General features: G+C 65.5%; 104 protein-coding genes and 1 tRNA gene (2 of these 105 only partly in view). 30 read left to right on the top strand and 75 right to left on the bottom strand.

Features of this window, described 5'->3' with window-relative positions; all coding sequences use genetic code 11:
• Window positions 1-206, top strand: partial view of a hypothetical protein gene (locus ACRSCF_RS05740; protein WP_016445601.1) — the 3' portion only. It extends 100 nt beyond the left edge of the window; the window shows 206 of its 306 coding nt (coding positions 101-306); its start codon lies beyond the left edge, outside the window; its stop codon occupies window positions 204-206.
• A gap of 69 nt (window positions 207-275) precedes the next feature.
• On the opposite strand, the gene ACRSCF_RS05735 is transcribed toward ACRSCF_RS05740, so the two are convergent.
• The 6 genes from ACRSCF_RS05735 to petA form a co-directional block, all read right to left on the bottom strand.
• Window positions 276-351 (bottom strand) — tRNA-Thr (locus ACRSCF_RS05735).
• A gap of 99 nt (window positions 352-450) precedes the next feature.
• Window positions 451-981: a ClpXP protease specificity-enhancing factor gene (locus tag ACRSCF_RS05730; protein ID WP_017405520.1), complete on the bottom strand. Its 531-nt coding sequence runs from the start codon at window positions 979-981 to the stop codon at window positions 451-453.
• A gap of 110 nt (window positions 982-1091) precedes the next feature.
• Window positions 1092-1703 (bottom strand): glutathione S-transferase N-terminal domain-containing protein, encoded by a 612-nt coding sequence (locus tag ACRSCF_RS05725; RefSeq protein WP_012207298.1) that lies wholly within the window; start codon window positions 1701-1703, stop codon window positions 1092-1094.
• Window positions 1704-1807: 104 nt separating this feature from the next.
• Window positions 1808-2563, bottom strand: coding sequence for a cytochrome c1 (locus ACRSCF_RS05720; RefSeq protein ID WP_016445599.1), 756 nt, complete (start codon window positions 2561-2563; stop codon window positions 1808-1810).
• A gap of 17 nt (window positions 2564-2580) precedes the next feature.
• The gene (locus ACRSCF_RS05715; RefSeq protein WP_016451018.1) at window positions 2581-3996 is read right to left on the bottom strand and encodes a cytochrome b; all 1416 of its coding nucleotides are present in this window, start codon (window positions 3994-3996) and stop codon (window positions 2581-2583) included.
• Window positions 3997-4010: 14 nt separating this feature from the next.
• Window positions 4011-4607, bottom strand: coding sequence for a ubiquinol-cytochrome c reductase iron-sulfur subunit (gene petA, locus ACRSCF_RS05710; RefSeq protein ID WP_016445597.1), 597 nt, complete (start codon window positions 4605-4607; stop codon window positions 4011-4013).
• 149 nt (window positions 4608-4756) lie between these two features.
• Between petA and mscL the strand changes: the two genes are divergently transcribed.
• Window positions 4757-5185, top strand: coding sequence for a large conductance mechanosensitive channel protein MscL (gene mscL, locus ACRSCF_RS05705; RefSeq protein ID WP_012207302.1), 429 nt, complete (start codon window positions 4757-4759; stop codon window positions 5183-5185).
• A 92-nt stretch (window positions 5186-5277) separates the two neighbouring features.
• Here the strand turns inward: mscL and pdxA are convergent, their stop codons facing one another.
• From pdxA to ACRSCF_RS05690, 3 genes are all read right to left on the bottom strand, one after another.
• A complete protein-coding gene (gene pdxA / locus ACRSCF_RS05700) occupies window positions 5278-6339 on the bottom strand; it encodes a 4-hydroxythreonine-4-phosphate dehydrogenase PdxA (RefSeq protein ID WP_432675311.1) in 1062 nt (353 codons plus the stop codon).
• Window positions 6340-6440: 101 nt separating this feature from the next.
• A complete protein-coding gene (locus tag ACRSCF_RS05695; RefSeq protein WP_203400443.1) occupies window positions 6441-7202 on the bottom strand; it encodes a Nif3-like dinuclear metal center hexameric protein in 762 nt (253 codons plus the stop codon).
• Between the two features lie 74 nt (window positions 7203-7276).
• Window positions 7277-8602: an MFS transporter gene (locus tag ACRSCF_RS05690; protein ID WP_016445594.1), complete on the bottom strand. Its 1326-nt coding sequence runs from the start codon at window positions 8600-8602 to the stop codon at window positions 7277-7279.
• A 299-nt stretch (window positions 8603-8901) separates the two neighbouring features.
• On the opposite strand from ACRSCF_RS05690, the gene ACRSCF_RS05685 reads away from it, so the two are divergent.
• Window positions 8902-10053 carry a S1C family serine protease gene (locus ACRSCF_RS05685; protein WP_016451015.1) on the top strand — a complete coding sequence of 384 codons (1152 nt, stop codon included), beginning with the start codon at window positions 8902-8904 and terminating at the stop codon, window positions 10051-10053.
• 71 nt (window positions 10054-10124) lie between these two features.
• Here ACRSCF_RS05685 and ACRSCF_RS05680 read toward each other — a convergent pair whose 3' ends face one another.
• Window positions 10125-11027 carry a D-hexose-6-phosphate mutarotase gene (locus tag ACRSCF_RS05680; protein WP_227469489.1) on the bottom strand — a complete coding sequence of 301 codons (903 nt, stop codon included), beginning with the start codon at window positions 11025-11027 and terminating at the stop codon, window positions 10125-10127.
• 85 nt (window positions 11028-11112) lie between these two features.
• Here ACRSCF_RS05680 and ACRSCF_RS05675 point away from each other — a divergent pair, with 85 nt between their 5' ends.
• Window positions 11113-12297: a spherulation-specific family 4 protein gene (locus tag ACRSCF_RS05675; protein WP_016451013.1), complete on the top strand. Its 1185-nt coding sequence runs from the start codon at window positions 11113-11115 to the stop codon at window positions 12295-12297.
• A gap of 85 nt (window positions 12298-12382) precedes the next feature.
• On the opposite strand, the gene hisA is transcribed toward ACRSCF_RS05675, so the two are convergent.
• The 28 genes from hisA to ACRSCF_RS05535 form a co-directional block, all read right to left on the bottom strand.
• Window positions 12383-13123, bottom strand: coding sequence for a 1-(5-phosphoribosyl)-5-[(5-phosphoribosylamino)methylideneamino]imidazole-4-carboxamide isomerase (gene hisA / locus ACRSCF_RS05670; protein ID WP_432675307.1), 741 nt, complete (start codon window positions 13121-13123; stop codon window positions 12383-12385).
• Window positions 13124-13184: 61 nt separating this feature from the next.
• Window positions 13185-13853 carry an imidazole glycerol phosphate synthase subunit HisH gene (gene hisH, locus ACRSCF_RS05665; RefSeq protein ID WP_017405475.1) on the bottom strand — a complete coding sequence of 223 codons (669 nt, stop codon included), beginning with the start codon at window positions 13851-13853 and terminating at the stop codon, window positions 13185-13187.
• Window positions 13854-13934: 81 nt separating this feature from the next.
• The gene (gene hisB / locus ACRSCF_RS05660) at window positions 13935-14540 is read right to left on the bottom strand and encodes an imidazoleglycerol-phosphate dehydratase HisB (protein ID WP_016445588.1); all 606 of its coding nucleotides are present in this window, start codon (window positions 14538-14540) and stop codon (window positions 13935-13937) included.
• The gene (gene hisC, locus ACRSCF_RS05655) at window positions 14537-15661 is read right to left on the bottom strand and encodes a histidinol-phosphate transaminase (RefSeq protein WP_017405474.1); all 1125 of its coding nucleotides are present in this window, start codon (window positions 15659-15661) and stop codon (window positions 14537-14539) included. Before hisC ends, hisB begins: the two co-directional genes overlap by 4 nt.
• A gap of 53 nt (window positions 15662-15714) precedes the next feature.
• Window positions 15715-16152, bottom strand: coding sequence for a PIN domain-containing protein (locus ACRSCF_RS05650; RefSeq protein ID WP_043790008.1), 438 nt, complete (start codon window positions 16150-16152; stop codon window positions 15715-15717).
• Window positions 16149-16397: a DUF6364 family protein gene (locus ACRSCF_RS05645; protein WP_016445585.1), complete on the bottom strand. Its 249-nt coding sequence runs from the start codon at window positions 16395-16397 to the stop codon at window positions 16149-16151. Before ACRSCF_RS05645 ends, ACRSCF_RS05650 begins: the two co-directional genes overlap by 4 nt.
• Window positions 16398-16531: 134 nt before the next feature.
• Entirely contained in the window at window positions 16532-17848 is a 1317-nt protein-coding gene (gene hisD / locus ACRSCF_RS05640) for a histidinol dehydrogenase (protein ID WP_034364866.1), read from the bottom strand.
• A gap of 13 nt (window positions 17849-17861) precedes the next feature.
• Window positions 17862-18506, bottom strand: a complete 645-nt coding sequence (hisG, locus tag ACRSCF_RS05635; protein WP_017405470.1) for an ATP phosphoribosyltransferase — start codon at window positions 18504-18506, stop codon at window positions 17862-17864.
• Window positions 18503-19771, bottom strand: a complete 1269-nt coding sequence (gene murA, locus ACRSCF_RS05630; RefSeq protein ID WP_016445582.1) for a UDP-N-acetylglucosamine 1-carboxyvinyltransferase — start codon at window positions 19769-19771, stop codon at window positions 18503-18505. The genes hisG and murA overlap by 4 nt, the downstream gene beginning before the upstream one ends.
• Before the next feature lie 104 nt (window positions 19772-19875).
• Window positions 19876-20124 carry a BolA family protein gene (locus ACRSCF_RS05625; RefSeq protein ID WP_012207326.1) on the bottom strand — a complete coding sequence of 83 codons (249 nt, stop codon included), beginning with the start codon at window positions 20122-20124 and terminating at the stop codon, window positions 19876-19878.
• A gap of 126 nt (window positions 20125-20250) precedes the next feature.
• On the bottom strand, window positions 20251-21006 hold the full coding sequence (locus ACRSCF_RS05620; protein WP_016445581.1) for an ABC transporter permease: 756 nt from the start codon (window positions 21004-21006) through the stop codon (window positions 20251-20253).
• On the bottom strand, window positions 21003-21932 hold the full coding sequence (locus ACRSCF_RS05615; protein ID WP_017405469.1) for an ABC transporter ATP-binding protein: 930 nt from the start codon (window positions 21930-21932) through the stop codon (window positions 21003-21005). The genes ACRSCF_RS05620 and ACRSCF_RS05615 overlap by 4 nt, the downstream gene beginning before the upstream one ends.
• Before the next feature lie 73 nt (window positions 21933-22005).
• Entirely contained in the window at window positions 22006-22293 is a 288-nt protein-coding gene (locus ACRSCF_RS05610) for an STAS domain-containing protein (protein ID WP_016445580.1), read from the bottom strand.
• A 20-nt stretch (window positions 22294-22313) separates the two neighbouring features.
• On the bottom strand, window positions 22314-22955 hold the full coding sequence (locus ACRSCF_RS05605; RefSeq protein ID WP_016445579.1) for an MlaC/ttg2D family ABC transporter substrate-binding protein: 642 nt from the start codon (window positions 22953-22955) through the stop codon (window positions 22314-22316).
• A 115-nt stretch (window positions 22956-23070) separates the two neighbouring features.
• Window positions 23071-23871: an MlaA family lipoprotein gene (locus ACRSCF_RS05600; RefSeq protein WP_026062402.1), complete on the bottom strand. Its 801-nt coding sequence runs from the start codon at window positions 23869-23871 to the stop codon at window positions 23071-23073.
• Complete coding sequence (gene mlaD / locus ACRSCF_RS05595; protein WP_016445577.1) at window positions 23868-24353, bottom strand: outer membrane lipid asymmetry maintenance protein MlaD; 486 nt, start codon at window positions 24351-24353, stop codon at window positions 23868-23870. The genes ACRSCF_RS05600 and mlaD overlap by 4 nt, the downstream gene beginning before the upstream one ends.
• A 43-nt stretch (window positions 24354-24396) precedes the next feature.
• On the bottom strand, window positions 24397-25179 hold the full coding sequence (mlaE, locus tag ACRSCF_RS05590; RefSeq protein WP_016445576.1) for a lipid asymmetry maintenance ABC transporter permease subunit MlaE: 783 nt from the start codon (window positions 25177-25179) through the stop codon (window positions 24397-24399).
• The gene (locus ACRSCF_RS05585) at window positions 25176-26015 is read right to left on the bottom strand and encodes an ABC transporter ATP-binding protein (protein WP_016445575.1); all 840 of its coding nucleotides are present in this window, start codon (window positions 26013-26015) and stop codon (window positions 25176-25178) included. Before ACRSCF_RS05585 ends, mlaE begins: the two co-directional genes overlap by 4 nt.
• A gap of 218 nt (window positions 26016-26233) precedes the next feature.
• Window positions 26234-27022, bottom strand: a complete 789-nt coding sequence (locus ACRSCF_RS05580) for an amino acid ABC transporter ATP-binding protein (RefSeq protein ID WP_432675299.1) — start codon at window positions 27020-27022, stop codon at window positions 26234-26236.
• On the bottom strand, window positions 27003-27656 hold the full coding sequence (locus ACRSCF_RS05575) for an amino acid ABC transporter permease (protein WP_012207336.1): 654 nt from the start codon (window positions 27654-27656) through the stop codon (window positions 27003-27005). Before ACRSCF_RS05575 ends, ACRSCF_RS05580 begins: the two co-directional genes overlap by 20 nt.
• 131 nt (window positions 27657-27787) lie before the next feature.
• Window positions 27788-28594 carry an amino acid ABC transporter substrate-binding protein gene (locus ACRSCF_RS05570; protein ID WP_016445573.1) on the bottom strand — a complete coding sequence of 269 codons (807 nt, stop codon included), beginning with the start codon at window positions 28592-28594 and terminating at the stop codon, window positions 27788-27790.
• 208 nt (window positions 28595-28802) lie between these two features.
• The gene (gene pelG, locus ACRSCF_RS05565; RefSeq protein ID WP_432675296.1) at window positions 28803-30176 is read right to left on the bottom strand and encodes an exopolysaccharide Pel transporter PelG; all 1374 of its coding nucleotides are present in this window, start codon (window positions 30174-30176) and stop codon (window positions 28803-28805) included.
• Window positions 30176-31732, bottom strand: coding sequence for a GT4 family glycosyltransferase PelF (pelF, locus tag ACRSCF_RS05560; RefSeq protein WP_432675294.1), 1557 nt, complete (start codon window positions 31730-31732; stop codon window positions 30176-30178). Before pelF ends, pelG begins: the two co-directional genes overlap by 1 nt.
• Entirely contained in the window at window positions 31729-32751 is a 1023-nt protein-coding gene (locus ACRSCF_RS05555; RefSeq protein WP_016445570.1) for a hypothetical protein, read from the bottom strand. Before ACRSCF_RS05555 ends, pelF begins: the two co-directional genes overlap by 4 nt.
• On the bottom strand, window positions 32744-34123 hold the full coding sequence (locus ACRSCF_RS05550; RefSeq protein ID WP_016445569.1) for a PelD GGDEF domain-containing protein: 1380 nt from the start codon (window positions 34121-34123) through the stop codon (window positions 32744-32746). Before ACRSCF_RS05550 ends, ACRSCF_RS05555 begins: the two co-directional genes overlap by 8 nt.
• A 22-nt stretch (window positions 34124-34145) precedes the next feature.
• On the bottom strand, window positions 34146-34697 hold the full coding sequence (locus ACRSCF_RS05545) for a hypothetical protein (protein WP_016445568.1): 552 nt from the start codon (window positions 34695-34697) through the stop codon (window positions 34146-34148).
• Between the two features lie 25 nt (window positions 34698-34722).
• Window positions 34723-38571, bottom strand: a complete 3849-nt coding sequence (locus ACRSCF_RS05540; protein ID WP_432675291.1) for a tetratricopeptide repeat protein — start codon at window positions 38569-38571, stop codon at window positions 34723-34725.
• A complete protein-coding gene (locus ACRSCF_RS05535) occupies window positions 38537-41356 on the bottom strand; it encodes a bifunctional glycoside hydrolase 114/ polysaccharide deacetylase family protein (protein ID WP_392443430.1) in 2820 nt (939 codons plus the stop codon). Before ACRSCF_RS05535 ends, ACRSCF_RS05540 begins: the two co-directional genes overlap by 35 nt.
• Before the next feature lie 234 nt (window positions 41357-41590).
• Here ACRSCF_RS05535 and galE point away from each other — a divergent pair, with 234 nt between their 5' ends.
• From galE to tatC, 10 genes are all read left to right on the top strand, one after another.
• Window positions 41591-42601: a UDP-glucose 4-epimerase GalE gene (galE, locus tag ACRSCF_RS05530; RefSeq protein ID WP_432675288.1), complete on the top strand. Its 1011-nt coding sequence runs from the start codon at window positions 41591-41593 to the stop codon at window positions 42599-42601.
• Window positions 42602-42677: 76 nt separating this feature from the next.
• On the top strand, window positions 42678-43478 hold the full coding sequence (gene hisF / locus ACRSCF_RS05525) for an imidazole glycerol phosphate synthase subunit HisF (RefSeq protein WP_013800786.1): 801 nt from the start codon (window positions 42678-42680) through the stop codon (window positions 43476-43478).
• 244 nt (window positions 43479-43722) lie between these two features.
• The gene (hisI, locus tag ACRSCF_RS05520) at window positions 43723-44121 is read left to right on the top strand and encodes a phosphoribosyl-AMP cyclohydrolase (RefSeq protein ID WP_174538852.1); all 399 of its coding nucleotides are present in this window, start codon (window positions 43723-43725) and stop codon (window positions 44119-44121) included.
• Window positions 44118-44531 carry a phosphoribosyl-ATP diphosphatase gene (locus tag ACRSCF_RS05515; protein ID WP_016445563.1) on the top strand — a complete coding sequence of 138 codons (414 nt, stop codon included), beginning with the start codon at window positions 44118-44120 and terminating at the stop codon, window positions 44529-44531. The genes hisI and ACRSCF_RS05515 overlap by 4 nt, the downstream gene beginning before the upstream one ends.
• On the top strand, window positions 44528-44920 hold the full coding sequence (locus ACRSCF_RS05510; RefSeq protein ID WP_013800783.1) for a DUF4870 family protein: 393 nt from the start codon (window positions 44528-44530) through the stop codon (window positions 44918-44920). Before ACRSCF_RS05515 ends, ACRSCF_RS05510 begins: the two co-directional genes overlap by 4 nt.
• A gap of 19 nt (window positions 44921-44939) precedes the next feature.
• Window positions 44940-45971: a patatin-like phospholipase family protein gene (locus ACRSCF_RS05505; protein ID WP_016445562.1), complete on the top strand. Its 1032-nt coding sequence runs from the start codon at window positions 44940-44942 to the stop codon at window positions 45969-45971.
• Between the two features lie 42 nt (window positions 45972-46013).
• Window positions 46014-46376, top strand: coding sequence for a histidine triad nucleotide-binding protein (locus ACRSCF_RS05500; protein WP_016445561.1), 363 nt, complete (start codon window positions 46014-46016; stop codon window positions 46374-46376).
• A gap of 155 nt (window positions 46377-46531) precedes the next feature.
• The gene (gene tatA / locus ACRSCF_RS05495; protein ID WP_016445560.1) at window positions 46532-46771 is read left to right on the top strand and encodes a Sec-independent protein translocase subunit TatA; all 240 of its coding nucleotides are present in this window, start codon (window positions 46532-46534) and stop codon (window positions 46769-46771) included.
• Window positions 46772-46792: 21 nt separating this feature from the next.
• The gene (gene tatB, locus ACRSCF_RS05490) at window positions 46793-47290 is read left to right on the top strand and encodes a Sec-independent protein translocase protein TatB (RefSeq protein ID WP_012207353.1); all 498 of its coding nucleotides are present in this window, start codon (window positions 46793-46795) and stop codon (window positions 47288-47290) included.
• 150 nt (window positions 47291-47440) lie between these two features.
• The gene (gene tatC, locus ACRSCF_RS05485; protein ID WP_016445558.1) at window positions 47441-48265 is read left to right on the top strand and encodes a twin-arginine translocase subunit TatC; all 825 of its coding nucleotides are present in this window, start codon (window positions 47441-47443) and stop codon (window positions 48263-48265) included.
• A 210-nt stretch (window positions 48266-48475) separates the two neighbouring features.
• Here tatC and ACRSCF_RS05480 read toward each other — a convergent pair whose 3' ends face one another.
• The 4 genes from ACRSCF_RS05480 to ACRSCF_RS05465 all read right to left on the bottom strand — a co-directional run bounded on the left by ACRSCF_RS05480 (window position 48476) and on the right by ACRSCF_RS05465 (window position 56585).
• Complete coding sequence (locus ACRSCF_RS05480; RefSeq protein WP_126310914.1) at window positions 48476-49951, bottom strand: glutamate synthase subunit beta; 1476 nt, start codon at window positions 49949-49951, stop codon at window positions 48476-48478.
• A gap of 69 nt (window positions 49952-50020) precedes the next feature.
• Entirely contained in the window at window positions 50021-54751 is a 4731-nt protein-coding gene (locus ACRSCF_RS05475) for a glutamate synthase-related protein (protein WP_016445556.1), read from the bottom strand.
• Between the two features lie 188 nt (window positions 54752-54939).
• Window positions 54940-55650: a transposase gene (locus ACRSCF_RS05470; RefSeq protein WP_016445555.1), complete on the bottom strand. Its 711-nt coding sequence runs from the start codon at window positions 55648-55650 to the stop codon at window positions 54940-54942.
• Between the two features lie 95 nt (window positions 55651-55745).
• Window positions 55746-56585 carry an IclR family transcriptional regulator domain-containing protein gene (locus ACRSCF_RS05465; RefSeq protein WP_046239363.1) on the bottom strand — a complete coding sequence of 280 codons (840 nt, stop codon included), beginning with the start codon at window positions 56583-56585 and terminating at the stop codon, window positions 55746-55748.
• 86 nt (window positions 56586-56671) lie between these two features.
• On the opposite strand from ACRSCF_RS05465, the gene ACRSCF_RS05460 reads away from it, so the two are divergent.
• The 5 genes from ACRSCF_RS05460 (at window position 56672) to ACRSCF_RS05440 (ending at window position 61286) form a co-directional block, all read left to right on the top strand.
• The gene (locus ACRSCF_RS05460; protein WP_012207359.1) at window positions 56672-57373 is read left to right on the top strand and encodes a 3-oxoacid CoA-transferase subunit A; all 702 of its coding nucleotides are present in this window, start codon (window positions 56672-56674) and stop codon (window positions 57371-57373) included.
• 26 nt (window positions 57374-57399) lie between these two features.
• Window positions 57400-58059, top strand: coding sequence for a 3-oxoacid CoA-transferase subunit B (locus tag ACRSCF_RS05455; protein ID WP_026062883.1), 660 nt, complete (start codon window positions 57400-57402; stop codon window positions 58057-58059).
• A gap of 71 nt (window positions 58060-58130) precedes the next feature.
• A complete protein-coding gene (gene pcaF, locus ACRSCF_RS05450) occupies window positions 58131-59342 on the top strand; it encodes a 3-oxoadipyl-CoA thiolase (RefSeq protein ID WP_133072257.1) in 1212 nt (403 codons plus the stop codon).
• A gap of 7 nt (window positions 59343-59349) precedes the next feature.
• A complete protein-coding gene (locus ACRSCF_RS05445; RefSeq protein ID WP_013800773.1) occupies window positions 59350-60090 on the top strand; it encodes an SDR family NAD(P)-dependent oxidoreductase in 741 nt (246 codons plus the stop codon).
• A gap of 188 nt (window positions 60091-60278) precedes the next feature.
• Complete coding sequence (locus ACRSCF_RS05440) at window positions 60279-61286, top strand: Bug family tripartite tricarboxylate transporter substrate binding protein (RefSeq protein WP_046986461.1); 1008 nt, start codon at window positions 60279-60281, stop codon at window positions 61284-61286.
• A 221-nt stretch (window positions 61287-61507) separates the two neighbouring features.
• Here the strand turns inward: ACRSCF_RS05440 and ACRSCF_RS05435 are convergent, their stop codons facing one another.
• From ACRSCF_RS05435 to ACRSCF_RS05425, 3 genes are all read right to left on the bottom strand, one after another.
• Window positions 61508-62302, bottom strand: a complete 795-nt coding sequence (locus ACRSCF_RS05435) for a hypothetical protein (RefSeq protein ID WP_432675280.1) — start codon at window positions 62300-62302, stop codon at window positions 61508-61510.
• Window positions 62303-62397: 95 nt separating this feature from the next.
• Window positions 62398-63915: an alkaline phosphatase gene (locus ACRSCF_RS05430; protein WP_016445550.1), complete on the bottom strand. Its 1518-nt coding sequence runs from the start codon at window positions 63913-63915 to the stop codon at window positions 62398-62400.
• Between the two features lie 38 nt (window positions 63916-63953).
• Window positions 63954-65366 carry an alkaline phosphatase gene (locus ACRSCF_RS05425; RefSeq protein WP_046986463.1) on the bottom strand — a complete coding sequence of 471 codons (1413 nt, stop codon included), beginning with the start codon at window positions 65364-65366 and terminating at the stop codon, window positions 63954-63956.
• 194 nt (window positions 65367-65560) lie between these two features.
• On the opposite strand from ACRSCF_RS05425, the gene ACRSCF_RS05420 reads away from it, so the two are divergent.
• On the top strand, window positions 65561-66658 hold the full coding sequence (locus ACRSCF_RS05420) for an MBL fold metallo-hydrolase (RefSeq protein ID WP_046986464.1): 1098 nt from the start codon (window positions 65561-65563) through the stop codon (window positions 66656-66658).
• Between the two features lie 20 nt (window positions 66659-66678).
• Here ACRSCF_RS05420 and ACRSCF_RS05415 read toward each other — a convergent pair whose 3' ends face one another.
• The 11 genes from ACRSCF_RS05415 to ACRSCF_RS05365 form a co-directional block, all read right to left on the bottom strand.
• Window positions 66679-67560, bottom strand: a complete 882-nt coding sequence (locus ACRSCF_RS05415; RefSeq protein ID WP_034364807.1) for a class I SAM-dependent methyltransferase — start codon at window positions 67558-67560, stop codon at window positions 66679-66681.
• Window positions 67557-68177, bottom strand: a complete 621-nt coding sequence (locus ACRSCF_RS05410) for a DUF1415 domain-containing protein (protein ID WP_017406652.1) — start codon at window positions 68175-68177, stop codon at window positions 67557-67559. The genes ACRSCF_RS05415 and ACRSCF_RS05410 overlap by 4 nt, the downstream gene beginning before the upstream one ends.
• A 138-nt stretch (window positions 68178-68315) precedes the next feature.
• Entirely contained in the window at window positions 68316-69494 is a 1179-nt protein-coding gene (locus tag ACRSCF_RS05405; RefSeq protein ID WP_034364810.1) for a deoxyguanosinetriphosphate triphosphohydrolase, read from the bottom strand.
• Window positions 69495-69558: 64 nt separating this feature from the next.
• A complete protein-coding gene (aroB, locus tag ACRSCF_RS05400; RefSeq protein WP_034364813.1) occupies window positions 69559-70677 on the bottom strand; it encodes a 3-dehydroquinate synthase in 1119 nt (372 codons plus the stop codon).
• 129 nt (window positions 70678-70806) lie between these two features.
• Window positions 70807-71337, bottom strand: a complete 531-nt coding sequence (locus tag ACRSCF_RS05395; protein WP_016445543.1) for a shikimate kinase — start codon at window positions 71335-71337, stop codon at window positions 70807-70809.
• Window positions 71338-71402: 65 nt separating this feature from the next.
• Entirely contained in the window at window positions 71403-72830 is a 1428-nt protein-coding gene (locus ACRSCF_RS05390) for an Ig domain-containing protein (RefSeq protein WP_016445542.1), read from the bottom strand.
• 22 nt (window positions 72831-72852) lie between these two features.
• A complete protein-coding gene (pilQ, locus tag ACRSCF_RS05385) occupies window positions 72853-75006 on the bottom strand; it encodes a type IV pilus secretin PilQ (RefSeq protein ID WP_016445541.1) in 2154 nt (717 codons plus the stop codon).
• The gene (locus ACRSCF_RS05380) at window positions 75003-75551 is read right to left on the bottom strand and encodes a pilus assembly protein PilP (RefSeq protein ID WP_034364816.1); all 549 of its coding nucleotides are present in this window, start codon (window positions 75549-75551) and stop codon (window positions 75003-75005) included. The genes pilQ and ACRSCF_RS05380 overlap by 4 nt, the downstream gene beginning before the upstream one ends.
• On the bottom strand, window positions 75548-76228 hold the full coding sequence (locus ACRSCF_RS05375) for a type 4a pilus biogenesis protein PilO (protein WP_016445539.1): 681 nt from the start codon (window positions 76226-76228) through the stop codon (window positions 75548-75550). Before ACRSCF_RS05375 ends, ACRSCF_RS05380 begins: the two co-directional genes overlap by 4 nt.
• The gene (locus ACRSCF_RS05370) at window positions 76228-76839 is read right to left on the bottom strand and encodes a PilN domain-containing protein (protein ID WP_016445538.1); all 612 of its coding nucleotides are present in this window, start codon (window positions 76837-76839) and stop codon (window positions 76228-76230) included. Before ACRSCF_RS05370 ends, ACRSCF_RS05375 begins: the two co-directional genes overlap by 1 nt.
• Complete coding sequence (locus ACRSCF_RS05365; RefSeq protein WP_026062715.1) at window positions 76836-77915, bottom strand: pilus assembly protein PilM; 1080 nt, start codon at window positions 77913-77915, stop codon at window positions 76836-76838. The genes ACRSCF_RS05370 and ACRSCF_RS05365 overlap by 4 nt, the downstream gene beginning before the upstream one ends.
• Before the next feature lie 371 nt (window positions 77916-78286).
• Between ACRSCF_RS05365 and ACRSCF_RS05360 the strand changes: the two genes are divergently transcribed.
• Window positions 78287-80611, top strand: coding sequence for a penicillin-binding protein 1A (locus ACRSCF_RS05360; protein ID WP_017406662.1), 2325 nt, complete (start codon window positions 78287-78289; stop codon window positions 80609-80611).
• 70 nt (window positions 80612-80681) lie between these two features.
• Here the strand turns inward: ACRSCF_RS05360 and cyaY are convergent, their stop codons facing one another.
• A complete protein-coding gene (cyaY, locus tag ACRSCF_RS05355) occupies window positions 80682-81020 on the bottom strand; it encodes an iron donor protein CyaY (RefSeq protein WP_016445535.1) in 339 nt (112 codons plus the stop codon).
• Window positions 81021-81032: 12 nt separating this feature from the next.
• On the opposite strand from cyaY, the gene lptM reads away from it, so the two are divergent.
• Complete coding sequence (gene lptM, locus ACRSCF_RS05350) at window positions 81033-81314, top strand: LPS translocon maturation chaperone LptM (RefSeq protein WP_082254145.1); 282 nt, start codon at window positions 81033-81035, stop codon at window positions 81312-81314.
• Between the two features lie 91 nt (window positions 81315-81405).
• Window positions 81406-82233 (top strand): MBL fold metallo-hydrolase, encoded by an 828-nt coding sequence (locus ACRSCF_RS05345; RefSeq protein ID WP_012207382.1) that lies wholly within the window; start codon window positions 81406-81408, stop codon window positions 82231-82233.
• Here the strand turns inward: ACRSCF_RS05345 and ACRSCF_RS05340 are convergent.
• From ACRSCF_RS05340 to ACRSCF_RS05285, 12 genes are all read right to left on the bottom strand, one after another.
• Window positions 82230-82850: a sulfite oxidase heme-binding subunit YedZ gene (locus ACRSCF_RS05340; protein WP_026062808.1), complete on the bottom strand. Its 621-nt coding sequence runs from the start codon at window positions 82848-82850 to the stop codon at window positions 82230-82232. The two genes, ACRSCF_RS05345 and ACRSCF_RS05340, sit on opposite strands and share 4 nt — an antisense overlap.
• Before the next feature lie 13 nt (window positions 82851-82863).
• Window positions 82864-83844, bottom strand: a complete 981-nt coding sequence (gene msrP, locus ACRSCF_RS05335; RefSeq protein ID WP_016445533.1) for a protein-methionine-sulfoxide reductase catalytic subunit MsrP — start codon at window positions 83842-83844, stop codon at window positions 82864-82866.
• Between the two features lie 192 nt (window positions 83845-84036).
• Window positions 84037-85374 carry a c-type cytochrome biogenesis protein CcsB gene (gene ccsB, locus ACRSCF_RS05330; protein WP_016445532.1) on the bottom strand — a complete coding sequence of 446 codons (1338 nt, stop codon included), beginning with the start codon at window positions 85372-85374 and terminating at the stop codon, window positions 84037-84039.
• Window positions 85371-87554: a cytochrome c biogenesis protein ResB gene (locus ACRSCF_RS05325; RefSeq protein WP_267178062.1), complete on the bottom strand. Its 2184-nt coding sequence runs from the start codon at window positions 87552-87554 to the stop codon at window positions 85371-85373. The genes ccsB and ACRSCF_RS05325 overlap by 4 nt, the downstream gene beginning before the upstream one ends.
• A gap of 139 nt (window positions 87555-87693) precedes the next feature.
• Window positions 87694-88344 (bottom strand): c-type cytochrome, encoded by a 651-nt coding sequence (locus ACRSCF_RS05320; RefSeq protein ID WP_016445530.1) that lies wholly within the window; start codon window positions 88342-88344, stop codon window positions 87694-87696.
• A 279-nt stretch (window positions 88345-88623) separates the two neighbouring features.
• Window positions 88624-89556: an AraC family transcriptional regulator gene (locus ACRSCF_RS05315; RefSeq protein ID WP_016445529.1), complete on the bottom strand. Its 933-nt coding sequence runs from the start codon at window positions 89554-89556 to the stop codon at window positions 88624-88626.
• 62 nt (window positions 89557-89618) lie between these two features.
• Window positions 89619-90587: a carbohydrate kinase family protein gene (locus ACRSCF_RS05310; protein ID WP_016445528.1), complete on the bottom strand. Its 969-nt coding sequence runs from the start codon at window positions 90585-90587 to the stop codon at window positions 89619-89621.
• Window position 90588: 1 nt separating this feature from the next.
• Window positions 90589-92028 carry a D-arabinitol 4-dehydrogenase gene (gene dalD / locus ACRSCF_RS05305; RefSeq protein WP_432675268.1) on the bottom strand — a complete coding sequence of 480 codons (1440 nt, stop codon included), beginning with the start codon at window positions 92026-92028 and terminating at the stop codon, window positions 90589-90591.
• Between the two features lie 62 nt (window positions 92029-92090).
• Complete coding sequence (locus ACRSCF_RS05300) at window positions 92091-93143, bottom strand: ABC transporter ATP-binding protein (protein ID WP_432675266.1); 1053 nt, start codon at window positions 93141-93143, stop codon at window positions 92091-92093.
• Window positions 93144-93166: 23 nt separating this feature from the next.
• Window positions 93167-93988, bottom strand: coding sequence for a carbohydrate ABC transporter permease (locus tag ACRSCF_RS05295; protein ID WP_026062016.1), 822 nt, complete (start codon window positions 93986-93988; stop codon window positions 93167-93169).
• Window positions 93989-93992: 4 nt separating this feature from the next.
• A complete protein-coding gene (locus tag ACRSCF_RS05290; RefSeq protein WP_151019603.1) occupies window positions 93993-94850 on the bottom strand; it encodes a carbohydrate ABC transporter permease in 858 nt (285 codons plus the stop codon).
• 35 nt (window positions 94851-94885) lie between these two features.
• Window positions 94886-96196, bottom strand: a complete 1311-nt coding sequence (locus tag ACRSCF_RS05285; protein ID WP_017403960.1) for an ABC transporter substrate-binding protein — start codon at window positions 96194-96196, stop codon at window positions 94886-94888.
• 231 nt (window positions 96197-96427) lie between these two features.
• On the opposite strand from ACRSCF_RS05285, the gene ACRSCF_RS05280 reads away from it, so the two are divergent.
• A complete protein-coding gene (locus ACRSCF_RS05280) occupies window positions 96428-97330 on the top strand; it encodes an SMP-30/gluconolactonase/LRE family protein (RefSeq protein ID WP_191625525.1) in 903 nt (300 codons plus the stop codon).
• A 23-nt stretch (window positions 97331-97353) separates the two neighbouring features.
• Here ACRSCF_RS05280 and pgi read toward each other — a convergent pair whose 3' ends face one another.
• Window positions 97354-98898, bottom strand: coding sequence for a glucose-6-phosphate isomerase (gene pgi, locus ACRSCF_RS05275; RefSeq protein ID WP_432675262.1), 1545 nt, complete (start codon window positions 98896-98898; stop codon window positions 97354-97356).
• 154 nt (window positions 98899-99052) lie between these two features.
• Between pgi and zwf the strand changes: the two genes are divergently transcribed.
• The 3 genes from zwf to ACRSCF_RS05260 all read left to right on the top strand — a co-directional run bounded on the left by zwf (window position 99053) and on the right by ACRSCF_RS05260 (window position 102443).
• A complete protein-coding gene (gene zwf / locus ACRSCF_RS05270; RefSeq protein ID WP_047217124.1) occupies window positions 99053-100507 on the top strand; it encodes a glucose-6-phosphate dehydrogenase in 1455 nt (484 codons plus the stop codon).
• Window positions 100508-100724: 217 nt separating this feature from the next.
• Complete coding sequence (gene yihA, locus ACRSCF_RS05265; RefSeq protein ID WP_017403957.1) at window positions 100725-101486, top strand: ribosome biogenesis GTP-binding protein YihA/YsxC; 762 nt, start codon at window positions 100725-100727, stop codon at window positions 101484-101486.
• A gap of 45 nt (window positions 101487-101531) precedes the next feature.
• Complete coding sequence (locus tag ACRSCF_RS05260; RefSeq protein ID WP_151019605.1) at window positions 101532-102443, top strand: alpha/beta fold hydrolase; 912 nt, start codon at window positions 101532-101534, stop codon at window positions 102441-102443.
• Here the strand turns inward: ACRSCF_RS05260 and ACRSCF_RS05255 are convergent.
• Both ACRSCF_RS05255 and ACRSCF_RS05250 read right to left on the bottom strand, forming a co-directional pair.
• Window positions 102437-103303 carry a lysophospholipid acyltransferase family protein gene (locus tag ACRSCF_RS05255; protein WP_017403955.1) on the bottom strand — a complete coding sequence of 289 codons (867 nt, stop codon included), beginning with the start codon at window positions 103301-103303 and terminating at the stop codon, window positions 102437-102439. The two genes, ACRSCF_RS05260 and ACRSCF_RS05255, sit on opposite strands and share 7 nt — an antisense overlap.
• A complete protein-coding gene (locus ACRSCF_RS05250) occupies window positions 103300-104151 on the bottom strand; it encodes a lysophospholipid acyltransferase family protein (RefSeq protein ID WP_151019606.1) in 852 nt (283 codons plus the stop codon). The genes ACRSCF_RS05255 and ACRSCF_RS05250 overlap by 4 nt, the downstream gene beginning before the upstream one ends.
• Window positions 104152-104286: 135 nt before the next feature.
• Between ACRSCF_RS05250 and metK the strand changes: the two genes are divergently transcribed.
• The 3 genes from metK to ACRSCF_RS05235 all read left to right on the top strand — a co-directional run bounded on the left by metK (window position 104287) and on the right by ACRSCF_RS05235 (window position 109576).
• Window positions 104287-105468: a methionine adenosyltransferase gene (gene metK / locus ACRSCF_RS05245; protein WP_017403953.1), complete on the top strand. Its 1182-nt coding sequence runs from the start codon at window positions 104287-104289 to the stop codon at window positions 105466-105468.
• Between the two features lie 235 nt (window positions 105469-105703).
• The gene (locus ACRSCF_RS05240) at window positions 105704-107710 is read left to right on the top strand and encodes a tetratricopeptide repeat protein (RefSeq protein ID WP_151019607.1); all 2007 of its coding nucleotides are present in this window, start codon (window positions 105704-105706) and stop codon (window positions 107708-107710) included.
• Between the two features lie 12 nt (window positions 107711-107722).
• On the top strand, window positions 107723-109576 hold the full coding sequence (locus tag ACRSCF_RS05235) for a glycosyltransferase (RefSeq protein WP_432675257.1): 1854 nt from the start codon (window positions 107723-107725) through the stop codon (window positions 109574-109576).
• A gap of 9 nt (window positions 109577-109585) precedes the next feature.
• On the opposite strand, the gene ACRSCF_RS05230 is transcribed toward ACRSCF_RS05235, so the two are convergent.
• The 3 genes in view from ACRSCF_RS05230 to ACRSCF_RS05220 are tightly spaced (at most 1 nt apart) and all read right to left on the bottom strand, a layout consistent with a single transcriptional unit that may run on beyond the window.
• Window positions 109586-110692 (bottom strand): glycosyltransferase, encoded by a 1107-nt coding sequence (locus ACRSCF_RS05230; protein ID WP_034364852.1) that lies wholly within the window; start codon window positions 110690-110692, stop codon window positions 109586-109588.
• Entirely contained in the window at window positions 110689-111822 is a 1134-nt protein-coding gene (locus ACRSCF_RS05225) for a hypothetical protein (protein ID WP_034364878.1), read from the bottom strand. The genes ACRSCF_RS05230 and ACRSCF_RS05225 overlap by 4 nt, the downstream gene beginning before the upstream one ends.
• 1 nt (window position 111823) lies before the next feature.
• Window positions 111824-112010, bottom strand: the final stretch of a protein-coding gene (locus ACRSCF_RS05220; protein ID WP_324622992.1) for a glycosyltransferase. It continues 944 nt past the right edge of the window; only the last 187 of its 1131 coding nucleotides appear in the window; its start codon lies beyond the right edge, outside the window; it ends in the stop codon at window positions 111824-111826.

Below are 112010 nucleotides of genomic sequence, written 5' to 3'. Positions count from 1 at the left end.
ATCGCCTGACGGCCATCCTGCCCCTGGTGCCGCCGCTGCTGCGCGACAGCCTGCAGGCAGGCCCCATCGAGGGAAGCACCTGGTGCCTGCTGGTGCGCAACAACGCGGCAGCGGCCAAGATACGCCAGCTGCTGCCGGCCATGGCCGCCCACTTGCGCACCAAGGGCTGGGATGTGGCCGAGATCCGCCTCAAGGTCCAGGCCTGACCGGCCACTGAAGAGCGGCTGCTGAAATCGGGGCACGGAAATGAAAAAAGGCCTCCTGAGGAGACCTTTTGGTGCCGGTTGTCGGATTCGAACTGACGACCTACCGCTTACAAGGCGGGTGCTCTACCAACTGAGCTAAACCGGCGAAGCACGCATTCTAGCGCAGAAAAATGCTGCCTCAGACTTTCCCGATGGGGCCAAGCACGCTTGCGGGAGCAACGGCATGCGCGCCGATGCGAAAAACCTACTTGACCAGCTTCAGCGAAGGCCGCGTGCCCGAAGGCGGCGGCGTGCGCGGTGGCTCTTCGTCATCACCTTCGCTGTGGATGCTCACCAGCTGCACCACGCGCTCGTCGGATGCAGGCTCGGCCGGCACCTCAGCGGCGGCGTCCTGTGGCACAGGCTCATCGGACGCCTGCCCGGGCGAAACATCGTTGTCGGCTTCGGCCTCGGGCTCCGGCGCCGGGAAAGCCATGCCTTGCCCGGTCTCGCGTGCGTAGATGGCCATCACCTGCTCCACGGGCACCATGATTTCGCGGGGCTTGCCGCCAAAGCGGGCCGTGAAGCTGATGAAATCATTGCCCATCTGCAGGCCGCTGGTGGCGTCGTAGCTGACGTTGAGCACGATCTCGCCGTCGCGCACGAACTCGCGCGGCACCTGCACATTGCGGTCCACACGCACGGCGATGTGGGGCGTGAAGCCGTTGTCGGTGCACCACTCGTACAGTGCCCGGATCAGGTAGGGGCGGGTGGAAGTTGCTTCGGGGGCAGTCATGACGATCCCAGGAAATGAGTGGTCTGAGTAGTCGGAACACGAAAACGGGCAGGATGGCGACCGGTTGACCGCCTTCCCTGCCCGCGCAATCAGTCGTCAACCGATGCGAATTACTTGCGCATCACCTTCTCGGAAGGCGTCAGCGCTTCGATGTAGGCAGGGCGCGAGAAGATGCGCTCGGCGTACTTGAGCAGCGGGGCGGCGTTCTTGGACACCTCGATGCCGTAGTAGTCCAGGCGCCACAGCAGCGGGGCGATGGCCACGTCCAGCATGGAGAAGTTCTCGCCCAGCATGTACTTGTTCTTGAGGAACACGGGAGCCAGCTGCGTCAGGCGGTCGCGGATGTGGGCGCGGGCCTTCTCGATGGCCTTTTCGTTGCCCTTGACGTTGCGCTCCTCGAGCGTGCTCACGTGGACGAACAGTTCCTTTTCGAAATTCAGCAGGAACAGGCGCACGCGGGCGCGGTCCACCGGGTCGCCGGGCATCAGCTGGGGATGCGGGAAGCGCTCGTCGATGTACTCGTTGATGATGTTCGATTCGTACAGGATCAGGTCGCGCTCGACCAGGATGGGCACCTGGCCGTACGGATTCATCACGCTGATGTCTTCAGGCTTGCTGAACAGGTCCACATCGCGGATCTCGAAGTCCATGCCTTTTTCGAACAGGACGAAGCGGCAACGGTGTGAAAAGGGGCAGGTCGTTCCCGAATAAAGCACCATCATGGTGGAGGCTCCTAAAAATCAAAAAGAGTGGGTCGCTCGCGGCGCCCACTCTGCACACAGTTCAGCCGCAGCAATTGCTTGCACGGCCTTCTGCAGTCACGGTTTTATTTGACGTCTTTCCAGAACGCGGCGTTGAGGCGCCATGCGATGAAGATGAAGACCGCCAGGAAAAGCAGCACACCCACGCCAATGCGGGTGCGGCTGTTCTGTGCCGGCTCACCCATCCATTGCAGGTAGTTCACCAGATCGCCAACTGCCTGATCGTACTGCACTGCGCTCATGCTGCCAGGAGAGACCTGCTCCCACCCCTTGAAAACCTGGGTCTTCACACCGTGCTCCTCGGCTTCTTCGAAGATAGCGCGGCGCTCGCCCTGCAGTTGCCACAGCGCATGGGGCATGCCCACGCTGGGGAAGGCCAGATTGTTCCAGCCCGTGGCCTTGGTGTCGTCGCGGTAGAAGGTGCGCAGGAAGGTGTAGAGGTAGTCGGCGCCCGTGCCGTTGTGGCCGGCACGCGAACGTGCGATCACCGTCAGGTCCGGAGGATTGGCGCCGAACCACTCCTTGGCTTCCTTGGGGTTGATGGCCGCCTTCATGGTCTCGCCGACCTTATCGGTGGTGAAAAGCAGGTTGTCCTTGATTTCCTGCTCGGTCAGCCCGATGTCCTGCAGCCGGTTGAAGCGCATGAATGCGGCCGAGTGGCAGCTCAGGCAGTAGTTGACGAACAGCTTGGCGCCGTTTTGCAGCGATGCCGTGTCATTCGTCTTGCCCGGGGCCTTGTCCCAGGCGATGCCGCCTTCGGCAGCCTGTGCACCGGTCACGATGCCCAGGGCCGCGATCAACGTGAGAATCAGTTTCTTCATTGTTGTTCTCTCCAGCTTCAGTGCGGCTTGAACGTCACACGATCGGGAACGGGTTTTGTCTTGCCCAGACGGCTCCACCAGGGCATCAGCAGGAAGAAGCCGAAGTAGAACAGCGTTCCGACCTGGGACACGCGCTCGCCGATGGGCGAAGGCGGCTGCACGCCGAGATAGGCCAGGATCACGAAGTTGATCACGAAGATGCCGTAGAGATACTTGTGCCAGCTCGGGCGGTAGCGGATGGACTTGACCGGGCTGCAATCGAGCCAGGGCAGCGCGAACAGGATGATCACGGCACCGCCCATCACCACCACACCCCAGAACTTGGCATCGATGGACAGCATCATGGCGATGACGCCCAGGGCCACGATGGCGACCACGCCCTTGACGGCGGCCGGCAGGCGCGACTTGAGCACGCCAAAGCCCGCACCCAGCACCACGCAGGCGATGAGCACGTACATCATCTCGCTGGTGATGGCACGCAGCATCGAGTAGAACGGCGTGAAGTACCAGACCGGCGCAATGTGCGAAGGCGTCTTCAGCGGATCGGCCGGGATGAAGTTGTTGTACTCCAGGAAGTAGCCGCCGAACTCGGGCGCGAAGAACACCACGGCCGAGAACAGGAACAGGAACACCGTCACGCCGAAGATGTCGTGCACCGTGTAGTAGGGATGGAAGGGAATGCCGTCCAGCGGATGGCCCTTGGCGTCCTTGGGCGCGTTGGGGCCCTTGATCTCGATGCCATCCGGGTTGTTGGAGCCCACATCGTGCAGCGCCAGCAAGTGGGCCACGACCAAGCCCAGCAGCACCAGGGGCACGGCGATCACGTGGAAGCTGAAGAAGCGGTTGAGCGTGGCATCGCCCACCACGTAGTCGCCACGGATCAGCAGCGCCAGGTCAGGGCCGATGAAGGGAATCGCCGAGAACAGGTTCACGATCACCTGGGCGCCCCAGTACGACATCTGGCCCCAGGGCAGCAGGTAGCCCATGAAGGCCTCGGCCATCAGCACCAGGAAGATGGCGCAGCCGAAGATCCAGACCAGTTCGCGCGGCTTGCGGTACGAACCGTACAGAAGACCGCGGAACATGTGCAGATAGACCACGACGAAGAAGGCCGACGCACCCGTGGAGTGCATGTAGCGGATCAGCCAGCCCCAGGGCACATCGCGCATGATGTACTCCACCGAGGCGAACGCCTTTTCGGCGTCGGGCTTGTAGTGCATCACCAGGAAGATGCCGGTGACGATCTGGATCACCAGCACCAGCAGCGCCAGCGAGCCGAAGATGTACCAGAAGTTGAAATTCTTCGGAGCGTAGTACTCCGACATGTGCACGCGATAGGCGTCGAAAGCCGTGGGAAAACGGTTCTCGAACCAGTTCGTGAGCTTGGCGCCGGCGGGCGCATTCGGATCGATGTCCTTGAATTCGTGGGCCATTGTTCTTGTCTCCCTCAAGCCTTGTCTTCACCAATGAGGAGCTTGGTCTCCGACAGGTACATGTGCGGCGGCACCTGCAGGTTGTCGGGAGCCGGCTTGTTCTTGAAGACACGGCCAGCCATGTCGAAGGTCGAGCCATGGCAGGGGCACAGGAAGCCGCCCTTCCAGTCGCTGGGCAGCGAGGGCTGGGCGCCCGGCTGGAACTTGTCGGAAGGCGAGCAGCCCAGATGCGTGCAGATGCCGACGACGACCAGCACTTCGGGCTTGATCGAGCGGGCCTCGTTCATCGCATAGGGCGGCGTGAACTCTTCAGGGTGGCGCTTGGATTGGGGATCGGCCAACTGGCTGTCCAGTTCGGGCAGCTCCTTGATCTGGTCAGGCGTGCGCTTGATGATCCAGACGGGCTTGCCGCGCCACTCGACCGTGAGCTTCTCGCCGTCCTTGAGGGCGGAGATATCGACCTCCACTGCAGCCCCGGCGGCTTTGGCCTTCTCGGATGGCTGGAAGGTGCTCACGAACGGGACGGCTGTCGCCACGCCGCCCACCGCACCAGCGCACGCCGACGTGATGATCCACGTCCGCTTGCTGGAGTCGATTGGAGTGTCACTCATGGGGTTCCTCGAACTACGTCGCTTGAGTTGGGGTCAACAATAAATTGTAGCGGGGCGAGTATGGTTATTCCATGCTGCTTGTGCCGTTGACAGGCTCCAAAGCCGCGCAATACTGCGCTATCTCAAACTCTTTCCAGATGGAGCCAGCCATGGGCATGATGCAGGAATTTCGTGAGTTCGCAGTTAAGGGAAACGTGGTAGATCTCGCCGTGGGCGTCATCATTGGTGGAGCGTTTGGCAAAATCGTTGATTCCGTGGTAAACGACCTGATCATGCCGGTCGTGGGCCTGGTTTTCGGCAAGCTGGACTTCTCCAATCTGTTCGTCGTGCTGGGCAGCGTACCCCCCGGAACGGCGATGACGCTCGATGCGCTCAAGAAGGCCGGCGTCCCCGTATTTGCCTATGGAAACTTCATCACGGTGGCAGTGAACTTCATCATCCTGGCCTTCATCATTTTCATGATGGTCAAGCAGATCAACCGCCTGCGCCGCGAGGCACCAGCAGCCCCCGCTCCCGCGCCCGTCACCCCCGAAGACATCGTGCTGCTGCGCGAGATTCGCGACAGCCTCAAGCGCTGAAATCCGTGTTTTGACGCAAATCAAAACGCCGGTGGCATGGTTGCCACGGGCGTTTTCCATTACTGCAGATTCCCGATGCTTGGGCTAGCCATTCAAGCCGCCAATTTGCGCGCCATTCGCACGGCCTCAATCAGGCTTCCGGCCTCTGCAACACCCTGCCCCGCAATATCGAAAGCCGTGCCGTGGTCCGGACTGGTGCGTACCAGCGGCAGCCCCAATGTGACATTCACGCCTTTTTCCACGCCCAGGTACTTCACGGGAATCAGTCCCTGGTCGTGGTACATGGCCAGCACCGCGTCGAACTCGCCGGGATGGCCGGGAGCATTGCGGGCGCGCATGAACACCGTATCGGGCGCAAAAGGTCCGTGGGCGTCCAGGCCCTCGGCGCGCGCCTGGGCGATGGCCGGGGCAATGATCTCCACCTCCTCGCTGCCGAACAGGCCGCCCTCGCCCGCATGCGGGTTCAGCCCTGCCACACCGATCCGCGGCGGGCGGCCCAGGCTGCGAGACAGGGCCTCATGCGTGATGCGCAAGGTCTGCAGCAGGTTGTCCTTCGTTACCGCATCGATCGCCTTGCGCAGCGAGGTATGGATGCTGACCAGCACCGTGCGCAGCTCATCGTTGGCCAGCATCATGCGCACCGGCATGCGGTCCAGGCCCACACCCGCATGCTGCGCAGCCTCGAACTGCAGCAGCTCGGTATGACCAGGAAAGTCCACGCCTGCAGCATGCAGCGCCTCCTTGTGCAGAGGCGCCGTCACAAGAGCCGCGATTTCGCCTCGCAAGGCAGCCCGTGCGGCCCAGACCACGCAGCGCGCAGCCGCGTCACCGGCGCTGGCACTCACCTGGCCCCAGGGCGCAGGACCGGGCAGCCCGGGCAGCTCCAGCAAAGGGATGCAATGGGGCGGCACCTGCCACAGTTGCTCAGCCGACTCGATGACGGCCACGGGCATGGGAATGGCGTTGTCGCCATCGCGCGCACGCGCCGCCACGGCGGCTGCCCGGCGCAGCGTCTGCAACTCGCCGACGACGAAGCAGCCGCGCATCTGCTCGGGCGCGTCCATGAACGCCTTGGCAATGGTCTCGGGTCCCACCCCGGCAGAGTCGCCCTGGGTGATGGCCATCAAGGCCGTGGACTGTGTGGAATCAGGCATTTTCAGTATCCGGATCAGGCAAGCCGGGCATTCGCGCCGCGCTTGCAGCAAAAGGCCTCGCCCCCTGGGCGGGCCAATAGTGGGCCACTAACAGGCCAGCATCAGGCCGGATTGTCGATCTCGATGAAACAGTGCTCCAGCCCCAGCTCCAATGCCACCTGGCCCGCCAGGGCCGGCGCGCCGTAGCGCTCCGTGGCATGGTGGCCTGCCGCCAGGAAGGCCACGCCCGTCTCGCGCGCCAGGTGCGCCTGCGGCTCGGAAATCTCGCCCGTGATGAAGGCATCGGCCCCAGCGGCAATCGCGGCCTCGAAGAAACCTTGCGCGCCGCCCGTGCACCAGGCAATGCGGCGAATGGGGTGATTGGGGCGCAGGCGCTCTCCCCCCACGCAGACAGGCGTGCGCCCCAGCGCCTGCTCCACATGCCTGCCCAACGCAGCCGCATCGGCAAAATCCGCTGCCGCCATCCAGCCCAGGTTCTGCTCGCCAAACGTAGCCTGGCCCTCAAGCCCCAGCTGCACGCCCAACTGCGCGTTGTTGCCCCATTGCGGATGGGCATCCAGCGGCAGATGGTAGGCAAAGAGATTGATGTCGTGGGCCAGCAGCAGGCGGATGCGCTCCTTGAGCCAGCCCGTGATGCGGCCATCCATGCCGCGCCAGAACAGGCCGTGGTGCACGAAGATGGCATCGGCCTGCGCCTCGATGGCCGCCTCGATCAGCGCGCGGCTGGCCGTCACCCCGCTGACGATGCGGCGGATCTCGCCGCGCCCCTCCACCTGCAGGCCGTTGGGACCATAGTCTTTGAAGCGCTCGGGCTGCAGCAAACCGTCGAAGTGGGCCAGGAGTTCTTGTCGCGTGGTGCTCATGAAAGGATTGTCAGCGATCCATGCGGCGCCCAGGAAAAAGGGCAGCCATGCTGCCCTTCATTCCACTGCCAAGCTCAGCCGCGCCTGGGTTGCCAACCACGGCAGGCAAGGGGCCAGAAGCCGATGGCCGCGCCCAGGATGCCCATGGCCGCCACATAGTGGGCCGGCGCCATCACATCCACCTGTTGCCACACGGACACCAGCATGGGCGTCATGCCGCCGAACACCGCATAGGCCATGTTGTAGGCAAAGGACAGGCCCGTGAAACGCACCTCGGCCGGGAAGGCGCGCACGCCCACCACCGGCAGCAGCGCAATGCTGCCCACGAAAAAGCCCACCAGCGCATAGCTCCACACCAGCGAGGACGCCGTGCCCGGCAGGTTCAGATAGAACGCATATGCCGTCACCGTCATGCCCAGCCAGCCCGTGACCATGGCCACACGCGTGCCCATCCGGTCGGACAGCCAGCCCCAGAACACGCAGCCCAGCGTCAGCGTCACCGTGGCCACGGCATTGGCCTTCATGGCCAGGGCCGCGTCGATGTGGAAGACCTTTTGCAGATAGGCCGGAGTGAACAGCACCACCACCACGATGGCCGTGGACAGCACCCAGGTCATCAGCGCCACCAGCACGCAGGCCTGGCGGTGGTCGCGCACGATGGTCTTGAGCGGCAGTTCGCGGTCGGCCTGCTTGCGCGCCATCAGCTCCTGGAAAATGGGTGTCTCGTGCAGGAACTTGCGCAGATAGACCGACACCAGGCCGAACACGCCGCCCAGGATGAAGGGCATGCGCCAGGCCCAGTCGTGGATCTCCTCGGCGCTGTAGGTGCTGTTGAGCCAGACACCGATGATGGAGCCCAGGAAAATGCCGCCCGTGATGCCCGAAGTCAGCGAGCCGATGGCAAAGCCATAGTGGCGCGCCGGCGCATGCTCGGCCACGAAGACCCAGGCGCCCGGCATCTCGCCACCAATGGCCGCGCCCTGCAGCACGCGCATGGCCAGCAGCAAAATCGGCGCGGCAATGCCGATGGAGGCATAGGTGGGCAGCAGGCCGATCACCAGCGTGGGCACGGCCATCAGGAAGATGGACAGCGTGAACATCTTCTTGCGGCCCAGGATGTCGCCAAAGTGCGCAATCAGAATGCCGCCGATGGGCCGGGCCAGGTAGCCCGCCGCAAAAATGCCCAGCGTCTGCAGCTGGCGCAGCCAGTCCGGCATCTCGGCCGGGAAGAACAGCTTGCCGATGACATTGGCGAAGAAAACGAAAACGACGAAGTCGTAGAACTCCAGGGTGCCGCCCAGGGCCGACAGGCCCAGGGTCTTGTAGTCCTGTCGGTTGAGAGGACGTGCGGTCGCAACAGCGGGGGCCATGCCCGGCTGCGCTTGGTCAAGCGTAGTCATGGTTTTTTTCCAGGGATCGAACAGCAGGACGGCGCGGTGGATGCCACGGCAACGGATGGGCGTGCGGCGGCAGATCGTTCTGCAAGACTTCGGGATCGGAGGACTTGGCTCTCTCTTGGGGCCGGCTTGTGAGCCGGCGCAACAGCGAACGCGGCGTGGCGCAGTCGTCGGGGGATTCTAGGGTTTGTACTGTAGCTGTGTGGGGAGCGCGGCTTTGGTGCTCGCCCGCCGGCCCACCGCCCCGCTCACGACATGCCTCACAATGGGGCCTTGTCCTCCCGCACAGAACACCACACTTCATGAAACGCACCTGGCTGCTGTTTTCGCAGGCGGTCACCATCCTGGTGGCTGCCTACTTCGTCGTTGCCACCCTGCAGCCGGACTGGCTGCGCCGCGGCGCCGTGCGCAGCAACGCGGGCATTGCGTTGCTGGAGGCGCCGGCCACGCCCGTCGGAGAAGTCAGCCCGGGCAGCTTTGCACCTGCGGCCAAGAAGGCAGCGCCGGCCGTGGTGAGCATCAACACCAGCAAGGCGGTACGGCATCCGCGCAGCAACGATCCGTGGTTCCAGTTCTTCTTCGGCGACCAGGGCACGCAGGAGCAGGCAGGCCTGGGCAGCGGCGTGATCATCAGCACCGACGGCTACATCCTGACCAACAACCATGTGGTCGAGGGCGCCGATGACATCGAGGTCACGCTGACGGATAGCCGCCAGGCCAAGGCCCAGGTGATCGGTACCGATCCCGAGACCGACCTGGCCGTGCTCAAGATCGCCCTGGACAAGCTGCCCGTCATCGTTCTGGGCAATTCCGACCAGATCGACGTGGGCGACCGCGTGCTGGCCATCGGCAACCCCTTCGGCGTGGGCCAGACGGTGACCAGCGGCATCGTCAGTGCCCTGGGCCGCAGCCAGCTGGGCATCAATACCTTCGAGAACTTCATCCAGACCGATGCGGCCATCAACCCCGGCAATTCGGGCGGCGCGCTGGTGGATGCCAGCGGCAATCTGCTGGGCATCAATACCGCCATCTATTCGCGCTCGGGCGGCAGCATGGGCATCGGCTTTGCGATTCCCGTGTCCACGGCCAAGCTGGTGCTGGACGGCATCGTCAAGGACGGCCGCGTGGTGCGCGGCTGGATCGGCGTGGAGCCCAATGAGCTGTCGCCGGAGCTGGCAGAGACCTTTGGCGTGAAGGCCGACTCCGGCGTGATCATCACCGGCGTGCTGCAGGCAGGCCCCGCTGCCCAGGCCGGCATGCGCCCGGGCGATGTGATCGTGCAGGTGGGCGACAAGCCCATCCGCAATGTGTCCGAGCTGCTGACCGCCGTGGCCGCGCTCAAGCCCGGCGAGGCCGCGAAATTCGATGTGCGCCGGGGCGAAGGCCCCGTGGAGCTGCAGATCACCCCGGGCCTGCGCCCTTCGCAGTCGGCACAGCGCATGCAGCGCCGCTGACCCGGCCCCCCGCCCCAACGAAAAAAGCGCCTGTTCACAGGCGCTTTTTCCATTGCAGGGCCGGTGCTGAGCTACAGCTTGTGCAGGCGCTGGGCCGCGCGCCATTGCGCGCCGGGCGCCACATGCACGGGCGCATCGATGGCGGCGGCCTCCACGCACAGCATCTGCCGCCACCCCTGCGGCGGCATGTCGGGCAGACGTTCACACAGCGCGGGGCCGGGGTTCCAGACCACGGTCTCGGTCCAGGCGGCATCCTGCGAGATCCGCAAGCCGCCGCCAGGTGCGGCCAGCTCCATGGCGTTCCCGGGCCGGGGGTAGACGCGATCGAGCTCTTCGCCAAAGCGCACGTCACCGTGCTGCGTGGGATGGGTGTCGGCCACGGCATCCCAGTAAGGCAGGCCGTCAAGGCCTTGCAGCCGGCATTGCTCCACGTCCGCCACGCGCAGGTAGCTGTGCAAGGCGGCAGTGAAAGCCAAAGGCGTGTCGCCCCGGTTGTGCACTACCAGCTCCACGTCAAGCCGGCCGGGCAACAGCGTCACCTCCAGCCAGGTCTCGAAGGAATACGGCCAGACGGCGCGCGTCTGCGGCGTGTCGGCCAGCCTGAGCCGCAGGAACAAGCCATCGCCGGCAAGAACCTCGGCCTGTGCTGCATCAGCCTGCCACGGCAGGGTGCGCGCAAAGCCGTGCTTGACCAGCGGGCCGCGTTGGTTGAATTGGGGAAAGCAGACCGGAATACCGCCGCGTATGGGTGTGTGGCCGTCATGGGCCGCCAGGGGACTCAGGAACAGTTGCTCCTCGCCACCTGCCTGCCAGGAAAGCAGTTGCGCCCCCTGCAAGGCCACCAGGGCAGCATCGCCGCAGGCCAGGCGCAGGCGGATGGCGGGCAGGCCCTGCCATGCATCAGCGCAGGCGCCGGGAGCTTGCGCGGCCGCAGGTAAAGCTGTTACTGCGGGAAAGGAAGATGTAACTTTCATGCTTGAATATAGCCTTTCCCCCGCCCAGCCTTCCTCTGTCATGCAACGCTCCCACGCTCCCTCTCCTCTTGTCCTGCGACTCGGCATGCTCGCCCTGGCCGTCTCCTTGGCTTCCTGCGGCGGAGGCGGTGGTGGTGACAGCAGCGCTGGCGGCGGCACCGGGGGCGATGGCGGCGGCACCGGCCAGCCCGGAGTGACCTCGGTCACCGTGCAATGGACGGCCCCGGCCGCCAGGGATGTGGTGACTGCAGGCTCGGCACTGACCCTGCGCGCAGGTGTTCTCGCAGATGGCGTGAATGCCGCCGATGGAACCGTGGTGAGCTTCAGCGCAGCCACAGGCGTCAGCACCTCGGCGCTGACCAGCTCCGGCGTGGCAACTGCCTCCCTGACCGGCGCCACGCCGGGCCGCCAGCAGGTGCAGGCCAGCGCCACCGTGGCAGGCCGCACGGGCAGCGCTTCGCAGACCTTCTATCTGCGCCCGGCTCCTGCGCCGCTGCGGGTGCTGGTGCCTGCGTATTTCTATCCCACGGGCGCGGGGGCCACGGCCTGGAATGCGCTGGCAGCCAGCGCCCAGGCAAATCCGAACGTGCAGATGACGGCCATCCTGAACCCGGCCAACGGCATTTTCAGTGGCCCGGATGCGAACATCACGCGCGCCGCAACCGCTTTTGCCAACGCGGGCGGGCAGTTGGTGGGCTATGTGAGCTCCAGCTATGGCACGGGCACGCGATCGCTGGCCAGCATCCAGGCCAATATCGACAACTATTTCACGCACTACGGCGCGGGCCTGGTCAAGGGTTTCTTCATTGACGAGATGGCGGCCACCACCAACCGGCTGGACTTCTACCGCAGCATCTACCAGTACATCAAGGCCAAGAATCCCAACCTGATCGTGATCGGCAACCCGGGCCTCGTGCCCGTGGCCGGTTATGCCGATGTGGCCGATGTGCTGACCACGTTCGAGGGCAAGGGCTCCACCTACGCCACCTACGATCCGCGCACGACGAGTTTTGACTGGCTGTACGGGCTGCCCAACAGCCACCAGGCCTCGCTGGTGCACAACGTGTCGGGCTGCGCGGCCATGCAGACGGCCGTGCAGTCGGCCGCCTCGGCCCGCTACCAGGCGGGATGGATCTATGTGACCCAGCTGGAGTTCGAGCCCAGTACCGGCGTGGGCAACCCCTGGGCCGGGCTGCCGAATTACTGGGATGCCTTTGTGCAGACCGTGCGCGCCACCAATGCCGGGCAGGCCATGCCCGCCTGCTCGTAAAGAAAGCCTGAATCCCTGGCGCTGAATGCAGCGCGGGCGCCTGTGAAGCACAGGCGCCCGCAAATACAGGGAAGGCGCATGCCGTTCAGGCCCTGAGCTCGTCGGCGCGGGCCTGCGCCGCGGCGAAGTCAAGGTCGCCCGAGTAGATGGCGCGACCGCAGATCACGCCCTCGATGCCTTCGTCCTCGACCTTGCACAGCGCCTCGATGTCGGCCATGCCTGCCAGGCCGCCCGAGGCGATGACGGGGATCTTCAGCGATTGGGCAAGATTGACGGTGGCATCGATGTTGATGCCCGTGAGCATGCCGTCGCGGCCGATGTCGGTGTAGATGATGGACTCCACACCCCAGTCCTCGAAGCGCTTGGCCACCGAATGCACGTCCTGGCCCGTGAGCTTGCTCCAGCCGTCGATGGCGACCTTGCCGTCCTTGGCGTCGAGTCCGACGATCACATGGCCGCCGAAGGCGCTGCAGGCATCCTGCAGAAAGCCGGGATTCTTCACGGCAGCGGTGCCGATGATCACGTAGCTGATGCCGGCATCTATGTATTTCTCGATGGTGTCCAGATCGCGGATGCCTCCGCCGAGCTGCACCGGAATCCGGCCGTCCACCTCTTTGAGGATGGCCTTGATGGCCGCAAGGTTCTTGGGCTGGCCCGCAAACGCGCCATTGAGGTCCACCAGGTGCAGGCGGCGCGCGCCGGCGTCGAGCCAGCGGCGGGCGATGATGGCCGGGTCTTCGCCGAACGTGGTCGACTGGTCCATATCACCCTGGATGAGGCGTACGCAGTGGCCGTCCTTGAGGTCGATGGCAGGAATGAGCAGCATGATGGTTTGCGAGCAATGAAGGCCTGGGATTCAGCGGCCGGTGCGGGGAAGAAAAGGGGATTCAGGGCTTCCAGCCCAGAAAGTTGCGGAACAGGGCCAGGCCCTGGTCAGCGCTTTTTTCGGGGTGAAACTGCGTGGCGAAAATATTATCGCGCGCGATGGCGCAGGCAAAGCGCCCGCCGTAGTCGGCCTGCGCAGCGCAATGCTGCGGCTGCTGCACCACGGCATAGAAACTGTGCACGAAGTAGTAGAAGCTGTCTTCGGGAATTCCACGCCACAGCGGGTGGGCATGGCCGGCGTTGTGCGTCTGGTGCACGCGGTTCCAGCCCATCTGCGGAACCTTGAAGCGGCTGCCATCGGCCTGGGTGCGGCCCGCCAGATCGAACTTGCGCACGTTGCCGGGGATGAGGCCCAGGCCGGGCACGTCACCTTCGTCGCTGTGGTCCAGCAGCATCTGCATGCCCACGCAGACGCCGAACAGGGGCTTGTTGGCAGCGGCATGCAGCACGGCTTCCTGCAGGCCGGATTCGCGCAGCTCGCGCATGCAGTCGGGCATGGCGCCCTGGCCCGGCAGCACGACGCGGTCGGCGGCCAGGACCACCTCGGGATCGGAGGTCACAACGACCTGCCAGCCGGAATCGGCGGCGGCCGTGCGCACGGCCTGTGAAACCGAGCGCAGATTGCCCATGCCGTAATCGACGACGGCGACGGTGTTGTCAGTCAAACTCATAGCGTGTGGCGCGTGTTCTGTCGGATTTTCGGCGGGATTGCCCGGTCAGATCAAGTTCTGGCCGATGCCAATCGCTTCTCTTTACAGAGCGCCCTTGGTCGAGGGGATGACGCCGGCCATGCGCTCGTCATGCTCCAGCGCAAAGCGCAGGGCGCGTGCGAAGGCCTTGAAGATGGTCTCGCACTGGTGGTGGGCATTGAAGCCCTTGAGGTTGTCGATGTGCAGGGTCACGCCCGCATGGTTGACGAAGCCCTGGAAGAATTCGTAGACCAGCTGGGTGTCGAGCTGACCGATGCTGCCGGCCGTGAATTTCACGTCCATGTGCAGCCCGGGACGGCCCGAGAAATCGATGACCACGCGGCTCAGGGCCTCGTCCAGCGGCACATAGGCGTGGCCGTAGCGGCGGATGCCCTTCTTGTCGCCCACGGCCTTGGCAAAGGCCTGGCCCAGGGTGATGCCGATGTCCTCCACCGTGTGGTGGCCGTCGATGTGCAGGTCGCCCTCGCACTCGATGTCCAGGTCGATCAGGCCGTGGCGCGCGATCTGGTCGAGCATGTGGTCCAGAAAGCCGATGCCCGAGTGCAGGCTGGCCTTGCCCGTGCCGTCCAGGTTGATGGCGACCTTGATCCGGGTCTCGGCGGTGTTGCGCTGCACTTCGGCGGTGCGTGCGGGGACTGCATTGCTCATAGGGATTCCTTCAGGGCCGCCAGCATCTGGGCGTTTTCTTCGTGGGTGCCCACGGTCAGGCGCAGGCAATTGGCCAGCAGCGGGTGCATGGCACTGACGTTCTTCACCAGCACGCCCCGGGCCTTCATCTCGGCCTGGGCACGCGCGGCATCGCGCACGCGCAGCAAAACCATGTTGGCCTCGGATGGCCAGATCTTTTCCACACCCGGCAGCGCGGTCAGCGCGTCGATCAGCGGCTGGCGCTCGGCGCGGATGGCCACGGCCTGCTGCGCATACAGCGCCTCGTGCTCCAGCGCGAAGATGGCCGTCTCGCAGTTGAGCACGCTGATGTTGTAGGGCGGGCGCACCTTGTCGATCTCGCCGACGATGGCGGCCGGGCCGATCAGATAGCCCAGGCGCGCGCCGGCCAGGCCGAACTTGCTGAGCGTGCGCATCAGCAGCACATGGGCGTTGCGGGCCGGGTCGGCGCGCATGTTCTCTGCCCAGCTGCGGCGGGCGAAGGGCTGGTAGGCCTCGTCCATGACGACCAGGCCGCCGATGGCGCCGACCGCGTCGATCACGGCCTGCACATCGGCCTCGGCCCAGAGCGTGGCCGTGGGATTGTTGGGGTAGGCGATATAGGTGATGGCGGGGCGGTGCTCGGCAATGGCGGCGCGCATGGCGGGCACGTCCAGCTCGAAGTCGGCCGTCAGGTCGACCCCCACAAAGTCCAGGCCCTGCAGCCTGGCGCTCATGGGATACATGACGAAGCCCGGCATGGGCGCCAGCATGGTGGCGCGGCCCTCGGCGTGGGGCTGGGCACAGGCCAGGGCCAGCAGCGTGATGATCTCGTCCGAGCCATTGCCCAGCAGTACGGCGCTGCCGGCCGGCGCCTGCGCGTAGCGGGCCAGCATGTCCTTAAGCACTTCCTGGCGCTCGCCAGGGTAGCGGTTGATCTCCAGCCGGCCCAGGCGCTCGCCCAGCGCGGCCTGCAGCTCGGGTGGCAGTCGGAAGGGGTTCTCCATCGTGTCCATCTTGAGCAGGCCTTGCGAGGGCTGCACATGGTAGGCATGCATGGAGCGGACATCGGCGCGGATGCGCTCCAGGGCCAGGGCCTGAACCTGCGGAATGGAAGCTGTCATGGCATGCACACTTTCACGAGTCAGTGGGGGAAGAAATCCATCAGCGAAGCCGCTCAGGCCTGCTGCTGCGGCGGCACCTGGTGCAGCGGGTGCACCATGGCGACGCCGCCAAACTGGGCGCCGTGCGGCAGGTGCAGGGTCAGCATCTGCTCGCAGCCGCTGTGCTGGGCGCAGGCCACGGCCAGGCAGTCGCCAAAGGCCAACTGGTGGCGCGATTGCACGGCCCAGGCGGTCTCCAGCGTGGCGGCATCGGTCTTCCAGGGCGTCCAGGTCTGGTAGCGGCGGATGGCGGCGCGCGCATCGCCCTGCGGCAAAGGCTGGGTGGCCGTGGTGACCTGTTCATAGAACTCGCACAGCGACTGGCTGCCGGTGCGCCCGCTGCGCGTGCGCCACAGCAGGTCCAGCCACTGCAGCACGGCGGCATGCAAGGCGCCCTGCCCCGTGTCTTCGGCAGCGACCAGAACGGAGGTATCGACGAAGACGGTGTTCATGCCTGGCCCTCGCGGCGCAGCGCGACACTGCGCTGGGCGGGCTGCGTGGATGACGGCTGGCCGCCGTCCCAGCCGCGTTCGTCGGTGCGCCAGGCCAGGTAGGCGCGCTCGTAGGCGTCCTCGCGGCGCTGCATCTCGGCCATGAAGTCGCCCACCATGCGCGAGACGCTGGTGCCGCGGCGCGCGGCCTCGATGCGGGCCCATTCGAGCACGCTGTCTTCGACGGTGATGGTGAGGTTCTTCACAGAGTGCAAGTCTACACGAAATTCGTGCTCCACTGATTTCGTGTCAATTCTTGACGCACTTGCTCTAGCGCTCAGGCAGCAAAAAGCGCCGCCCCTTTCGGTGACGACGCCTTCATCCAGCAGGAAGCGAGTGTCTACTTCAGGCGCATTTCGGCCGCACGCGCATGGCCTTGCAGGCCTTCGCCATGCGCCAGCACCGAGGCGATGCGGCCCAGGGTCTGGGCGCCCTGCTCGCTGACCTCGATGAGGCTGGATCGCTTCTGGAAGTCATAGACCCCCAGCGGCGAGGAAAAGCGCGCCGTGCCGCTGGTGGGCAGCACATGGTTGGGGCCGGCGCAGTAGTCGCCCAGGCTCTCGCTGGTGTAGGCCCCCAGGAAGATGGCGCCTGCATGGCGCAGCAGCGGCTCCCACTGGTGGGGATCGTTGCTGGAGACTTCCAGGTGCTCGGGCGCGATGCGGTTGCTGATGGCGCAGGCCTCCTGCATGTCGCGCGTGAGGATGAGGGCACCCCGGTCGCTCAGGCTCTTGGCGATGATGGCGCGCCGCGGCATCTCGGGCAGCAGGCGGTCGATCTCGCGCTGGACGGCGGCGATGTAGTCGGCATCGGGGCACAGCAGGATGCTCTGCGCCAGCTCGTCATGCTCGGCCTGGCTGAACAGGTCCATGGCCACCCAGTCGGGCGGCGTGCTGCCGTCGGCCAGCACCAGGATTTCACTGGGGCCGGCAATCATGTCGATGCCCACGGTGCCGAACACCCGCTTCTTGGCGCTGGCCACATAGGCATTGCCGGGGCCGGTGATCTTGTCCACCTTGGGGATGGTGGCCGTGCCGTAGGCCAGGGCCGCCACGGCCTGGGCACCGCCGATGGTGAAGCCGCGCGTGACGCCGGCCACATAGGCGGCGGCCAGCACCAGGGCGTTCTTCTCGCCGCGCGGCGTGGGCACGACCATGATGATTTCCTGCACACCAGCCACATGGGCGGGAATGGCATTCATCAGCACGCTGGACGGATAGGCGGCCTTGCCGCCGGGCACATAGATGCCCACGCGGTCCAGCGGCGTGACCTTCTGGCCCAGCAACGTGCCATCGGCGTCGCGGTAGCTCCAGCTTTCGCCGCTGGCGCGCTTTTGTGCCTCGTGGTAGGTGCGCACGCGCTGGGCAGCGGCCGTCAGCGCATCGCGCTGCTCGTCGCCCAGGCTGTCGAAGGCGGCCTTGAGCTCGGCCTGCGTCAGCTCCAGCGCTGCCATGCCGTCCACCTGCAATCCGTCGAAGCGCGCCGTGTACTCCAGCACGGCCGCATCGCCACGCTTTTGCACATCGGCCAGGATGTCGGCCACGCGCTGCTCGATGGCCGCGTCCGTGTCTGCCGACCAATGCAGGCGCTGCGCAAAATCGTGTTCGAAGTTGGCGTCAAGCGTGGACAGGCGGGCGGGAGCGGCTTGGTATTCCATGGTGCAGAGGGCTTCAGTCTTGGGGAATGGCCGATGCGAAGGCATCGATGATCTTGCGCAGAGGGGCCTGCTTGAGCTTGAGCGAGGCCTGGTTGACCACCAGGCGCGAGCTGATCTCCATGATGGGCTCGACCTCGACCAGGTCATTGGCCCTGAGCGTGTTGCCGGTGGACACCAGGTCGACGATGGCGTCGGCCATGCCGGTCAGCGGGGCCAGTTCCATGGAGCCGTAGAGCTTGACCATGTCCACGTGCACGCCCTTGGTGGCGAAGAAGTTGCGCGCGATCTCGGGATACTTGGTGGCGATGCGCAGACGGGCGCCCTGCTTGACGGCCAGCGCGTAGTCGAAGCCGTTGCGCACGGCGACGCTGACGCGGCAGCGCGCGATCTTCAGGTCCAGGGGCTGGTACAGGCCCTGGGCGCCATGCTCGATCAGCGAGTCCAGGCCGGCCACGCCGAGGTCGGCGCCGCCGTACTGCACGTAGACCGGCACGTCGGAGGCGCGCACCAGCACCACGCGCACGTGGCTCTGGTTGGTCTCGAAGATCAGCTTGCGCGACTTTTCAATGTCTTCGGTGACCGAGATGCCAGCAGCGGCCAGCAGCGGCACGGTTTCGTCGTAGATGCGGCCCTTGGACAGGGCAATCGTGATGGTCATTGGGAAACTCTTTCGATGTCGGCACCCAGGCCGCGCAGCTTGTCTTCCATGCGATCGTAGCCGCGGTCCAGATGATAGATGCGATCGACCAGGGTCTCGCCCTTGGCCACGAGGCCGGCGATGACCAGGCTGGCCGAAGCGCGCAGGTCGGTGGCCATGACGGCCGCGCCCGACAGCGACTGGCTGCCGGTGATGGTGGCCACGCGTCCGTCGGTGGTGATCTGCGCGCCCAGGCGCAGCATCTCGTCGACGTGCATGAAGCGGTTCTCGAAGATGGTCTCGGTGACCATGCTGCAGCCTTCGGCCACCAGGTTCAGCGCCATGAACTGCGCCTGCATGTCGGTGGGAAAGCCCGGGTACTCGGTGGTGCGGAAACTCTGGGCCTTGAGCTTGCCGGCAGCGCGCACGCGGATGCCGCCCTCCTCGGCGGACACTTCGGCCCCAGCGTCCTTGAGCTTGTCGATGACCGCGCCCAGGTGGTCGGCACGGCCATTGCGCAGCAGCGCCTCGCCGCCCGTGGCCGCCACGGCGCACAAGAAGGTGCCGGCCTCGATGCGGTCGGCCACCACCTGGTGCTCGCAGCCGCTCAGCCGCTCCACGCCCTGGATGACGATGCGGCTGGTGCCGTGCCCTTCGATCCTTGCGCCCATCTTGATGAGCATTTCGGCCAGGTCGCCGATCTCGGGCTCCATGGCGGCGTTTTCCAGCACCGTCTCGCCTTCGGCCAGCACGGCGGCCATCAGGAAGTTCTCGGTGCCCGTGACCGTCACCATGTCGGTGGTGATGCGGGCGCCCTGCAGGCGCTTGAGATGCCCGGGCAGGCACGCGTGCATGTAGCCGTTCTCGACAACGATCTCGGCACCCATGGCCTGCAGGCCCTTGATGTGCTGGTCCACGGGGCGCGAGCCGATGGCGCAGCCGCCGGGCAGCGACACGCGGGCCTGGCCGAATCGGGCCAGCAGCGGGCCCAGGGCCAGGACCGAGGCGCGCATGGTCTTGACCAGTTCGTAGGGTGCCTCGGGGTTGGACAGCGAGCCGGCGTGGATGCGCACGGTGCCGCTGTCATCGTGCTCGGCGCCGACACCCATGTTGCGGATGAGCTTGAGCATGGTGGCCACGTCCTGCAGGCGCGGCACATTGCGCAGGGTGACGGGCTCGGACGACAGCAGCGCGGCGCACAGCTCGGGCAGGGCGGCATTCTTGGCGCCGGAGACCGTCACCTCGCCATGCAGCGCTCGGCCACCGCGAATCAGGAGTTTGTCCATGGCTGACAGACTTGAATCTGGAAATCGGGAAAAAGGAGATGCCGCACGGGCCGTATCGACCAGTTGCGGCAGAAAGTCTGAGGCGTCGTGACCGGGCTGTGCGCTCAGGCCTGGCCGGCCTGGGCAGCCCACTCGGCGGGCGTGTAGGTCTTCATGGACAGCGCATGGACCTCGTCGGTATGCATGCGCTGGCCCAGCGTGGCGTAGACCAGGCGCTGGCGCTGCAGCAGGCGCTGGCCCTCGAATTGGGCCGAGACGATGGTGGCAAACCAGTGCCGTCCGTCGCCTTCCAGCGCAATGTGTTCGCAAGGCAGGCCGGTGGCGATCAGTTCCTTGAGTTGGTCTGCAGTCATGGGGAAGCTTTCCTGCCATGCATCGCGGCATGGCCTTGGTTGGCGGCGGCGCCGGGCGCCGGCCGCCTGTTCATGGGTGGGTTCGAAAATGCCGGCACAGCGCCCGCCGCAGCCTGAGGAAAAACCTCAGCCGCGGATCTTGTAGCCGATGCGCAGCAGATGCACGGCCAGGGCACTCACCGCCAGCCAGGCAGAGCCGACGATGGCCAGGCTGACCCAGGGCGATACGTCGCTCTGGCCGAAGAAGCCGTAGCGGAAACCGTCGATCATGTAGAAGAACGGGTTCAGATGGCTGACTTTTTGCCAAAAAGGCGGCAGGGACTGGATCGAATAGAACACGCCCGACAGGAACGTCATGGGCATGATCAGGAAGTTCTGGAAGGCCGCCATCTGGTCGAACTTGTCAGCCCACAGGCCGGCGATCACACCCAGCGTGCCCAGCAGCGCCGCGCCCAGCAGGCCGAAGACCAGAATCCACAGCGGCGCCGTGAATTCGGGAATGGCGAAGTACAGCGTGACGACGAACACGCCCGCGCCCACCAGCAGCCCGCGCAGCACCGACGCTCCCACATAGGCCCCGAACCAGGCCCAGTGCGACAGCGGCGTGAGCAGCACGAAGACCATGGAGCCCATGATCTTGCTCTGCACCAGGCTGGAGGAGCTGTTGGCGAAGGCGTTCTGCAGCACGCTCATCATCACCAGGCCAGGGATCAGGAAGGCCGTGTAGCTGATGCGGTCATACACCAGCACCCGGCCTTCGAGCACATGGCCGAAGATCAGCAGATAGAGCACGGCCGTGAGCACGGGTGCGGCCACGGTCTGGAAGCTGACCTTCCAAAAACGCAGCACTTCCTTCTTGAGCAGAGTCTGCCAGCCGTTCATGCCGAAGCTCCCTGCGAAGTCTGTCCCTGCTCATTCATCACATGGATGAAGACGTCCTCCAGATCGGCGCGGCGGATTTCCACGTCCTCGGGCACGACGGAGCCCTCGCGCAGCGCGGCGAGCAGGCGCTCCACATCGCTGGCGTCGTTGGCGGGTATCTGCACGATGCGGCCGGTCACCCGCGCCCGTGCGGCCAGGGCCGGCGGCAACGCGGTATCGGTCTTGAACTGCAGCACGTTGGAGGAGGCGGACTTGAGCAGATCCGACATGGTCGAGAGCTTGACGATGTTGCCCTGCTTGAGCATGGCCACGCGGCTGCACAGCGCCTCGGCCTCTTCCAGGTAGTGGGTGGTGAGCAGCACGGTATGGCCTTCGCGGTTCAGGCGTGCGATGAAGTGCCACAGCGTCTGGCGCAGCTCCACGTCCACGCCGGCCGTGGGCTCGTCGAGCACGATGATGGGCGGCTTGTGCACCAGCGCCTGGGCCACCAGCACGCGGCGCTTCATGCCGCCGGACAGCTGGCGCATGTTGGAGTTGGCCTTGTCGGTCAGCCCCAGGCTGTGCAGCAGCTCGTCGATCCAGTCGTCATTGTTCTTGACGCCGAAATAGCCGGACTGAAAGCGCAGCGCCTCGCGCACATTGAAGAAGGGATCGAAGACCAGCTCCTGCGGCACGATGCCCAGCTTGCGCCGGGCAGCCGAGTAGTCGGCATGCACGTCGCTGCCCTGGACCAGCACGCGGCCGCTGGTGGCGCGTGACAGGCCGGCCAGGATGCTGATCATCGTGGTCTTGCCAGCGCCATTGGGACCGAGCAGGCCGAAGAACTCGCCCTCCTCGATGTCCAGACTCACGTGGTTGAGCGCCTGAAAGGCCCCCTTGGGGGTCTGGTAGGTCTTGGAGATGGATTGGAATGAGACGGCAGACATGCGAGGCGCGATTCTAGGCCCTTGCAGCCAAACCTGCCTTGCAGGGCTCTTTGCAGCGGCGCGCTGCGCCGGCTCAGGAGGGGGAGGATGCGGCCGTGTCGGCCAGCAGCCCGTCGACGCCATACAGCGCCGCCATGGACTGCAGGCCCTGCGGCAGGCCCACGACCACCAATTGCTTGTCTGCCGCCTTCGCGGTGCGGCGGCAGGCCAGCAGCACGGCCAGTGCGGACGAGTCGAAGACCTCGACACCGCTGGCATCGACACGCACCTGGGCGCCATCGAAGGCCTGCACCTGGGGCCGCAGCTGCACGAGACAGCTGCGCGCCTGGCGGTAGGTCAGTTCACGGGGGAGCTGCAGCATGGCGCGTGCGTCCGCGGCTGTCAGCCCTTGGAGGGCGGCGTGGCCGGCATCTTGCTGCGCGTGGCCAGGGTCTCGATCAGGCCGTCGATGCCGCGGGCATTGATTTCCTGGCTGAACTGGTTGCGGTAGGTTTCCACCAGCCACACGCCCAGCACGTTCAGGTTGTAGATCTTCCAGCCGTCGCCGGACTTCTCGAGCCGGTAGTCCAGCTGCACGGGCTCGCCGCGGCCCAGCACTTCGGTGCGCACCAGCACATCGGTGTCGCCGGCTGCCGCGCGCAGGGGCTTGACGTTGATGGTCTGGTTGCTGACCTGCGTCAGCGCGCCCGAATAGGTGCGGATCAGCAGGGCCTTGAACTCGGTCTCCAGCTTCTCGCGCTGCGCAGGCGTGGCCTGGCGCCAGGCCGGCCCCACCGAGGCGGAGGTCATGCGGCGGAAATTCACATACGGCATGACCTTGTCATTGACCAGCGCATTGACCTTGGAGACATCGCCCTCGCGCAGCGAGGGGTCCTTCTTGATGGTTTCCAGCACGTCGGTGGAGACACGCTTGATCAGCGCATCGGGGGTCTCGCCGGCTGCGCGGGCCGGCAGTGCCGCGCCAAGGGTTCCCATGGCCAGCATGGCTGCAGCGGCAGCGCTCCAGGCACGTCGATTGATCATCACTCTTCCTTTCCCAGCAGGGCCTCATGCCCCGGACCGGGTTGATATTGCACATTTTTCCGGCCGCGCCATGTCAGGCAGCGGCCGTTTTTCATCTCGGGATGTTACGAACTGCTTACTTCGCGCCGTCTTCGGGCGGCAGCTTGCCGGCATCGTCGTCGTAATCCTCGATGCGACCGTCATCACCCGACTTGCCACGCCGCAGGTTCAGGTAGACATCGCGCGTCAGGCTGTAGCGGTCGAGCGCGACGGAGTCCAGCGTGTCGGAGGCATTGAGCAGGCGGGCACGTGTATCCACCAGTCGCAGCACATACAGGCTGTTGCGAACCGGGATGTCGTTGATCGCCGACATGGGGTTGCCCCAGGCATCCACCGGAAGAGCCGCAGTGTCACGCACCGTGGACGGGCCCAGCAGCGGCAGCACCAGGTACGGCCCGGTGGGCACGCCCCAGCGACCCAGGGTCTGGCCGAAGTCCTGCTTTTGGCGCTCGATGCCGGCCTCGCTGGCGATGTCGAGCAAGCCGCCCAGGCCGAAGACCGTATTCACCGAGAACCGCACGACGGAGTTGTAGGCGCCTTCGGCCTGGCCCTGCAGCGCGTTGTTCACGAAGGACCAGACATCGCTGAGGTTGGAGAAGAAATTGCTCACGCCATCGCGGGCCAGACGCGGAGTGACGTCGCGGTAGGCCGTGGCCACCGGCTTCAGGACGGCACGGTCCAGGCCGTCGTTGAACGAGTAGACGCTGCGGTTGAACGGCTCGAACGGGTCCTGGGGATTGCGGGCCTCGCCCGGCGCGGTGGCGCAGCCGGCGAGCAGCGAAGCGGCGGCCAATGTGCCCAGCATGGCTGTGCGCTGCCAGGATGCTGCCTGGACTGCAGGGCGACCCGCGGTCGCCTGTTCATGGTTGGTTGTCATTCTTTGCCTCCTGCACCGGAGCTGCCACCCTGCTCGGCCTTGCCGTAGAGGAACTGTCCGATCAGATTTTCCAGCACAACGGCCGACTGGGTTGCGACGACGCGGTCGCCATCCTTGAGGTTGTGGTCATCTGCGCCGGCTTCGATGCCGATGTACTGGTCGCCGAGCAGGCCGCTGGTCAGGATCTTCAGGGAACTGTCCTTGGGAAACGCGTAGCGGTTTTCCATGGCCATGGTCACGCTGGCCTGAAAGACCTGATCGTCGAAGGTGATGGATTCCACGCGGCCCACGACGACGCCCGCGCTGCGCACGGCCGCCTTGGGCTTGAGTCCGCCGATGTTGTCGAAGCGCGCGGTCAGCGTGTAGGTTTTCTGGAAGCTCAGGCTCAGCAGGTTGGCCGACTGCAGCGCCAGGAACACCAGCGCCGCAGCGCCGATCAGCACGAACAGTCCGACCCAGACATCACTCTTGGATTGCTGCATGGTTTGTTTTTCCTTGTTTTGCGGGGGTGGCTTCGGTGCCGGGTCAAAGGCTGAACATCGTGGCCGTGAGCAGGAAGTCCAGCCCCAGCACGGCCAGCGAGGCCATCACCACCGTGCGCGTGGTCGCGCGGGACACGCCTTCGGGCGTGGGCTTGGCTGCATAGCCCTGCAGCAGCGCGATGAAGGTCACCGCCACGCCGAACACCAGGCTCTTGAGAACGCCGTTGCCCAGGTCATACCACCAGTCCACGCCGTTTTGCATCTGGCCCCAGAAGGCACCGCCATCGACGCCGATCATGACCACGCCCACCAGCCAGCCGCCGATCACGCCGACGGCGCTGAAGACAGCGGCCAGCAGCGGCATGGCGATCAGGCCGGCCACGAAGCGCGGCGCCAGGATGCGGCGCACGGGGTCCACGGCCATCATTTCCATGGCCGACAACTGCTCGCCGGCCTTCATGAGGCCGATCTCGGCCGTCAGCGCCGTGCCGGCACGGCCGGCAAACAGCAGCGCCGTGACGACGGGGCCGAGCTCGCGCACCAGGGAGAGCGCCACCAGCAGGCCCAGCGCCTCGGCCGAGCCGTAGCGCTGCAGGGTGTAGTAGCCCTGCAGGCCCAGCACGAAACCGACAAACAGGCCGGACACGCCGATGATGGCCAGCGAATAGTTGCCCAGGAAATGGATCTGGTCGCCAATCAGCCGCGGCCTGCCCAGCGCCGGCCCCATCAGCGCGAGCAGGCGGCCGAACAGGCGGGTGCCCATGCCCAGCTGGGTCAATTGGTGGCGCACTGCCGCGCCGATGCGAGCGGGATGCAGCCGGTTCATGCGCGCCTCCGGCCGTTGGCCTTGACCGGGCTTTCAGGCGTGCCGAAATCCTCTTCGGCACTCACGCCGGGGTAATGGAAGGGTACGGGGCCGGTGGCGCGTGCGTGTATGAACTGCTGCACCAGCGGATCGGGATTGGCCTTGACTTCCTCGGGCGAGCCCTGGGCGGCGACACCGCCGTTGCCCAGGATGACCACATGGTCGGCCACATGGAAGGTTTCCTCCACGTCATGGGACACCAGGATGGAGGTCAGGCCCATGGCGTCGTTGAGTTCTCGGATCAGTTGGGCAGCGGTGCCCAGGGAAATGGGGTCCAGCCCGGCGAAGGGCTCGTCGTACATGACCAGTTCGGGGTCCAGTGCAATGGCCCGCGCCAGCGCCACGCGGCGGGCCATGCCGCCCGATATCTCGCTGGGCATGAGGTCGCGCGCACCGCGCAGACCCACGGCATGCAGCTTCATGAGCACGATGTCGCGGACCAGTTCGTCGGGAAGGTCGGTGTGCTCGCGCAGCGGGAAGGCCACGTTGTCGAACACGCTCATGTCGGTGAACAGGGCGCCGAACTGGAACAGCATGCCCATGCGCCGGCGCGCAGCGTACAGGCCCGCGGCGTCCATGGTGGTGACGTCCTTGCCATCGAACAGCACCTGCCCCTGCTGGGCATGCTGCTGGCCGCCGATCAGGCGCAGCACGGTGGTCTTGCCCCCGCCCGATGCGCCCATCAGGGCCGTGACTTTGCCGCGCGGCACCTGCAGCGACAGGTCGCGCAGGATCACACGCTCGCCATAGCCGAAGGTGACGTTGCGCAACTCCACGAAAGAGGCGGTTGGGATCATGCTGTGGTGCGGTCGATAAATGTTCGCAGGCAAGCCCGCTATTGTGCAGACAGGTGCCGCTGCTTGCTCACCACCGCCCGAGATAAACATACATCCGTGTATGTTTCTCAAAAAGTCATGGCAGAAACCGCCATAAAAAAAAGAGCATGCTTTGCTTGCTACACAAGCGTTGCACGCTCTCTGGACCTGGGGAAAATCCGGATTGGACAGATGTTTTTTTACAACATGTTCTGCAGGAATGCCTGGGTCCGCGTGTGCTGCGGCGCCGCAAAGAATGCTTCCGCAGGGCCTTGCTCGACGATCTCCCCCTTGTCCATGAAGATCACGCGATTGGCCACTTCACGGGCAAAGCCCATCTCGTGGGTCACGACCAGCATGGTCATGTGCTCCTGCGCCAGCTCGCGCATGGTGCGCAGCACCTCGCCGGTCAGCTCGGGGTCCAGCGCGGAGGTGGGCTCGTCGAACAGCAGGATGTCGGGCTCCATGGCCAGGGCCCGGGCAATGGCCACGCGCTGCTTTTGCCCGCCCGACAGACGGTTGGGATAGGCATCGCACTTTTCCAGCAGGCCCACCTTGTGCAGCAGCGCCTCGGCCTTGGGCACGATCTGCTCGCGCCTGAGGCCCTTGACGATGATGGGCGCCTCGATGACGTTCTCCAGCACCGTGAGGTGCGGGAACAGGTTGAAGGACTGGAACACCATGCCCATCTTGCGGCCGATCTGGCGGATCTGCGCCTCGGGCACGTAGTGGGCACGGCCGTCCGCGCCGCTGTCCACCAGCACCTCGCCCTCGACGGCGACACGGCCGCTGTCAATGGTTTCCAGGTGGTTGAGGCAGCGCAAAAAGGTGCTCTTGCCCGATCCCGAGGGACCTATGATGGCCACCACCTCGCCACGCGCCAGCTCCAGCGAAACGCCGCGCAGCACCGGCACGCCGCCAAAGCCCTTGCAGATGTTCTGCGCCGAGATCATGGTCTCGGGCGCGCTATCACGCGTCGTATTTGGCATGGCGTTTTTCTAGGTATTGGAAGATCCAGGTCAACACGAGAGTCATGACCAGATAGAAGCCTGCGGCCACCACGAAGGGCGTGATGGTGAAATCGCGCTGCACGATGCCGCGCGCCGCGCGCAGCAGGTCATTCAGGGCCAGCACGTAGATGAGCGAGGTGTCCTTGACCAGGGTGATGGTCTCGTTGCTCACGGGCGGGATGATGCGCGCCCACATCTGCGGCAGGATGATGCGGCGCATGGTCTGGCCGTAGCTCATGCCCAGCACCTTGGCGCCCTCGTACTGGCCGCGGTCCACGGACTGGATGCCCGCGCGGAAGATTTCGGCGAAGTAGGCGGCGTAGTTCAGCGCGAAGGCGACGACGGCGGCCGGGAAATCGGGCAGGCGCACACCGATCACGGGCACGAAGGGCAGCGCGAAGTAGATGAACAGCATCTGCAGCATCAGCGGCGTGCCGCGCATCAGCCAGATGTATCCGCCGACCAGCCGGCTCAGGGCGGGAAAGCGGGAGATGCGCATCAGCGCCAGCGACAGTCCCAGGGGAATGGACAGCGCCAGGGTGATGACGAAGAGCTTGAGGGTGACCAGGGCGCCGGCGGACAGCGGCCCCATGAGCGAGATTACATATTCCATCGAATGGCCTCAGTGCGGTGCGCGGCCCCGCCGGCATCGGCAGGATCCGGGCAGCCACGGGCGCGTGCGTCCCAGAACGCAAAAGACCGGCAATGCCAGGCTGGCCTTGCCGGTCGCATGGTGTGCCGGATTTACTTGATGATGTCCTTGCCGAACCACTTGGAGGCGATTTCGGCGGCCTTGCCGTCCTTCTTCATCTCGGCCAGCGCGGCTTCGAGCTTGCCCAGAACTTCGGTGTCTTCCTTGCGCAGGCCCACGCCGTAGTCCTCGGTGCCGAAGTTGTCCTCGAGCACCAGGTACTCGCCAGCCTTCTTGGCCACGTGGAAGCGCCCCACGACCTCGTCGACCACGACGGCGTCCAGGCGGCCGGCCGACAGGTCCATCAGCGCGGTGATGTTGTCGCCGAAGGTCTTCAGGTCCTTGAAGCTGGCGGCCACGGCGGCGTCCTTCTTGATGGCGTCCACGGCCGAGCTGCCATCCTGCGCGCCCACGACCTTGCCGGCCAGGCCGGCCTTGTCCTTGATGTCGGAGTCGGCGCGCACGATGATGATCTGGTGGTTCTCCATGTAGGGCGCGGTGAAGGCGATGTTCTTCTTGCGCTCTTCGGTGATGGTCAGGCCGTTCCACAGCGCGTCGACGCGCTTGCCGACCAGCTCGGCCTCCTTGGCGCTCCAGTCGATGGGCTTGAAGTCCACCTCCACGTTCATGCGCTTGGCGGCTTCACGCGCCATGTCGATGTCGAAGCCGACGATCTCGTTCTTGTCGTCACGAAAGCCCATGGGCGGGAAGTTGTCGTCCAGGCCGATCACCAACTTGGTCATGGCTGCCGGCACGGGGGCGGCAACCGGCGCGGCGGCGGTCGATGCGGACTCGTTCTTGCCGCAGGCTGCCAGCAGTGCAGACAGGGCCACCATGGCCAAGAGGGTGCGTTTTTTCATGGCTTAAAGCTTTGGAGTGGAAAAAGCGAAAGGCGGCGGCCGCTGCACGCAAGGTGCGCAATCGTTGTAATGAATGGTTCCTTGGCGGAACCTTTGTCTCGGTTGGGTGCCGGCGCCGAATCCCGTATTGTCGCGCAGACCGGCGCCCCCCGCCAACACGCTGGATCAAGACCGTGCAAATCGGCAAAGGGCGAGAGATGCCTGCCGGTCACTGCAGCATGAAGGTCTTGTACTCGAGCCGGTTGAGTTCGCGCGAGAGCATGAACAGGCCCACGCACAGCGTCACCAGCATGGCCAGGCAAAAGCCGTAGCCATAGAACGCGGCGCCCAGCGCCAGCGAAATGCCCGTGAAGGCGATGTTCAGCACCACCAGCAGCAGGCACAGCATGAAGACGATGCGCCGCTCGTCCAGATAGAAGAACACGTTGAGCACGGCCATCACGCCCACCTGCAGCCCGGCGCCGACCACCTGCACATGCAGCAGCGGCAGGTACAGCTGGGAGATGCCCAGCAACTGCAGGATGGCCGGTCCGGCCACCAGGGTGACGAGAACGGCCAGCGTCTGCACCTTGGCGATCTCGCCCAGGCCCGCCTGGATGGCGTAGACCATTTCGTTGCGCATGGACTCGATGTACTCGAGCGATCCGCCGCCGCGCACGGCATCGAAGAACTTGTCGTAGTACTCGACGAAGTCGGTCTCGATGCGCACCAGAAAGACCGCCATGCCCGGAATGATGGACAGGTAGGACAGGAACACCGGCAGGTCGTAGATCAGCGAGGCCCTGAGCCCGCCGATGATCTGCTGCGAGGTCGGCGGGTAGTACCAGAACATGAACTTGTCGATCCAGATGCCCAGGTTGTAGAGCACGCCGATGGCGATCAGCGCCGGAAAGATCAGCGAGCGCTGCGTGAAGTCGAAGGCGATCCAGCGCTTTTGCAGCGGAAAGCTGCGCAGCACGATCATCCACATGCCGGCCAGCAGCAGCACGTGGCCGATCACGAAGCTGGCCAGCAGCCCTTCCAGCCCCCAGTAGCGCAGCGGCAGCGCCAGCAGCACGATGAGCAGGTAGGTGGCGCCGAACAGCCCGGCAATGGCCCGGTAGTGCTTGAGGCCCGACAGCAGCACGGTCATGACCCAGACCACGCACATCAGCGTGAAGCCCGCCAGCATCAGCACGCGGTACAGCAGGCCCTGGCCCGGCAGCACCACGAAAAGCGCCAGCGTGCCCAGCGCGCTGGCAGTGGCCACCACGACCAGCAGCAGGCCATGCAGGTTGGGCAGGATGCTCTCGTCCTTCTTGAGGAACAGCTGGTCCGAGACAAAGCGCGTGAATGCCAGCTGCGCCGCCCCGGTCAGGATCAGGCTGCTGGCCACCAGGTAGGTGACCGAGGTCTGGAACTGCGTGACCAGCAGCGGCGGCGCCACCACGCTGACGCTGAACACCCCCACCAGCAGGATGCCGATGATGGAGAACACCCACGGCCCCGAGCCGATGACGCCCGCATAGGCGTAGGCCTGGAGCACGCTGGTCAGCGTGTTCTTGCGCAGCAGGTGGCGCAGTTCGAATCCAATGCCGGCCATCAGTGTTTTTCCTCGGACTGTTGCAGCGCCCTGTCATAGACCTGCCTGTAGCGCTCGAACAGCAGCCGGTCGGAGTAGTAGCGCTCCACGCGCGCAATCCCGGCCGCGCTGGCGGCCTGCCATTGCCCGGGCGATGCCAGCAGCTCCAGGCAGGCATCGGCCAGTGCCTCGGGGTTGGCAATGCCGACCACGCGCCCGCACGAGCCCAGGGCCTGGTCCTCGGGCCCCAGCCCGTCGATGAGCTGGCGGCACGAGCCCACGTCGGTGCTGACGACGGGCACGCCGGCGGCCTGTGCTTCGAGAATCACCAGGGGCAGCGCCTCGCTGATGGACGACAGCACGACCACGCCCACCTTGGGCAGCAACTCCTCCACCTTCTGCATGCCCAGAAAGCGTACGTTGGCCTGCAGGCCCAGGCTGTCCACGAGGTTCTGGCATTCATCGGCATAGGCCGGGTCTTCGGCCGTGGGGCCGGCCACCCAGGCCTGGGCCTGGGGCATCCGGTTGACCACGCGGCGCATGGCGCGGATGAAGGTCTTGATGTCCTTGATGGGCACCACGCGGCCGATCAGGCACAGCACGGGCGGCGTCCCAGCCGGCCGCTGGGCGCGCAGCGGCGCAAAGCGCTCTATGCGGATGCCGTTGGGAATGCTGACCGTGCGCTCTGCCGCCGCGCCATCGGCCACTTGGCGCAGGCGGTTGTTCTCGTACAGCGCAATGATGGGGTCGGCCGCGCCATAGCAAAAGCGCCCCATCCAGTCGAAAAACCGTATCCACATCTGCCGGAAGAACGACACCTCCATGGGGTCGCGCTGGAAGATGTTGCGGTTGTCGCGTATCCAGGTGCTCTGCAACAGGTCGATCTGCCGCTCCTTGGTATAGATGCCATGCTCGGACAGCACCAGCGGCAGGCCGCGCGAATGGTGCAGCAGCCCCCCCAGAAACCCCGCATAGCCCGTGGAGACCGTATGCAGCACGCGCACCGGGATCAGCCCGTGGGCGATGCGCGCCATCAGCCACAGCGGCTGCAGCATGATGCGCACGGTCCAGAAGAAGTCCACGAACGATGGATCGGTGCAGTGGCGCCGGTAGCTGTCGCGGATCAGGTCCCAGGCGAATTCGCTGTGCAGGAAATCCTCCAGCGGCAGGCTGCCGCCGGGCTGCAGTTCCAGCGCAATCGAGCGCATGGCCGCCAGCACCTTGGCCCGGCTTTCGGCAGTGCCGTCATGCGCCTCCAGCGCTTGCAGGAACTCCCGGGCCTTGGCCAGGGCTTCGGGATGGCCGCGCGAGGGCGCGGGCTGGATGTTGGAGTGCAGGGCGTCAAAGAGGAAATGCTGCTCGAAGTGCACCACGTTGGGCGGCAGCGCGTAGCGGAAATCGCCATAGTCCTCGCGCCGGCTTCCCAGGAAGACGATGGCGAAGCGGTGCTCGGGATAGGCCTGCAGGATCTGGTTGACCCAGCTGGACACGCCGCCGCTGACATAGGGAAACGTGCCCTCCAGCAGCAGCGCGATGTCCGCACTGGCCGCCGTGGGGAACTGGCTCGCACGGCTCATGAGGCACTCCAGTAGCGGATGCTGGGCTTCAGGCGCGGCAGGGCATGCTCGATGTCCAGCGATCGCATCAGCGCCTGCGCCTTGGCGAACTCGCGCCGCTCGAACAGCAGCTCGGCCTGGTAGGGCACGACGCGCGCGGGCTCCATGCCCAGCGCCAGCGAGCGCTCGTAGCAGGCCAGCGACTCCACCTGCCTGCCCTGCAGATGCAACAGCCGGCCACGGCGCAACAGCAGCAGCGCGTTGTCGGGCCGCTGGGCCAGCACCAGGTCGCAGTAGTGCAGGGATTGCTGGATGGCGTGGTCACGCACATCGCCCTGCGCCACGCCCTGGTAGACCAGCTCCGCATACAGGTCGGTGAGCGCCCGAGCCGCCTGCAGGCCGCGCGGCCCGCAGGGCGCATCGCCCTCGGACTGGCGGGCGTGCTCGAACAGCTGAAGCTCCTGGTGGATGGTCTTGCTGATCTCGCGCTCCTTGGCGTCCAGCATGCTGTAGGCCAGCAGGCGCAGGTCCTCGCTGGAATCGCCCAGCGCCGTGCGCAGCATGGGCGAGGCAATGCGCCCCGGCACGCTGCCCAGCGCCACCATGGCCCGCATGCGCGAGGCGACGGGCACATTGGGATTGGCCAGGAAGGACTGCAGGCCCGCCTGGCGGCGGCTGGTTCCGGACTGCTGGTGCGGGTCGAAATCGGGCAGGGGCATCACCGGAAAGCGCTGGCCACCGCGCGGGCCGCGCTGCGTGTGCAGCGCAATGGTGGCCACGACGGCGCCCAGGATGCCGGCCACCGGCACGGCATAGGCAAACAGCCCCATCAGCGCCACCAGGGCCAGGCGCTGGCGCACCGACCTGGCCGAGGTGGCCAGGAACGGCGCCAGGCACAGCGCCAGCAGGCCGCTGGCCAATCCATGGGCCATGAGATAGCCCAGCAGGGCGGCGTCCGACTGGCTGCGCAGCAGCCACAGGCTGCTCCAGGAGGCGATTTCCGCGGCCAGCGCGCCCAGGGCCAGCTTGAGGTTAAGCATGGCCCTGCCCCATCTGGTGCAGCCGCTCCAGCACGCTGATGGCCGAGCAGCGGTCCAGCAAGATGGTGCGCGGGAAGATGCCCGCATCGGCCAGCGAGGCCACGCCGCGCTGGGCCAGCCAGGCCTCGATGCGGTTCAGGTAGCCCTCGGCCGTGGCGTTGGTGCCCAGCGGCATGAAGATGGCCAGCAGTTGCCGGCCATCGCGCTCCTGCAGCCAGGAGCGGTCCAGCATGCGCTCCAGCCGCATGATCTGCTGGGCCATCTGCGCCTGGACGGCCGATGGCGACAGCTCCAGCGCCACCACCACGCTGCTCAGGCGCGCGCTGCGGTTCACATGCTCCATGCGCTGCACCTCGAAGGCGAAGTGCGGCGGGCAGTCGGGATAGGCCTGCAGCAGCGGTGCGGCCAGGCTGTTGGCGGCCACGCTGTCGGTGTAGTAGCCCAGCAGCAGGTTGATGGTCTGCAGCGCTTCTTCCTGCAGTGCGAAGAAAGGCATTTCCTCGACCAGCAGCAGGCCGTAGATCTCGCCCTCCAGGTCCAGCATGGGCGCCACGACGATGTACTGCGTCTGCTGGCCTTGCGCCATGCTTTGCGAGATATGGCACAGCACATGGCTGTCCAGCGCCTGGCGCACCAGCGGGTCATGGACATGGATGGGTCGCTCGCCGCCCAGCTGGGCAATGGGCGTGGGGTCCAGCACATCGTTGCGCACGGGCACCAGGCTGGCCACGCTGATCTGGCTGAAGCGCGCCAGCAGGTTGAGCAGGCTTTGCGCATCGCCCTCGGCGCCGCTGAGGCCGCTGAGCACGTTGATGGCGTCGCGCATGGACACGGGACGGCCTATGAGCTCCTGCTCGAGGCGGTCATGCGACAGGCGCAGAAGGTAATGCTGGCGGATCAGTTGCTCGGTGCGCTGGTCCATGTAGTTCTGCGCCGTGCGCGCACGGCGTATGCGCGCGCGCCACAGGCTGGAGATCTCGCCCACGACCATGACCAGGATCAGGCCGCCCAGGAAATACTGTTCGGGAAACAGCGACAGATCCCGCTGGTTGACGCCCAGCCATGCCAGCAGCAGCACACCGGACGCCGACAGGCCGGCAACGGGCCCGTAGCGCAGGGCCACGACCACGGGCGCCAGCCAGGCCCAGGGAAACTCCGCCTCCACCCACAGGGGGTTGGCGGGGTTGGCCCACATGCCGACCAACAGGGCCAGCAACGGCAAAAGCAGCGTCTCTCCCACCACCACCCAGGGCTTGGCGCTTGTCTGCACAAGCAGGCCCAGGGGCGAACCCCTGAATTCCGCGGCAATGCCGGCTCGGCGCGGTGCATCGGGATGCGGTGCCGCCTTGGGCGTGGTGGCTTGGTCTGGCATGGAAAATCGTTCCTCGATGCGCTTATCGGGCGTTGGCCAGGCCCGTGCCCAGCAGATTGCGGATCAGCTTCTGGCCCACGGCGGCCAGGGCCTCGCGGCTCCAGCCGCTTTGCGCGCCCGCGCCGCTCCACACGGTGGCGCCGGTGCCCACGTCCACGATCTCCAGCGTCACGCCCACGGCCGGTTCGCCATCCACTCCGACCTTGTAGCGCCATTCGTCCACCGCGCCCGTCAGCGCATAGCGCACGCCTTCGCCGCGCGCCCAGGCCAGGGCGTCCTCGCGGCGCTTGGCGTCGCGGCCGTCGAACAGCGTCTCCTGCAGCGCATCGCCCGTGTAGCGCTTGACCTGGCCCACGCCGCGCGCATTGATCAGCGCCGTGGCGATGGCGGCGGCGCGGTTGCCGGCCATGGGTGTCTCGGTGTGGTTCTCGAAGGGCAGCACGGCCCAGCTGGCGTTCGTCTCCAGCGCGGGCGCCGTGCCCCGGTCGATGGTCGAGCAGGCAGACAGCAGGCCGACAAGGGCCATACCCGTGAGCACGCGAAGGCGGGAGGCAAAAGAAGTGCGGTGTGTCATGGAAAGGCTCCTTGAAGTCTTCGGATCAGTAGTGGAGGCGGTAGGTGAGCAACAGCTCGCGGGTATTGCCCACGGTGTTGATGCCCGACTTGGACAGGTTCAGGCCCAGCGCGAGGTGGTCCGCGCCGAACAGGCTGGTGGCCAGGCCCATGCCCAGCTCGTAGCCCGCGCCGTTGATGCTGTGGTGCGTCAGGGCCAGGCTGGCATAGGGCCGCAGCGCGCGCGTGTATTGCTGCTCGTAGCCCGTGTTGAACATCATCTGCAGGCCCGAGAAGCGGAAGCTGCGCGGCAACAGATAGTCGATGGTGGGATCGTTGAACGCAGGCAGGTAGCCCAGGATGGCCGCATTCCTGCCCTGCAGCAGCGCCGGGTCGGTGCGGCTGTAGCGGTGCCAGGAGGTGAAGGCGCCGAACTGCAGGGTGGGTGCCTCGCTGCGATAGGTGTGCAGGTATTGCAGCATCGCATGGTTGCCGGAGCCCACGCGGACGCCGCTTTGCACGCGGTAGCGCTCCGATGCCAGCTCCAGCGTGATCTGGTCCAGGCGCGAGAGCTGGTAGCTGCTGCCCAGCGACACGCGGTCCTTCATGCCGCCCATGCGCATGGCCAGCGTTTCCTGCGTGGCCAGGTGCCGGCCCAGCGATGCCTGCAGGCTCCAGCGGCTGTCCACGTTGTAGGTCTGCGTGAACTGCATCGGCGTGTAGCTCTCCAGGCTTTCGCGCCGGCCCAGCATGAACTCGCTGGAGGCCGACTGCGTCTTGCGCGTCAGGCGCAGGCCGATGCCCCGCTCCTGGGAGGGTCCGCGCACCAGGGTGCTTTTGTTGACCGTGCGGCGCACGTCCTCAGCATCCAGGTCCAGCGCCCAGCGGGGGTTGAGACCCACATGCCAGCGCAGCCGCGAGACCTGCTCGTCGATGGCGTCCATGCGGCGATTGCGCAACTGCAGGCCGCCGTAGTCGCTGAAGGCCAGCAACTGCTCGGTCAGCCCCAGGTGAAGGGGATCGTCGTCGGGCTGGTAGGCCATGCTCTCGAAGCCCGCGGTCTGCGCCAGCCGCACATCGCCCACCATGGCCGCCGCGTTGATGCGGTCGTAGCGCGGCAGTGCCTCGTCATGGCGCTGCAGCAGCTGCCCGGCCTGGGCCACATCCTTTTCCGCCAGGGCCACCGTGATCTCGGCCCACAGCGGTGCGCTGGCACTCTTGCTGCGGCTGCGCGCGTACTGCTGCCAAAGGTAGCCGCGCTCGGCCTGGTATTCGCCGCGCTCCTGCAGCCAGGCGATGGCCAGCTCGGCCGCAGCAGCGGAATGCTCGCGGCGCCCGCCTTCCAGGTCCATGCGCAGCAGCTCGCGCATCAGGGCGAATTCGGCATCGCCCTGGGTATGAAAGAGCATGAGCCGGCTGCGTGCCTGGCGCTGGACCTCGTCCAGGCCCTCGGCGGTCAGCCAGCGGCGGGCCGCATCGGCCGAAGGGCCCTGCTGCGCACGCGTGCGCGCCTTCTCGCGCTGCCACAGCTGCTGCCTCAGGTTCCAGGCCTGGTCCGCCTGCTGGTTCTGCTCCAGCGCGTCCGCGTACTGCATCATCCACAGGAAGTCGTCGGCATGCTCCGTGCGGTGCGGCTTCAGATACCGCTCCAGCGCAACGGCCGGGCGCGACAGCGTCATGTAGGCCGCCGCCAGGGCGCCGTGCATGTCGGCATCACGTGCCCACACGGGCTCGGCCGCCGCCAGCAGCAGCTTGAGGGCCGCCGCGTTCTGCGTGTCGATCAGCAGCCACATCAGGCCCTGGCGCAGCGGCGTGGAGCCGGGGTCCAGCGCCAGGCCCTTCTCGAAGGCTTCCATGGCCTTTTTCGGCTGCGCAGTGCGCTGGTAGTAGGCGCCCAGGATCTGGAAGAAGGTGGGCTGGCCCATCAGGCGCTTGAGCAAGGCCGGGTCGGCCATGATGCGCTCGACCTGGCGGCCGATCTGCGTCCAGTCCTCCTGGTCCTCCAGCAGGTAGAAGGCCTGTGTCAGATGGCGCACGTCCTGGAACTGCTCCCAGGCATGCAGGGACATCTGGGCCGCCTCGCGGCGGTCGGTGCGCTGCAGCAGGCGGATCACTTCGTCGTAGTCGCTGATGCCGGCGTGCGGCGTCTGCAGCAGGCGGCGGTAGGCCTTGAGCGTCAGCGCCTCCTGGCGCTGGTCCTGGGCCAGGTCGCCCAGCAGGCGCCAGTACTCGCCTTCGTCCTGCATGCCGGCCGGAACGCGCGTCTGTGCGTCTTCCAGCCAGCGCAGGCCCAGCGCCGGCTCGCCCTGCAGCAGCGCGAGCACGGCGGCGGGCATGACATGGGCCGGCGTGCGCTGCTCGGGATCGCTGAGCACGCGCTTCCATGCCTGCAGCGCCAGCGGCGGACGGCCTGCGCGCTCAGCCAGCTGGGCCAGCAGAATCTGCGACTGCGGCGTACTGCCGTGCTTTTGCAGATAGTCGATGGCCGCGCCCGGCTCGGCCTGGCGCTCATAGGCCTGGACCAGCGCCTGCAGCAGCGCGGCATCCTGGGGACGGCGGCTCAACTGGTGGCGCAGGCCGGCAATCAGGGCGCGGTCGTCGAACAGGCCCGGCGCCAGGCGCATCACCGTCTTCCAGGCATCTTCACGGCCCGTGTTCTGCGCAATGACCAGCCAGTTGTCCAGGGCCTGCTGCTGCTGCCCCATCCATTCGGACACCTGGGCCAGGCGCTCGCGCCAGGCCATGTCCTGCGGCGCCTGGCGCACCGCGGCCGTGGCCACGCGCCAGGCGTCCTCCAGATTGCGGTTCTCGAGGAACACCTCGTAGCCCAGCTGGTAGGTCTTGTCGTCAAAGGGCAGGCCCGGCGGCGGCTTGCGCGCGGGGTCGGCCGTGCGCAGCATGCGCCAGCCCGGGGCGGTCCAGGCCACGGGCTGCAGTGCCCAGGCGCCGTCGTCGGCCACTGCGGACGCTACGGCCGGGCCTGCTCCCGAAGCGCCTGCCACCTGCACCTGCCATTGCTGCAGCAGGGACAGCTGCAGCAGCCGCTTGGCATAGCGCTCGGCCTCGGCCCGGTTGCCGGCCGCGCGCGCCAGGCCGATGAGCCTTCGCAGCGTTTCCGGGTCGCTGCCCAACAGTTCTTCCTGCTGGCGCGCCAGCGCCAGCGCTTCGCTGGCACGGTTGCCGGACTGCAGCACCTGCAGGGCCTGCCAGAGGTAGGCGCGCGACTGCTGGACGTCCTCGGTCGTGGCGCTGGCCTGGCGCAGCAGCCGCGCCGATTCCTCGTACAGCGACATGCCCAGCGCCTGCCGCGCAGCGGACTCATAGACCTGCGCCTTGCGCGCGGGATCGGCCTGGCGCTCTGCCACGTCGTCGTAGATGCCCAGGGCCAGCGGTGCGTCCTTGAGTACCAGCGCCGAAGAGGCCAGGTACAGCGCCTGCTCCTGGGTCAGACCCGCCAGCGGGACCTCCTTGAGCGCCTGCATCACCTGGAGCGCCAGGGCATCGGCCTGCCCTCCGGCGCGATGGTCCTGCTTTTGCGCCTCCAGATAGTTCTGGTAGGCGGCCTGCCAGCGCTCCCAGGCCTGGACGGCGGCGCTGGGCAGCGCCTGCTTGGCTGCCTCTTCGCGCGCCAGCTTGATGGCTTTCAGGCGCTCCTCCTTGGCCTTGAGCAGGGCGCGCAGGTTTTCATTGCCCGGGTCGCTCTTGAGCAGGTTGCTCAGGTAGTTGTAGGACAGCTCGGAATCATCTCCGGTGACGGAGAGCCGGCGCTCCAGATCCTGCTTGGGAAACAGCATCCACAGGGCGCCACCGATCAGTACCGCCAGCAGCACGATCAGCCAGAAGGGAACCGTGACGGGGCGCTCAGAGCCCCCGGCATTGCGCTTGGAGTTCAACACTGTGATGGGTACTTCTGAAGGAACGGAGGTTGGAGCTGCCCGTATCGGCACCCGCCACGGCAATGAGGGGATTGGCGGCGTTCAGGGAACTCAGCGCACAGCCGGACGGCAGGTGCATGCGCAGCTCCAGCGGCACATGGCCCTGCAGGGTCAAGCGCACGCCGCCATCGGCCTGGGGCAGCCATTGCGTGAGCCGGGCATTGGCATCCACCAGATAGGGGCGCGCCGCGGAGGCGGCCGCGCCTGCGGCATCCTGCTGCACCAGGTATCCGGCGCCGCCGGCCAGGTGAAGGTAGTTTCCGTCCGTGCCCTTGGCATAGCCGGCGATGCCGCGGCTGGCAGCCATGGACGGCAGGGCCATGCCGGGCGGCATGCGCAGCGTGCGCAACTGGCCCGGGCCCCGCAGGCGCCAGCCCTGCGCGTCGCGGCCGATGGCGAATTCGTAGAAATCCTGCACCTTGCGGATGTACTCGGAGCTGTAGACCGGGTTCAGCCGCTGCGCCAGCGCCCACTGGTAGACCTTGTGCAGGGCCTTGATGCTGGCCTGCTTGCTGGCGGAGTAGGAGTGGTAGTAGATGTCCACGGCCTTCATGCGCCGGGGCGCGTCGGTCATCTCGAAGGTTTCGATGACGCGCTCGAAGCCGTAGAACGGCCCGTGCCAGAGGTTGGTGTAGATGTTCTCGTTGGTGACGGGCGCATAGATCTGCAGATGGCCGCCCTTGCGCAGGCCCCAGCTGCGCACCTCCGTCAGAGAGGGATTGCTGCGCGTGATGGCCGTGTCGCCGCCATTCATGTTGAGCAGTCCCGCCGCGTCGGAGATGGCCAGGGCCTCGGCGCTGGGCGCCGTGTTGCCGGTCCACAGGAACACGTCCACCGGCTTGCCGGGCGGCGCCAGGCGCTTGCGGATGTAGTCGACCGAGCCATTGATCTCCCGGTTCATGTCCATCTGGTAGCCGGGGATGTGGAGGTTGAGGTTCACCTCCTTGCTGTCATCCCCGTCGGGCGCTGCCCCGGGCTCCCAGAAGAAGGGATGGGAATAGGAATGGCTGGCGATCTCGACATGGGGCATGGCGAAGATGCGCTTGGCAATGCCCTCCAGCTGGTCAGCCCATTGCGGATACAGGCCCTGCGGCGAGACTTCGGCCTCGATGACCGAGATGGTGTGCGGAATCCTGTAGCGCTCCAGGATCTCGCGGCGCAGCACTTCGCCCGCGAAGGGCGTGCCCGGCAGCTCGGCCTTGGAAGGAAAGCCGTCCCCGTCCACATGAGCCAGCAGCAGGCGGCGGCCGTTCTCGGTGGTGACGTCGGGCACCGGAAAGTCCTGCAGGCGCAGCGCCTCGCGCAACAGCGCGAAGGGGTCGATCACCCAGCGCGACTGGTCGGTGCCCGGCATGCCCACCACCACATAGGGCATGAGTGCAAAGCCGCCCCAGGGCGTGATGGCGGCCGACACGAAGCGGCGCCCCCGCTTGTCGTCGAAGGACAGCAACTCGCGGCTGCCCCTGGCCATCTGCGGCGTGAACTCCCAGCCTTCGTAATCGTGCGCTGGCTCGGCCGGCTGTATCTCGAAACCCATGACCGGCGCCTTTTCGGCGCGCCGCAGCGGGAACACGGGTGCCGCTTCCGTGCTGCGCGTGCCCAGGGCGGCCGACATGGTGCGGTCCTGTGACAGGCCCAGCGTATTGAGCACCAGCAGCGGCATGCCCTGCTGCACCTGGTTGGCCAGCCACTGCCGCACGCTTTTGGCCCGCATCTCGGGCACCGCGCCGCCGAACCAGCTCACCACGCCGGCATAGCGGTCACGCGCCACGCCTTCAGGCAGGGGCTCGCGCACATCGGCGTAGTCGGCGACGTAGCCCATGTAGTTCAGGGGCATTTCCAGGAAGCGGTGCGCCGATGCGCCGTTGATGGACGGATAGTCGGCACCGTTGTAGAGAATCAACACCCTGCGCGCCACCGCCTCCACCTGGCCTATGCCCAGGGTCTGCAGCCCGGCATCGGAAACCCAGGGGATGATGCCCAGCTGCGCAATGCGGCGGGCGGTCTCACGCGTGGCGTCGCGGTCATGCGGGGCCACGTAGTCGATGGACAGCACCGGCAGGCGGTCGCGCTCGCGGATGGTCTGCAGTTGCTGCAGCAGCCATTCGCGGTCTTTCTCGGGCACGTTCACATAGCGCTTGAGGCTGGCATCCCAGCCCCGCAACAGCGACTCGGCCGCCACCATCTGTACCTTGTCCCTCACGCGCGGCACGATCTCGAAGCCCCGGTTCAGGATCAGGCGGATGCCGGGATAGCGCTGGTGCAGCGTCTCGATGACGCGCACCAGGCCGTCCTGCTGGGCCTTTTCGTCGAAATTCGTGGCCAGGCGGTAGGAGTCCAGCGTGTCCAGGAAGAAGCCGCGAAAGCCCTGCTTCCACAGCGGCGCGATCACCTCGTCGGCAAAGAAGGCGGGCCACTGCGCGGGTGTCTGGTCCAGGACGATGGACTGCCAGGCGCCGTTGCGCGCCATCTTCCAGGCCTCGGGAATCTTGCCGAAGTAGGCGCGCTCGGGCAGCACCTCGGCCACGGAAGCGTAGGCATACAGCTCGCTGCCCGGGGCCTGCTTGCGAAACCGGACCGGGTCATAGCCATGGCCCGGCTCCACGACGGCAATGTCGTAGAGGCTCAATTCACTGAGCGATGCCTTGTTCCCGTAATAGACAGCCACCGCGGGTTCGGCAGCCTGCACCACCCAGCCGCACAGCAACCCCCAGCAGACCAGGCAGCTTCGCAGGAAACCGTTCATGGCCTTCTCCTCAGGGCGTGGTGATGCCCCATCAATTCATAGTTTTTATGCATCAAATTTCTTAACAATTTGATGAAAGCTATCGTCAATCCGACGAAAAGCGGGCCGAGCATAACGTTGTTTGTCTACAAATGTGTTTTCTCCCTACTTTTGTGCTCAGCCCACTTGAACCCGAGGAAAAGCTGGGTTATTGCGATACTAGGCACGCCAAAAAATCACCAATGAGAGGTATTCATGATCCTGGTCACAGGCGGCGCCGGCTTCATCGGCTCCCACACCTGCGTGGAGCTGGCCGCCGCAGGCGAGCCCTACCTGATCTACGACAACTTCAGCAACAGCAGCGCCGACGTGCTCGACCGCATGGAACGCATCACGGGCCGGCGCCCGCTGTGCGTGGAAGGCGATGTGCGCGACCGCGCCGCGCTGGACCGGCTGTTTGCCGAGCACTCCATCCGCGAGGTGATCCACTTCGCCGCACTCAAGGCCGTGGGCGAATCCGTGGCCCAGCCACTGCGCTACTACGAACACAACGTGGGCGGCACGGTCGCCCTGCTGCAGGCCATGCAGGCGGCGGGCGTGCACAGCCTGGTGTTCTCCTCCTCGGCCACGGTCTACGGCGACCCGGCCAGCCTGCCGATCCGCGAGGATTTCCCGCTGTCTGCCACCAACCCCTACGGCCGCAGCAAGCTGTGGATCGAGGAAATGCTGGCCGACCTGGACCGCGCCGAGCCCGGCCAGTGGCGCCTGGCACGGCTGCGCTACTTCAATCCCGTGGGCGCCCATGAAAGCGGCCTGATCGGCGAGGACCCACGCGACATCCCCAACAACCTCATGCCCTATGTGTCGCAGGTCGCCATCGGCCAGCGCCAGCAGCTCAGTGTCTATGGGGATGACTACGCCACGCCGGACGGCACGGGCGTGCGTGACTACATCCACGTCACCGACCTGGCGCGCGGCCACCTGGCGGCGCTGCGCCATCTGCGTAAACAGCAAGGCCTGCTGACGGTGAACCTGGGCACGGGGCGCCCGGTCTCGGTGCTGGAGATGGTCAAGGCCTTCGAGCGCGCCAGCGGCCGCCCCGTGCCCTACCAGATCGTGGCGCGCCGCCCCGGCGACGTGGCCCAGTGCTGGGCCGACCCCGCCGAGGCCGAGCGCCTGCTGGGCTGGAAGGCCATGCTGGACCTGGACCGCATGTGCGAGGACGCATGGCGCTGGCAAAGCCAGGCCGCAGGTCTCAAGCGCTGAACCCCGCAGCGCCTGCGGACGCCGAGGGCGTGGTATCTTTTCGCCCTTGTTTCACGCCCTAGCCACGAGTCTGCCCATGCTTGCCAAACGCATCATCCCCTGTCTTGACGTCACGGGAGGGCGCGTCGTCAAAGGCGTGAACTTCGTGGAGCTGCGCGATGCGGGCGACCCGGTGGAGATCGCCGCGCGCTACAACGCCCAGGGCGCGGACGAGCTGACCTTCCTGGACATCACGGCCACCAGCGATGGCCGAGACCTGATCCTGCCCATCATCGAATCGGTGGCCAGCCAGGTCTTCATTCCGCTGACCGTGGGCGGTGGCGTGCGCACCGTCGAGGACGTGCGCCGCCTGCTCAACGCGGGCGCCGACAAGACCAGCTTCAACTCGGCCGCCATCGCCAATCCCGATGTGATCAATGCCGCCTCCGACAAGTACGGCGCGCAGTGCATCGTCGTGGCCATCGACGCCAAGCGCCGCACCGCCGAAGACGAGCAGCGCATCGGCGCCGACGGCCGCGCCGCCGGCCCCGGCTGGGATGTCTACAGCCACGGCGGACGCAAGAACACCGGCCTGGACGCCGTGCAGTGGGCCGCAGAAATGGCGCGCCGCGGCGCGGGCGAGATCCTGCTGACAAGCATGGACCGCGACGGCACCAAGTCCGGGTTCGACCTGAAGCTCACGCGCGCCGTCAGCGACGCCGTGCCCGTGCCCGTGATCGCCTCCGGCGGCGTGGGCTCGCTGGACGACCTGGCCGATGGCGTGACCCTGGGCGGCGCCGACGCCGTGCTGGCCGCCAGCATCTTCCACTATGGCGAATTCACCGTGGGCCAGGCCAAGCAGCGCATGGCCGAGCGCGGCGTGCCCGTGCGCCTCTGATACGGCGCGTCGGCGGACTCCTTCATTTCAGTTTTCCATGGCGCTCGCGCCGCCCACAACCCATGAAACCGGCGCGGCCCAAGGGACCAGGGACAGCGAGCAAGGGCCGCCCCGCAGCAAGGCTGTCGTCTCCCTCCCGCGCAGCGAGAGAGGGGGAAGGCGCGAAGCGACTCAGGGGGTGTATTTTCAATCCAGGCAATTCCTGACAATGCTGTCACAGGGATTCCAACCCAGGATATTCACAATGCAGGCAATGAACTGGCTAGATCAAGTCAAATGGGATGCGCAGGGCCTGGTGCCCGTGATCGCGCAGGAAAAGGACACGGGCGACGTGCTGATGTTCGCCTGGATGAACCGCGAGGCCCTGGCCAAGACGGCCGAGCTGGGCCGCGCCGTCTATTTCAGCCGCTCGCGCAACAAGCTGTGGTTCAAGGGCGAGGAATCGGGCCACGTGCAGACCGTGCACGAGGTGCGCATCGACTGCGACAACGACGTGGTCCTGCTCAAGATCACCCAGACCGGCCACGAGCCCGGCATTGCCTGCCATACGGGGCGCCACAGCTGCTTCTACAGCGTGCTGCGCGATGGCCAGTGGCAGGCCGTCGATCCGGTCTTGAAAGACCCCGAATCGATCTACAAATGAATTCCACGAACATGAACGACACCGCAAGCACTTCCTCGCAGGACGCCCTGGCGCGCCTGGCCGCCGTCATCGAAAGCCGCAAGCCCGCCAACGGCGGCGACCCCGACAAAAGCTACGTCGCCCGCCTGCTGCACAAGGGCCCGGATGCCTTTTTGAAGAAGATCGGCGAAGAGGCCACCGAAGTCGTCATGGCCGCCAAGGACGCAGACCATGGCGGGGACGCCGGCAAAATCCTCTACGAAGTGGCCGATCTGTGGTTCCATAGCATGATCGCCCTGGCCCACTATGGCCTGACGCCCGCCCAGGTCGTCGCCGAGCTGGAGCGCCGCGAAGGCACCAGCGGCATCGAGGAAAAGGCGCTGCGCAAGGCCCAGGAACGTGATGTGAACGAGAAAGGACCGCTGCCATGAATGACGATTACATCGAAGTCCGTGCCCTGGACCAGTCCCGCATCGAAGGCCTCAAGGCCTGGGGCTGGGTCAGCTACCTGCTGCACCTGGTGGTGGCCGTGGCCGCCGTCGTGCCCGGCGCCCAGCCCAGCATCGCGCTGCTGGTGATCGCCCTGATCATCGACCTGGTCAAGCGCGGCGACGCCGAAGGCAGCTGGATGGCCAACCATTTCTCGTGGCGCATCCGCAGCGTGATCTGGGCCGGCATCCTGTACCTGGTCACGGCACCTCTGTGGCTGCTGTTCTTCGTGCCCGGCTGGATCGCCTGGACGGTGATCTCCATCTGGTTCCTGTACCGCATCGTGCGCGGCATGGTCGCCATGAACCGCAACCAGGCCGTGGACCGCTGAAGCCGCCGGCCCGCCCGCCATGTCCTCCACCCCGACCTGCAAGATCAACCTCGCCCTGCAGGGCGGGGGCTCGCACGGCGCCCTGACCTGGGGCGTGCTGGACGCACTGCTGGAAGACGGCAGCCTTGTCTTCGACGGCATCAGCGGCACCAGCGCCGGCGCCATGAATGCCGTGGCCCTGGCACAGGGCTTTGCCCAGGCCGCGCGCCAGGAAAGCGATCCTGTGGCCGCCCAGGCGCTGGGCGCCCAATTGGCCCGCGCCTCGCTGACCGAACTGTGGGAAGGCGTGGGCACCATGGGCAGCCTGATGTGGGGCGCGCCATTGCCGGGCAGCCCCTTCATGGGCGTGCTCAACCAGTTCTTCTCGCCCTACCAGACCAACCCGCTGGACATCAACCCGCTGCGCAAGCTGCTCGAACGGGTCGTGGATTTCGAGGCGCTGACGCGTCCGCCCGTGGAGGGCGTGGTGCCCAAGGTCTTTGTCTGCGCCACCAATGTGCGCACAGGCCGGGGAAGCATCTTTTCGGGCAGAAGGCTCAGTGCCGACGCGGTCATGGCCTCGGCCTGCCTGCCCCAGCTGTTCAAGGCCGTGGAAATCGATGGCGAGCCTTACTGGGACGGCGGTTTCTCGGGCAATCCCGCCCTGTATCCCCTGATCTACGGCACGGCGTCCAGCGACATCCTGCTGGTGCAGATCAATCCCATCGAGCACACCGACCTGCCCAACACGGCGGCCGACATCATGGACCGCATGAACGAGGTCACCTTCAACGCCGGCCTGCTGTCCGAGCTGCGCGCCATCGAATTCGTCAAGCGCCTGCTGGAGCAGGGCAAGCTGGACCCGGCACGCTACAAAAAGGTGCTGCTGCACCGCGTGGACGGCGGCGCGGTGCTCAAGGGCTACGGCGCCTCGACCAAGACGCGCTCGGACATGCGTTTCGTGCGCGAGCTGTTCGAGCTGGGGCGCGAGCAGGGGCAGCACTGGCTCCAGCAGCACCGCAGCGACATCGGCGTGCGCCAGACACTGCACATCAACGACAATTCACCCTGATTTTTCGATCCACCGCCAGCTTCCCAGGACTCCCGTAGCGCCATGCACGACCACGACCCGAACTGCCTGTTTTGCCGCATCATCAAAGGCGAGATCCCTTCCCGCAAGGTCTATGAAGACGATGAAGTCTTCGCCTTCCACGACATCCATCCCGGCGCGCCCATCCACTTTCTGATGGTGCCCAAGAAGCACATCCCCTCCATGGCCCAGGTCCAGGCCGACGACGCTGCGCTGCTGGGCCGCATGATGGTGCTGGCGCCCCGCCTGGCCGCCGAGCAAGGCTGCAATCCGTATCCCGACGGCGGTTTCCGTCTGGTGGTCAACACGGGCACCGAGGGCGGACAGGAAGTCCACCACCTGCACATCCATGTCATGGGCGGCCCCCGCCCCTGGCTGAAGGGCTGAAGCCTTTGCTGGACGCAGGCTAGCGCGCAAGATGGCCCGCCTCTTGCTTGCGACTTCTGCGTACATGCGCCGGCCGAACGGCTTTTGTGGGGCCTTGCGAACTGCCGCCATGGCCCGGCGTCTAAAATGATCTGCAATTCTTAGGAGAGATTCTCATGGGCTCGTTTTCCATCTGGCATTGGCTGATCGTCCTGGCCATCGTGGTTCTGGTGTTCGGAACCAAGAAGCTGAAGAACATCGGTTCCGACCTTGGCGGTGCAGTCAAGGGCTTCAAGGACGGTGTGAAGGACGGCTCGACCTCCACCGACACCCCCGCAGCTGCCCCTGGCCAGGTTGCAGGCCAGACAGCCACCGACAAGGCCACCATCGACGTCGAAGCCAAGCAAAAGAGCTGATGCTCCGCACGCCAAGCCTCCATGTTTGATATCGGTCTGTCCAAGATGGCGCTGATCGGCGCCGTGGCTCTCGTGGTCATCGGCCCCGAGAAGCTGCCGCGCGTGGCGCGCACCGTCGGTACCCTGCTGGGCAAGGCCCAGCGCTACGTCTCCGATGTGAAGGCCGAGGTCAACCGTTCGATGGAACTCGACGAGTTGCGCAAGATGAAGGACACGGTGGAAGGCGCGGCGCGTGACGTCGAGCAGTCCATCCACACTTCGGCCGCCAATTTCGAGAAGGACTGGAACGAGTCCACGGCATCGCTCAACGGCACGTCTTCCTCGTACGACTCCTCTTCCTACGGCTCGGACAGCGATACGTACAGCGCCGTGGCGCCGGCCTACCGCCACCCGGGCAAGAACTGGCGCCTCAAGCGTGCTGCCGTGCCCCAGTGGTACAAGGCCCGGGCCGGCGTGCGCACCAAGGCGCAGTCGGGCGCGGCGCGCGTGGCGCGCTTTCGTCCCCAGAAGTCCCGCTGAAGATGCTGGCGCGCAGCGGGCCACGAGGCAACCGGCCCAGCCTCTGCCACCCGGGCACCCGCCATCGCCCCACCCTGCCCGATCCGTCGGGCTTTCTGCTTTTCATACCAGGTCCGTGGACGCCCTTGCGGCCCGCCGCGGTTTCGCACCATGTCCGACATTCCACCTAAAGACGACGAGCTGGCAGGCACCGAGCAGCCTTTCGTCCAGCACCTGATGGAGCTGCGCGACCGCCTGCTCTACTGCATCTACGGCATCGGTCTGGCGATCGCCGTGCTGGCCGTATGGCCCGGCCCCAACGGGCTGATCGACTTCATCGCCCACCCGATCAAGGCCCACATGCCGCCCGATGCCAAGCTCATCGCAGTCGGCGTGTTCACCCCCTTCTTCGTGCCGCTCAAGGTACTGATGATGGTGGGCATCTTGGCCGTGCTGCCCTGGATCATGTACCAAATGTGGGCCTTCGTGGCGCCCGGCCTGTACAGCCATGAAAAGCGCTTTGCGCTGCCGCTGATCATCTTCGGCAGCCTGCTGGCCTATATCGGCATCGCCTTCGTGCAGTTCTTCGTGCTCGACAAGATGTTCGCCTTCATCCAGGGCTTCACCCCGGACAGCGTGGCGGCCACGCCGGACATTGCATCGTATGTGGAGGCCATCCTGTCGCTGTACCTGGCCTTTGGCCTGGCCTTCCAGGTGCCCATCGTGGTCATGCTGCTGGTGCGCTTCGGCCTGGTGGACATCGCCAAGCTCAAGTCCTTCCGCGGCTATTTCATCGTGGTGGCCTTCATCATCGCCGCCGTGGTCACGCCGCCCGACGTGATCTCCCAGCTGGCCCTGGCCGTGCCCATGTGCATTCTTTACGAGATCGGCATCCTGGGTGCCGGCTGGTTCAGCCGCGTCTCCAAGGCGCCGGAAGAAGAAGCCGAACCCGGCACCGCAGTGGACAAGCCCGCAGAGGATAAACCCTCCCCCTGAGTCGCTTCGCGCCTTCCCCCAGAGGGGGACGACACCCTCGGTGCGGGGCGGCGCGGCCGGCCCAGGCCCTTCCTCGGTGTCTCTCGCTTTAGGGCGCGCCAGTTTCAAGGGCCTACGCTGAAACACGAGGAATTTGTAATAAAAAGCCCTTGGTTCATCACCAAGGGCTTTTTCTTTGTCTATGGCCAAGCCCCTTCCGGGGTTGGCATCTCACCGAGGCAGGTCGGACGTGCCCATGAGGAACTCGTCAATGGAGCGAGCGGCCTGGCGGCCTTCGCGGATGGCCCAGACCACCAGGGACTGGCCGCGGCGCACGTCGCCGGCGGCGAAGAGCTTGGGCACGCTGGTGGCGTAGCCGCCCGTGAAGTCGGTGGTGGCCTTGACGTTGCCGCGTGCGTCCTTGTCCACGCCAAAGGCATCGAGCACGGCCTGCACGGGGCTGACGAAGCCCATGGCCAGCAGCACCAGGTCGGCCTTGAGCACCTGCTCGCTGCCGGGCACCTCGACCATCTTGCCGTCCTTCATTTCGATGCGCACGGTCTTGACGGCCGTGACCTGGCCCTTCTCGCCGATGAACTCCTTGGTGGCGATGGCGAACTCGCGCTCGCAGCCTTCCTCGTGGCTGGAGCTGGTGCGCAGCTTGATCGGCCAGTAGGGCCAGACCAGGGGCTTGTTCTCCTGCTCGGGCGGCATGGGCATCAGCTCGAACTGGGTCACGCTGACGGCGCCATGGCGGTTGCTGGTGCCCACGCAGTCGGAGCCGGTGTCGCCGCCGCCGATGACGATGACATGCTTGCCATCGGCACGCAGCTGGCCCTTGAGCTTGTCGCCGGCATTGACCTTGTTTTGCTGCGGCAGGAACTCCATGGCGAAATGGATGCCCTTGAGTTCGCGGCCGGGCACGGGCAGGTCGCGCGACTGCTCGGCACCGCCGGTCAGCAGCACGGCGTCGAACTCGGCCATGAGCTGCTCGGGGCTGACGGTTTCCTTGGCCCAGTTGGTGACCTTGGAGTCTTCGCCCAGGCCGTCCTTGCCCGCCACCAGCACGCCGGTGCGGATCTTGACGCCTTCGGCCACGAGCTGCTCGACGCGGCGGTCGATGTGCGACTTCTCCATCTTGAAGTCGGGAATGCCGTAGCGCAGCAGGCCGCCGACGCGGTCGTTCTTCTCGAACAGCGTCACATCGTGGCCGGCGCGGGCCAGCTGCTGCGAGGCCGCCAGGCCTGCGGGGCCGGCGCCGACCACGGCCACCTTCTTGCCGGTCTTGCGGCTGCTGGGCAGCGGCTTGACCCAGCCTTCGGCCCAGGCACGGTCGATGATGGCGTGCTCGATGGACTTGATGCCCACGGCATCGTCGTTGATGTTCAGGGTGCAGGCGGCCTCACAGGGCGCGGGGCAGATGCGGCCCGTGAACTCGGGGAAGTTGTTGGTGCTGTGCAGCACGGCGCTGGCGCTCTTCCAGCCGCCGTGGAAGACCAGGTCGTTGAAGTCCGGAATGATGTTGTTGACCGGGCAGCCGTTGTTGCAGAACGGCGTGCCGCAGTCCATGCAGCGCGCGCCCTGGATCTTGGCCTGGCTGTCATCGAGGCCGATGACGAATTCCTTGTAGTGCTTCACGCGCTCGGCGACGGGCGCATAGCCCTCCTCGAGGCGCTCATATTCCATGAAGCCGGTGGTCTTTCCCATGATTCGTTGTCCTGATGTGTGGGGTGCAGGGATGGGTGCGGGCCGCTGCCCGCATCCTTCGCTTCCTTGTTATTTGGCGGCCACGGCTTCCTTGGCGTGTTCCTCGACCTCGGGCGTGGCGGGCTCTTCCATCACCTGGCGCTCGTACATCTCGGACAGGGCACGCTTGTACTCGCTGGGGAAGACCTTGACGAACTTGGAGCGGGCCGCCGCCCAGTTGTCCAGCAGGTCGCGGGCGCGCTTGGAGCCGGTCCAGCGGCTGTGCGCCTCGATCAGCGCGCGCAGCTGGCGCTCGTCGGTTTCGCGGCGGTGCCAGACGGCGGGCGAGACCTGGGCCAGGTGCTCGTCGTGGGGCAACACCTGGTCCAGCGAGACGGACGCCTTGTTGCAGCGCTCGGCGAAGCGGCCATCCTCGTCGTAGACATAGGCCACGCCGCCGCTCATGCCGGCGGCGAAGTTGCGGCCGGTCTTGCCCAGCACCACCACGGTGCCGCCGGTCATGTATTCGCAGCCGTGGTCGCCCACGCCTTCGACCACGGCGGTGGCGCCAGACAGGCGGACCGCGAAACGCTCGCCGGCCACGCCGCCGAAGAAGGCCTCGCCGCTGGTGGCGCCGAACATCACGGTGTTGCCCACGATGGTGTTGCTGGTGGTATCGCCACGGAACTCATGGCTGGCGTGCACCACCACGCGGCCGCCGGACAGGCCCTTGCCCGTGTAGTCGTTGGCGTCGCCGCGCAGGTTCAGCGTGATGCCGTTGCACAGGAAGGCGCCGAAGGACTGGCCGCCGGTTCCCTCGAAGTGGATGCGGATGGTGTCATCGGGCAGGCCTTCGGGATGCACGCGCGTCACGGCACCGGAGAGCATGGCGCCCACGGAGCGGTTGACGTTGCGCGCCACTTCCATGATGCGCACGCGCTCGCCGTTCTCGATGGCGGGCTTGCAGCGCTCGATGAGCTTCACGTCCAGCGCCTTGTCCAGCAGGTGGTCCTGCTTTTCGACATGGAAGCGCGCCACGTCGGCGGGCACTTCGGGCTGGGCGAACAGGCGCGAGAAGTCCAGGCCCTGGGCCTTCCAGTGCTGCAGGCCCTTGCGGGTGTCCAGCAGGTCGGAGCGGCCGATCAGGTCGTCGAACTTCGCCACGCCGAGCTGGGCCATGATCTGGCGCACTTCCTCGGCGATGAAGAAGAAGTAGTTCACCACATGCTCGGGCTTGCCCGAGAACTTGGCGCGCAGCACCGGGTCCTGCGTGGCCACGCCCACGGGGCAGGTGTTCAGGTGGCACTTGCGCATCATGATGCAGCCCTCGACGACCAGGGGCGCCGTGGCGAAGCCGAACTCGTCGGCGCCCAGCAGCGCGCCGATGACGACGTCGCGGCCGGTCTTCATCTGGCCGTCGGCCTGCACGCGGATGCGGCCGCGCAGGCGGTTGAGCACCAGGGTCTGCTGGGTCTCGGCCAGGCCGATCTCCCAGGGCGAGCCCGCATGCTTGATGGACGACCAGGGCGATGCGCCCGTGCCGCCGTCATGGCCTGCGATGACCACGTGGTCGCTCTTGCACTTGGCCACGCCGGCCGCGATGGTGCCCACGCCCACTTCGGACACGAGCTTGACCGAGATGTCGGCGTGCGGCGCCACGTTCTTCAGGTCATGGATCAGCTGGGCCAGATCCTCGATGGAGTAGATGTCGTGGTGGGGCGGGGGCGAGATCAGTCCGACGCCGGGCACGGAGTGGCGCAGCTTGCCGATGTAGTCGGACACCTTGCCGCCGGGAAGCTGGCCGCCCTCGCCGGGCTTGGCGCCCTGGGCCATCTTGATCTGCACCTGGTCCGAGGACGACAGGTACTCGGCCGTGACGCCGAAGCGGCCCGATGCCACCTGCTTGATCCTGGAGCGCAGCGAGTCGCCGTCCTGCAGCTCGATGTCGGCCTCGACCTTGTCGGCGCCGATGATGGAGCCCAGGGTCTCGCCCTTCCTGATCGGGATGCCCTTGAGCTCGTTGCGGTAGCGCTGGGGATCTTCCCCGCCTTCGCCGGTGTTGCTCTTGCCGCCGATGCGGTTCATGGCCACTGCCAGCGTGGCATGGGCCTCGGTGCTGATGGAGCCCAGCGACATGGCGCCCGTGGCAAAGCGCTTGACGATCTCCTTGGCCGACTCGACCTGGTCCAGCGGGATGGCCTTGGCCGGGTCGAACTTGAACTCGAACAGGCCGCGCAGCGTCATGTGGCGCTTGCTCTGGTCGTTGATCAGCTGGGCGTATTCCTTGTACGTGCTCCAGTTGTTGGAGCGCGTGGAATGCTGCAGCTTGGCGATGGCGTCGGGCGACCACATGTGCTCTTCGCCACGGGCGCGCCAGGCGTATTCGCCACCGGCGTCCAGCATGGTCTCCAGCACGGGATCGTCACCGAAGGCCGCGCGGTGGTTGCGGATGGTTTCCTCGGCGATCTCGAAGACGCCGATGCCCTCGACGCGGCTGGCCGTGCCGGTGAAGTACTTGTCCACGGTGTCGCTGTTCAGGCCGATCACCTCGAACAGCTGGGCGCCGCAATAGGACATGTAGGTGGACACGCCCATCTTGGACATGATCTTGGACAGGCCCTTGCCGATGGCCTTGACGTAGTTGTAGATGGCCTTGTCGGCCGACAGGTCGCCGCCCAGCTCCTTGTGCATGTCGGCCAGGGTTTCCATGGCCAGGTAGGGATGCACGGCCTCGGCGCCGTAGCCCGCCAGCACGGCGAAGTGGTGCACTTCGCGCGCCGTGCCCGTTTCCACGACCAGGCCGGCCGTGGTGCGCAGGCCCTCGCGCACCAGGTGCTGGTGGATGGCCGACAGCGCCAGCAGCGCGGGGATGGCCACCTGGGTGGCGCTCACATGGCGGTCGCTGATGATCAGGATGTTGGCGCCGCCCTTGATGGCGTCCACGGCCTGCGCGCACAGCGATGCCAGCTTGGCTTCCACGCCCTGCTTGCCCCAGGACAGCGGGTAGGTGATGTCGATCGTTGCGCTCTTGAACTTGCCCTGCGTGTGTCGTTCGATGTCGCGCAGCTTGGCCATGTCGGCGAAGTCCAGCACGGGCTGGTGCACTTCCAGGCGCATGGGCGGGTTGACCTGGTTGATGTCCAGCAGGTTGGGCTTGGGTCCGATGAAGGACACCAGCGACATCACGATGGCTTCGCGGATGGGGTCGATCGGCGGGTTGGTCACCTGCGCGAACATCTGGCGGAAGTAGTTGTACAGCGGCTTGTTCTTGTCCGACAGCACGGCCAGCGGGCTGTCGTTGCCCATGGAGCCGATGCCTTCCTCGCCGTTCTTGGCCATGGGGGCCAGCAGGAACTTGATGTCTTCCTGCGTGAAGCCGAAGGCCTGCTGGCGCTCGAGCAGCGGCAGGCTGGCGGCCTCGGGGCCGGCATGGGTGTCACCGCCCACGCTGCCCAGCTTGATGCGCAGGTTCTCGATCCACTGCTTGTAGGGCTTGGTGTTGACGATGTTGGCCTTGAGCTCGTCGTCCTCGATCAGGCGGCCCTGCTCCAGGTCGATCAGCAGCATCTTGCCGGGCTGCAGGCGCCACTTCCGCACGATGGCGCTGTCGGGCACGGGCAGCACGCCGGCTTCGGACGCCAGGATGACCAGGTCGTCATCGGTGATCACGTAGCGCGAGGGGCGCAGGCCGTTGCGGTCCAGCGTGGCGCCGATCTGGCGGCCGTCGGTGAACACGATGGAGGCCGGGCCGTCCCAGGGCTCCATCATGGCGGCGTGGTATTCATAGAAGGCGCGGCGGCGCTCGTCCATGGACTCGTGCTGTTCCCAGGGCTCGGGAATCATCATCATCACGGCCTGGCTGATGGGGTAGCCGGCCATGGTCAGCAGTTCCAGGCAGTTGTCGAACGTTGCCGTGTCGGACTGGCCGGCGAAGCTGATGGGATAGAGCTTCTTGAGGTCCTCGGCCAGCACGGGCGAGGCCATCACGCCCTCGCGCGCCAGCATCCAGTTGTAGTTGCCGCGCACGGTGTTGATTTCACCGTTGTGGGCCACGTAGCGGTAGGGGTGGGCCAGCGGCCACTCGGGGAAGGTGTTGGTGGAAAAGCGCTGGTGCACCAGGCCGATGGCCGAGACGCAGCGCTCGTCGGACAGGTCGTTGTAGTACACGCCCACCTGGTCGGCCAGCAGCAGGCCCTTGTAGACCACGGTGCGGCTGCTCATGCTGGGAACGTAGTATTCCTTGCTGTGCTTGAGCTTGAGGTTCTGGATGGCGGCGCTGGCCGTCTTGCGGATCACGTACAGCTTGCGCTCCAGCGCGTCCTGCACGATCACGTCGGCGCCGCGGCCGATGAAGACCTGGCGCAGGATGGGTTCCTTTTCCTGGACCGTGGGCGACATGGGCATGTCGCGGTTCACGGGCACATCGCGCCAGCCCAGCAGGACCTGGCCTTCGGCCTTGATGGCGCGTTCCATCTCCTGCTCGCAGGCCAGGCGCGAGGCGTGTTCCTTGGGCAGGAAGATCATGCCCACGCCGTACTCGCCCGCGGGCGGCAGGGCCACGCCCTGCTTTGCCATCTCTTCGCGGTAGAGCTGGTCGGGAATCTGGATCAGAATGCCCGCGCCATCGCCCATGAGCTTGTCGGCACCCACGGCACCGCGATGGTCGATGTTTTCGAGGATCTTGAGCGCGCCGGTGACGATGTCATGGCGCTTGACGCCCTTGATATGCGCAACAAAGCCGAGGCCGCAGGCGTCGTGCTCGTTGCTCTTGGAGTACAGACCGTGGTCTTGGAGATGCTTGATCTCGGCAGCCGTCGTCATGGCGGAATCCTCAAATTTTTCGCAGGGAACGCAAGATTAAGGCAAGGCATCACCTCATGCAATAAATTTATATAAGGGTCAGATCCCAATTAATTCCAGAACAAAAAAATCGGAAATTAATAAGGGACATATTTATTTCACAGAGGCCTGCGATGAGGAATCAAGCACTTGCAGACCATCAGTGGGTACTAACGCACTGTTGTGGTGCGCTCATTGGTCCGTCCTGGCGGACGGCCGGCGCGCTGGCGGGTCACGCGGCGCTCGGTGCGCTGTTGTAAATCGGCAATGAATTGCTCATCGCCCAGCGCCCAGCCCCGCAGCGCCGACTGGCTGATGCGTTCGCCGTCATCGCTGCTGACGCCCTCTTCCACGGCCGACACATACGCCGCGTCGCGCGCAAACGGGGTGTTGCCCAGCTCCCAGAACACGGCATGGGGCTGGATCAGCGCGTCGCTGCGCAGGCCGGCGTTGTGCGCGTAGCTGGACCAGGGCCAGTCGGCCGGCCGCTGGACCAGGCCGGCGCGCACGGGGCTGTCGTCCATGAAGACCATGGTGGGCAGCAGCCAGCTGGGCTGCAGCACCGTGCCGCGATAGCGACCTTCCCACAGCGTGCCGCTGCGGCCGTGGCGGTCGTTGAAGTAGCGCACATAGCGCCGGCCCACGGCCTGCATGAACCTGGGCAGGCCATCGTCGGTGCGCGGCGTGGCCAGCAGGTGGAACTGGCTGGGCAGGAGCACGTAGGCATGCACGGCCAGCTCGCAGCTGCGCGCCATCTCGCGCAGCAGCCCCAGCATGGTCTCCCGGTCCTGGGCATCGATGAAGATGTCCGCGCCGTTGTTGCCGAGCTGGATGATGTGGTGCGGCAGATCCGCAATGGTGAGTCTGGGCAGGCGGGCCATGGTGCTGGGTGCAGGCAAGCGGGTGCAGGGCGTGGAGCGGCAATTATGGAGCGCCCCGCCCCGCCCCGCGCTGCCGCACTGCGCCACACTCCGTTTTACAGGGAAAGACGCGACGAGGCCCTCAACAGCTGGCTCACCAGCTGCGTGGCGGCCAGCAGCCGGGGCAGCAGTTGCACGCGCATCATCTCGGCGCTGTTGCGGTTGGCCTGGCCGCTGATGTTGAGCGCGGCCACGGTGCGCCCTGCCGCGTTCTTCACGGGCGCCGCGATGGAGATCAGGCCTTCGGCCAATTCCTGGTCCACCAGGGCCCAGCCCTGGGCGCGCACCTCCAGAATGCGCTGGCGCAGGCGCTCGTCGTCCTGCTCGGTCAACGCCGTGAACTGGCGGCGCTCGCGCGCATCCAGCAGGGCCTGCAGGGATTCATCGCTCTCGCCGGCCAGCAGCACGCGCCCCATCGAAGTCCAGCAGGCCGGCAGGCGCGAGCCCACGCTGAGGTTGGTGCTCATGATCTTGTGGGTGTGCACGCGCAGCACATAGACGATGTCGCCCCCATCGAGCACGGCGGCCGAGCAGGACTCCTTGACCTCGTCGACCAGGTTTTCCATCACGGGCTCGGCCAGGTTCCAGACCGGGGTGGAGCTGAGGTAGGCAAAGCCCAGTTCCATGATGCGCGGCGTGAGCTGGAACAGCTTGCCGTCGCTCTTCACATAGCCCAGCGTCTGTAGCGTCAGCAGGATGCGCCGGGCCCCGGCGCGCGTGAGCCCCGTGCGCGCCGCCACCTCGCTGAGCGTCTGCGCAGGCGCCTCGGCGCTGAACGAGCGGATCACGCCCAGGCCGCGCGCGAAGGACTGCACATAGCTGTCGCCGGGGCGCGGCGTACCGCCCTCTTCTTCAACCCCACCTGTGGAAATTACGGAAGCGGCTTTTTTTTCCATGGCCCTATAATTCTTTCTGCGAACTTTTGTTCTACATACGAACATTTTAGCGCAGCGCCAGCGGCCTGCATACCGGAGACAAGCAAGTGATCAACAAAATCACCGACACCATCGCCGAGGCGTTGTCGGGCGTCCAGGACGGCTCCACCGTGCTGATCGGGGGCTTTGGCACCTCGGGCAATCCCACCGAACTCATCGACGGCCTGATCGCCCAGGGCGCACGCGAACTGACCGTGGTCAACAACAACGCGGGCAACGGCGACCAGGGCCTGGCCGCGCTGCTCAAGAGCGGCCAGGTGCGCAAGATCATCTGCAGCTTCCCCCGCCAGGTGGACAGCTGGGTGTTCGACGACCTGTACCGCAGCGGCAAGATCGAGCTGGAACTCGTGCCCCAGGGCAACCTGGCCGAGCGCCTGCGCGCCGCCGGCGCCGGCATCGGCGGCTTCTTCTGCCCCACGGCCTATGGCACGGAGCTGGCCAACGGCAAGGAAACGCGCGAGATCAACGGCAAGCACTATGTGCTGGAGCATCCCATCCACGGCGACGTGGCACTGGTCAAGGCCGAGAAGGGCGACCGCTGGGGCAATCTCACCTACCGCATGTCGGCCCGCAACTTCGGGCCCGTGATGGCCACGGCGGCCAAGCACACGATCGCCACCGTGCACGAGATCGTGGAGCTGGGCGCGCTGGACCCCGAGGCCGTGGTCACGCCCGGCATCTACGTGAGCCAGATCGTGAAGATCGACCGCGTGGCCACCCAGGCCGGCGGCTTCAAGAAAACCGCATGAGCGCCCCAACCGCCGAAAGCAAGAGCATGAGCAGCTACCAGAAACGCAGCAAGCAAGAGCTGGCCCGGCGCGTGGCCGAAGACATCTTCGACGGCGCCTACGTCAACCTGGGCATCGGCATGCCCACCCAGGTGGCCAACCATATCCCGGCCGGCCGCGAGGTCATCCTGCAAAGCGAGAACGGCATCCTGGGCATGGGCCCGGCGCCCGCCGAAGGCCAGGAGGACTATGACCTGACCAATGCCGGCAAGCAGCCCGTCACCCTGCTGCCGGGCGGCTGCTACTTCCACCATGCCGACAGCTTCGCCATGATGCGCGGCGGCCACCTGGACATCTGCGTGCTGGGCGCCTTCCAAGTCTCGGCCACGGGCGACCTGGCCAACTGGAGCACGGGCGAGGCCGGTGCCATTCCCGCCGTGGGCGGCGCCATGGACCTGGCCGTGGGTGCACGCCAGACCTGGGTGATGATGGACCTGCTGACCAAGACCGGCGAATGCAAGGTCGTCGAGGCCTGCAGCTATCCGCTCACGGGCCTGTCCTGCGTCAAGCGCATCTACACCGACCTGTGCACGCTGGAATGCACGCCCGAGGGCCTGCGCCTGATCGACACCGTGCCCGGCCTCTCGCACGCCGAGCTGCAGTCCATCGTGGGCCTGCCCATCAAGGACGCGACGGCCACGGCCTGATCCCTCCGCTCCCCCAGTGGGTGCGCTGCGGCGCACCCCGGCACCTCTTCATTCTTTTCCCAGGAGACACCATGAGCCAGTCCAACCAGGCCTTCATCTGCGACGCCATCCGCACCCCCTTCGGCCGCTACGGCGGCGCCCTGTCCCCGGTGCGTGCCGATGACCTCGGCGCCGTGCCGATCAAGGCGCTGATGGAGCGCAACCCCGGCGTGGACTGGACGGCCGTGGCCGACGTGCTCTACGGCTGCGCCAACCAGGCCGGCGAAGACAACCGCAACGTGGCGCGCATGTCCGCCCTGCTGGCCGGCCTGCCCATCGATGTGCCGGGCGCCACCATCAACCGCCTGTGCGGTTCGGGCCTGGACGCCGTGGGCACGGCCGCGCGCGCCATCAAGGCGGGCGAGGCCCGCCTGATGATCGCGGGCGGCGTGGAAAGCATGAGCCGCGCCCCCTTCGTCATGCCCAAGGCAGAAAGCGCCTTCAGCCGCAGCAACGCCGTCTATGACACCACCATCGGCTGGCGCTTCGTCAACAAGCTGATGAAGCAGCAGTACGGCGTGGACTCCATGCCCGAGACGGCAGAGAACGTGGCCGGCGACTTCAGGATCGAGCGCGAAGCCCAGGACCGCATGGCCCTGGCCAGCCAGCAAAAGGCGGCCGCCGCCATTGCAGCCGGCTACCTGGCCAAGGAAATCGTGTCCGTGTCCATTGCCCAGAAGAAGGGCGACGCCATCGTGGTGAGCCAGGACGAACATCCGCGCGCCACCACCATCGAGGCGCTGGCCAAGCTCAAGGGCGTGGTGCGCCCGGATGGCACGGTGACGGCCGGCAATGCCAGCGGCGTGAACGATGGCGCCTGCGCCCTGCTGCTGGCCAACGAGGAAGCCGCCCAGCAATACAACCTGGTGCCCCGCGCCCGCGTGGTCGGCATGGCCGTGGCCGGCGTGGCACCGCGCATCATGGGCTTCGGCCCCGCGCCTGCCGTGCGCAAGGTGCTGGCCCTGACCGGCCTGACGCTGGAGCAGATGGACGTGATCGAGCTGAACGAAGCCTTCGCCGCGCAGGGCCTGGCCGTGCTGCGCGATCTGGGCATTGCCGACGACGACCGCCGCGTCAACCAATGGGGCGGCGCCATTGCGCTGGGCCATCCGCTGGGCGCCTCCGGTGCCCGCCTGGCTACCACGGCCGTGAACCAGCTGCACACGCTGGGCGGCCGCTACGCGCTGTGCACCATGTGCATCGGCGTGGGCCAGGGCATTGCCGTGATCCTGGAAAAGGTCTGAGACAGCGATGAGCACCGTGGACAACAAGACACCCGTCACCGTGGTCAGCGGCGCCAGCAACGGCATCGGCCGCGCCATCGCCGAGGCCCTGCTGGCCCAGGGCCGCGCCGTGGTCAATCTCGACTACGTGCTGCCCGAATGGAGCCATCCGCTGCTGGTGAGCTACCAGGCCGACCTGACCAGCGAGCAGGCCACGGCCGAGGCGGCGGCCCGCATTGCCGCCGCGCACAACGTGGTGGCCCTGGTCAACAACGCGGGCGCCACGCGCCCCGGCACCATCGACAACGCCAGCACCCAGCATCTGGACGATGTGGTGGGACTGCACCTGCGCGCGCCCATGCTGCTGGTGCAGGCCTTCCTGCCCACGCTGCGTGCCTGCGGCGAGGGCCGCATCGTGAACATGTCCTCGCGCGCCGCGCTGGGCAAGCCCGACCGCATCGTCTACTCGGCGACCAAGGCGGGCCTGATCGGCCTGACGCGCACCCTGGCGATGGAGCTGGGCCGCGACCGCATCACGGTCAATGCCCTGGGCCCCGGCCCCATCGCCACCGAGCTGTTCACCAAGAGCAACCCCGAAGGCGCGCCGCAGACCCAGCGCATCCTCAACAGCATTGCCGTGGGCCGCATGGGCACACCGGAAGACGTGGCGCGCGCCGCGCTGTTCTTCCTGTCGCCCGACAACGGCTTCGTCACCGGCCAGGTGCTCTACATCTGCGGCGGCACCACGCTGGGCGTGGCGCCCATCTGACCGAACGTCGGACCGACCGTCTGACCGACCCGTCTGACCGAACGCCTTCCCAGGCACAACCCCCTTCAAGAAGAACCACTGGAAGCGCCCGCCTGCACAGGCGTGCGCCACACAGGGCATTGCCCTGGCCCAGCCCGGCGTTGCCGGGCCCGGCCATCCACCTTATTGCCGAATCAGGAGACCTCTCGATGTTTGATCAAACCACCCGTTTCACCCGCCGCCGTGGCCTGCAGGCGCTGGCCGCCGCATCCCTGACCGCGCTCGGCGCCCTGTCCGGCACCGCCGCCCTGGCCCAGGACGGCTTCCCCAGCAAGCCCATCACCATCCTCGTGCCCTTCGCCGCTGGCGGCACCACCGACATCCTGGCGCGCATCGTCGCCCAGGCGCTGCAGCAGGAGCTGGGCCAGACCGTGATCGTGGACAACAAGCCCGGCGCGGGCGGCAACATCGGCGCCGTGGCCGCCGCACGTGCGCCGGCCGACGGCTACACGCTGTTCATGGGCACCGTGGGCACGCATGCCATCAATGCCGCGCTCTACGCAAAGCCCGGCTTCGACCCCATCAAGGACTTCTCGCCCCTGACGCGCGTGGCCAACGTGCCCAACCTGCTGGTAGCCCACCCCAGCCAGCCGTTCAAGACCGTCAAGGAAATGATCGCCTATGCGCGTGCCAACCCCGGCAAGCTGAACTACGGCTCCTCGGGCAGCGGCAGCTCCATCCACCTGTCGGGCGAGCTGTTCCGCTCCATGACAGGCCTGGACATGGTGCACGTGCCCTACAAGGGCAGCGCCCCGGCCATCACCGACCTGCTGGGCAACCAGATCGCCGTCATGTTCGACAACATGCCCTCGGCCATCCAGCATGTGCGCTCGGGCAAGCTGCGTCCCATCGCCGTGACCACGGCCAAGCGCTCGCCGGAACTGCCCGATGTGCCCACCGTGGCCGAAGCCGGCGTGCCAGGCTACGAGGCCACCTCCTGGTTCGGCCTGTGGACCCAGGCCAAGACGCCCGCCGCCGTGCAGCAGCGCCTGTACACGGCCATTGCCAAGGTGCTCAAGGACCCGGCCGTGGTCAAGAAGATCAACGACCAGGGAGGTGATGTCGTGATCGACACGCCGGCCGAATTCCTCGCCTACATCAAGGCCGAATCGACGAAGTGGAGCAAGGTCGTCAAGGACTCCGGGGCGCAAGTCTGACCTTCGTTTCCGTATAAAAGAGCTGCTGCGTGCAGCTCTTTTTCATTGGAGCACCGACCTATTGCTAAGCACCGCCCACATCGCACGAACGAGCGCGGCCCAACTCAGGGACACCGAGGAAGGGCCTGAGCCGGCCGCGCCGCCCCGCACCGGGGGTGTCGTCCCCCTTCAGGGGCGCCGTGCAACGGGGAAGGCGCGAAGCGACTCAGGGGGTAATCATTTCAATCCAGCAGATCGGAGTAGTCACCCTTGTCGTAGCCTTCGATGGCCTTCCAGGGCTGGGCCAGCGGTGCGGGCAGCTTGGTGGCGGTGACGACGATGCGCTCGGTGCCGTGGGAGTCGCTGCGCTCCACGCGGCGGGCGAACTGGTTGGCCACGTCCCAGTCGATGACAGTGGTCTGCTCGCCTGCCTTGCCGCGGTAGCGCTGCACGCCGTTGTGCGGCTTGCCCACGCGCTCCATGCCCTGCAGCGCGGTGGGAGGCACGATCCAGTACACGTTGTCGAAGGAGCCGCCGTAGCCCACGTTGCCGTGGTGGGCCAGGTCCACGCTGATGACGCGGCGCAGCTTGGCCAGGATGACTTCCACGCCCACCTTGCCGTCATCGGCGCGGCGGATGGACAGGGGTGCGGCGCGGGCTTCGTCATGGGCGTGGCCGGCGTGCGGGCCGTGGGCCTGGTCATGGCCGTGCTCCTGGCTCTGGCGCAGGGCGGCGGGCATTTCCCGCTCTATCCACAGCTGGGCCTTGCGGCGGTAGACGCGGTTGGTATAGACGCTGCTGCGCTGCACGCCGTCGCTGCCCACGCTCATGGCTTCATAGGTGATGCGCAGGTCGGCCTCGGGCGTGGCCTGCACGGCGGCCGTGGTGCGCGCCCCGGAATCCGCAGGGACTGCGGCCGTGGGTGCGGGTGCCGGCTTGGGCGGCTCGGCGGCCCATGCTGCGGAGACGGAGCAGGCCAGCAGCGCGGCCGCGTAGATGTGGCGCGCCGCGCGCGGCGCCGGAAGGGAGAGCGTCATGGAATCCAGCCAATGCGAAAAAACCGGGGCCGGGCACACGCATGCGCCACGGCTCCGGCCAGGGGTTGGCAAGCAGCCAACGAAGGAAGAAACAATTACAGGCCAGCGGCTTCGCGGACCTTGGAGAACACCTTGGTGTTGTCCATCGTGCCCTTGAAGATCCTGGCGCCCGCGCCGCCGGCGAACAGCATCACGTCGCCGCCGCCATGGGTCTCGGAGCCCGGCGTGCCCAGGTTCAGGCCCACTTCCTGCAGGTAGTTGTCGTCCGTGGTGTCCACGCCGCTGAGGTCCTGGCGCTCCGCGCCGCGAGTGGGCGCGATCCAGGGCTTGTTGCCATCTTCGGCATTGACCTGGCTGGAGGCCGTGGCGTTGGGACGTCCGCCATTGCCGAAGGCCAGCGTGGTGTAGGGCTTGCCGTCCTGGGCCTTGGCCATCTGGCCGCTCTGGTAGTCCTGCACCTTGCCCAGGATGGGGTTGCCGATCCTGGAGTAGCCGTTGAACACCATGTTGTGGTCGTGATCGGCGGTGACGACGATCAGCGTGTTCTTCAGGCCCGGATCCTTCTTTTCCATGTAGGCCATGGCGGTCTCGATGGCGCGGTCGAAGGCCAGCGTGTCTTCCAGCGCGCGCTTGGCATTGGTGCCGTGCAGTGCGTGGTCGATGCGGCCGCCTTCCACCATCAGGAAGAAGCCCTTGTCATTGCGGCTGAGCACATCCAGCGCCTTGCCGGTCATGTCGGACAGGCTGGGCTCGTCCAGCCTTTGCTTGACGCGATCCAGCTCGTAGGCCATTTCGCTTTGCGTGAACAGGCCCAGCAGCTTGGGCGCCTTGGTCGCGTCCAGGGCCGCCAGCTCGCTGCCCTTGGCGACATAGGCGTAGCCCTTGGCCTTCATCATGTCCACGAGGTTGGCCGTGTCCGTGCGCTTGCTGCTGGGGTTGACCGACTTGGGCAGGTAGTTGCGCTGGCCGCCACCCATGAGCACGTCGATGCCGTCGCCCAGCCTGGCGTTGTAGTTGGCATGCCCGGGCACGGACTGCTCGGCAATGCTGTTGTAGCCATTGCGGTTGCAGATATGGGCATAGGTGGCCGCAGGCGTGGCATGGCCCACGCGCGTGGTGGAGATGGCGCCCACGGCGCGGCCCTTGGCCTTGGACAGTTCCAGCAGGGTCTGCGCGGGTTGGCCGTTGCCGGCCGGGCAGGTGGTGTCCTCGCCGTTGATGTACTGCTGGCCGTTGGCCGCGTAGGCCATGGTCTCGGCCGACATGGAGATGACTTCGTTGTTCATCTTCACGCCGGTCATGTAGGCGGCCATCGAGGGCGCGCTGTCCGTGGTCTGGCCATCGCGCGAGAAGGTCTTGATGCGGCTGGCGTAGGGCAGGGACTGCATGGTCAGCGTGGCGCGTTCGCTGCTGGCCAGGGAGCCGGCCTTTTCGGCCAGCTGCTTTTCACCCTTGTAGATGCGCGCGGCGGTCACGGTGACCGGGCCCATGCCGTCGCCGAGGAAGAAGATGACGTTCTTGGCCTCGCCAGCCGCATGGGCTGCAGGCGCCAGCAGCGCCAGCGCGCCGGCCGCCGCCAGGGCGAGGGAGGTCTTTTGAAGGATCGGATGCATGTGGAATTCCTTGAGTGCCTTGAATGCAGCGTGCGGCATCACAAGCCGATGCTCTTCTTGATCAGGTTGAACACGGCCGTGTTGTCGATCACGCCCGAGAACGTATCGGCACCCATGCCTTGAGCCCCCAGGAACACGTCGCCGCCGCCGTGGGTTTCGGAGGCCAGGGGCACCACGGCCTCCTGCAGGTAGTCGGGGCTCTCCAGCGAAGCCGCGTCGATAGGGCCGCGCGTGGCCAGGCGCTTGGGACCGTTGCCGAAGCCCAGGATGGTGTAGGGATTGCCATCCACATCGGTGGAGGCCTTGCCGTCCACGTAGTTCTTGACCAGGCCCAGCACGCCGGGCTTGCCGGCCTCGGTCTTGCCGGTGCGCGCGGCATAGCCGTTCAGGTGCAGCGTGTGGTCATGGTCGGCTGTGACGACGATCAGCGTGTTCTTCAGGCCCGGATCGAGCTTGGCCATCTTGTCCAGCGCGGTCTGGATGGCGTTGTCGAAGGCCACGGTATCCTGCAGCGCGCGGCGCGCGTTGGTGGCGTGCAGCGCATGGTCGATGCGGCCGCCTTCCACCATCAAGAAGAAGCCCTTCTTCTTGGCCGACAGCGCGTCGATGGCCTTGCCCGTCATCTCGGCCAGGCTCGGTTCCTTGGTCGCGTCGCGGTCCAGGTCATAGGCCATGTGGTCCTTGGTGAACAGGCCGGCGATCTTGCTGCCGTCCACGGGCAACTTGTCGAACTCGCTCTTGTTGGCGGCGTAGCTGTACTTTTGCGTCTTGAACTCGGCGATCAGGTTGCGGCTGTCGTTGCGGCGGCCGCCGTCGGCCTTGGGCGTGAAGTAGTACGAGCCACCGCCCAGGATCACGTCCACGCCGTCACCGAGCTTGCTGTTGTAGCCGGAGCCGCCGGGCACCAGGGCCGCGGCGATGGTGTTCTCCGCATCGCGGTGGCAGACGTGCGAGTAGGTGGTTGCCGGCGTCGCATGCGTGATGCGCGCGGTGGAGACCACGCCCGTGCCGTAGCCGGCGGACTTCATCTGCTCGAGCAGCGTGGGAACGGCCTGGCCGTTGCCGCTGGGGCAGGTGCTGTCGTAGTTGGTGTGATAGGCCTTGCCGCTGGCATCCGTGGCCTTGGTGTCGGGCGTCATGGAGATGACTTCGTTGTTCATCTTCACGCCGGTCATGTAGGCGGCCATCGAGGGCGCGCTGTCCGTCACCTGGGCGTCGTTCGAGAAGGTGTGGACGAAGGCCGTCTCGGGCAGCTTGTCCATGGTCAGCTCACCGTCTTCGCCCACGCTGTAGATGCGCGCGGCGGTCATGGTGGTGATGCCCATGCCGTCACCCAGGAAGAACAGCACGTTCTTGGTCGGGGTGGCAGCGGACGATCCATCGCTGCCGCCACAGGCGCTCAACAGCAGCGACGCACCGGCCAGCGCGCTGCACAACATCTTCAGTTTCATGCGGATATCCCTTTGTAGGCAGGGGACCCCGCGGCAAGGCCGCGCCCTCCCCCTGTTGATTGATTTGTGCACTGTAGGAACAGCCCGTGACGAGCCAGTGACAGTCAGCCCAGGCCGGCAGGCGTATCGTTGCAGGCAAGGCGCTGAGGGCCGGATAGCATTGCGGCCAACCCAGCGACGGAACAAGGAACCCCATGAACCAGAAAGCCCAAGACCCGATCGCCTCGCAGGCCCCGGAAGCGCCGCCCAGGCCGGTGCTCGACTACCCGTTCGAGGCGCCGCCGCAGCGCGGGCAGACGCTGGAGGTGGCGCCCGGCGTGCTCTGGCTGCGCATGCCCCTGCCCTATGCGCTGGACCACATCAATCTCTGGGCCATCGATGACGGCCAGGGCTGGGCCATCGTCGATACGGGTGCGCGCACCGACGAAGGCGTGGCCACCTGGCGCGCGCTGTTCTCCCAATCCACCGATGGCCGCTCGCTGACGCGCGTCTTCGTCACCCACATGCACCCCGACCATGTGGGCCTGGCCGGATGGCTGACGCGCAAGTTCCATGTGCCCCTGTACATGACGCGCCTGGAGTACCTCAACTGTCGCGTCGTGGTCTCGGACTGCAGCCGCGAGGCCCCGCCCGACGCCATCGCCTTCTACCGCCGCGCAGGCTGGAGCGACAGCGCACTGGAGTCCTACCGCGCCCGCTTCGGCAACTTCGGCAAGCACATCCATGCCCTGCCCGACAGCTACCGCCGCCTGCACGATGGAGAGGAACTGCGCATAGGAAAACACCTGTGGCGCGTGGTGGTCGGCAGCGGCCACTCGCCCGAGCACGCCAGCCTGTACTGCCCCGATCTCAAGCTGCTGATCTCGGGCGACCAGGTGCTGCCGCGCATCTCGTCCAACGTCTCGGTCCACCCCATGGAACCCGACGCCAACCCCATGGCCGACTGGATGGAGTCTCTGGAAAAGGTCAGGCGCGAAGTGCCCGACGATGTGCTCGTCCTGCCCGCGCACGGCGATTGCTTTCGCGGCCTGCATGCGCGCATCGATTCGCTGGTGGCAGGCCAGGAGCGTGCCAGCGACCGGCTGCTGGCAGCCCTGGCCGAGCCGCGTCGCGCCGTCGATGTCTTCGGCGCCCTCTTCTCACGCCCCATCAGCGAATCCAGCCCAGCCCTGCTGGGCATGGCCACGGGCGAAAGCCTGGCCTGCCTGAATCATTTGATGCATGCAGGGCAGGTGGAGCGCAGCATTGATGCCGATGGCATCGCCTGGTACCACGCCGTGGCGGGGGTCTGAGACTGCTGCAGGCAGCCGGCTCAGGCCGCCTGCAGCAGCGGATAGCGCTGTGCCATCGCATCCTGCAGGCCGAACTCCGCCAGGATGGCGCGCATGCGCTCAACCGCACTGCGCTTTTTCTGCCCCGTGTAACGCGCAATGATCAGCTCGTTCTTCATGCTGTGCTCCCAGCCGACCAGCTCGGTCACGGTGACCTGGTAACCGCAGGCTTCCAGGTACAGGCAGCGCAGCACGTTGGTGAGCTGGCTGCCCATTTCGCGCGTGTGTATGGGATGGCGCCACAGTTCGGCCAGCGGCGTGCGCGTCAGGCTCAGCGCCTTGGTCTGGCGCAGGCAGGCAGCGACCTCGGCCTGGCAGCAGGGCACCAGCACCATGGCCTTGGCCTTTTTCTCCAGGCCGAAGGCGATGGCATCGTCGGTGGCGGTGTCGCAGGCATGCAGGGCCGTGACCACGTCGAATTGCGCAGGCATGAAGTCGGCATGCGTGGATTCGGCCACCGACATGTTGAGGAAGCCCATGCGGTCGAAGCCCAGCTCGGCGGCCAGCTTCTGCGAAGCCTCCACCAGCGGCGCGCGCGTTTCTATGCCGTAGATATGGCCGCGCCCCAGCGGCTTGAAATACAGGTCGTAGAGGATGAATCCCAGGTAGGACTTGCCGGCGCCGTGGTCGGCCAGGGTGACCGCATGGCCGTCGGCCGACAGTTCTTCGAGGATGGGCGCGATGAACTGGTAGAGGTGGTAGACCTGCTTGAGCTTGCGGCGCGAATCCTGGTTGATCTTGCCTTCGCGCGTGAGGATGTGCAGTGCCTTGAGCAGTTCAATGGACTGGCCGGGCTTGAGGCCCAGCTGCGCGGTCACATCCTGCTCGGGCTTTGCGGCAGGCTTGCCCTGGCGCGCCTTCATTCGGCAGCGTCCGGCTTGGCTGCGTGCGCCATAGGGCAGCGCGCGCCCACACCCAGGTCCAGCCAGCCTTCGATGCCGATCTTCTCCAGCGTCTCCATGTTGCGCTCGTAGATGGATTCGGCTTCGGGGAACACCTCGACCGCCTTGTCTATGCTGTCCTCGCGCAGCAGGTGCAGCGTGGGATAGGGAGAGCGGTTGGTGCAGTTGGTGACGTCGTCGGCTTCGGTGCCCTCGAACTGGAACTGCGGGTGGAACGAGGCCACCTGCAGGATGCCGCCCAGGTCCAGCTCCTCGACCATGGCGTCGGCCACTTCGAGAAAGTCGTTGAAGTCCAGGAAGTCCTGCAATGCGTGCGGCAGGATCAGCAGCGTGGTGTCGCGCTTGTCCGGGGAGGCCTCGGCCAGGGCTTCCAGCTCGCGGTGCAGGTCTGCCGCCACGCCTTCGGCGTCGGTGGCCTGGCTGACCGTGTAGTGGATCTGGCCCTTGATGTGCACGCCCTTGGCGAAGGGGCACAGGTTCAGGCCGATCACGGCCTTTTCGAGCCAGTGCACCGTATCCTCGATCACGGTGACAGGCGGAAACTCGGCCGCGCGAATCTCGTGGTTGGTATCGGTCATGGCTGTGCCCTTCAAAAATGCGAACGGGGGCACTGCGCCCCCAGACATTGCGAAACCGTCCAGGAACCCTTCCCTGCCCTGTCACGCAGGGTCCGCATTCTAGCCGCGCCGCCCCGGCGACGCCGTTGCTCGGATTTCTCAGCCCAGCAGGCGCAGGCCTGTCAGCAGCTCATGCTCGCGGGCCGCGTAGCGGTCCGTCATCCCGGCGATGAAGTCGGCCACCACCCGCGCACGCGCCGATACGTCCTCGGCCAGCATGGCCCGCTGCACGAAGCGCGGCTTCATGCGGTCGGGCTCGACCATGTAGGCCGCAAACAGCTCGGCCACCACCTGCTGCGCGCCTTCCATGGTCTTCACCACCTGCTCATGGCGGTAGAGATTGCGGAACAGGAACTGCTTGAGCTGCTGCGACTGCTGCCTCATGGTATCGCTGAAGCCCACCAGAGGGCCAGGCTGGGCGCGCACCTCGTCCACCGAACAGGGCCGTGCCTGAGCAATGCGTTGCTGCGTGGCGGCGATCACGTCATAGACCTGGTCGCTGAGCATGCGGCGGATGCTTTCGTACAGCAGGCGCCGCTCGGCCAGGGGCATGCCCAGTTGAGGATGCTCGGCCAGTGTTGCGTCGTGATAGCGCGCGAACAGGGGAACAGCCTCGCACAGCTGGGGCATGGTGATCAGGCCGGAGCGCACGCCATCGTCCACGTCATGGGCGTTGTAGGCAATGGCATCGGCCAGGTTGCACAGTTGGGCCTCCAGCGAAGGCTGCCGGCCCAGCAGAAAACGCTGCGCCACCCCGCCGGGCTCGCGCGCCTCCAGGTGCTCGGCATTGGTGCGCGAGCAGTGCTTGAGAACGCCCTCGCGCGTCTCGAAGCTCAGGTTCAGGCCGTCAAAGGCTGGATAGCGCTCTTCCAGCCGGTCCACCACGCGCAGGCTTTGCAGGTTGTGCTCGAAGCCGCCATGCGGCTGCATGCAGGCATTGAGCGCATCCTGGCCCGCATGGCCGAAGGGGGTGTGGCCCAGGTCGTGGGCCAGACAGATGGCCTCGACCAGATCTTCGTCAAGTTGCAGCGATCGGGCCACCGAGCGGCCCAGCTGGGCCACTTCCAGCGAGTGCGTCAGGCGGGTGCGGAACAGGTCGCCCTCATGGTTGACGAAGACCTGGGTCTTGTAGACCAGGCGCCGGAAGGCCGAGGAATGGACGATGCGGTCCCGGTCGCGCTGGAAGTCGCTGCGCGTGGGCGCAGGCGCCTCCGGGAAACGCCGCCCCCGGCTGAACGCCGGGTTGCAGGCATAGGGGGCCAGGGCCTGTTTCTGCATTCGATCGCCTCATCATGCTGACAAGGGCACTCTAGCAGTTCCGGCTTGCCCCCAGCGCCGCGCGTCAGGCGCAGCAGGCGTCTATGACTTCGCGCACCAAGGCATCGGGCGCCGAGCGCATGACGGCCTTTCCCGGCCCGTCAATGAGAACGAAGCGGATCTCGCCCGCCTCGGACTTCTTGTCCACGCGCATCAGCTCCAGATAGCGGCCAGCGTTGTCACGCGCATCCAGCACGGCGCCGCGCACCGGCAGGCCCGCACGTTCGATCAGCACGCGCAGCCTTTGCACAAAGGCGGCATCCACCAGGCCAAGGCGCTGCGACAGCTCGGCCGCCATGACCATGCCTGCGCCCACGCCTTCGCCGTGCAGCCAGTTGCCGTAGCCCATGCCGGCTTCGATCGCATGCCCGAAGGTGTGGCCGAAATTGAGAATGGCGCGCAATCCGGCCTCTTTCTCGTCCTGCCCCACCACCCAGGCCTTGATCTCCACGCTGCGCTTGATCGCGTGCGCCAGTGCAGTGCGGTCGCGGGCAAGCAAGGCATCCATGTTCTCCTCCAGCCAGGCCAGGAAGTCCATGTCGGCGATGGGCCCGTACTTGATGACCTCGGCCAGGCCGGCGCTCAGCTCGCGCACGGGCAGCGTGTCCAGCGAGGCCAGATCGCAAACCACCAGCTGCGGCTGGTAGAAGGCGCCGATCATGTTCTTGCCCAGCGGATGGTTGATGGCGGTCTTGCCGCCCACCGACGAGTCCACCTGCGACAACAGCGTGGTGGGCACTTGCACGAAGGGCACGCCGCGCATGTAGCTGGCGGCAGCAAAGCCCGTCATGTCGCCGATGACGCCGCCGCCCAGCGCGAACAGCACGGTCTTGCGGTCGCAACCACCGGACAGCAGGTCATCGAAGATCAGATTCAGCGTCTGCCAGTCCTTGTGGGCCTCGCCATCGGGCAGCACCACGGTCCGCACGCTGCGGTAGCGCTGCTCCAGCACGCGGCGCAGTGCGGGCTCATAGAGCGGTGCGACCACATCGTTGCTGACGATGACGGCCTGTGCCGCAGAAGGCAGCGCGGCATAGGTGGCTGCCTGGTCCAGCAGGCCGGTGCCGATGGCAATCGGATAGGAGCGCTCACCCAGGTCAATGGTCACGACCTGGGCAGCAGGCGAGGAGGAGGCGTGGGGCAAGATGATGTCGCTCCAGGGGAGAAAGAATGAAAAGGTTTCCGCGACACGGCAGCGCGCCCGGCAACTGCCGATCTTAAAGAAAAAGGCCCCGGCAAGTGCCGAGGCCTTTGGTGTTCCAGCGGGCAGCGTTCAGGCCAGCTCCGCCTGCATGCGTATGCGCTGGGCGGCCTGCGCCACAGACAGGCCGGATGTCTGGATCACGAAGTGCGCCGTCTCCAGATACAGGGGCTCGCGCTGCAGCAGCAACTCGCGCAGGCGCAACGCCGGATCCTCCACCTGCAGCAAGGGCCGCGTCACATCGTTGCGCAGCCGCGCGGCGATGTCCTCTGGCGTGCAATCCAGGTAGAAGACCTGGGTGCGCTCATGCAGATGGCGGCGATTTTGCTCGCGCAGCACCACGCCGCCGCCCGTGGACAACAGCAGGCTGGATGTGGAGGCCGACAGCTCATCAATGACCTGCGACTCCATGTCGCGAAAAGCCTGCTCGCCCTCACGCTCGAAAAACTCCCGGATGCTGCAGCCCAGGCGCTGCTCGATCACATGGTCCGAATCCACAAAACGCATCGACCACAGGCGCGCCAGCTGGCGCCCTATGGTCGATTTGCCGGAGCCGGGCAGGCCGATCAGGGCCACCCGGGTTACCAAGCCTGAAACATCCATTTGCTGTTACCGCACGGGCCATGGGAAATCAAAATTATCTCCCATGGCCGTGAACGGCATCGCCTTTACGGCGTCGTGGTTGCCGGCTTGGCCACCGTGATGGTCATGTTCCTCGTGATCACCGTGTTGTCGGCATCCGTGACGCGCACGATCATGTTGAAGGTGCCATCCGCCGTCGGAGTACCCGACAAGATGCCGTCGCTGGACAACGCCAGCCCTTCGGGAGTGCCACCCAGACTCACCCACGTGTAGGGAGCGGTACCGCCGGTTGCCGACAGTGCGTACGCCAGGGCCACACCACGGACGCCAGAGATGGTCGGTGCAGTGAAGGCCAGAGGTGCCTTGGCCGCAATGGTCACGGTCACGGTCTTGTCGACCACGGTGCCCTGTGCGTCCTGCACACGTACCAGCATGTTGAAGGTTCCGACCACCGTCGGCGTACCGGAAAGCACGCCGTCGCTGCTCAGGCGCATACCGTCTGGAACACCGCCCAGTGTCGACCAGCGGTAAGGAGGAATGCCGCCTGTTGCTGCAAAGCCGTACACCAGAGGCTGGTCCTTGACACCCGTGATGCTCAAGCCATCAGGCAGGGCCAGAGGCGTCTTGGCGATCTCATGGTAGACACCCACAACGGTATAGGCCCTGATGGGATCCTGAATGCCATTGCTGACATCATTGTCCCGGCGGTCCACGGTCGTTTCCAGCACGATGGCGCCGCTATCGGGGCCACTGGAAAGCGACAGCTGTGCGATGCCGTTGAGCGAATTGACTTGCAACGAAGAGCCAGCCTTGGATCCAGAGATCAGGCGCGCACCTTCATAAGCCGAGCTGGGCAAAATCCGAACCTGCACATTGGGGCTGGTACCAGTGACCGGTTGATTGCGGTCGTCGACCACCTTCACTTCCAGTGCTACGTTATTTCGCAGATTGGAGAGGTTGTCGCGGGATCCCAGATAGCCAGGCGTCTGGGTCACGGCCAGCGTGCTGGCAGGAATGCCCTGCGCAGCGCCACCGACATTAACACTGGTCACAGCACTCACCTGGCGCTTATCGCGGGGATCGGTCACCGTGCAAGTCACGCTTGCTACACCAGCCTTGTCGATTGCGTGCAAGTGGAAAGTGGCACTACCAGAGTTGGAGCCCAGCACAATGGAACGACTGGCTGAGATATTTCCTTTATCGTCTTTTTTATCCGTTCCATCCAGATAATACAGAACTGCCGAATCAAGACCTGCAGTCACGGCGCATTGAAAAATGCCATCCCCACCAGGAATAGGCATATTTCCTTGACGAGCCTCGACATACATTGTTGTCGTATATGCCGCATCAGCACCAATACCAGGACCGGCATTTCCAATATTCACCGGCAGCTGCGTCTTATCTGCGCGCAGCGAAATGGTATACGGCTGATTTGTCTCACCAGCACTCCCTCCACCACCACCACACCCGGCCAGACCGAGTGCCAGCATGGCACCGAACATGATTTTTTGCATGATTATCTATCTCCTACTACATTCAACGAGCACTTCTGATGTCAGCCAACATCTTCGGTGTAATAAATACCAGCATTTCCCGCTTCTGGGACTCTCTCACGCGACTTTTGAAAAGATGCCCCAGAACAGGGACATCGCCCAATAGCGGAATCTTGTTTTCCGTATTGGTCTCCTCCATCTCGAAGATACCGCCGATCACTACAGTTCCACCATTCTGGACAAGAACCTGGGTACGCACATGCTTGGTATCGATGGCAACGCCTTGCAACGTGCTCTCACCACGTGAATCCTTGTTGACATCGAGGTCCAGAATGATATCGCCTTCGGGAGTGATTTGAGGCGTCACCTCCAGTTTCAGAACAGCCTTTTTGAAAGCAATGGTCGTCGCACCGTTAGGCGCAGTCACAGAGTAGGGGTACTCAGTACCCTGCTCAATCAATGCCTTGGTTTGATCAGCCGTTACCAACCTCGGGCTGGAAATGATCTTTCCCTGGCCATCGGACTCCATGGCAGAAAGCTCAAGAGTCAGGAATCGATTTGCAGCCGCATTGAAAATAGACATGGCAAACGTCCCGGAGTTCGCCACGTTTGACAGCTTCCCAGGCAGATTGACAAAATTTCCCGAGGTATTCACAGCCTGCCCGCTTGCCCCAGCTGAAGCATTGGCATTGTCAAAACCCGTACCGATGGCCACGCGGTTATCCCCACCAATGCTGTATCCCCCATCCCCACCGCGTTGAGCCCGCAAATCCCCGCCGCCTAGACGGACGCCCAGTGCACGGCCAAATGTGTCACGGGCTTCAACGATACGAGCTTCGATCAGCACTTGGCGAACAGGCACGTCCAGTGTCGCCAGCAGCACCTTCACTTCTTCCAGTTTCGTGGCTGTGTCGGTCACGAACAGCTGGTTGGTTCGGGGCTCCGAAATCGCAGATCCGCGCTCAGACAGAAATCTGGTGGAGGTTCCGCCAGTCCCGCCGCCACCACCGCTGCTTGCGCTGATCTGTTGAAGAATATCGGCTGCCTTCGCATAGTTCAGCTGAAAGCTCTGGGTCCGAAGCGGCTCCAGTTTCTGGATTTCCATGGCGGCTTCATAGTCACGCTTGGTGCGCGCATCGATCTCATCCTTGGGCGCAATCCAGAGCACCGAGCCCGACTTGCGCATGCCCAGGCCCTTGGCATCCATGATGATCTGCAGCGCCTGGTCCCAGGGAACATCCTTCAGACGCAGGGTCAGCGCCCCGGAAACCGTGTCCGAGGTCACGATGTTGAAGTTCGTGAAGTCGGCAATCACCTGCAGCAGGGACCGCACTTCGATGTTCTGGAAATTCAGGGAGAGCTTTTCACCGCTGTAGCCGGGGCCCTGCGTGAGCTTGCTCACATCCACCTTTTTCTGGCGGACCTCGATCACAAACTGGCTGTCGCTTTGGTAGGCACTGTGCTCCCAGTCACCGACGGGAGCGATACGCATGCGCACGGATTCCCCCTGCTGCACCGATGAGATTGTCTGCACCGGTGTTCCGAAATCCGCAACATCCAGCTTGCGGCGCAAGCCTTCAGGCAGGGAGGAACGCAGAAAATCGACGACCAGTTCCTTGCCTTCGCGGCGCAGGTCCACGCCGACCTGGCTATTGCTCAATCCCACGACGATGCGGCCCGAGCCATCGCTGCCACGACGGAAATCAACATCCCGAATGGGTTGGACATCGCTACCGACGGCTGTCTTGGCTTCGAACACACCCTGCTGTGCAGAAGGCTTCACCGCAGCAGACGCAGCTACAGGATCCAGCAGGATCAGCAACGCCTTGCCTTGGCGCTCAGTGCGGTAGGAAGTCGCCGTTTTCAAATTCAGCACCAGCCGGGAACGGCCCGAGGCCTCCACGATATTGATGGAACGCAGGTTGCCCTGGTTGAGCTCGACCATCGATTTGCCCGTCGCATTGGTTGCGCCAGGAAAATCCAGCGCGATCCGTGCAGGCGACTGGATCGCAAATCCGGTCGGGTCCGCAGCCAGCGCTTCGGAAAGCTCGATGCGCACCACCTCGGTGCTCCCCTGGAGGGAACCGGAGACCGACTCTATAGCGGACTGCGCCCATGCAAAGGAGCCCAGCAACCAACCGCCCAAGGCGATTCCCCAGCGAGCTTTATGAGACATGCTGCGATGTGTACCCATCATTTCCTTCCCTCCTGCAACTCCAGTGTGCTATTTCTTTCTATCCAGTCGCCGCTGCCATCCTGGACGATTTCCCGCAACTGGATGGAAGTCTCCGTGATCCGGGTGATCTTTCCGTAGTTCTGTCCCAGGTAATTTCCTGCACGAACCTGATACAGCAAGGCTCCTACCTTGATCAGCGCCGTAGGCACACCCTTCTTGTCCAGACTGCCCACCATGGTCATTGCATCCAGGGGCTCTGCTTCCAGCGGCTCCTTGCGGCGGTTGAGTTCTGCGGCAATCAGGCTGGTATTCGCATTGGTCTGGGCCGATTCCTTGCGCAGCACCTGCATCAGTTTCAAGGGATTGAAGGGGTCCATGCCATCAGCCCCCAGGTAGGCTTGGGGCGTAAACGCTTTGGGCTCTTCCAAAGGCTTGACCCGAGGCTTTGCATTGGCTTTCTCCTGAGCCATCCAGGTTTGCAACTCCTCTTGATCAGAAGAAGTGCAGCCCGAGACGGCCAAACAGCCAGACAACATAAGCAAGACGCTGCAGCGCATGTGTCTCATTTCTTCTTGCCCTTCCCGGCAGCCGCGCGCTGCGCCTGCACTTCATCGGCATCCAGATAGCGGAAGGTTCGCGCCGTCGCCTCCATGCTCAGGACCTCGCTTCCGTCCTTGCCCACAGGGACAATCGACAAGTTGTTCAAGGTCACGATGCGAGACAGGTAGGCCACGTCGGAAGCGAATGAACCGATGTCATGAAAGCGTCCTGTGACCTTCAAAGCAATGGGCAGCTCGGCGTAGTACTCCTTGACCACCATCGCCCCGGGGCGGAACGTTTCAAACTGAAGGCTGCGCCCCAGTCCGGCCTGGTTGATGTCCGAGAGCAGCGCAGCCATTTCCGCCTTGCTGGGCAACTGCTTTTCCAGCTGTGTCACATATTGCTGGACCTGTTCACGCTGCTTCTTCAGGCCATCCAGGCTGACCGCCTTGGACAGCTTCTGGCTGAAGTCCTGGCGCAGCGTGACTTCGGTGTTGCGCTCTTGCTCCAGCATGTCCTCATAGTCCTTGATCAGTACGTACCAGAGCAAGGCGGCAACGCCCAACGCAATGGCAACGCACAACAGAAAACGCGGCAGCAAGGGCCACCGCGAAGGATCATTGGGATCAAGACCACGGAATTGGCGCTGGATGTTCTCCTGCAGTGCGGAGAAGTCGATGTCGTTCTTTTTCTTCTTGGCCATCACTGGGACTTTCCTGGGTTGGCCGCCGTCGGAAGGCCTTTCTCCGCAACGCTGGCGCGCGTGAGCTGGAAGCGCAGATTGAACGCTGCAGCACGGCGCTGGTCCTTGGGCGTGACGTTGACCGTCTTGGCCACGATCTCCACCAGTTCCGGCTTGGAGATCCAGGGCGTTCCCTCGGACAGATTGCGCAGCATCTCGGACACCCGCTCATTGGACTGCGCCGTGCCCTGCATGGTCACGGCCAGACCTTCCTGCTTGATGCTGGTGATGTAGACGCCATCGGGCAGTTGGGACACCAGCTCGTTGAGCATGTGCACCGGCAGATTGCGATCGGACTGCAGGTCTTCCACGGCCTTCTGACGTGCACGCAGGGCAGTGATCTCATCCTCCAGCCCGGCGATTTCCTTGATCTGGGACTCCAGCACCGTGATCTCGGCGCGCAGCATGCTGTTCTTTGCCTGCTGGGCTTCGATCATCATCTGGTACCACCAGTAGACAGCACCAATGATCAAAACCCCTATCAGGGCCGAAAGGACCATGGTGGCCTGGAATGCTTCCTTGCGTCGCTTGCGTGTGGCTTCTCTGTGAGGAAGCAGATTGATCAGGATCACGACACAAACCTCCGCATGGCCAGACCGCAGGCGGTCAGGTAGGCGGGGGCCTCGCGCGACATGCGCTTGAGGCGCACGCCGCTGCCGACTTCCATGCCATCGAAGGGGTTGGCAAGGCTGCAGGCGAATCCGGTCTGCTGCGTGATGGCCTCGGACAGGCCGGAAAGCGGTGCCGAGCCGCCAGCCAGCAGGATGTGGTCTATGCGGTTGTGGGGCGTGCTGGTGAAAAAGAACTGCAGTGCGCGCGACACTTCCTGCGTCATGCTCTGCACGAAGGGCTTGAGCACGGCGGAGGCGTAGTCCTCCGGCAGTTCGCCGTTGCGCTTCTTGGACTCGGCCTCTTCAAGGGAGAAGCCATATTGGCGCGCGATCAGCTGCGTCAGCTGGGCGCCGCCAAAGGCCTGGTCACGGTCGTACAGCACCTCGTCGTCACGCAGGATCTGCATGCTGGTCGTCATGGCGCCTACCTCGAACAGCGCCACCAAAGCGTTGTTGCCCTGATTGGGCAGGCGCTCGATCAACCGTCCGGCGGCCATGCGGGAGGCATGGGGCTCGATGTCGATGACCATCGGTTTGAGGCCGGCCGCCTCGGCCAGGCCCTGGCGGTCCTGCACCTTCTCGCGGCGGGAGGCGGCAATGAGCACATCCACGTCGCCAGGCGAATTCGATGACGGGCCTATAACACAGAAGTCCAGACTCACTTCGTCGAGCGAAAAAGGAATGTACTGATTGGCCTCGGATTCGACCTGGACCTCCAGTTCCTGCTCGCTCATGCCGTCGGGCAGCGAAATCTTCTTGGTGATCACGGCCGAAGCCGGCAATGCCATGGCCACGTTCTTGGTCCGCGTGCCGCTTTTTTTGACCAGCCGCCGTACAGCCTCTGCCACTTCGTCGAACTTTTCGATGTTGCCATCCGTGATCCATCCCCGCTCCAGCGGCTCGATGGCACAGCGCTCCAGCAACAGTTCGCCCGACCTGGCACGAGACAGCTCAACGAGCTTGGCGCTCGAAGAACTGATGTCGATGCCTAGCAAAGGTGCGGGCTGGCGACTGAATAAGGATCCCATAGCAATCAACTTGCCCTCCCTCTTCTTGTGTATGTAAAGAACGCAACAAACCTTCACATATAGGTTGAATGCTATCAGCAAGACTGCGCGCAACTCACCATGCCTGCCGGAGCATGGTTGACGGTAGTGGCCAAAAACAGACATTGTTGCGGGCCATCAAATGCGACAGGAATGCACCCCTGCTTGCATGTCGGCCTGTACGCCTGGCTTAGGATGCGAGGCTTGCGGCCATGCTGGCAACCGTGTGCAGCCGCCTCCTACCGACCCCCTGGGGAACGCATTTTTATAATGCGGCACTCCTCAGCACTCCCTGCGACATGCCGCCCTCAGACTCCCGAGAACCCCAGGCTGGAAAGCCTCGCTCCGCTCCGTCCAAGCCCATGCATTGGTTTCCCAAGGCCTTGCTATGGCTGGCGGGCATCGCCGTCGCCGGCGCGCTGGCCCTGATGCTGACCGTGGCCGTGGCCCTGGCCATGGCCTACCCCAACCTGCCCGACGTGTCCGAGCTGGCCGACTACCGGCCCAAGCTGCCGCTGCGCGTGTACTCCAGCGAAGGCGCCCTGCTGGGCGAGTTCGGCGAGGAGCGGCGCACGCTGACACCCATCCAGGACATCCCCAAAGTGATGACCGACGCGGTGCTGGCCATTGAAGACACCCGCTTTTTCGAGCACGGTGGCGTCGACTACAAAGGTATGGCGCGCGCCGCGCTGGCCAATCTGGGCCGCGTGAAAAGCCAGGGCGCATCGACCATCACCATGCAGGTGGCACGCAATGTCTATCTGTCTTCCGAAAAAACTTTTACACGCAAAATTTACGAAGTCTTACTGACTTTCAAGCTAGAGCATCTGCTGAGCAAAAACCAGATTCTCGAGATCTACATGAACCAGATTTATCTGGGAAATCGGGCCTATGGCTTTGCCGCCGCCTGTGAAGCCTATTTCGGCAAACCGCTCAAGGACATCACCGTCGCCGAAGCCGCCATGCTGGCCGGCCTGCCCAAGGCGCCCTCGGCCTACAACCCGATCAGCAACCCCAAGCGCGCCCGCTCGCGCCAGCTCTACATCATCGAGCGCATGGAGGAAAACGGCTTCATCACGGCGGCCCAGGCCACTGAAGCCAAGGCCGAGCCGCTGAAGATCCGCACAGGCTCCTTCAACACCCGGGTGCATGCCGAGTACGTGGCCGAAATGGCGCGCCAGCTGATCTTTGCCCAGTACGGCAACGAGGCCTACACGCGCGGACTGAACGTCTATACCACCATCAATGCCGGCGAACAGGAAGCCGCCTACGCCGCGCTGCGCCGCGGCATCATGGACTACGAGCGCCGCCAGAAGTACCGCGGCCCCGAGAAGTTCGTGGCCCTGCCCGCCGACGCCGAGGACCGTGAAGACGCCATCGACGACACCCTGGCCAACCACCCCGACAACGGAGACGTGCTCGCCGCCGTGGTGCTGGATGCCAACCCGCGCAAGATCCTGGCGGCCCGTGCCGACGGCGAGCAGATCGAGATCACGGGCGAAGGCCTCAAGCCTGCCGAATCGGGCCTGAACCCCAAGGCACCGCCCAACATCAAGATCCGTCCCGGCGCCGTGATCCGCGTGGTCAAGACGCCCAAGAACACCTGGGAAATCACGCAGCTGCCCGAGGTGGAAGGCGCCTTCGTGGCCCTGGTTCCCCAGACGGGCGCCTTGCGCGCCCTGATCGGCGGCTTCGACTTCCAGAAGAACAAGTTCAATCATGTGACCCAGGCCTGGCGCCAGCCCGGCTCGGCCTTCAAGCCCTTCATCTACTCCGCGGCGCTGGAAAAGGGCTTCTCGCCCTCCACCATGATCAATGACGCACCGCTGTTCTTCAGTGCGGGCGTGACGGGGGGGCAGCCCTGGGAGCCCAAGAACTACGACAGCCGCTACGACGGGCCGATGACCATGCGCACAGGCCTGAACAAGTCCAAGAACATGATCTCCATCCGGCTGCTGCAGGCCGTGGGGCCAAAGCAGGGCCAGGAGTGGGTCACGCGCTTCGGCTTTGACGCCGCCAAGCACCCGGCCTACCTGACCATGGCTTTGGGCGCAGGTGCCGTCACGCCGCTGCAGCTGGCGGCAGGCTACTCCGTGTTCGCCAACGGCGGCCACCGCGTCAATCCCTGGCTGATTTCCCGCGTCACCGATCACAAAGGCCGCATCCTGTCCGAATTCACACCGCCCCCGGTGCAGGAACTGCCCCAAGCCATTGACGCGCGCAACGCCTTCATCATGGACAGCCTGCTGCAGGACGTGGCGCGCGTTGGCACGGCAGCGCGCGCGCAGTCCACGCTCAAGCGCCCCGACCTGTATGGCAAGACCGGCACGACCAACGATTCGGTGGATGCTTGGTTTGCGGGCTTCCAGCCCACACTGGCCGCCGTATCCTGGATCGGCTACGACACGCCGCGCAACCTGGGCAGCCGCGAGACCGGCGGCGGCCTGAGCCTGCCGATCTGGATCAGCTTCATGCAGCACGCGCTCAAGGGCGTTCCCGTGGCCGAGATGCCCGTGCCGCCCGGCGTCGTGAACATGGGCGGCGAGTGGTACTACGAGGAAAACGCGCGCAACGGCGGCGTCAGCAGCCTGGGCATGGACAGTGCATCCACGGGCAGCGCCGCAGGCGCCACGCCCCCGCCCGCCACCGAGGAACGCAACCGCATCCTCGACCTGTTCCGCAACTGAGGCGGTCGACCACGCAAGAAAGCCCGGCCATGCCGGGCTTTTCTTTTGGAGCCAGCCGAAAGCCGGGGTCTCAGCGTGCCGAGAACTGCAGCACCAGGCCCGATTGCTCGGTGGCGTAGCGGCTCAGGTTGGCGAAGAACTCGCCCGCGCCCTTGGTATCGAGCCAGGCGCCCTGCGACGCGTCGTAGCGGTAGTGGAAGCCGCCGGCCTTGGCGGCCAGCCAGATCTCGTGCAGCGGCTTTTGCTGGTTGATCACGATCTGGCTGCGGTTGGCAAAGACCAGGGTCACCATGCCTCCCACGCGCTGGGCATCGAGGTCGGCATCGGTTTCATCGTTGATGCGATCGCAGTCTTGCTCCACCGCCAGCAGCAGTCGTTCGGCAAGGTCCAGAAATTCTTGGTCGGTCATTACAATTCGCTTATGTTGAAAGCCTCGCAAATTCTAGTCAGGTGCATTGCCCTTGGGGCCTGTGCGGCGTCCCTTGCGGCCTGTGGGCAGAAGGGGCCTCTGTTCCTGCCCAGCTCGCCAGCCGCCAGCCACCGCGCCACGCTGCCGCAGACCCTGGGCATCTCCAGCCCGGCCGAGCGGGCAACGCCCGCACCGGCGCCCACCACCTTGCCGACCGGCCCCTCCAATGCAGCCGTCGAGGAAAGCTCCACGCCCACGGGCGCCTCGGACTCCCGCAGGCCACAGGCCGACTGACGCGGCAGCCGCACTGCGGCTTGATGCACGTCAACCCCGCTGCATGGCATGGCGCTTAGAGTGACCGCATCTTGTCCCTCGACAACCCGCCATGCCCGTAGAGCTTTACCGAGACAAAAACCACGCCTGCCTGATGTTCACCGACCTCATCGAGGAAGATGGACAGGCCATCCAGGCCAACCAGTTCCTCATCGTCGATGACGACACGGGCGCCATCATCGATCCGGGCGGCAATCTCGCGTTCAACGAGCTGTTCATGGGCATGTCTCGGCATTTCGCGCCGCACAAGCTTTCCTATCTGATTGCCTCCCACGCCGATCCCGACATCATTGCCTCGCTGGATCGCTGGATGACCAGCACCAAGGCCCAGTTGGTGATCTCGCGCATCTGGGAGCGCTTTGCGCCCCACTTCACCAAGGTCGGCAAGACCGAGAACCGCGTGATCGGCGTGCCGGACGCCGGCGGCCGGCTGCCGCTGGGCCGCCATGAGCTGCACCTGCTGCCCGCCCACTTCCTGCATGCCGAGGGCAACTTCCACTTCTACGATCCCGTCAGCCGCATCCTGTTTACGGGCGACCTGGGCGTGTCCCTGATGAACGGCATCGAGGCACAGGTGCCGGTGACCGATCTGGTGCCGCACATCGCGCGCATGGAAGGCTTTCACCGCCGCTACATGGTCTCCAACAAGATCCTGCGGCTGTGGGTGCAGATGGCGCGCCAGCTGCCCATCGACATGATCGTGCCCCAGCACGGCGCGCCCATCATGGGCGCCAAGGCGATTGCCGACCTGTTCAACTGGCTGGAAGGCCTGCAGTGCGGCATTGATCTGTTCGACCAGCGCAACTACCAGTTGCCCATGGCGGACATCGACCCCGTCACCCGCCAGCTGCGCCCTGCCCTGCGCGCCGTCGCGGGCTAGCTTCTGGCGCGCCGGCGGCGCAGTGCATGGGCCACACGCCAGCCCAGCAGCAGCGCAAGAATGGCGGCGTATACGCCGACCTCTGCGAAGTTGTTCTTGCCCGCGCGCATCCAGAAGAAATGCAGCAGGGCCAGCGGCGCCACCGCATAAATGCAGCGGTGCAGCCATTGCCAGCGCTTTGCGCCCATGGCCCGGAGCACACGGTGCGGCGATGTGGCGGCAAGCGCGGTCAGCAAGAGCAGGGCCGCAAAGCCCACGAGGATGAACGGGCGTTTGGGGATGTCGAGCACGATCTCGCCCCAGTCCAGCCCCATGTCGAACCACGCATAGCACAGCAGGTGCAGCACGGCGTAGAAGAACACATACAGGCCCAGCATGCGCCGAAAGCGCGCCAGCGCCGTCAGCCCCAGCGCCTGGCGCAGCGGTGTCACGGCCAGCACCACGCAAAGAAAGCGCAGCGTCCAGTCGCCCGTGGAGCGCAGCAGGGCCTCGGCCGGATTGGCGCCAAGAGTGTTCAGGATGGCTCCGGCCAGCAGCCACGCAAACGGCAACAGGCACACAAGAAACACCAGCGGCTTGGCCGCCCGGTGCAGCAAAAGGCGCTGTAACACCGTCATTGCATGGGCCGCATCAATAGAACTTCTTCAGATCCATGCCCGTGTAGAGCTGGCCGACCTGGGCTTCGTAGCCGTTGAACAGCAGCGTCTTGCGCTTCTTGGCGAACAGGCCATCCTCGCCAATGCGCCGCTCCGTGGCCTGGCTCCAGCGCGGGTGCGGCACGTCCGGATTCACATTGGAATAAAAGCCGTACTCGTTGCGCGCCGCCTTGTTCCAGGCCGTGCCCGGCTCCTTGTCGGTCAGGCGGATGGCAACGATGCTCTTGGCGCTCTTGAAGCCGTATTTCCACGGCACGACCAGCCGCACGGGCGCGCCATTCTGGTTGGGCAGCACTTCGCCATACATGCCGAAGGCCAGCAGCGTCAGCGGGTGCATGGCTTCATCAAGGCGCAGCCCCTCGGTGTAAGGCCAGTCCAGCACGCCGCTGCGCAGGCCCGGCATCTGCGCCTTGTCGGCCAGGGTCACGAATTCCACGTACTTGGCACTGCCCAGCGGCTGCACCTTGCGCAGCAGCTCGGCCAGGGAATAGCCGACCCAGGGAATCACCATGGACCAGCCTTCCACGCAGCGCAGCCGGTAGATGCGCTCTTCCAGCGGTGCGAGCTTGAGCAGCGCATCCAGGTCCAGTGTCTGCGGCTGCTGGACCAGGCCTTCGATCTTCACTGTCCACGGCCGCGTCTTGAGCGTGTGGGCGTTCTTGGCAGGATCGTCCTTGTCCAGGCCGAATTCGTAGAAGTTGTTGTACTGCGACGCATCGGCATAGGCGGTGACGCGCTCCATGGAGTTCGCACCCGGCACCTGCGAAGGCACGGAAGCCAGCGCCGCCAGCTTGCCGGGGCGCTGCACGCCTGCCGCCCAGCCCGGCAAGGCGGCACCGGCCGAACCTGCGGCCAGGTACTGCAGCCAGGCCCGGCGCTGCAGGTAGCTCGCCCGGGGCGTGATTTCGCTGCCTTGCGGATGTTGGAAGCCGTTGTCGTGGGAGCGGATCAGCATGGGAATCTCCGAAAGTGCCTGCTGCGGCAGGGGTACCGGGCGGCATGACGATTGGGAGCCTTGCAGGCCCGCGCAAGTTCCATGCTACGCCCCAGCCTCAACTGCCATGAAAAAGAGCCGGATACAAAAAGGGCTGCATGCGCGCCGGCGCATGCAGCCCTTTGTTCGGCGGCGGTCCGAATCAGCAGCGGATCACAGCTCGCCGTAGCTGTGCAGTCCCGACAGGAACATGTTCACGCCCAGGAAGGCGAAGGTGGTGATGGCCAGCCCGCCCAGCGCCCACCAGGCGGACACGGTGCCGCGCAGCCCCTTGACCAGGCGCATGTGCAGCCAGGCCGCGTAGTTGAGCCAGACGATCAGCGCCCAGGTCTCCTTGGGGTCCCAGCTCCAGTAGCCGCCCCAGGCCTCGGCCGCCCACAGCGCGCCCAGCACGGTGGCGATGGTGAAGAAGGCAAAGCCCACGGCGATGGACTTGTACATCACATCGTCCAGCAGCTCGAAGCTGGGCAGCCGCTCGGCGATGCGCTTGCGCGCCAGCAGGATGCCGGCCACGATCAGCGCCGAGACGCCGAAGTACACCATCCAGTAGCTGCCGCCGTTGTCGGTCGCACCCTTGCGGAAAACGATGGGCTCGAAGCACAGCACCACGCCCAGCATCCACAGCGGGGCGAGCTTGTACCAGCGCGTCTCCGTGGCCTGCTGCTTGATGAGGTAGGCGAAGGAGACCATGGCAGCCAGCGCGAAGGTGCCGTAGCCGATGAAGTTGGCCGGCACATGCAGCTTCATCCACCAGCTCTTGAGCGCCGGCACCAGGGGCTGGATCTCGTGCGCCTCGCGCACCAGCGTGTACCACAGCAAAAAGCCCACGGCCGCGCTGACCACCAGCATCACGAAGCCACCCAGGGCGCGCGTGTCGTAGTGCTGTTCGTAGTACAGATAGAACAGCGCCGTCATCCAGCAGAACATGACGAACACTTCATAGAGGTTGCTGACCGGGATGTGCCCCACGTCAGGGCCGATCAGATAGCTCTCGTACCAGCGCACCATGGTGCCCACCAGCGCCAGCGTCACGGCCAGCCAGGCCAGGCGCGAGCCCAGCAGCGACAGCGCCGTGCCCTCGCCCCGCGCAAACATGCCGATCCAGTAGAAGACGGTGCTGATGAAGAACACCATGCTCATCCAGAGGATGGCCGACTGGCTGGACAGGAAGTACTTGAGGCCGAACACCGTGTCCGAGCGCGCCAGCTGCGCCCCCTCCGGCCCCTGGTACAGCGCAATGGCCAGCAGCGACAGCCCGGCCACCACCAGCATCAGCGCCCGCAGCGAGCGCCAGAACCAGCCCAGCCAGATGGCCGCGGGAATGGTGCCGACCAGGATGCACTTCTCGTAGACATCCATGTACTCGCCATAGCGCTGCAGCGCATAGAGCAGCCCCGCCGCCACGAGGGCCGCAAACACCCAGTCGAACCAGTTGCGGCGGGCGAAGAAGCCCTCGTTGAGCGTCAAAGTCGTCGTGGTGGCGGTGTTCATGCGGAACCTCCGGGGGGTTTCTTGTGGATGGGCTCGGCGCCTATCAGCTTGCCGGCCAGCATGGCGAATTCTCTATCACCATCGAGCGTTTTGCGATTGGTGGACAAGGCCATTTCGGCATGGCTTTGGCCATCGCGGGGCGTGAGCCAGATCCAGATGCGGCGGTCGCGCACGTACAGCATGCAGAACACGCCGATGATGAGAAACAGGCAGCCCAGATACACCACGTTCTTGCCCGGCGCACGCGCCACCTGGAACACGCTGGCCTGCACCTGCTTGAAGTCCTGCAGCATGAAGACCATGGGCACGGGGTAGAACTGCGCGTCGCTGAGCGAGAACACGGCCTGTGTCATGAAGGACTGCGTCTGCTCGCTGGGCTCCAGCGGTGCCTGGCCGGCCTGGGCCCGCACGATCTGGGCCATCTCGAACAGCACGCCATTGAGAATGCGCACCAGCACCTCGCCCGCGCGTTCACGCTCGGCCGCGGGCACATTGCTTTCCATGAAATCGGAGATGGCCTGCAGCCCGCCCAGCGGCTTGCCATCGGGCCCCTTCTTGTCGGTCTGTCCCGCGAACAGCTCCAGCGCCTTGGTGGCCGACTGCGCCAGCGCACCGCTCAGCTCGGCGCGCGAGGAATCGATGGCCTTGGCCACATAGGCCCGGGCCGCCTGCTCGCGCAGTTTGGGATCCTGCAGCGCGCTGCGTAGGCGCAGGAAGGTGTCCATTTCGCTTTCGGGGTCGGCGGGAATGCGCAGATAGCGCATGGCGTCGGCCTGGTTGTCGCGCACGCCCAGCAGGAACACGCGCTGGCCGTCGCCCGTGTCCACGGGCAGCATGTAGTTCTGGAACTCGCGCGCCTGGCCCGCGGCATCGCGCAGCTTGTAGCGGATGCTGGGGCCGATGTTGCGCAGCTCCTTCTTGGTCACGGTCTTGTGGGCCGCGCCCAGGCGCTCGTCGATGGCCTGCTTCAGGTCCACCTTGCGCACATCGGTGGCGCTGCCACTGGCGCCGCCCGCACCGCCGAAGTTCTCGACGTTGATGGTGCGCAGCTCGGCAAACTCCAGCGTCAGCGCCTCGTCCTTGCCGTCGGCGAGCTTGCGCGTGAACTGGCTGGAGCCGCCAATCACGCCCTCGACATCGAAGGGCTTGGTCCCGGCCTCCAGCGGCACGGCATGCAGCTTCACCGACGAGCCGCCGTCATCAAAGCTGGACTGGTAGATCTCGATGCCGCGGTAGCTGGCCGGGTGGTTGACCTCGATGCGCTTTTCCAGCTTCTCGCCCGTGGCCTTGTCGTGGATGACGACCTCGCTGGCAAACAGCTTGGGCATGCCCGTGGAGTAGTACTCGACGATGAACTTCTTGAGCTCCACCGCAAAGGGCAGCTCCTGCAGCAGCACGCCATCGGACTGCGACAGGATGGCCGTGCCCGCCGTGCCGCCCTCGGTCACCAGCAGGTTGCCGCGGAAGGTGGGGTTGCGTTCGCTCAGCCGGTGCTGCTCGGACACCTCGGAGATCAGGCCACCGCCGGTATAAGGTGTTTTGCCTCCCAGCCACATCTGCGCACGCACGATAAGGTCACCGTCGAACAGCCCCCCCAGGCAGATCAGCACGATGGCGCCATGGGCGGCGATGTAGCCCAGCTTGTGGGCCGCGCCCGCCTTGGCCGCCAGCATCCAGCCCGTGCCGGGACCGGCCGCCGTATCGCGCTGCTGCAGCCGCACCTTCCAGCCGCCCGACACCAGCTGCTGGCCCAGGCGCCTGGCGGCTTCCTCGGTGCTGCCGGGCACCACATTCTGCGCACGGTGGCTGAAGGCCTTGAGGCTTTGCTCGCGAACGTTTTCCTTGAAATTGCGCAGATCGGCCAGGTATTTGGGCGCATGGCGTGCCACGCACAGCGAGGTGCTGATCACCAGAAAGGCCAGGATCAGCAGGAACCACCAGGCGCTGTAGACCGCATTGAGCTTGAGCGCAAGAAACAGCTGGGCCCAGAACGGTCCGAACTGGTTGACGTAGTTGCCCACCGGCTCATGCTGCTTGAGCACGGTGCCGATCACCGAGGCAATGCAGATGACCGTCAGCAGCGAGATCGCAAAGCGCATCGATGCCAGCAGCTCCAGCATCGCGCGCGCGGCCTGCGGGCGGGGGGAGGCAAGAGCGGCACCGGAAGAGTTGTCTGACATGAAGAGCGAAAAACCAAAACCCGAATGAAAAAAGCGGGACCATCTGCATTCATGCGATGGACCCGCCTGGCTTGGGGCGTCTATAGGGCAATAGGTTCCCGGTGATTACCCTGGGAACCGCATCGGTTCCGGGAGCACATCAACGCAGGCCAGCGATGTAGTCTGCCACGGCCTTGATTTCGCGATCGTTAAGCTTGGCAGCAACCTGCGTCATCTGAATGCTATTGCCGCGCTTGCCGTCACGGAAGGCCGTGAGCTGGGTGGTGGTGTAGTCGGCGTGCTGGCCGGCCAGACGCGGGTACTGGGCCGGGATGCCGGCGCCGTTGGGGCTGTGGCAGCCTGCGCAGGCGGCGATGTTGCGCTCCTGGATGCCACCACGGTAGATGCGCTCGCCCATGGCCACCAGGTCCTTGTCCTTAGCAAAGCCGTCCTTGGGCTTTTGCGCATGCAGCCAGGCGGCGATGTTCTTCATGTCAGGCTCGCTGAGCATGCTGGCAAAGCCCTTCATCACCGGGTCCTTGCGCTTGTCGTCCTTGAACTCCAGCAACTGCTTGACCAGGTACTCGGGATGCTGGCCGGCCAGCTTGGGCTGGATGGGCACCGTCGAATTGCCGTCAGCCGCATGGCATGCCGCGCAGACGGCGGTGTAGCTGGCCTCGCCCTTCGCCAGATCGGCCTTGGCCGCCTTCGGCTGAGCCGGGGCAGCAGGTGCCTCGCCAGCGGAGAAAGCGGGAAAGGCGGGGGCTGCAGCAAGAATGGCAGCCGTCAGCAAAGAGGCAAGCAACTTCATATCGAGGGCGTGGTTCTGTTGTTGAAAGCGCAAAATTCGGCGGATTCTACAATGGGGCCCCCTGTGATTGATATCGTCAGGAACCCTGCTTTCGCCCCTGCGCGCAGAGGAAGACACATTCCTTGATCGTGGTCACAAACTGGCCACGGATCCGGTGCGGAACATGTGTTTTTCGCAACCCAGCATATCGATCTGTGCCAGCGCGGCAATAAGGGCTCTACCCATGTGGCGCGCAATACCACACCCCTTCTTTCCCGGATTCCAGGTCCCTCGCCCGCCTCAGCCCGCGCCGAAGCGGCTTTCGGCCTGCCTGCGGAATTCCGAGGGCGTCATCCCCTTGATTTCAAGGAAGCGCCGGTTGAAGTTGGCCAGATTGCTGAAGCCGACCTGAAAACAGATATCGGCGATGAAGCAATCGGTCTGCATGAGCAGATGGCAGGCACTGTTGATGCGCACGCGGCTGACAAAGTCGGTGAAGCTGTTGCCTGTGGCACGGCGAAAGAAACGGCTGAAGCGGCTTTCGCTCATGCCCAGTTCGGCCGCCACGTCCGCCAGGCTCAGCGGCTCGTTCACGCGCGCCATGATGCGGTTGACCACCTCGTTGATCTGGTCCACCTGGGCCTCGGCCTGCACGCCCTGCATCTGCACGGCCGACAGCAGCCGGTAGTCCGTGCATTCGGAAAGATCGGACAGCAGATCACAAAAGGCCGCGAAGCGGCGCATGCCGCGCGCACCCCGGACCGCCTCCCAGTGCACGCGCGCTGCCTCGGCCATGCCGAAGAACTCGATGCCGTGCCGCGCGCGATCCAGCAGCTGCAGCACCTCGCGCATCTCGGGGATCTGCTCGGCCGCACGGGCAATGGGATCGTGGTTGAACAGGATGACGAGATCGCGTTCGGGCGCGCCGGCCTCGGGCACGTCGAACGATATCCAGTTGTGCGGCAGGCGCGGCCCGCACAGCACGAGGTGGCCCGGCTCGAACGGCCCTATCCAGTCACCCACGAAGGCACGGCCCGAGGTGTGGGTGATGAGATGCAGTTCGTACTCGTCATGGAAATGCCAGCGCACCAGCGGACTCGGGAAACCATGCGCCAGGCAGCGCACCAGGCCACTGCCCTCCACGTCTTCATAGCCCAGGGCGGGCGTGCGGACAAAGTCGCGCTCCAGTTCGGGATGGCGCTGGCGCGGCGGGCGGCGGCGTGTGCTGGGCATGGCAGTCGGTCAATCAGGGACGATGGAGACGGGCACAGGGCGCACGGTAACACCGGCGGCCGCTACGCCCTGTGGTGCTGCTGCGCCTGCGCAGCATCCAGGCCCGCAAGCGCGGCATCCAGCTCCGCACGCCAGGGCGGCTGGGCGCCGGCGCGCGTGCAGTTGAGCGCGGCAGCCGTGGCCGCAAAGCGCAGCACCTCGCGCCACGCGGCATCTGGCAGGGACTGCAACTGCTGCGCCTGCTCCACGCCGCGCTCAAGCAACGCCACGGACAGTGCCGCGCCAAAGGTGTCGCCCGCGCCGATGGTGTCCGCCAGCGGCACTGCAGGCGGGCGCACCGACAGCGGAGCGCGACCTGCGCGCAGCAAGGTGGCGCCCTCGGCCCCCTGCGTGAGCACCACGGCCCTGGGCCCGCGCGACAGCCAGCTCCCGGCAGCCTCCAGCACCGGCTGACCGGGCGCGATGAAGGCCGCATCCTCGTCGCTGAGCTTGACCAGGTCGGCCAGGGCCAGCCAGGCCAGGCAGTCGCGCCGGAAGGCCTGCGCATCGCGGATCAGCGTGGGACGCACATTGGGGTCGAAGACGATGAGGCGCCGACCGCGCTGCGCGGCCACCAGATCCAGGATGCGCGGCCCCGCCGGCGCATGCAGCAGCGCGATGGAGCCGAACTGCAGGATGCGGCATTCGTCCGGCAACTTCGGCAGCTCGGCAGGCGCCCACAGCGTGTCGGCCGTGCCCTGCATGTAGAAGGCATAGCGGTTGGTGTGTTCGCCGCGCTCCACAAAGGCCAGCGTGCTGGGCGCGCTGCAGCGCTGCACCAGGCGCATGTCCACGCCGTTGCGCTGCAGGTGCGCGAACAGGCGCTCGCCAAATAGGTCCTCCGAGAGCTGCGAGACAAGGCCCGTGGCCTGCCCCAGCCGTGCCGCCGCGATGGCGCCATTGGCGGGCGCCCCGCCCTCATGGCCCTGGAAGGCCAGGCCACCCGTGGCGGTGAAATCGATCAGGGCCTCGCCCACGATGGCTATGCGCATGTCAGCTCCGCCTTGTGCATGTTTCGGTTCTGTCCACAAATGCCCGTACCCGCTCCGAGGCCCGGCGCACCGACTCCACCAGCTGCGGATGGCCTGCCACCTCGCCCCACAGCAGCGGCTCGGCGCACAGCGAGGCCACGGGATCGGGCGCCGCGCAGATGGCATGCGCCACCGCCGGGTCCATGGCCTGGTCCTGGTACGCATAGGGCAGTGTGCCCCGGTGCCAGCGCTGCAGGAAGGCCAGGAACAGCGCAGGCAGCATGGCCGCGGCATCGATGGCGGCGTTGTCCGCCAGCCGCTCGCGCAGCGTGGGCGCGATGAAGCCGGGGATCTTGGCAAACCCATCGGCCGCCACACGCTGGTTGGTGTCGCGCAGGGCCGCATTGCCAAAGCGCTCCAGCACCGTGTCACGGTAGGCCGGCAGGTCCAGCGGGCTGGGCCGGCCCGGTGCGCAAAGGCAGGCGATCACATCCCGGGTCACGTAGTCCCAGGCCATTTGGCGTATCGCGGGCACGGCGCAGCCTTCGTGGATATGCTCCAGGCCCGCCAGCGTCCCGGCCCAGGCGATGCAGCTGTGGCTGGCGTTGAGGATGCGGATCTTGGCCTCTTCGTAAGGCGCCACCGAGGGTACCAGCTCCACGCCCACGGTCTGCCAGGCGGGGCGCCCGGCAATGAAGCGGTCCTCGATCACCCATTGCGTGAAGCGCTCGGCCATCACCGCGGCCTCGTCGTCGCGGCCGGTGGCGGCCAGCACGCGCGCGCGCAGCTCAGGTGGCGGGCGGGGAGTGATGCGATCGACCATGGCGTTGGGGCAGCTGGTATGCCGCTGTGCCCAGTCGGCCAGCCCATGCAGCTGTGCCTGGCGCATGAAGGCCAGCAGGCCGGAGCGCAGGCGGTCGCCGTTGTGGCGCAGGTTGTCGCAGCTCAGCAGCGTGACGGGGCCGGCATCGGTGGCGCGGCGCGCCTGCAGGATGGCGCAGAGCACGCCATAGAGGGTGGTCCCCGCCTCTCCCCGGCGTGCGCGCTCCAGGTCCTGCGCCAGATCGGGATGCGCGGCGTCGAGCGCTCCCTGACCATCCAGGCAGTAACCGGCCTCGGTGACCGTGAAGGAGATGATGCGGGTGGCCGGCCAGGCGCCCCGCTGCACGACGGCGGCCAGCCCGGGCGCGTACGGAATCACCTCGCTCAAGGCATCCATCCACTGGTAGTGCACCGTGCCGTTGGGCGCAATCGTCTCCAGCGTGTAGGCACCGCCTTGTCGCACCAGGGCGTCCAGCGTCTGCGCCATGTCAGGGCGCAGGTTGGCGCCCGCCAGCGCCCACTGCGTGTCGCCCGCATCCATCAATCGCTGCTGGTAGGCAGCCTGGTGCGCGCGATGGAAAGAGCCCAGCCCCAGGTGCAGCACCGTGGGGCGGGAAAGGGAGGGGGCAGTCGCGTTCATGGTGTCCCGGACAAAGGGATAGGAAGAGACGGAAAGAAGAAGGCAGGGCTCGGCCGCCAGGCTCAGCAGGCCGCCAGCGCACGGCCATCGCGGTCGAACAGATGGAGCATGCAGCCCGGGTCGAGGGACACCCTCACCCCATCGCCCACGGCCAGCGGCATGCGCTCGGTCTGGCGCGCCACCAGCGGCACGCCGGCCACGTCCACATGGACCAGCGTGTCGGCACCCAAGGCTTCGATCAGGTCCACGCGCCCCTGGACGCCAGCCCCATCACTGGGACCTGCATCTGCCTGGGACAGGCGCAGCGCCTCGGGGCGTATGCCCAGCGTGCCGTCCCGCGGCAAGCGCCCCTGCGTGCTGGCCGACAGGCCCGGCACGGCATGGGCCGCCAGCAGGTTCATCGGCGGCATGCCGATGAACTGCGCGACAAAGCGGTTGGCCGGGCGGTCATAGAGCTCCAGAGGAGAGCCCACCTGCTCGATGGCGCCGTCGCGCATCACCACCACGCGGTCGGCCAGGGTCATGGCCTCCACCTGGTCGTGCGTCACATAGATGGTGGTGGCGCCCAATGCACGGTGCAGCTTGAGGATTTCCACGCGCGTGTTGCCGCGCAGCGCCGCATCCAGATTGGACAGCGGCTCGTCGAACAGGAAGACCTTGGGCTCGCGCACGATGGCGCGTCCGATGGCCACGCGCTGGCGCTGCCCGCCCGACAGCTCGCCCGGGCGGCGCTCCAGGCAGGCCGTGAGATTGAGCGTTGCTGCCGCCCGGCCGACCTTGCGCAATATCTCCTTGCGCGGCACGCCCGCCAGGCGCAGCGCAAAGGACATGTTGTCGTACACGCTCATGTGCGGGTACAGCGCATAGCTCTGGAACACCATGGCCAGATCGCGCCGGCCCGAGGGCGCGTGCGTGATGTCGCGCCCATCGAGCAGCAGATGGCCCGCGCTGACGGACTCCAACCCCGCGATCAGGCGCAGCAGCGTGGATTTTCCGCAGCCCGAGGGGCCGACGAAGACGATGAACTCGCCGCGCTCGATGGCGAGGTCCACGCCACGGATGATGTGCGCCTCGCCAAAGCTCTTGCGCATGTCTTGCAGTTGCAGATAGGCCATGGTTTTCTTGGTTGGAAGAGCGGCTACTTGACGGCGCCGAAGGTCATGCCCTGCACCAGTTGCTTCTGGCTGAACCAGCCGAACACCACGATGGGCGCGATGGCCAAAAGCGAGGCGGCCGAAAGACGGGCCCAGAACAGCCCCTCGGGGCTGGAGTAGGAGGCGATCAGCGTGGCCAGCGTGCCGGCGCGCGCGCTGCTGAGGTTGAGCGACCAGAAGGCCTCGTTCCAGCTCAGCACCAGACACAGCAGGCCCGTGGAGGCAATGCCGCCCAGCGCCAGCGGCAGCACCACATGGCGGAACTCGGCCCACAGGCCGGCGCCATCCATGCGCGCGGCTTCGAGGATCTCGTGCGGGATGTCCTTGAACGCGCTGTAGAGCATCCACACCATGATGGGCAGGTTGGACAGCGTGAAGACCACGGTCAGCACCGTGAGCGTGTCCAGCAGGCCGGCGCCCTGGGCCAGCACGTAGATGGGCAGCAATGCGCCCACGGCGGGCATCATCTTGGTGGACAGCATCCACATCAGCACATCGCGTGTGCGCCGCGTGCGAAAGAAGGCCATCGAATAGGCGGCGGGCACGGCGATGGCCAGGCCCGCCAGGGTGGACCCCAGGCTGGTGACCAAGGAGTTGCGCGCGTGCAGCAGGTAGTTGCTGCGCTGCTGCACCTCGCCGAAGTTGGCCAGCGTGGGCTCGAACACGAACAGCGGCGGCACGGCAATGGCCTGCAGCTCGGTCTTGAACGCGGTCAGGAACAGCCAGCCCAGCGGAAAGAACAGCAGCAGCGCCAGCGCCCAGGCCGCGGCGGCACGCAAGGCGGTGGAAAGTGAAGGGGCCGTCATGCGCTCAGTCCAGGCTCTTGCCGACGATGCGGATCAGGAAGACGGCAACGATGTTGGCCAGCACCACGGCGAACAATGCCCCCGCAGAGGCCACGCCCACGTCGAAATGCATCAGCGACTGCTTGTAGATGAGATAGGTGAGGTTGGTGCTCTCGTTGCCCGGGCCTCCCGCCGTGGTGATGGCGATCTCCGCAAACACGCCCAGCAGGAAGATCATCTCGATCATCACCACCACCGCCATCGGTCGGGCCAGATGGGGCAGCGTGAGGTGGTGGAAACGTTGCAGGGCATTGGCGCCGTCCATGCGCGCCGCCTCCATCTGCTCGCGGTCCAGCGACTGCAGCGAGGTGATGAAGATCAGGCAGGCAAAAGGCAGCCACTGCCAGGACACCATGATGACCACGGACAGCAGCGGCACCTCGGTCAGCCAGTCCACAGGCTCCAGGCCCAGCGCCCTGCACAGGCTGGCCAGCACGCCGTAGATGGGATTCATCATCATGTGCTTCCACAGCAGCGCGTTGACGGCGGGCATCACGAAGAAGGGCGAGATCAGCAGCACGCGCACCATGCCGCGGCCCGGAAATGGCTCGTTGACCAGCAGCGCCAGCAGCACGCCCAGCACCACGGTGATCGACACCACGCTGGCCAGGAACACCAGGGTCTGGCGCACGGCGGGCATGAAGTCCGGGTCGGTGACGAAGAACTCGTAGTTGCGCCGGCCCACGAAGGGGTGGCCGCCCGGCTGCATGAGGTTGTAGTCGACGAACGAGAAATACACCGTCATCAGCAGCGGCACCAGCATCCAGCACAGCAGCACGGCCACGGCGGGAGCCATGAGCGCGCGGGGCAGCAGGCGCGTCATGGGCGCGGGGCTTGGTCGAAGCATCGAGGCAGCCATCACTTGTAGTAGCCGCTTTTCCTCATCTCGCGGTCCGCCAGGGTCTGCGAGGTCTTGAGCGCCTGCTCCACCGTGGCTTTGCCCGACAGCGCCGCACTGACTTGCTGCCCCACGGCAATGCCTATGGCCTGGAACTCGGGGATGGCCACGTACTGCACGCCGATGTAGGGTGAGCGCGGCTCGGTCGCATCGCTCAGGCTCACGCTGTCGATGGCGCTTTTCTCGGCGCCGGCAAAGTCCGCGACTTTCTGGAACTCGGCGCTCGCATAGGTGGACTGCCGCGTGCCCGTGGGAACGGCGCGCCAGCCATGCTCGCGCGCCACCAGCTGCACATACTCCTTGGAAGTGGCCCATTTGATGAAGGCCTGGGCCGCATCCACCTTCCTGGAGCTGGCGGGAATGGCCAGGTTCCAGGTCCACAGCCACGTCGCCCCCTTGGGCGTGGAGGCCACGGGAGCGGCCGCATACGCCACCTTGCCGGCCACCTTGGACTGCCGTGGATCGCCCACGAACGAGGCCGCAATGCTGGCATCGACCCAGGCCGCGCACTTGCCCTCGTTGAACAGCGCCAGGTTCTCGTTGAAGCTGTTGGCCGATGCGCCGGGCGGCCCGTAGGCCTTCAGCAGCTCCACATAGAAACCCACCGCCTTCTTCCAGGCCGGTGTGTCCAGCTGCGGCTTCCATTGCATGTCGAACCACTGGCCACCGTGGGTGTTGACCATGGTGGTGACCAGGGCCATGTTGTCACCCCAGCCCGGCTTGCCGCGCAGGCAGATGCCGTAGACGCCAGCCTTGGGATCATGGGCCTTGGCGGCAAATTCCCGCACCTGCTCCCAGCTCGGCTGCGCGGGCATGGTGAAACCCGCCTTTTCGGCCAGATCACGGCGGTACATGAGCATCGATGCCTCGCCATAGAACGGCAGGGCGTGGAGCCTGCCTTCGTGCGACAGGCCCTTGCGGATGGAAGGCAGCAAGTCGTCTGCGTCATAGGCGGCATCGGTGGCAATCGGCAGCAGCCAGCCATTCCTCGACCAGATCGGCACCTCGTACAGGCCCACCGTCATCACGTCGAACTGGCCGCCCTTGGTGGCGATGTCGGTGGTCACTCGCTGGCGCAGCATGCCCTCTTCCAGCGTGACCCATTTGAGCGTGATGCCGGGATGGGCCTGCTCGAAGCGGGCAGAGAGTTTCTGCATCTCGATCATGTGGCCGTTGTTCACGGTCGCAATCACGAGTTCGGTGTCGGCCTGTGCGCCGGCGGCCGATGCGGCCACGGCCAGCGCCGCGCCCGCCCTGAGCAAGCTGTGCATGTCTGTCTCCTTCGCAATGAATGCTGTGGTCTTCGCGGTCCATCCCTGCCGCTGGTGACCGATTGTGGGGACAGGCCTGCGGGTGCATTGGTACGGGCAGCCCGGCCGCTGATACTTCTATGCACATACCTGGCTAGAGATATCCCTGATCTGCGCAACACACTATCTGCGAGCAGCGGTCTGGCGAGAGCCGCTCCTAGAATGCTGGCCATGACTTCCAGCGAGCAGACCATGGCCATGCAGATCGCCCCGGTTCCTCCCAGCGCCCTGGGCGAATCGCCCTTCTGGCACCCCGCTGATCGCCGGCTCTACTGGTGCGATATCCAGGGCCTGCGCATCCATGCCTGGGACCCGGCCAGCGGCCAGCAGCAAAGCTGGGCCACGCCCAGCGAGCCCGGCTGCTGCGCGCCCACGGACAAGGGCCGCATCGTCATCGGCCTGCGAGACGGCTTCGGCCTGCTGGATCCGGCCACCGGCCACATCACCATGCTGGCCGGCCTGGACCACGATCCACGCCAGTTCCGCCTCAACGACGGCCGCTGCGACCGAGCCGGCCGCTTCTGGGCCGGCTCCCTGTTCGCACCAAAGACCGCGCCCGAGGCGGCACTGTGGTGCCTGCGCGCGGTGGACAACGGCGGCTACGCGGTCCAGCGCATGGCAGGCGACTGCACCACGGCCAACGGGCTGGCCTTCAGCCCCGACGACGCATGGCTGTACTGGGCCGACACGCCCGCACACCGCATAGACCGCTTTGCCTTCGACCTGGATACCGGCACGCTGGGGGCCCGCGCACTGTGGAAGGCCTTCGCGCCCCGCACGCAAGGGCGCCTGTACGGCGGCCGGCCCGATGGTGCCTGCGTCGACACCCGGGGCCACTACTGGGTGGCCATGTACGAAGGCGGCTGCGTGCTGCGGCTGGACCCGCAGGGCGAAGTCGTGCAGCGCATCGAGACGCCCGTGCGCTGCCCCACCATGGTCTGCCTGGGCGGAGAAGACCTGCGCACGCTCTACATCACCTCCGCCTCGCACGGCCGCCCCGAGGAAGAACGCCGGGCCGCCGTGCCTGCCGGGGCGCTGATGCATTGCCGCGTCGAGGTGCCAGGGCTGCCGGTCAACTGTTTCCGGGAGGCGTAGAGCGGGGCCAGGCCCTCAGGCCATCAGGCCCGCAGCCGCTGCAGCAGGCCGGCGGTGGAGGCGTCCAGCCCCGCCATGTCGCCATTGCCCAGGCGCAGCTGAAGGTCACGCGCCAGCAGCTTGCCCAGCTCCACCCCCCATTGGTCGAAGCTGTTGATGCCCCACAGCGCGCCGGCCACGAACACGCGGTGCTCCTGCAGCGCAACCAGCGCGCCCAGCGCCGCAGGCGTGAGCGCGTCCAGCAGCAGGAAGCTGCTGGGACGGTTGCCGGGGAAATGGCGGTGCCCGTCCTCGCTGGCGCGCCCCTGCATCAGGGCCTGGGCCTGGGCCAGCGCGTTGGCCAGCAACTGTTCCTGGTGGCATGGCAAGGTGTGCGAAGCCTGCTTCACCGCAATGATCTCCAGCGGCACGATGTCGCTGCCCTGGTGCAGCATCTGGAAGAAGGCATGCTGCCCATCCGTGCCGGGCTCACCCCAGAGCACGGGTGCCGAGCCCAGCGCCAGCGGCCGGCCCTGCCGGTCCACGCGCTTGCCGTTGCTCTCCATCTCCAGTTGCTGCAGATAGGCCGGCAGGCGCCGCAGGCCTGCGTGGTAGGGCGCGATGCAGCGGCTGCCAAAGCCCAGCAGATTGCGGTACCAGACGTCGAGCAGGCCCAGGCGCACGGGCAGATTGGCCTGCAGCGGCGACGTGCGGAAATGCATGTCCATGGCGTGCGCACCGGCCAGCATGGCGCGAAACGCGGCAGCGCCTACGGCAACGGCCACCGGCAGTCCGATGGACGACCACAGCGAATAGCGCCCGCCCACCCAGTCCCAGAAGCCGAAGGTGGTGGTGATGCCCATCTGCGCCGCCGCAGCGGCATGGGTGGTCAGCGCGACGAAATGGCGGGACACCTCGCTGCCGCCGTTTGCGTGGAACCAGTCGAGTGCGCTGCGCGCATTGGTCAGCGTCTCCTGCGTGTTGAACACCTTGGAGGCCACGATGAACAGCGTGCTGCGCGGCTGCAGGCCCACGAGCACGGCCTGCAGCGCATGGCCATCCACATTCGAGACGAAGTGCATGCGCCGGCGCGCATCGCCCAGGCCTTGCAGCGCCTGGACCGCCATCTGCGGCCCCAGACCCGATCCGCCTATGCCCATGCACACCACATCGGTGATATCCGCATCCGCACGCACGCGCTCGGCATAGGCCAGCATGGCATCCAGCGTCTCGTGCACCTGGGCCAGCGCCCAGGCCAGGCCCGGCGGCGCATTGCCGGGCGGATGGCGCAGCAGCGTGTGCAGCGCCGCACGCCCCTCGGTGGAGTTGACGGCCTCGCCCGCGAACATGGCGTCGCGCTGGCGCTCCACCTCGCAATCGCGGGCCAGCTGCAGCAGCAGGTCTTCGGCCTGCGCGTCCCACAGATTCTTGGACAGGTCCGCAAAGCAGTGCGGAGCCTCCTGGCTGAAGCGCGCGAACCGGGCGGGGTCAGAGGCGAAGGCACCGCGCAGGTCGAACTCGGGCATCACGGCCCGGGCGTGGTTTTGCAAAAGAGGCCAGGCGAGGGCGTGATCGCAACGGATAAGCATGGGGTTCACCGACAGGGCTTCTTGCAGAGAAGTAATCAAATTACAACAATCATCATCTGAAGCTTCAATCAAATGACGTGGTACCTCTATAATTTATTCGATTTCCTCAAAAATTGGTAACTCAGTTACCAAAATATTCACCTCGGGAGGCAACATGGGTTTCGATCTGGTCTTGTTTGGCGGCACGGGCGATCTGGCATGGCGCAAGCTCATGCCGGCGCTGTTCCAGGCGTTTCGCCATGGCACCCTGCCCGAGGGCGGCCGCATCCTGTGCGTGGCCCGCGATGACCTGAGCGACGACCAGTACCGCGCCCTCATCCAGTCGCGCTTTGACGGCGTCGAGCTGTCCAAGCGCCCCAACCCCGAGGAATTCGCCCGCTTCGCAGACCTGCTGCACTACCTGCGCATGGACCTGTCGCAGCCCGCCGACTACGGGAAGCTGGCACAGGCGCTGGCCGCGCGCGACGCAGAAACGGTGGTGATGTACGTGGCCACCGCCCCCAGCCTGTTCACCACGGTCTGCGAGCAGATCGCCGCCGTGGGCCTGAACGGCCCGCGTACCCGCGTGGTGCTGGAAAAGCCGCTGGGCCACGACCTGGCCTCCAACCAGGCCATCAATGCCACGCTGCGCAAGGTGCTGCGCGAAGAGCAGGTGTTCCGCATAGACCACTACCTGGGCAAGCCCTCTGTGCAGAACCTTCTGGCGCTGCGCTTTGGCAATGCGCTGTTCGAGCCGCTGTGGCGGCGCGAGACCATTGCCAACATCCAGATCACCATCGCCGAGGAACTGGGCGTGGAAAGCCGGGGCGCGTTTTACGACCAGACCGGCGCGCTGCGCGACATGGTGCAAAACCATGCGCTGCAGCTGCTGTGCGCCATCGGCATGGAGCCGCCGATCAACGCATCGGCCCATGCCATCCGCGACGAAAAGCTCAAGGTGCTGCAGTCGCTCAGGCCCTGGACGCCGGAAACCCTGAGCCAGCACGTGGTGCGCGGCCAGTACCTGGCCGGCGCCAGCCAGGGCCAGCCCGTGCCGGCCTACCAGCAGGAAAAAGGCGTGGCGGCGGGCAGCCAGACCGAGACCTTTGTCGCCCTGCGCACCGAGATCTGCAACTGGCGCTGGGCCGGCGTGCCCTTCTACATCCGCACCGGCAAGCGGCTGGCAGGAAGGGACGCGCGCATCGTCGTGAACTTCCGGCCCGTGCCCCACCCGATCTTCCGCTCGCCCCTGTCCGAAGCCAATCGCCTAGTGATCAATCTGCAGCCCAAGGACGGGCTGGAGCTGCACCTGCTGGCACAGGGCGCCACCCAGCAGCAGGCCGAGCCTTCGCTGGCCCCCGTGCACCTGAACCTGGACTTCGACCAGCGCTTCGGTGCCAAGCGCGTGGGCGCCTACGAGCGCCTGCTGCTGGACGTGATCGCCGGCAGGCTGAACCTCTTTGTGCGCAGCGACGAGCAGGAACAGGCCTGGCGCTGGGTGGAACCCATCCTTCAGCACTGGCGCAGCGACACCTCGGGGCCGCGCGGCTATGCGGCGGGCAGCTGGGGGCCCAGCGCAGCCAGCGCCATGATTGCGAGGGATGGCTTTTGCTGGAGCGAAGAGGTTTAGGCTCCCCCTGAGGCGCTGCGCGCCTTCCCCCTCTCTGCCCGCTTCGCGGGGGAGGGGACGACAGCTTCGCGGCGGGGCGGCCCTTGCTCGCTGTCTCCGACTTTGGAGTGCGCCAGTTTCATGCGCCACGCTTTGTCAGCACCGTTGCCTATAGCCCGCTGGGCGCGCCGGTTCCATGGGGGAACCTACAATGAGGCCCCGAGAGACTGACCACACCATGAATCCTGCTGCGCCGGCTGGCGATGCCGCCCCCACTTCCTCCCTGATCGATCCCAAGCTGGCCATGGGCTGGATGCACACGGCGCGCTTTTTGACGACGGCTGCGCAGTTGCACCATCTTCCCAAGGTCGATGTGCCCGAGATCGCGTTCGTGGGCCGCTCCAACGCCGGCAAGTCCACCTGCATCAACACGCTGACGCAACAAAAGCAGCTGGCCTTCGCCTCCAAGAAGCCTGGCCGCACGCAGCACATCAACCTGTTTTCCCTGGGCAAGCAGGGCGTGACCGACGCCGTGCTGGCCGACCTGCCCGGCTACGGCTATGCCGCCGTCTCGCGCACGGACAAGCAGCGCTGGCAGCGCGTGATGCTGAACTATCTGGTCAGCCGCGAGAGCCTGTCGGCCATCGTGCTGCTGTGCGATCCGCGCCTGGGCCTGACGGAGCTGGACGAAGCCCTGCTCGACGCCATGCGCCCGCGCGTGCAGGAAGGCCTGAAATTCCTCGTGCTGCTGACCAAGGCCGACAAGCTCACGCGTGCCGAGCAGGCCAAGGTGCTGTCCATCACGCGGCTCAACGCCGGTGGTGGCGAAGTGCGCATGTTCTCCGCGCTCAAGAAGCAGGGCGTGGACGAGGTGGCCCAGCTGCTGTGGCACTGGAGTCATCCCGAAGGCCTGAATCCGCCGGCGGCCACGGACGGGCCCGCCGACGTCGCGAACGTCGCAACTGCGACGCCCGCCGCGACCGACAGCCCCCAAGATTAGCGCCTGGAGGCGCTCGTGTAGCCAGCGCCCCGCAAGGAGCGCAACATGGTGACCACCTGCATTCGCGAGCTGCCTCACGGCATCTATCTGCACTGCCGCGTCAGTGGCGAACCCGGCCAGCCACTGCTGCTGTTCCTGCACGGCTTTCCTGAAGGCAGCTTCATCTGGGAAGGCATGCTGGAGCAGTTCGGCACGCAATGGCGTTGCGTCGCCCCCGATCTGCGGGGCTTTGGCCGTTCCAGCCAGCCGGCCGGCGTGGAGCAGTACAAGGCCAAGCACCTGCTGCAGGATCTGGCGGCGCTGATCGCCATCGAAAGCCCTGGCGCACCCGCAGCCTGCGTGATCGCCCACGACTGGGGCGGTGCCCTGGCCTGGGGCCTGGCCAACCGCCATCCCGGGCTGATGCAGCGGCTGATGATCCTCAACGCCCCGCATCCGGGCGCCTTTCTGCGCGAACTGCTGCACAACCCCGTGCAACAGGCCGCAAGCCAGTACATGCATTTTCTGCGCCGACCTGATGCGCCCGCCCTGCTGGCCGCGAACGACTGGCAGCGCATGCTGGGCTTTTTCCGCACGCCGCAGGGCGAGTTGCCCGGATGGCTCACGCCGCAGTTGCAGCAGCGCTACCGCGAGCACTGGGACCTGGGCGTGCAAGGCTCCTGCCACTACTACGGCGCCAGTCCCCTGGTGCCGCCCCGGCCCGAAGATCCGGCCTCAGCCGACGCACTGCGCAACCTGAGGCTGCCGCCCGAGATGCTGGACATCGGCGTGCCCACGCATGTGCTCTGGGGCGACAGCGACCCCGCGCTGCAGCCTGCCCTGGTCGAAGGTCTGGAGCCGTGGGTGCCGCGCCTGACGGTGCAGCACCTGGCCGGCACCTCGCACTGGGTCGTGCACGAGCAGCCCGATGCGGTGCGGCAAGCGCTGGAGCAGTTCCTGTCCCGCCCCCTTCAGTAGACCGAAGGCTCGCCTTCGGGCCGGGTCTTGAAGCGCCTGTGCACCCAGTAGTACTGGTCGGGCATGGTGCGGATGGCCGCCTCCAGCTCACGGTTCATGCGGGCCGTATCGGCCTCGACATCGTCGGTGGGGAAATCCGTCCAGGCCGGGGTGATCTCGGCCACATAGCCCGTGGGCGTCATGCGCGTGTACATGCCCAGCACCTTGGCCCGGCCCAGGCGCGCGAAGCGCGACAGCGAGGGAATGGTGGCCGCGTTCACGCCGAAGAAAGGCACGAAGACCGAGTCGTTGCGACCGAAGTCCATGTCGGGCAAAAGGTACAGCAAACCGCCCTTGCGCAGGCTGGAGATGATGGGCTTGACCCCGTCGGCGCGGTTGAGCATGCGCACGTCGCCAAAGCGCTGGCGCCCCGACATGAACCACTCATCGACCGCCGGGTCCGGATGGGTGGAGAAGATCGAGGTGAAGGGCCGCGTGGTGTGCAGCGGCAAGGCCAGCCCGCCCGCGTCCATGCTGTAGAAATGCGGCGCGAACAGGATGGTCGGGGTGTCGCCATCGAGCTCATGCACGGCACCCTGCAGCTTCACGCGCTCGGCCACCACCTCGCGCGGCGCCGCCCACAGCCAGCTGCGGTCCAGCCAGGTCTGGCAAAAGACGATGAAGTTGCGGCGCGCCAGATCCACGCGCTGCGCCTCGGTCAGCTCGGGAAAGCACATCGCCAGATTGCGCAGCGCCACCTTGCGGCGCGGCGCGGCCAGCACGAACAGCAGCCGCCCCAGAAACGCACCCAGCCCCCGCAACCACGGCAGCGGCATCCACGCCAGCGACCGCATCAGCCACACGCCGATGCGCCCGCTCATGCACCCACCTCGTCGGCAGCTGATTCACGGCGCGGCTGCTTGTAGCGCGCATAGCCCCACAGGTACTGCTGCGGGCATTGGCGGATGGTGTGTTCCATCGCCTCGTTGATCTGCTGCACCGCAGCTTCCAGATTCTCGGACAAGGGCACGGGCAACTCCTCAAGATACAGCGCATAGCCCCGCCCCCAGGACAAGCGCTCACAACGGGCCACGATCACCGCGGCCCCCGTCTGCAACGCCAGGCGCGCCGCCAGCGTCATCGTATAGGCATCACGGCCGAAGAACGGCGACCAGACGCCCTGCCCCTCGGGCGGAACCTGGTCGGGCAGCAGCCCCACGGCCATGCCCTTGCGCAACGCCTTGATCATCTGGCGCACGCCAGCCAGCGTGGTCGGCACGGCCTGCACGCCGGGGCGGTTGCGCGCCGTCTCCATGACGCGGGCCAGCCAGGGCTGGCGCGCGGGGCGGTAGAGAATGGTGATCTCGCCATGCTCGGCCGACCATTGCCGTGCCGCATGCTGCACCGACAGCTCGAAGCAGCCCAGGTGGGGCGTCAGAAAGATGATTCCGCGCCCGGCAGCGTAGGCCCGGCGCACGCATTCCTCGTTGTGCATCTGGCAGCTCGGCTGCCTGCCCATCCACATGCGCGGCAGCTCCGCCACCATGCGCCCCGCGTGCCCCACGGCCGGCGCCACGGCGCCGAAGCCGTAGCCGGCCTGGCGGGCATTGGCCAGAAAGCGGCGCCGGTACGTGCCGGAGGCCACGAAAGCCACCCAGCCGATGAGCGCGCCAAGGGGGTGCAATAGCCACAAAGGCAGTGCAGCAAACAGTCGGAACAAGGAAGGCATTAAAATGTGCGGGTCGCTGAGTTAACTGAGCAACTTGCAGAGCGACGTAAAACAAGTCTGCTAAAGCGTTCGCCAGGGCTCCTGCAGCTTGGGCAACGCCCATCAAAAAAAGCTGCAACCAAGGAGTTTATTCACATGGCGAACGATTTTCTTTTCACCTCGGAATCCGTCTCTGAAGGCCATCCGGACAAGGTGGCCGACCAGATCTCTGACGCGATCCTGGACGCCATTTTCGCCCAAGACCCGTACAGCCGCGTGGCGGCCGAGACACTGACCAACACGGGCCTGGTGGTTTTGGCAGGTGAGATCACCACGGGCGCCAACGTCGACTACATCCAGGTCGCACGCGACACCATCAAGCGCATCGGCTACGACAACACCGACTACGGCATCGATTACAAGGGCTGCGCCGTGCTCGTGGCCTACGACAAGCAGAGCCAGGACATCGCCCAGGGCGTGGACAAGGCCAGCGATGACGAGCTCAACACCGGCGCCGGCGACCAGGGCCTGATGTTCGGCTACGCCTGCGACGAGACACCCGAGCTGATGCCCGCGCCCATCTACTACGCGCACCGCCTCGTCGAGCGCCAGGCCCAGCTGCGCAAGGACGGCCGCCTGCCCTTCCTGCGTCCTGACGCCAAGAGCCAGGTGACCATGCGCTACGTGGACGGCAAGCCCCACAGCATCGACACCGTGGTGCTGTCCACCCAGCACAGCCCCGACCAGTCGGAATCGGCCACCAGGATGAAGTCCAGCTTCACCGAAGCCATCATCGAGGAAATCATCAAGCCCGTGCTGCCCTCCGAGTGGCTGCAGGACACCAAGTACCTGATCAACCCCACGGGCCGCTTCGTCGTGGGCGGCCCCCAGGGTGACTGCGGCCTGACCGGCCGCAAGATCATCGTCGACACCTACGGCGGTGCCTGCCCCCATGGCGGCGGCGCCTTCAGCGGCAAAGACCCAACCAAGGTGGACCGCAGCGCCGCCTACGCCGCGCGCTACGTGGCCAAGAACATCGTGGCCGCCGGCCTGGCGCGCCAGTGCCAGATCCAGGTGGCCTACGCCATCGGCGTGGCACGCCCGATGAACATCACGGTCTACACCGAAGGCACGGGCGTCATCCCCGACGCCGAGATCGCCAAGCTGGTGGCCGCCCACTTCGACCTGCGTCCCAAGGGCATCATCCAGATGCTGGACCTGCTGCGCCCGATCTACAGCAAGACCGCTGCCTATGGCCACTTCGGCCGTGAAGAGCCCGAGTTCACCTGGGAGCGGACGGACAAGGCAGCGGCGCTGCGTGCTGCGGCTGGCCTGTAAGCAAAATGCCAGGGGCGTTCACGCCCATCTGATGGCCTCCCGGCCCCATGCCGCGCCTGACGCAGCATGGGGCTTTTTTCATCTCGGTCCTTCTCACAACACTCACGTCAAACCGGCGCAGCAGGCTGCGGTAGCGGGTTGCTCGGCTGGTAAACTGCCTGCGCTCTTCCCGAGAGCGGCCATTTCCCGGCCCACCATTTCAAGTTCCGCCACATCCGAGACAAGTCAAGAAGCAATGGCTGCCCCCTCCAAAGCGATTTACTGGTTCAGTGCCCTTCTTTTGCTGGCCATATTGGGGGTGTATCTGCCCGGCCTGAACAACGGGCTGCTGTTCGACGATATGCGTCTGACGGATGGAACGATTTTCGGCAACTATGGCAGCCTGTTGGACTTCAAGCAGCGCACGCTGTCGTATGGCAGCTTCGTCTGGATCGAACAGATTTTCGGAGACGGCTGGTGGAAGCAGCGCGTCTTCAATATCGCCTTGCATCTCGCGACCGTGGCGGCTCTCTATGCATTGTTCAAGGCACTGCTGACACAGACGCGCTTTCCGCACGACATCGAGGAGCAACCCCACTTCCACGCGTCGCGCGATGCAGCCCTGCAACTGGGCTTGGTCCTTTTCGCGCTCAACCCTGTCGCGGTCTACGCCGTTGGATACCTGGTGCAGCGATCCATCGTCATGGCAACCCTCTTTGCCGTTATGGCATGCTGGGCCTTTGTGCGCGGGCTTCAGGGCGGGCGAGTCCTCTGGCATATCGCGGCATTGATCTGCTATGTGCTCGCCATCCTGTCCAAGGAGCATGCCTTTCTGACGGTCGCCATGGTGGTGCCGCTCTATATCTTTGTGCAGCGCCCCGGCCTGAAGGCTGCCATGGTCATTGTGGGAATGGCCTTGCTGCTGCTGGCCGTTGCCTCGGCGGCAGTCTTTCATTTCTTCGGCAGTCTGGTGGGCCAGATTTTCGACGAGCAATCCCAAGGCTATGCAAGGCAATTGGAAGCCCTTCGGCCCGGGATCACCTCACAGATCTATCCCCTGAGCATCCTCAATGAAGCGGCCCTGTTTTTTGCCTATGGCTTTCTGTGGATCGTTCCCTATGTGGGCTGGATGTCCATCGACCTGAGACCGGCATTTCCTCTCGGCTTCGGCTCGATCTGGCACCTAGCCGGCGCGCTCGGTTACCTGGCCCTGCTGGCCTGCTCAATCTGGGCCGTGCTTAGGCGTCCCGGTGTCATTGGCTTGGTCGCGCTCTGCCTCCTGTTTCCCCTGCTCTGGTATGCGACCGAATTCGCCACGGTCTGGCTGCAGGACCCCTTCGTTCTGTATCGCAGCTATCTGTGGGCCGTGGCCATCCCGGGATTGGCGGCCATTGCGCTGACGGGGGTCAAACCACGCGCCATCTACATCGTCGGCATCGTCATCGGCATGGTGTTCGGGGCATTGGCCTTCGAGCGTGTGCTCTCTCTTCAGGACGCGGGCACCTCCTGGGCCGATGCCGCCGAAAAAATCGATAAAAAGGCCCCGGCCAATGCCGTGGGACGCGGTCGTGCCTTCCTCAACGTCGGAACGGCACACGCCGACAAGGGCATGCTCGACCAGGCGCTGCAGGACTTCGCCACAGCCAACGCCCTTGGCGACCTGGGAGGCAACGCGCTGTTCAACATGGGTGCCGTGCTTTCTCAGCAGAAGAAATTCTCAGAAGCCCTGAATGCCTTTGCCGCAGCCCAGGCCAAGGGATTCAAGGGCCAGGCCTTGCACTACCAAAAGGCCGAAGCGTTGATGGCTACAGGCCAGTTGCGCGCTGCCTTCGAAGAGTACTCACGCGCCTTGGGCGAGCCCACTGAAGACAGTGCCAACGCCAAGCAAATGGAGCAGACCCTGCGCCTGAAACGCGCAGAGGCGGCCATAGGTGTGCAGCAATACAAAGTTGCAGCTGACGACTTCCGAACTCTGCTGCAGACCTCGCCAAACGCCCCTCGCCTGATCGTCGGATTGGGGCTGGCCCTTGTCGGCCAGGGTGATAGTGCGCAAGCCAAAGACCTGCTGGAACCACTGGTTGCTCGCAGCCCCAGCGCGCCCGCTTTCTACGGGCGTGCAATGGCCTATCACGGCCTGGGCAACCTGCCGGAAGCACTGAAGAGTCTGGACCAGGCAATACGCCTGGAGCCGCAGAATCCGCAGTACCGCCAGGTCCGCAATCAACTGAGCCCGGCTACCGCAAAGCCTCAGACGGCAAAGTAGGCGCTGTCCGCCATGGCCCTGCGCATACTCCACGTCGGCAAATTCTTCCCTCCCTACCGGGGCGGCATGGAAGTCTTTCTGGCCGACCTGATACACGAGCAACGACGCCAGGGTGTCGATGCCCATGCCCTGGTCCATGGTGATCCGGAGCCGGATGATCCCGCCTGGCTGGAACGCGTGCCCGTTCAATTCAATCTGGTCTATGCCCCCATGGCCATGGGATTCCGGCGCGCACTGGGCCGCGCCATCGAACGCATTCAGCCCGACGTACTGCACCTGCATCTGCCCAACAACTCGGCACTTTGGGCACTGACCCTGCCCATCGCGCGGCGCGTGCCCTGGGTCATCCACTGGCACTCCGATGTGGTGGTGTCCAACATCAAGTGGTCCGTGGCATTGGCCTACATGCTGTACCGGCCGTTCGAGCAGGCCTTGCTGGAACGCGCCCAACAGGTATTCGCAACGTCGCCGCCCTATCTTGAGGCCAGCAATGCCCTGCGTACCTGGCGCAGCAAATGCGAGATCGTTCCGCTGGGCCTGAACCTCGAAACCATTCCTGTACCAGCACCGCTGCAGCACGGCCAAGGCTGGCGCCCCGACACCCGGCTGCGCCTGTTGTCCATCGGTCGGTTGACCTACTACAAAGGCTTCGAAACCTTGATCCGAGCTGTCTCGGCCATGCCTGGCGTGGAGTTGCTGATTGCGGGAGAAGGCGAGCTGCGTGCATCCCTTGAAGAGTTGATACGCCAATGCACTCCTGAGGGCAGACAGGCCAGTGTGCGACTGGTGGGCGCGGTGTCGGACGAGGAAAAACATGCCTTGTTTGCAGGGTGCGACATCTTCTGTCTAGCTTCGCGTGAGCGCACTGAGGCCTTTGGCATTGTGCTGCTGGAGGCCATGCTGCACCAACGTCCCTGCATCGTGACCGATCTTCCCGGTTCAGGTATGCCCTGGGTAGTTGCGCAGGCCCGCTGTGGGCTGCACGTGCCTTTTGAAGACATTGACGCTTGGCGCAGCGCCATCGCCCGACTGCAGCATGACGGTGCGCTGCGCGAACGACTGAGCCGCAGTGGCCCCAAGGCCTTGCAACGCTATTTCGGCATTGGGGCCTGCGAACGCGCCATGGCCCGGCACTACCGCTCGATGGCGCCCGGTCTAGTGCCGGAGCGCACAGTCGAGGAAACAGGACGCCATCTCATGGTGGTGATTTCCACGCGCAACCACGAAGCGAGCATCACCGAGCTTGTGCACCGAGTGCACTCGCTGGTGGATGCCACTGTTGTCGTGGTCGACAACCGCAGCACTGATGCCACCTGTCACCTTGCCGAACAAAGTGGTGCGCAGGTCATACGCCCCCTGCTAGCCATGACCACCTGGGGCAGCCTGCAAACCGGCATACGCCATGCATTGGCCCAAGGCTATGAGACGGTGATCACCATCGATGCCGATGGACGCTACGAAGCCGAGGAAATACCGACACTACTCTCTGCCAAAGGGACTGCCGATGTGGTGGTGGGCTACTTCGAAGCCCGCCACAGCCGGGTGCGGCGCATGGCTTGGCAATGGTTCCGTTGGGTCACCGGCTTTGCGTTGCGCGACTTTGTTTCAGGCTTTCGCGTCTACAACCGCAGCGCCATGCGCGTCGCAGCTTCGGCCGATGCAACGCTGCTCGACTACCAGGATATCGGTACACTCTTGCTTATGCGCCGCGCACAGTTGCGAATAGCCGAGGTAGCTCTGCCCCTTCACACCGCCAAACAAGACCGCTCTAAAATGTTCCAGTCCTGGACCAATGCATTGCGTTATGTGGCGGTGTCCAGCTTGCTGGGGCTGGCGCATCTTGGCTCAGGCAAAGCCTCTCGGTGAGAACTTTCATCATTGAGCCTCCATCCCCAGTTCCGCGCGCATGCGCTGTACAAAGCGCGATTCCGTGAACCTCTGGGCCGATGCAATACAGGCGGCAGACATCCGCGCACCCCTCGCCTGCTCCACCTCAGCAACAGCGGCCACAACGGCATCGGACGTAGGCGGGTCTGCTATGAGAAATCCGGTCTCACCGGCTGTCACGGTCTCAAGCAATCCTCCTTGTGCGACGCCTATAACTGGCTTGCCTGCAGCCATGGCCTCCACGGGTGACATGCCGAAATCCTCATCCACAGGCAAATAGAGCACAGCCCGGGCTTCGCCAACCCAGCGGCGCAGTGCCTCATCTGTCTGCCAGCCGGTGAACACAATATTCTCCGCCCCCTGAGCCAAGGCCTTCAGTCGCTCCAGATCCGGGCCGCCCGATAGCACAACCAGCTTGTGCTGGGGCATGCGAGTGAAAGCACTGACGATGACATCTACACGTTTGTTGGGCACAAGGCGTGCGGTTGAAAGATAGTAGCCCTTGTCGCCGAGAGGTCTGAAGTGCTGCGTGGCTACGGGCGGATATACCACCTCGGATTCCAGTCCCGTGTGGTGCTTCAGCCTCTGACGAATGTTTTCAGAGTTCACAAGGATGCGATCCATCTGTCCGATGGCTGCTTCATACCGGCAGCGGAACCATCGCACGAACAGCGCAAACAAGGGACGTACCACCACGGGGTACTGGGCTAACGTGCTTTCATAAAGATCGTAGGCATAGCGAGGAACGGTGTGGCAGTAATAAATGCGCTGCCCACTGCGCTGTTGCCAGACAGCCAGTGGGGAATAAAACCCGCTGTACACCACTTGTTGTGCATCCCGCAGGCATCGAGCCCGGAATCGAAAGCACCACATGCTTTCAAGAACGCGCGGCAACACAGACGACCACCCCCCACGCAACTCCCTCACAGGTACGGGCGAGGCATCCAGCAAGGGTTGAGCCTGCGCATAGCAGCGGCTCACCAAGGTTTCAAAGCCAGGTAGCGCCTGGGCAAGGGTCAGGGTGACACGCTCCGCGCCTCCGGCGACCTGCATGAAGTCGTACAGCAAAAAGTGCTTGTTGTCGGTCTCGGTCATGCCAGCAATGTATCCAGACGCTCCAACATCGCCTGCGCACGCGAGTGCCAAGCGTTCTCCTGAACAAACTTCACGGTGTCATCCGGGGAGAGCGTGGACGCCTGGAGCCGGGCTTCCCGTATTGCCTGGGCGAAGTCTTTTGGTCCGTTGCCAAAGCATGCCCATCCTGCCATTCCCCCCCTCAATGCGCCCAAATCCGTGCAGGCCACGCCCAGTCCCGCCGCAATGTACTCATAGAATTTCAAAGGCCGCTCCACATAGCGCATGCGCCCCTGGGGATCGCAAAAAGGTATCAGCCCGACTTCGTAGGATGGCAGGACTTGCGCCAGACGCTCCCGCGAGAGGCCTCCTCGCCAATGCAGATTTGGAGGATCACCGGGCCGAGATGCACCACCCGGCCCATAGATATCGAAACTCCAGTCCGGCATCAGTGCCGCGACCTCGCACAGCAGTGCCCTGTCAAACCAGGCCGTCATTGCACCTACATAGACAGCACTGCATTCGCGGCGCGGAGATCTTCGGCTTTCAGCAGGCATCAACAACCCCGCATCCACGCCATTGGGCAGGCATAGGACAGGCAACCGTGGGTTGAGTTGGTGCGAGTAATCCTGCAACGGGCCGGAAACGGCCCACACCTCGCTGAATACCGGCCCCCGCAAGGTCGAAACCATCGCCTCGATGGCAACCGGATGCAAGTCCCCTGCAAACCCCTGGGGCCAGTCATTGAGGCGGCAGACATGCACGCGTGCCGCGATCTGAGGCGCAAGCAGCATATTGGGAGCCACATCCGTCAGGCATACATCAAAGCGCGTGCGGCGCAGGCTTGCCGGCAGCAGGAGTCCGTAGCAGCGTGCCTGCCATGCCATCCGCAGGAAAAGGCGATGCGCAGGGAAGAGTGCCTTCGCACTCCACTCAGTCAGCCCCGGCGCTATCTCTGAAGCGCCCTTGCCCACCCATGCCCGCAACAGGCGCGCATGCCGTTTGCGCCCCACCAGGTCAAAGGGCGAGGAGAGCGTCGGGAGATAGTCTACCTGCCAACCTGCAGCGGCCAGCGCCTGGGCCAGATACTGCGTCCCCACCTTGGGGCCACCGTCAATGAAAGACTGAGTCCCCAGAACAAGTGCCCTCATATCAGTAAACTCCCTGTCCCGCACCGAAGGGATCGCAGCCGGCAGCTTCTCCTGCCAGCAATGCGCGCACTTCGCCACACAGCCAGTCCCTTGTTGCGACAGCATTGAAGCGCAAGCCCGCCTTGCCGGACTGCTGCTTCATGCGATGGATCTGCGCACTGGTCAGCGCATTCAGCACGGACGCAAGA

This window comes from Delftia sp. 11MD (assembly GCF_050907895.1).
GTDB lineage: Bacteria > Pseudomonadota > Gammaproteobacteria > Burkholderiales > Burkholderiaceae_C > Comamonas > Comamonas tsuruhatensis.
This window is presented reverse-complemented; position numbering and strand designations above follow the sequence as displayed.

What these genes read in the sequence shown, in the direction of transcription:
- ACRSCF_RS05730 (WP_017405520.1), bottom strand. Translation starts at nt 981, where the DNA reads ATGACTGCCCCCGAAGCAACTTCCACCCGCCCCTACCTGATCCGGGCA.
- ACRSCF_RS05725 (WP_012207298.1), bottom strand. Translation starts at nt 1,703, where the DNA reads ATGATGGTGCTTTATTCGGGAACGACCTGCCCCTTTTCACACCGTTGC.
- ACRSCF_RS05720 (WP_016445599.1), bottom strand. Translation starts at nt 2,563, where the DNA reads ATGAAGAAACTGATTCTCACGTTGATCGCGGCCCTGGGCATCGTGACC.
- ACRSCF_RS05715 (WP_016451018.1), bottom strand. Translation starts at nt 3,996, where the DNA reads ATGGCCCACGAATTCAAGGACATCGATCCGAATGCGCCCGCCGGCGCC.
- petA (WP_016445597.1), bottom strand. Translation starts at nt 4,607, where the DNA reads ATGAGTGACACTCCAATCGACTCCAGCAAGCGGACGTGGATCATCACG.
- mscL (WP_012207302.1), top strand. Translation starts at nt 4,757, where the DNA reads ATGGGCATGATGCAGGAATTTCGTGAGTTCGCAGTTAAGGGAAACGTG.
- pdxA (WP_432675311.1), bottom strand. Translation starts at nt 6,339, where the DNA reads ATGCCTGATTCCACACAGTCCACGGCCTTGATGGCCATCACCCAGGGC.
- ACRSCF_RS05695 (WP_203400443.1), bottom strand. Translation starts at nt 7,202, where the DNA reads ATGAGCACCACGCGACAAGAACTCCTGGCCCACTTCGACGGTTTGCTG.
- ACRSCF_RS05690 (WP_016445594.1), bottom strand. Translation starts at nt 8,602, where the DNA reads ATGACTACGCTTGACCAAGCGCAGCCGGGCATGGCCCCCGCTGTTGCG.
- ACRSCF_RS05685 (WP_016451015.1), top strand. Translation starts at nt 8,902, where the DNA reads ATGAAACGCACCTGGCTGCTGTTTTCGCAGGCGGTCACCATCCTGGTG.
- ACRSCF_RS05680 (WP_227469489.1), bottom strand. Translation starts at nt 11,027, where the DNA reads ATGAAAGTTACATCTTCCTTTCCCGCAGTAACAGCTTTACCTGCGGCC.
- ACRSCF_RS05675 (WP_016451013.1), top strand. Translation starts at nt 11,113, where the DNA reads ATGCTCGCCCTGGCCGTCTCCTTGGCTTCCTGCGGCGGAGGCGGTGGT.
- hisA (WP_432675307.1), bottom strand. Translation starts at nt 13,123, where the DNA reads ATGCTGCTCATTCCTGCCATCGACCTCAAGGACGGCCACTGCGTACGC.
- hisH (WP_017405475.1), bottom strand. Translation starts at nt 13,853, where the DNA reads ATGAGTTTGACTGACAACACCGTCGCCGTCGTCGATTACGGCATGGGC.
- hisB (WP_016445588.1), bottom strand. Translation starts at nt 14,540, where the DNA reads ATGAGCAATGCAGTCCCCGCACGCACCGCCGAAGTGCAGCGCAACACC.
- hisC (WP_017405474.1), bottom strand. Translation starts at nt 15,661, where the DNA reads ATGACAGCTTCCATTCCGCAGGTTCAGGCCCTGGCCCTGGAGCGCATC.
- ACRSCF_RS05650 (WP_043790008.1), bottom strand. Translation starts at nt 16,152, where the DNA reads ATGAACACCGTCTTCGTCGATACCTCCGTTCTGGTCGCTGCCGAAGAC.
- hisD (WP_034364866.1), bottom strand. Translation starts at nt 17,848, where the DNA reads ATGGAATACCAAGCCGCTCCCGCCCGCCTGTCCACGCTTGACGCCAAC.
- hisG (WP_017405470.1), bottom strand. Translation starts at nt 18,506, where the DNA reads ATGACCATCACGATTGCCCTGTCCAAGGGCCGCATCTACGACGAAACC.
- murA (WP_016445582.1), bottom strand. Translation starts at nt 19,771, where the DNA reads ATGGACAAACTCCTGATTCGCGGTGGCCGAGCGCTGCATGGCGAGGTG.
- ACRSCF_RS05625 (WP_012207326.1), bottom strand. Translation starts at nt 20,124, where the DNA reads ATGACTGCAGACCAACTCAAGGAACTGATCGCCACCGGCCTGCCTTGC.
- ACRSCF_RS05620 (WP_016445581.1), bottom strand. Translation starts at nt 21,006, where the DNA reads ATGAACGGCTGGCAGACTCTGCTCAAGAAGGAAGTGCTGCGTTTTTGG.
- ACRSCF_RS05615 (WP_017405469.1), bottom strand. Translation starts at nt 21,932, where the DNA reads ATGTCTGCCGTCTCATTCCAATCCATCTCCAAGACCTACCAGACCCCC.
- ACRSCF_RS05610 (WP_016445580.1), bottom strand. Translation starts at nt 22,293, where the DNA reads ATGCTGCAGCTCCCCCGTGAACTGACCTACCGCCAGGCGCGCAGCTGT.
- ACRSCF_RS05605 (WP_016445579.1), bottom strand. Translation starts at nt 22,955, where the DNA reads ATGATCAATCGACGTGCCTGGAGCGCTGCCGCTGCAGCCATGCTGGCC.
- ACRSCF_RS05600 (WP_026062402.1), bottom strand. Translation starts at nt 23,871, where the DNA reads ATGACAACCAACCATGAACAGGCGACCGCGGGTCGCCCTGCAGTCCAG.
- mlaD (WP_016445577.1), bottom strand. Translation starts at nt 24,353, where the DNA reads ATGCAGCAATCCAAGAGTGATGTCTGGGTCGGACTGTTCGTGCTGATC.
- mlaE (WP_016445576.1), bottom strand. Translation starts at nt 25,179, where the DNA reads ATGAACCGGCTGCATCCCGCTCGCATCGGCGCGGCAGTGCGCCACCAA.
- ACRSCF_RS05585 (WP_016445575.1), bottom strand. Translation starts at nt 26,015, where the DNA reads ATGATCCCAACCGCCTCTTTCGTGGAGTTGCGCAACGTCACCTTCGGC.
- ACRSCF_RS05580 (WP_432675299.1), bottom strand. Translation starts at nt 27,022, where the DNA reads ATGCCAAATACGACGCGTGATAGCGCGCCCGAGACCATGATCTCGGCG.
- ACRSCF_RS05575 (WP_012207336.1), bottom strand. Translation starts at nt 27,656, where the DNA reads ATGGAATATGTAATCTCGCTCATGGGGCCGCTGTCCGCCGGCGCCCTG.
- ACRSCF_RS05570 (WP_016445573.1), bottom strand. Translation starts at nt 28,594, where the DNA reads ATGAAAAAACGCACCCTCTTGGCCATGGTGGCCCTGTCTGCACTGCTG.
- pelG (WP_432675296.1), bottom strand. Translation starts at nt 30,176, where the DNA reads ATGGCCGGCATTGGATTCGAACTGCGCCACCTGCTGCGCAAGAACACG.
- pelF (WP_432675294.1), bottom strand. Translation starts at nt 31,732, where the DNA reads ATGAGCCGTGCGAGCCAGTTCCCCACGGCGGCCAGTGCGGACATCGCG.
- ACRSCF_RS05555 (WP_016445570.1), bottom strand. Translation starts at nt 32,751, where the DNA reads ATGCTTAACCTCAAGCTGGCCCTGGGCGCGCTGGCCGCGGAAATCGCC.
- ACRSCF_RS05550 (WP_016445569.1), bottom strand. Translation starts at nt 34,123, where the DNA reads ATGCCAGACCAAGCCACCACGCCCAAGGCGGCACCGCATCCCGATGCA.
- ACRSCF_RS05545 (WP_016445568.1), bottom strand. Translation starts at nt 34,697, where the DNA reads ATGACACACCGCACTTCTTTTGCCTCCCGCCTTCGCGTGCTCACGGGT.
- ACRSCF_RS05535 (WP_392443430.1), bottom strand. Translation starts at nt 41,356, where the DNA reads ATGAACGGTTTCCTGCGAAGCTGCCTGGTCTGCTGGGGGTTGCTGTGC.
- galE (WP_432675288.1), top strand. Translation starts at nt 41,591, where the DNA reads ATGATCCTGGTCACAGGCGGCGCCGGCTTCATCGGCTCCCACACCTGC.
- hisF (WP_013800786.1), top strand. Translation starts at nt 42,678, where the DNA reads ATGCTTGCCAAACGCATCATCCCCTGTCTTGACGTCACGGGAGGGCGC.
- hisI (WP_174538852.1), top strand. Translation starts at nt 43,723, where the DNA reads ATGCAGGCAATGAACTGGCTAGATCAAGTCAAATGGGATGCGCAGGGC.
- ACRSCF_RS05515 (WP_016445563.1), top strand. Translation starts at nt 44,118, where the DNA reads ATGAATTCCACGAACATGAACGACACCGCAAGCACTTCCTCGCAGGAC.
- ACRSCF_RS05510 (WP_013800783.1), top strand. Translation starts at nt 44,528, where the DNA reads ATGAATGACGATTACATCGAAGTCCGTGCCCTGGACCAGTCCCGCATC.
- ACRSCF_RS05505 (WP_016445562.1), top strand. Translation starts at nt 44,940, where the DNA reads ATGTCCTCCACCCCGACCTGCAAGATCAACCTCGCCCTGCAGGGCGGG.
- ACRSCF_RS05500 (WP_016445561.1), top strand. Translation starts at nt 46,014, where the DNA reads ATGCACGACCACGACCCGAACTGCCTGTTTTGCCGCATCATCAAAGGC.
- tatA (WP_016445560.1), top strand. Translation starts at nt 46,532, where the DNA reads ATGGGCTCGTTTTCCATCTGGCATTGGCTGATCGTCCTGGCCATCGTG.
- tatB (WP_012207353.1), top strand. Translation starts at nt 46,793, where the DNA reads ATGTTTGATATCGGTCTGTCCAAGATGGCGCTGATCGGCGCCGTGGCT.
- tatC (WP_016445558.1), top strand. Translation starts at nt 47,441, where the DNA reads ATGTCCGACATTCCACCTAAAGACGACGAGCTGGCAGGCACCGAGCAG.
- ACRSCF_RS05480 (WP_126310914.1), bottom strand. Translation starts at nt 49,951, where the DNA reads ATGGGAAAGACCACCGGCTTCATGGAATATGAGCGCCTCGAGGAGGGC.
- ACRSCF_RS05475 (WP_016445556.1), bottom strand. Translation starts at nt 54,751, where the DNA reads ATGACGACGGCTGCCGAGATCAAGCATCTCCAAGACCACGGTCTGTAC.
- ACRSCF_RS05470 (WP_016445555.1), bottom strand. Translation starts at nt 55,650, where the DNA reads ATGGCCCGCCTGCCCAGACTCACCATTGCGGATCTGCCGCACCACATC.
- ACRSCF_RS05465 (WP_046239363.1), bottom strand. Translation starts at nt 56,585, where the DNA reads ATGGAAAAAAAAGCCGCTTCCGTAATTTCCACAGGTGGGGTTGAAGAA.
- ACRSCF_RS05455 (WP_026062883.1), top strand. Translation starts at nt 57,400, where the DNA reads ATGAGCAGCTACCAGAAACGCAGCAAGCAAGAGCTGGCCCGGCGCGTG.
- pcaF (WP_133072257.1), top strand. Translation starts at nt 58,131, where the DNA reads ATGAGCCAGTCCAACCAGGCCTTCATCTGCGACGCCATCCGCACCCCC.
- ACRSCF_RS05445 (WP_013800773.1), top strand. Translation starts at nt 59,350, where the DNA reads ATGAGCACCGTGGACAACAAGACACCCGTCACCGTGGTCAGCGGCGCC.
- ACRSCF_RS05440 (WP_046986461.1), top strand. Translation starts at nt 60,279, where the DNA reads ATGTTTGATCAAACCACCCGTTTCACCCGCCGCCGTGGCCTGCAGGCG.
- ACRSCF_RS05435 (WP_432675280.1), bottom strand. Translation starts at nt 62,302, where the DNA reads ATGACGCTCTCCCTTCCGGCGCCGCGCGCGGCGCGCCACATCTACGCG.
- ACRSCF_RS05430 (WP_016445550.1), bottom strand. Translation starts at nt 63,915, where the DNA reads ATGCATCCGATCCTTCAAAAGACCTCCCTCGCCCTGGCGGCGGCCGGC.
- ACRSCF_RS05425 (WP_046986463.1), bottom strand. Translation starts at nt 65,366, where the DNA reads ATGAAACTGAAGATGTTGTGCAGCGCGCTGGCCGGTGCGTCGCTGCTG.
- ACRSCF_RS05420 (WP_046986464.1), top strand. Translation starts at nt 65,561, where the DNA reads ATGAACCAGAAAGCCCAAGACCCGATCGCCTCGCAGGCCCCGGAAGCG.
- ACRSCF_RS05415 (WP_034364807.1), bottom strand. Translation starts at nt 67,560, where the DNA reads ATGAAGGCGCGCCAGGGCAAGCCTGCCGCAAAGCCCGAGCAGGATGTG.
- ACRSCF_RS05410 (WP_017406652.1), bottom strand. Translation starts at nt 68,177, where the DNA reads ATGACCGATACCAACCACGAGATTCGCGCGGCCGAGTTTCCGCCTGTC.
- ACRSCF_RS05405 (WP_034364810.1), bottom strand. Translation starts at nt 69,494, where the DNA reads ATGCAGAAACAGGCCCTGGCCCCCTATGCCTGCAACCCGGCGTTCAGC.
- ACRSCF_RS05395 (WP_016445543.1), bottom strand. Translation starts at nt 71,337, where the DNA reads ATGGATGTTTCAGGCTTGGTAACCCGGGTGGCCCTGATCGGCCTGCCC.
- ACRSCF_RS05390 (WP_016445542.1), bottom strand. Translation starts at nt 72,830, where the DNA reads ATGCAAAAAATCATGTTCGGTGCCATGCTGGCACTCGGTCTGGCCGGG.
- pilQ (WP_016445541.1), bottom strand. Translation starts at nt 75,006, where the DNA reads ATGATGGGTACACATCGCAGCATGTCTCATAAAGCTCGCTGGGGAATC.
- ACRSCF_RS05380 (WP_034364816.1), bottom strand. Translation starts at nt 75,551, where the DNA reads ATGAGACACATGCGCTGCAGCGTCTTGCTTATGTTGTCTGGCTGTTTG.
- ACRSCF_RS05375 (WP_016445539.1), bottom strand. Translation starts at nt 76,228, where the DNA reads ATGGCCAAGAAGAAAAAGAACGACATCGACTTCTCCGCACTGCAGGAG.
- ACRSCF_RS05360 (WP_017406662.1), top strand. Translation starts at nt 78,287, where the DNA reads ATGCATTGGTTTCCCAAGGCCTTGCTATGGCTGGCGGGCATCGCCGTC.
- cyaY (WP_016445535.1), bottom strand. Translation starts at nt 81,020, where the DNA reads ATGACCGACCAAGAATTTCTGGACCTTGCCGAACGACTGCTGCTGGCG.
- lptM (WP_082254145.1), top strand. Translation starts at nt 81,033, where the DNA reads ATGTTGAAAGCCTCGCAAATTCTAGTCAGGTGCATTGCCCTTGGGGCC.
- ACRSCF_RS05345 (WP_012207382.1), top strand. Translation starts at nt 81,406, where the DNA reads ATGCCCGTAGAGCTTTACCGAGACAAAAACCACGCCTGCCTGATGTTC.
- ACRSCF_RS05340 (WP_026062808.1), bottom strand. Translation starts at nt 82,850, where the DNA reads ATGACGGTGTTACAGCGCCTTTTGCTGCACCGGGCGGCCAAGCCGCTG.
- msrP (WP_016445533.1), bottom strand. Translation starts at nt 83,844, where the DNA reads ATGCTGATCCGCTCCCACGACAACGGCTTCCAACATCCGCAAGGCAGC.
- ccsB (WP_016445532.1), bottom strand. Translation starts at nt 85,374, where the DNA reads ATGAACACCGCCACCACGACGACTTTGACGCTCAACGAGGGCTTCTTC.
- ACRSCF_RS05325 (WP_267178062.1), bottom strand. Translation starts at nt 87,554, where the DNA reads ATGTCAGACAACTCTTCCGGTGCCGCTCTTGCCTCCCCCCGCCCGCAG.
- ACRSCF_RS05320 (WP_016445530.1), bottom strand. Translation starts at nt 88,344, where the DNA reads ATGAAGTTGCTTGCCTCTTTGCTGACGGCTGCCATTCTTGCTGCAGCC.
- ACRSCF_RS05315 (WP_016445529.1), bottom strand. Translation starts at nt 89,556, where the DNA reads ATGCCCAGCACACGCCGCCGCCCGCCGCGCCAGCGCCATCCCGAACTG.
- ACRSCF_RS05310 (WP_016445528.1), bottom strand. Translation starts at nt 90,587, where the DNA reads ATGCGCATAGCCATCGTGGGCGAGGCCCTGATCGATTTCACCGCCACG.
- dalD (WP_432675268.1), bottom strand. Translation starts at nt 92,028, where the DNA reads ATGAACGCGACTGCCCCCTCCCTTTCCCGCCCCACGGTGCTGCACCTG.
- ACRSCF_RS05300 (WP_432675266.1), bottom strand. Translation starts at nt 93,143, where the DNA reads ATGGCCTATCTGCAACTGCAAGACATGCGCAAGAGCTTTGGCGAGGCG.
- ACRSCF_RS05295 (WP_026062016.1), bottom strand. Translation starts at nt 93,988, where the DNA reads ATGACGGCCCCTTCACTTTCCACCGCCTTGCGTGCCGCCGCGGCCTGG.
- ACRSCF_RS05290 (WP_151019603.1), bottom strand. Translation starts at nt 94,850, where the DNA reads ATGACGCGCCTGCTGCCCCGCGCGCTCATGGCTCCCGCCGTGGCCGTG.
- ACRSCF_RS05285 (WP_017403960.1), bottom strand. Translation starts at nt 96,196, where the DNA reads ATGCACAGCTTGCTCAGGGCGGGCGCGGCGCTGGCCGTGGCCGCATCG.
- ACRSCF_RS05280 (WP_191625525.1), top strand. Translation starts at nt 96,428, where the DNA reads ATGGCCATGCAGATCGCCCCGGTTCCTCCCAGCGCCCTGGGCGAATCG.
- pgi (WP_432675262.1), bottom strand. Translation starts at nt 98,898, where the DNA reads ATGCTTATCCGTTGCGATCACGCCCTCGCCTGGCCTCTTTTGCAAAAC.
- zwf (WP_047217124.1), top strand. Translation starts at nt 99,053, where the DNA reads ATGGGTTTCGATCTGGTCTTGTTTGGCGGCACGGGCGATCTGGCATGG.
- yihA (WP_017403957.1), top strand. Translation starts at nt 100,725, where the DNA reads ATGAATCCTGCTGCGCCGGCTGGCGATGCCGCCCCCACTTCCTCCCTG.
- ACRSCF_RS05260 (WP_151019605.1), top strand. Translation starts at nt 101,532, where the DNA reads ATGGTGACCACCTGCATTCGCGAGCTGCCTCACGGCATCTATCTGCAC.
- ACRSCF_RS05255 (WP_017403955.1), bottom strand. Translation starts at nt 103,303, where the DNA reads ATGAGCGGGCGCATCGGCGTGTGGCTGATGCGGTCGCTGGCGTGGATG.
- ACRSCF_RS05250 (WP_151019606.1), bottom strand. Translation starts at nt 104,151, where the DNA reads ATGCCTTCCTTGTTCCGACTGTTTGCTGCACTGCCTTTGTGGCTATTG.
- metK (WP_017403953.1), top strand. Translation starts at nt 104,287, where the DNA reads ATGGCGAACGATTTTCTTTTCACCTCGGAATCCGTCTCTGAAGGCCAT.
- ACRSCF_RS05240 (WP_151019607.1), top strand. Translation starts at nt 105,704, where the DNA reads ATGGCTGCCCCCTCCAAAGCGATTTACTGGTTCAGTGCCCTTCTTTTG.
- ACRSCF_RS05235 (WP_432675257.1), top strand. Translation starts at nt 107,723, where the DNA reads ATGGCCCTGCGCATACTCCACGTCGGCAAATTCTTCCCTCCCTACCGG.
- ACRSCF_RS05230 (WP_034364852.1), bottom strand. Translation starts at nt 110,692, where the DNA reads ATGACCGAGACCGACAACAAGCACTTTTTGCTGTACGACTTCATGCAG.
- ACRSCF_RS05225 (WP_034364878.1), bottom strand. Translation starts at nt 111,822, where the DNA reads ATGAGGGCACTTGTTCTGGGGACTCAGTCTTTCATTGACGGTGGCCCC.